Source organism: Microbacterium sp. NPDC064978 (assembly GCF_044543605.1).
GTDB lineage: Bacteria > Actinomycetota > Actinomycetes > Actinomycetales > Microbacteriaceae > Microbacterium > Microbacterium meiriae.
Map to the genome: position 1 here is coordinate 168,743 of NZ_JBITWF010000001.1, position 112,835 is coordinate 281,577.

The 112,835-nt window shown below is 70.0% G+C and carries 110 protein-coding genes and 5 tRNA genes (2 of these 115 running past the window's edge); 88 read left to right on the top strand and 27 right to left on the bottom strand.

The window, feature by feature from the left end; all coding sequences use genetic code 11:
* The 3 genes from ACIGJI_RS00810 to ACIGJI_RS00820 all read right to left on the bottom strand — a co-directional run.
* Nucleotides 1-589 carry the beginning of a thiolase family protein gene (locus tag ACIGJI_RS00810; RefSeq protein ID WP_363443827.1) on the bottom strand. It extends 617 nt beyond the left edge of the window, so 589 of the gene's 1,206 nt are visible here — the first part of the coding sequence; the start codon lies at nt 587-589; its stop codon lies off the left edge, out of view.
* Between the two features lie 73 nt (nt 590-662).
* On the bottom strand, nt 663-1,856 hold the full coding sequence (locus ACIGJI_RS00815; RefSeq protein ID WP_126893129.1) for an HRDC domain-containing protein: 1,194 nt from the start codon (nt 1,854-1,856) through the stop codon (nt 663-665).
* Complete coding sequence (locus ACIGJI_RS00820; protein ID WP_187661552.1) at nt 1,849-2,430, bottom strand: DUF3000 domain-containing protein; 582 nt, start codon at nt 2,428-2,430, stop codon at nt 1,849-1,851. The genes ACIGJI_RS00815 and ACIGJI_RS00820 overlap by 8 nt, the downstream gene beginning before the upstream one ends.
* Before the next feature lie 25 nt (nt 2,431-2,455).
* On the opposite strand from ACIGJI_RS00820, the gene ACIGJI_RS00825 reads away from it, so the two are divergent.
* On the top strand, nt 2,456-3,613 hold the full coding sequence (locus ACIGJI_RS00825) for an alpha/beta fold hydrolase (protein WP_363443831.1): 1,158 nt from the start codon (nt 2,456-2,458) through the stop codon (nt 3,611-3,613).
* On the opposite strand, the gene ACIGJI_RS00830 is transcribed toward ACIGJI_RS00825, so the two are convergent.
* Both ACIGJI_RS00830 and ACIGJI_RS00835 read right to left on the bottom strand, forming a co-directional pair.
* A complete protein-coding gene (locus ACIGJI_RS00830) occupies nt 3,597-4,028 on the bottom strand; it encodes a SufE family protein (protein ID WP_187661550.1) in 432 nt (143 codons plus the stop codon). The genes ACIGJI_RS00825 and ACIGJI_RS00830 overlap by 17 nt on opposite strands.
* Before the next feature lie 18 nt (nt 4,029-4,046).
* Entirely contained in the window at nt 4,047-4,940 is an 894-nt protein-coding gene (locus tag ACIGJI_RS00835; protein ID WP_025103554.1) for a sulfurtransferase, read from the bottom strand.
* 144 nt (nt 4,941-5,084) lie between these two features.
* On the opposite strand from ACIGJI_RS00835, the gene zapE reads away from it, so the two are divergent.
* The 4 genes from zapE to ACIGJI_RS00855 all read left to right on the top strand — a co-directional run bounded on the left by zapE (nt 5,085) and on the right by ACIGJI_RS00855 (nt 8,583).
* A complete protein-coding gene (gene zapE, locus ACIGJI_RS00840) occupies nt 5,085-6,122 on the top strand; it encodes a cell division protein ZapE (RefSeq protein ID WP_259954890.1) in 1,038 nt (345 codons plus the stop codon).
* Between the two features lie 134 nt (nt 6,123-6,256).
* On the top strand, nt 6,257-7,495 hold the full coding sequence (locus ACIGJI_RS00845) for an ammonium transporter (RefSeq protein ID WP_025103552.1): 1,239 nt from the start codon (nt 6,257-6,259) through the stop codon (nt 7,493-7,495).
* A 19-nt stretch (nt 7,496-7,514) separates the two neighbouring features.
* A complete protein-coding gene (locus ACIGJI_RS00850; protein ID WP_187661547.1) occupies nt 7,515-8,114 on the top strand; it encodes a type II toxin-antitoxin system PemK/MazF family toxin in 600 nt (199 codons plus the stop codon).
* A gap of 82 nt (nt 8,115-8,196) precedes the next feature.
* Nucleotides 8,197-8,583, top strand: a complete 387-nt coding sequence (locus ACIGJI_RS00855) for an SPW repeat protein (RefSeq protein ID WP_187661546.1) — start codon at nt 8,197-8,199, stop codon at nt 8,581-8,583.
* Nucleotides 8,584-8,643: 60 nt separating this feature from the next.
* On the opposite strand, the gene ACIGJI_RS00860 is transcribed toward ACIGJI_RS00855, so the two are convergent.
* Both ACIGJI_RS00860 and ACIGJI_RS00865 read right to left on the bottom strand, forming a co-directional pair.
* Nucleotides 8,644-8,817 (bottom strand): hypothetical protein, encoded by a 174-nt coding sequence (locus ACIGJI_RS00860; RefSeq protein WP_268776275.1) that lies wholly within the window; start codon nt 8,815-8,817, stop codon nt 8,644-8,646.
* A 112-nt stretch (nt 8,818-8,929) separates the two neighbouring features.
* Nucleotides 8,930-9,355 (bottom strand): GIY-YIG nuclease family protein, encoded by a 426-nt coding sequence (locus tag ACIGJI_RS00865; RefSeq protein ID WP_259963074.1) that lies wholly within the window; start codon nt 9,353-9,355, stop codon nt 8,930-8,932.
* 104 nt (nt 9,356-9,459) lie between these two features.
* Here ACIGJI_RS00865 and ACIGJI_RS00870 point away from each other — a divergent pair, with 104 nt between their 5' ends.
* Together ACIGJI_RS00870 and ACIGJI_RS00875 are read left to right on the top strand one after the other, a co-directional pair.
* Complete coding sequence (locus ACIGJI_RS00870; RefSeq protein WP_363443834.1) at nt 9,460-10,425, top strand: TIGR03885 family FMN-dependent LLM class oxidoreductase; 966 nt, start codon at nt 9,460-9,462, stop codon at nt 10,423-10,425.
* On the top strand, nt 10,422-12,086 hold the full coding sequence (locus ACIGJI_RS00875) for an alpha-amylase family protein (RefSeq protein ID WP_363443837.1): 1,665 nt from the start codon (nt 10,422-10,424) through the stop codon (nt 12,084-12,086). Before ACIGJI_RS00870 ends, ACIGJI_RS00875 begins: the two co-directional genes overlap by 4 nt.
* A 53-nt stretch (nt 12,087-12,139) precedes the next feature.
* Here the strand turns inward: ACIGJI_RS00875 and ACIGJI_RS00880 are convergent.
* A tRNA-Val gene (locus tag ACIGJI_RS00880) sits at nt 12,140-12,212 on the bottom strand.
* Between the two features lie 151 nt (nt 12,213-12,363).
* Here ACIGJI_RS00880 and ACIGJI_RS00885 point away from each other — a divergent pair.
* From ACIGJI_RS00885 to ACIGJI_RS00900, 4 genes are all read left to right on the top strand, one after another.
* Nucleotides 12,364-12,436: transfer RNA gene (locus tag ACIGJI_RS00885), tRNA-Gly, on the top strand.
* A gap of 52 nt (nt 12,437-12,488) precedes the next feature.
* Nucleotides 12,489-12,559, top strand: a tRNA-Cys gene (locus tag ACIGJI_RS00890).
* Between the two features lie 27 nt (nt 12,560-12,586).
* Nucleotides 12,587-12,661, top strand: a tRNA-Val gene (locus ACIGJI_RS00895).
* Between the two features lie 204 nt (nt 12,662-12,865).
* Entirely contained in the window at nt 12,866-13,225 is a 360-nt protein-coding gene (locus ACIGJI_RS00900; protein ID WP_363443840.1) for a hypothetical protein, read from the top strand.
* Here ACIGJI_RS00900 and ACIGJI_RS00905 read toward each other — a convergent pair.
* Nucleotides 13,173-13,646 (bottom strand): DUF4383 domain-containing protein, encoded by a 474-nt coding sequence (locus tag ACIGJI_RS00905; RefSeq protein WP_259963067.1) that lies wholly within the window; start codon nt 13,644-13,646, stop codon nt 13,173-13,175. The two genes, ACIGJI_RS00900 and ACIGJI_RS00905, sit on opposite strands and share 53 nt — an antisense overlap.
* A gap of 190 nt (nt 13,647-13,836) precedes the next feature.
* Here ACIGJI_RS00905 and ACIGJI_RS00910 point away from each other — a divergent pair, with 190 nt between their 5' ends.
* The 3 genes from ACIGJI_RS00910 to ACIGJI_RS00920 are packed head-to-tail and all read left to right on the top strand — an operon-like array spanning nt 13,837 to nt 14,794.
* Complete coding sequence (locus ACIGJI_RS00910; protein WP_280565348.1) at nt 13,837-14,337, top strand: DUF6098 family protein; 501 nt, start codon at nt 13,837-13,839, stop codon at nt 14,335-14,337.
* Nucleotides 14,334-14,597, top strand: a complete 264-nt coding sequence (locus tag ACIGJI_RS00915; protein WP_363443843.1) for an MBL fold metallo-hydrolase — start codon at nt 14,334-14,336, stop codon at nt 14,595-14,597. Before ACIGJI_RS00910 ends, ACIGJI_RS00915 begins: the two co-directional genes overlap by 4 nt.
* On the top strand, nt 14,570-14,794 hold the full coding sequence (locus ACIGJI_RS00920) for a hypothetical protein (protein WP_363443846.1): 225 nt from the start codon (nt 14,570-14,572) through the stop codon (nt 14,792-14,794). Before ACIGJI_RS00915 ends, ACIGJI_RS00920 begins: the two co-directional genes overlap by 28 nt.
* A gap of 10 nt (nt 14,795-14,804) precedes the next feature.
* Here ACIGJI_RS00920 and ACIGJI_RS00925 read toward each other — a convergent pair whose 3' ends face one another.
* The 6 genes from ACIGJI_RS00925 to ACIGJI_RS00950 all read right to left on the bottom strand — a co-directional run bounded on the left by ACIGJI_RS00925 (nt 14,805) and on the right by ACIGJI_RS00950 (nt 19,682).
* Complete coding sequence (locus ACIGJI_RS00925; protein WP_363443849.1) at nt 14,805-16,031, bottom strand: Dyp-type peroxidase; 1,227 nt, start codon at nt 16,029-16,031, stop codon at nt 14,805-14,807.
* Nucleotides 16,031-16,561 carry a copper chaperone PCu(A)C gene (locus ACIGJI_RS00930; protein ID WP_363443852.1) on the bottom strand — a complete coding sequence of 177 codons (531 nt, stop codon included), beginning with the start codon at nt 16,559-16,561 and terminating at the stop codon, nt 16,031-16,033. Before ACIGJI_RS00930 ends, ACIGJI_RS00925 begins: the two co-directional genes overlap by 1 nt.
* A gap of 11 nt (nt 16,562-16,572) precedes the next feature.
* Nucleotides 16,573-17,193: a copper resistance CopC family protein gene (locus tag ACIGJI_RS00935; protein ID WP_363443855.1), complete on the bottom strand. Its 621-nt coding sequence runs from the start codon at nt 17,191-17,193 to the stop codon at nt 16,573-16,575.
* Nucleotides 17,194-17,303: 110 nt separating this feature from the next.
* On the bottom strand, nt 17,304-17,909 hold the full coding sequence (locus tag ACIGJI_RS00940) for a hypothetical protein (RefSeq protein ID WP_363443858.1): 606 nt from the start codon (nt 17,907-17,909) through the stop codon (nt 17,304-17,306).
* Nucleotides 17,910-17,958: 49 nt separating this feature from the next.
* On the bottom strand, nt 17,959-19,308 hold the full coding sequence (locus ACIGJI_RS00945; RefSeq protein ID WP_366243634.1) for a deoxyribodipyrimidine photo-lyase: 1,350 nt from the start codon (nt 19,306-19,308) through the stop codon (nt 17,959-17,961).
* The gene (locus ACIGJI_RS00950) at nt 19,305-19,682 is read right to left on the bottom strand and encodes a hypothetical protein (protein ID WP_363443864.1); all 378 of its coding nucleotides are present in this window, start codon (nt 19,680-19,682) and stop codon (nt 19,305-19,307) included. Before ACIGJI_RS00950 ends, ACIGJI_RS00945 begins: the two co-directional genes overlap by 4 nt.
* A gap of 50 nt (nt 19,683-19,732) precedes the next feature.
* On the opposite strand from ACIGJI_RS00950, the gene ACIGJI_RS00955 reads away from it, so the two are divergent.
* The 3 genes from ACIGJI_RS00955 (at nt 19,733) to ACIGJI_RS00965 (ending at nt 22,705) form a co-directional block, all read left to right on the top strand.
* Entirely contained in the window at nt 19,733-20,092 is a 360-nt protein-coding gene (locus ACIGJI_RS00955) for a YnfA family protein (protein ID WP_315637750.1), read from the top strand.
* 121 nt (nt 20,093-20,213) lie between these two features.
* A complete protein-coding gene (gene thrS / locus ACIGJI_RS00960; protein ID WP_363444574.1) occupies nt 20,214-22,154 on the top strand; it encodes a threonine--tRNA ligase in 1,941 nt (646 codons plus the stop codon).
* A complete protein-coding gene (locus ACIGJI_RS00965) occupies nt 22,151-22,705 on the top strand; it encodes an HIT domain-containing protein (RefSeq protein WP_363443867.1) in 555 nt (184 codons plus the stop codon). The genes thrS and ACIGJI_RS00965 overlap by 4 nt, the downstream gene beginning before the upstream one ends.
* A 31-nt stretch (nt 22,706-22,736) precedes the next feature.
* Here the strand turns inward: ACIGJI_RS00965 and pdxY are convergent, their stop codons facing one another.
* Entirely contained in the window at nt 22,737-23,588 is an 852-nt protein-coding gene (gene pdxY, locus ACIGJI_RS00970) for a pyridoxal kinase PdxY (RefSeq protein WP_187661531.1), read from the bottom strand.
* A 46-nt stretch (nt 23,589-23,634) separates the two neighbouring features.
* The gene (locus ACIGJI_RS00975; RefSeq protein ID WP_363443870.1) at nt 23,635-24,942 is read right to left on the bottom strand and encodes an aminotransferase class I/II-fold pyridoxal phosphate-dependent enzyme; all 1,308 of its coding nucleotides are present in this window, start codon (nt 24,940-24,942) and stop codon (nt 23,635-23,637) included.
* Between the two features lie 89 nt (nt 24,943-25,031).
* Between ACIGJI_RS00975 and pdxS the strand changes: the two genes are divergently transcribed.
* The 10 genes from pdxS to ACIGJI_RS01025 all read left to right on the top strand — a co-directional run bounded on the left by pdxS (nt 25,032) and on the right by ACIGJI_RS01025 (nt 35,285).
* Complete coding sequence (pdxS, locus tag ACIGJI_RS00980) at nt 25,032-25,925, top strand: pyridoxal 5'-phosphate synthase lyase subunit PdxS (protein ID WP_025103530.1); 894 nt, start codon at nt 25,032-25,034, stop codon at nt 25,923-25,925.
* Nucleotides 25,915-26,505, top strand: a complete 591-nt coding sequence (gene pdxT / locus ACIGJI_RS00985; RefSeq protein ID WP_268776284.1) for a pyridoxal 5'-phosphate synthase glutaminase subunit PdxT — start codon at nt 25,915-25,917, stop codon at nt 26,503-26,505. Before pdxS ends, pdxT begins: the two co-directional genes overlap by 11 nt.
* Nucleotides 26,506-26,678: 173 nt before the next feature.
* The gene (locus ACIGJI_RS00990) at nt 26,679-27,440 is read left to right on the top strand and encodes a YebC/PmpR family DNA-binding transcriptional regulator (protein ID WP_187661527.1); all 762 of its coding nucleotides are present in this window, start codon (nt 26,679-26,681) and stop codon (nt 27,438-27,440) included.
* A 45-nt stretch (nt 27,441-27,485) separates the two neighbouring features.
* Nucleotides 27,486-28,070, top strand: a complete 585-nt coding sequence (gene ruvC, locus ACIGJI_RS00995) for a crossover junction endodeoxyribonuclease RuvC (protein WP_363443874.1) — start codon at nt 27,486-27,488, stop codon at nt 28,068-28,070.
* A gap of 9 nt (nt 28,071-28,079) precedes the next feature.
* Complete coding sequence (gene ruvA / locus ACIGJI_RS01000) at nt 28,080-28,700, top strand: Holliday junction branch migration protein RuvA (RefSeq protein ID WP_259954517.1); 621 nt, start codon at nt 28,080-28,082, stop codon at nt 28,698-28,700.
* Complete coding sequence (gene ruvB / locus ACIGJI_RS01005; protein WP_259954516.1) at nt 28,693-29,718, top strand: Holliday junction branch migration DNA helicase RuvB; 1,026 nt, start codon at nt 28,693-28,695, stop codon at nt 29,716-29,718. Before ruvA ends, ruvB begins: the two co-directional genes overlap by 8 nt.
* 72 nt (nt 29,719-29,790) lie before the next feature.
* On the top strand, nt 29,791-30,192 hold the full coding sequence (yajC, locus tag ACIGJI_RS01010; protein WP_315637756.1) for a preprotein translocase subunit YajC: 402 nt from the start codon (nt 29,791-29,793) through the stop codon (nt 30,190-30,192).
* A gap of 55 nt (nt 30,193-30,247) precedes the next feature.
* On the top strand, nt 30,248-31,978 hold the full coding sequence (secD, locus tag ACIGJI_RS01015; RefSeq protein ID WP_363443878.1) for a protein translocase subunit SecD: 1,731 nt from the start codon (nt 30,248-30,250) through the stop codon (nt 31,976-31,978).
* Complete coding sequence (secF, locus tag ACIGJI_RS01020; protein WP_187661522.1) at nt 31,978-32,967, top strand: protein translocase subunit SecF; 990 nt, start codon at nt 31,978-31,980, stop codon at nt 32,965-32,967. The genes secD and secF overlap by 1 nt, the downstream gene beginning before the upstream one ends.
* Before the next feature lie 65 nt (nt 32,968-33,032).
* Nucleotides 33,033-35,285: a bifunctional (p)ppGpp synthetase/guanosine-3',5'-bis(diphosphate) 3'-pyrophosphohydrolase gene (locus tag ACIGJI_RS01025; RefSeq protein WP_187661521.1), complete on the top strand. Its 2,253-nt coding sequence runs from the start codon at nt 33,033-33,035 to the stop codon at nt 35,283-35,285.
* On the opposite strand, the gene ACIGJI_RS01030 is transcribed toward ACIGJI_RS01025, so the two are convergent.
* Entirely contained in the window at nt 35,272-35,820 is a 549-nt protein-coding gene (locus ACIGJI_RS01030; RefSeq protein ID WP_187661520.1) for a type IV toxin-antitoxin system AbiEi family antitoxin, read from the bottom strand. The two genes, ACIGJI_RS01025 and ACIGJI_RS01030, sit on opposite strands and share 14 nt — an antisense overlap.
* A 59-nt stretch (nt 35,821-35,879) precedes the next feature.
* Entirely contained in the window at nt 35,880-37,232 is a 1,353-nt protein-coding gene (locus ACIGJI_RS01035) for a DUF349 domain-containing protein (protein WP_259954513.1), read from the bottom strand.
* 279 nt (nt 37,233-37,511) lie between these two features.
* Between ACIGJI_RS01035 and ACIGJI_RS01040 the strand changes: the two genes are divergently transcribed.
* On the top strand, nt 37,512-39,323 hold the full coding sequence (locus tag ACIGJI_RS01040) for an FAD-dependent oxidoreductase (RefSeq protein WP_363443881.1): 1,812 nt from the start codon (nt 37,512-37,514) through the stop codon (nt 39,321-39,323).
* Nucleotides 39,320-40,069 carry a winged helix-turn-helix domain-containing protein gene (locus tag ACIGJI_RS01045; RefSeq protein ID WP_292796215.1) on the top strand — a complete coding sequence of 250 codons (750 nt, stop codon included), beginning with the start codon at nt 39,320-39,322 and terminating at the stop codon, nt 40,067-40,069. The genes ACIGJI_RS01040 and ACIGJI_RS01045 overlap by 4 nt, the downstream gene beginning before the upstream one ends.
* A 15-nt stretch (nt 40,070-40,084) precedes the next feature.
* Here the strand turns inward: ACIGJI_RS01045 and ACIGJI_RS01050 are convergent, their stop codons facing one another.
* Nucleotides 40,085-40,381, bottom strand: coding sequence for a hypothetical protein (locus ACIGJI_RS01050; protein WP_366243640.1), 297 nt, complete (start codon nt 40,379-40,381; stop codon nt 40,085-40,087).
* Between the two features lie 100 nt (nt 40,382-40,481).
* Between ACIGJI_RS01050 and ACIGJI_RS01055 the strand changes: the two genes are divergently transcribed.
* The 12 genes from ACIGJI_RS01055 to aroQ all read left to right on the top strand — a co-directional run bounded on the left by ACIGJI_RS01055 (nt 40,482) and on the right by aroQ (nt 52,367).
* Nucleotides 40,482-41,840 carry a replication-associated recombination protein A gene (locus ACIGJI_RS01055; RefSeq protein ID WP_259954509.1) on the top strand — a complete coding sequence of 453 codons (1,359 nt, stop codon included), beginning with the start codon at nt 40,482-40,484 and terminating at the stop codon, nt 41,838-41,840.
* Nucleotides 41,841-42,021: 181 nt separating this feature from the next.
* Nucleotides 42,022-42,651 carry a 30S ribosomal protein S4 gene (gene rpsD, locus ACIGJI_RS01060; RefSeq protein ID WP_187661514.1) on the top strand — a complete coding sequence of 210 codons (630 nt, stop codon included), beginning with the start codon at nt 42,022-42,024 and terminating at the stop codon, nt 42,649-42,651.
* Between the two features lie 110 nt (nt 42,652-42,761).
* Nucleotides 42,762-42,950, top strand: a complete 189-nt coding sequence (locus ACIGJI_RS01065) for a hypothetical protein (RefSeq protein ID WP_025103513.1) — start codon at nt 42,762-42,764, stop codon at nt 42,948-42,950.
* 55 nt (nt 42,951-43,005) lie between these two features.
* A complete protein-coding gene (alaS, locus tag ACIGJI_RS01070) occupies nt 43,006-45,666 on the top strand; it encodes an alanine--tRNA ligase (RefSeq protein WP_363443884.1) in 2,661 nt (886 codons plus the stop codon).
* Nucleotides 45,663-46,136 carry a Holliday junction resolvase RuvX gene (ruvX, locus tag ACIGJI_RS01075; protein ID WP_149085354.1) on the top strand — a complete coding sequence of 158 codons (474 nt, stop codon included), beginning with the start codon at nt 45,663-45,665 and terminating at the stop codon, nt 46,134-46,136. Before alaS ends, ruvX begins: the two co-directional genes overlap by 4 nt.
* Nucleotides 46,137-46,138: 2 nt before the next feature.
* Nucleotides 46,139-47,704 carry an endolytic transglycosylase MltG gene (gene mltG, locus ACIGJI_RS01080; RefSeq protein WP_363443887.1) on the top strand — a complete coding sequence of 522 codons (1,566 nt, stop codon included), beginning with the start codon at nt 46,139-46,141 and terminating at the stop codon, nt 47,702-47,704.
* Between the two features lie 5 nt (nt 47,705-47,709).
* Nucleotides 47,710-48,534 (top strand): shikimate dehydrogenase, encoded by an 825-nt coding sequence (locus tag ACIGJI_RS01085; RefSeq protein WP_363443890.1) that lies wholly within the window; start codon nt 47,710-47,712, stop codon nt 48,532-48,534.
* A gap of 58 nt (nt 48,535-48,592) precedes the next feature.
* A complete protein-coding gene (aroC, locus tag ACIGJI_RS01090) occupies nt 48,593-49,822 on the top strand; it encodes a chorismate synthase (RefSeq protein WP_363443893.1) in 1,230 nt (409 codons plus the stop codon).
* Complete coding sequence (locus tag ACIGJI_RS01095) at nt 49,806-50,324, top strand: shikimate kinase (protein ID WP_259954503.1); 519 nt, start codon at nt 49,806-49,808, stop codon at nt 50,322-50,324. Before aroC ends, ACIGJI_RS01095 begins: the two co-directional genes overlap by 17 nt.
* Nucleotides 50,321-51,409: a 3-dehydroquinate synthase gene (gene aroB / locus ACIGJI_RS01100; protein WP_101845666.1), complete on the top strand. Its 1,089-nt coding sequence runs from the start codon at nt 50,321-50,323 to the stop codon at nt 51,407-51,409. The genes ACIGJI_RS01095 and aroB overlap by 4 nt, the downstream gene beginning before the upstream one ends.
* Nucleotides 51,406-51,930, top strand: a complete 525-nt coding sequence (locus ACIGJI_RS01105) for a GNAT family N-acetyltransferase (RefSeq protein WP_363443897.1) — start codon at nt 51,406-51,408, stop codon at nt 51,928-51,930. Before aroB ends, ACIGJI_RS01105 begins: the two co-directional genes overlap by 4 nt.
* The gene (gene aroQ, locus ACIGJI_RS01110) at nt 51,927-52,367 is read left to right on the top strand and encodes a type II 3-dehydroquinate dehydratase (protein WP_363443900.1); all 441 of its coding nucleotides are present in this window, start codon (nt 51,927-51,929) and stop codon (nt 52,365-52,367) included. Before ACIGJI_RS01105 ends, aroQ begins: the two co-directional genes overlap by 4 nt.
* 10 nt (nt 52,368-52,377) lie before the next feature.
* Here aroQ and ACIGJI_RS01115 read toward each other — a convergent pair whose 3' ends face one another.
* The gene (locus ACIGJI_RS01115; RefSeq protein ID WP_363443903.1) at nt 52,378-52,716 is read right to left on the bottom strand and encodes a hypothetical protein; all 339 of its coding nucleotides are present in this window, start codon (nt 52,714-52,716) and stop codon (nt 52,378-52,380) included.
* 177 nt (nt 52,717-52,893) lie between these two features.
* Between ACIGJI_RS01115 and efp the strand changes: the two genes are divergently transcribed.
* The 34 genes from efp (at nt 52,894) to ACIGJI_RS01285 (ending at nt 92,796) form a co-directional block, all read left to right on the top strand.
* Nucleotides 52,894-53,454: an elongation factor P gene (gene efp / locus ACIGJI_RS01120; RefSeq protein ID WP_025103502.1), complete on the top strand. Its 561-nt coding sequence runs from the start codon at nt 52,894-52,896 to the stop codon at nt 53,452-53,454.
* Between the two features lie 3 nt (nt 53,455-53,457).
* A complete protein-coding gene (gene nusB, locus ACIGJI_RS01125) occupies nt 53,458-53,868 on the top strand; it encodes a transcription antitermination factor NusB (protein ID WP_101845674.1) in 411 nt (136 codons plus the stop codon).
* 43 nt (nt 53,869-53,911) lie between these two features.
* Nucleotides 53,912-56,872 carry an SNF2-related protein gene (locus tag ACIGJI_RS01130; RefSeq protein WP_363443906.1) on the top strand — a complete coding sequence of 987 codons (2,961 nt, stop codon included), beginning with the start codon at nt 53,912-53,914 and terminating at the stop codon, nt 56,870-56,872.
* Between the two features lie 80 nt (nt 56,873-56,952).
* Nucleotides 56,953-58,530 (top strand): Rieske 2Fe-2S domain-containing protein, encoded by a 1,578-nt coding sequence (locus tag ACIGJI_RS01135; protein WP_025103499.1) that lies wholly within the window; start codon nt 56,953-56,955, stop codon nt 58,528-58,530.
* An 85-nt stretch (nt 58,531-58,615) separates the two neighbouring features.
* Nucleotides 58,616-59,146 carry a bifunctional pyr operon transcriptional regulator/uracil phosphoribosyltransferase PyrR gene (gene pyrR / locus ACIGJI_RS01140; protein WP_259954496.1) on the top strand — a complete coding sequence of 177 codons (531 nt, stop codon included), beginning with the start codon at nt 58,616-58,618 and terminating at the stop codon, nt 59,144-59,146.
* Nucleotides 59,143-60,108: an aspartate carbamoyltransferase catalytic subunit gene (locus tag ACIGJI_RS01145; RefSeq protein ID WP_363443910.1), complete on the top strand. Its 966-nt coding sequence runs from the start codon at nt 59,143-59,145 to the stop codon at nt 60,106-60,108. The genes pyrR and ACIGJI_RS01145 overlap by 4 nt, the downstream gene beginning before the upstream one ends.
* The gene (locus tag ACIGJI_RS01150; RefSeq protein WP_259954494.1) at nt 60,105-61,409 is read left to right on the top strand and encodes a dihydroorotase; all 1,305 of its coding nucleotides are present in this window, start codon (nt 60,105-60,107) and stop codon (nt 61,407-61,409) included. The genes ACIGJI_RS01145 and ACIGJI_RS01150 overlap by 4 nt, the downstream gene beginning before the upstream one ends.
* Nucleotides 61,406-61,918 carry a hypothetical protein gene (locus ACIGJI_RS01155; protein ID WP_187661502.1) on the top strand — a complete coding sequence of 171 codons (513 nt, stop codon included), beginning with the start codon at nt 61,406-61,408 and terminating at the stop codon, nt 61,916-61,918. The genes ACIGJI_RS01150 and ACIGJI_RS01155 overlap by 4 nt, the downstream gene beginning before the upstream one ends.
* Nucleotides 61,915-63,117, top strand: coding sequence for a glutamine-hydrolyzing carbamoyl-phosphate synthase small subunit (carA, locus tag ACIGJI_RS01160; RefSeq protein ID WP_363443913.1), 1,203 nt, complete (start codon nt 61,915-61,917; stop codon nt 63,115-63,117). Before ACIGJI_RS01155 ends, carA begins: the two co-directional genes overlap by 4 nt.
* A complete protein-coding gene (gene carB, locus ACIGJI_RS01165) occupies nt 63,117-66,404 on the top strand; it encodes a carbamoyl-phosphate synthase large subunit (protein WP_187661500.1) in 3,288 nt (1,095 codons plus the stop codon). The genes carA and carB overlap by 1 nt, the downstream gene beginning before the upstream one ends.
* A complete protein-coding gene (gene pyrF / locus ACIGJI_RS01170; RefSeq protein WP_268776304.1) occupies nt 66,401-67,246 on the top strand; it encodes an orotidine-5'-phosphate decarboxylase in 846 nt (281 codons plus the stop codon). Before carB ends, pyrF begins: the two co-directional genes overlap by 4 nt.
* Nucleotides 67,239-68,150, top strand: a complete 912-nt coding sequence (gmk, locus tag ACIGJI_RS01175) for a guanylate kinase (protein WP_363443918.1) — start codon at nt 67,239-67,241, stop codon at nt 68,148-68,150. Before pyrF ends, gmk begins: the two co-directional genes overlap by 8 nt.
* A gap of 109 nt (nt 68,151-68,259) precedes the next feature.
* A complete protein-coding gene (gene rpoZ / locus ACIGJI_RS01180) occupies nt 68,260-68,514 on the top strand; it encodes a DNA-directed RNA polymerase subunit omega (RefSeq protein ID WP_025103490.1) in 255 nt (84 codons plus the stop codon).
* 88 nt (nt 68,515-68,602) lie between these two features.
* Nucleotides 68,603-69,796 (top strand): methionine adenosyltransferase, encoded by a 1,194-nt coding sequence (metK, locus tag ACIGJI_RS01185; protein ID WP_363443921.1) that lies wholly within the window; start codon nt 68,603-68,605, stop codon nt 69,794-69,796.
* Nucleotides 69,797-69,812: 16 nt separating this feature from the next.
* Nucleotides 69,813-71,771 carry a primosomal protein N' gene (locus tag ACIGJI_RS01190; RefSeq protein ID WP_268776558.1) on the top strand — a complete coding sequence of 653 codons (1,959 nt, stop codon included), beginning with the start codon at nt 69,813-69,815 and terminating at the stop codon, nt 71,769-71,771.
* A gap of 18 nt (nt 71,772-71,789) precedes the next feature.
* Entirely contained in the window at nt 71,790-72,710 is a 921-nt protein-coding gene (gene fmt, locus ACIGJI_RS01195) for a methionyl-tRNA formyltransferase (protein WP_363443924.1), read from the top strand.
* 92 nt (nt 72,711-72,802) lie between these two features.
* Nucleotides 72,803-74,170, top strand: a complete 1,368-nt coding sequence (locus ACIGJI_RS01200) for a transcription antitermination factor NusB (RefSeq protein ID WP_363444577.1) — start codon at nt 72,803-72,805, stop codon at nt 74,168-74,170.
* A gap of 4 nt (nt 74,171-74,174) precedes the next feature.
* Nucleotides 74,175-74,855 (top strand): ribulose-phosphate 3-epimerase, encoded by a 681-nt coding sequence (gene rpe, locus ACIGJI_RS01205; RefSeq protein WP_259954830.1) that lies wholly within the window; start codon nt 74,175-74,177, stop codon nt 74,853-74,855.
* Nucleotides 74,852-75,115 (top strand): phosphoribosyl-ATP diphosphatase, encoded by a 264-nt coding sequence (locus ACIGJI_RS01210; RefSeq protein ID WP_025103484.1) that lies wholly within the window; start codon nt 74,852-74,854, stop codon nt 75,113-75,115. Before rpe ends, ACIGJI_RS01210 begins: the two co-directional genes overlap by 4 nt.
* Nucleotides 75,116-75,153: 38 nt before the next feature.
* Entirely contained in the window at nt 75,154-75,993 is an 840-nt protein-coding gene (hisG, locus tag ACIGJI_RS01215; RefSeq protein WP_363443927.1) for an ATP phosphoribosyltransferase, read from the top strand.
* The gene (gene hisF / locus ACIGJI_RS01220) at nt 75,993-76,754 is read left to right on the top strand and encodes an imidazole glycerol phosphate synthase subunit HisF (protein ID WP_259954835.1); all 762 of its coding nucleotides are present in this window, start codon (nt 75,993-75,995) and stop codon (nt 76,752-76,754) included. The genes hisG and hisF overlap by 1 nt, the downstream gene beginning before the upstream one ends.
* Nucleotides 76,751-77,134, top strand: a complete 384-nt coding sequence (hisI, locus tag ACIGJI_RS01225) for a phosphoribosyl-AMP cyclohydrolase (RefSeq protein WP_187661492.1) — start codon at nt 76,751-76,753, stop codon at nt 77,132-77,134. The genes hisF and hisI overlap by 4 nt, the downstream gene beginning before the upstream one ends.
* On the top strand, nt 77,131-77,721 hold the full coding sequence (locus ACIGJI_RS01230; protein WP_187661491.1) for a Trp biosynthesis-associated membrane protein: 591 nt from the start codon (nt 77,131-77,133) through the stop codon (nt 77,719-77,721). The genes hisI and ACIGJI_RS01230 overlap by 4 nt, the downstream gene beginning before the upstream one ends.
* Before the next feature lie 47 nt (nt 77,722-77,768).
* Nucleotides 77,769-77,999: an HGxxPAAW family protein gene (locus ACIGJI_RS01235; protein ID WP_071328620.1), complete on the top strand. Its 231-nt coding sequence runs from the start codon at nt 77,769-77,771 to the stop codon at nt 77,997-77,999.
* Complete coding sequence (trpC, locus tag ACIGJI_RS01240) at nt 77,999-78,775, top strand: indole-3-glycerol phosphate synthase TrpC (RefSeq protein ID WP_187661490.1); 777 nt, start codon at nt 77,999-78,001, stop codon at nt 78,773-78,775. Before ACIGJI_RS01235 ends, trpC begins: the two co-directional genes overlap by 1 nt.
* On the top strand, nt 78,772-80,040 hold the full coding sequence (trpB, locus tag ACIGJI_RS01245; RefSeq protein ID WP_363443931.1) for a tryptophan synthase subunit beta: 1,269 nt from the start codon (nt 78,772-78,774) through the stop codon (nt 80,038-80,040). The genes trpC and trpB overlap by 4 nt, the downstream gene beginning before the upstream one ends.
* On the top strand, nt 80,037-80,840 hold the full coding sequence (gene trpA, locus ACIGJI_RS01250) for a tryptophan synthase subunit alpha (protein WP_083370860.1): 804 nt from the start codon (nt 80,037-80,039) through the stop codon (nt 80,838-80,840). Before trpB ends, trpA begins: the two co-directional genes overlap by 4 nt.
* Nucleotides 80,841-80,850: 10 nt before the next feature.
* A complete protein-coding gene (gene lgt / locus ACIGJI_RS01255; RefSeq protein ID WP_363443935.1) occupies nt 80,851-81,876 on the top strand; it encodes a prolipoprotein diacylglyceryl transferase in 1,026 nt (341 codons plus the stop codon).
* A 142-nt stretch (nt 81,877-82,018) separates the two neighbouring features.
* Nucleotides 82,019-86,542 carry a glutamate synthase large subunit gene (gltB, locus tag ACIGJI_RS01260; protein ID WP_187664155.1) on the top strand — a complete coding sequence of 1,508 codons (4,524 nt, stop codon included), beginning with the start codon at nt 82,019-82,021 and terminating at the stop codon, nt 86,540-86,542.
* Nucleotides 86,535-88,001 carry a glutamate synthase subunit beta gene (locus ACIGJI_RS01265; RefSeq protein WP_259954848.1) on the top strand — a complete coding sequence of 489 codons (1,467 nt, stop codon included), beginning with the start codon at nt 86,535-86,537 and terminating at the stop codon, nt 87,999-88,001. Before gltB ends, ACIGJI_RS01265 begins: the two co-directional genes overlap by 8 nt.
* 56 nt (nt 88,002-88,057) lie before the next feature.
* Nucleotides 88,058-89,506: a pyruvate kinase gene (pyk, locus tag ACIGJI_RS01270; RefSeq protein WP_136052871.1), complete on the top strand. Its 1,449-nt coding sequence runs from the start codon at nt 88,058-88,060 to the stop codon at nt 89,504-89,506.
* A 109-nt stretch (nt 89,507-89,615) separates the two neighbouring features.
* Nucleotides 89,616-90,422, top strand: coding sequence for an alpha/beta hydrolase (locus tag ACIGJI_RS01275; protein WP_363443939.1), 807 nt, complete (start codon nt 89,616-89,618; stop codon nt 90,420-90,422).
* Complete coding sequence (locus tag ACIGJI_RS01280) at nt 90,362-91,072, top strand: triacylglycerol lipase (RefSeq protein WP_232089021.1); 711 nt, start codon at nt 90,362-90,364, stop codon at nt 91,070-91,072. The genes ACIGJI_RS01275 and ACIGJI_RS01280 overlap by 61 nt, the downstream gene beginning before the upstream one ends.
* A 167-nt stretch (nt 91,073-91,239) precedes the next feature.
* Nucleotides 91,240-92,796: a KAP family NTPase gene (locus tag ACIGJI_RS01285; protein WP_259954851.1), complete on the top strand. Its 1,557-nt coding sequence runs from the start codon at nt 91,240-91,242 to the stop codon at nt 92,794-92,796.
* Between the two features lie 44 nt (nt 92,797-92,840).
* Here the strand turns inward: ACIGJI_RS01285 and ACIGJI_RS01290 are convergent.
* Nucleotides 92,841-92,926: transfer RNA gene (locus ACIGJI_RS01290), tRNA-Leu, on the bottom strand.
* Nucleotides 92,927-93,026: 100 nt separating this feature from the next.
* On the opposite strand from ACIGJI_RS01290, the gene ACIGJI_RS01295 reads away from it, so the two are divergent.
* Both ACIGJI_RS01295 and ACIGJI_RS01300 read left to right on the top strand, forming a co-directional pair.
* Nucleotides 93,027-93,644, top strand: a complete 618-nt coding sequence (locus ACIGJI_RS01295) for an ANTAR domain-containing response regulator (RefSeq protein ID WP_025103469.1) — start codon at nt 93,027-93,029, stop codon at nt 93,642-93,644.
* A 9-nt stretch (nt 93,645-93,653) separates the two neighbouring features.
* Nucleotides 93,654-94,217 carry a GNAT family N-acetyltransferase gene (locus tag ACIGJI_RS01300; protein WP_187661486.1) on the top strand — a complete coding sequence of 188 codons (564 nt, stop codon included), beginning with the start codon at nt 93,654-93,656 and terminating at the stop codon, nt 94,215-94,217.
* Here ACIGJI_RS01300 and ACIGJI_RS01305 read toward each other — a convergent pair.
* Nucleotides 94,192-94,620, bottom strand: a complete 429-nt coding sequence (locus tag ACIGJI_RS01305; protein WP_060921657.1) for a hotdog fold thioesterase — start codon at nt 94,618-94,620, stop codon at nt 94,192-94,194. The two genes, ACIGJI_RS01300 and ACIGJI_RS01305, sit on opposite strands and share 26 nt — an antisense overlap.
* 45 nt (nt 94,621-94,665) lie before the next feature.
* On the opposite strand from ACIGJI_RS01305, the gene polA reads away from it, so the two are divergent.
* Genes polA through ACIGJI_RS01340 form a run of 7 tightly spaced genes read left to right on the top strand, consistent with a single transcriptional unit; the run spans nt 94,666 to nt 103,925 of the window.
* The gene (gene polA / locus ACIGJI_RS01310; RefSeq protein ID WP_363443944.1) at nt 94,666-97,299 is read left to right on the top strand and encodes a DNA polymerase I; all 2,634 of its coding nucleotides are present in this window, start codon (nt 94,666-94,668) and stop codon (nt 97,297-97,299) included.
* Nucleotides 97,300-97,339: 40 nt separating this feature from the next.
* A complete protein-coding gene (locus ACIGJI_RS01315; protein ID WP_363443947.1) occupies nt 97,340-99,016 on the top strand; it encodes a DUF885 domain-containing protein in 1,677 nt (558 codons plus the stop codon).
* Between the two features lie 55 nt (nt 99,017-99,071).
* On the top strand, nt 99,072-100,106 hold the full coding sequence (locus ACIGJI_RS01320; protein ID WP_187661483.1) for an LLM class flavin-dependent oxidoreductase: 1,035 nt from the start codon (nt 99,072-99,074) through the stop codon (nt 100,104-100,106).
* A 51-nt stretch (nt 100,107-100,157) separates the two neighbouring features.
* Nucleotides 100,158-101,510, top strand: coding sequence for an MFS transporter (locus tag ACIGJI_RS01325; protein ID WP_259954863.1), 1,353 nt, complete (start codon nt 100,158-100,160; stop codon nt 101,508-101,510).
* 28 nt (nt 101,511-101,538) lie between these two features.
* On the top strand, nt 101,539-102,294 hold the full coding sequence (locus ACIGJI_RS01330) for an SGNH/GDSL hydrolase family protein (protein ID WP_101845740.1): 756 nt from the start codon (nt 101,539-101,541) through the stop codon (nt 102,292-102,294).
* Nucleotides 102,295-102,313: 19 nt separating this feature from the next.
* Nucleotides 102,314-103,060 carry an SUMF1/EgtB/PvdO family nonheme iron enzyme gene (locus ACIGJI_RS01335; protein ID WP_363443951.1) on the top strand — a complete coding sequence of 249 codons (747 nt, stop codon included), beginning with the start codon at nt 102,314-102,316 and terminating at the stop codon, nt 103,058-103,060.
* 52 nt (nt 103,061-103,112) lie between these two features.
* Entirely contained in the window at nt 103,113-103,925 is an 813-nt protein-coding gene (locus ACIGJI_RS01340; RefSeq protein WP_280565464.1) for an arginase family protein, read from the top strand.
* Between the two features lie 15 nt (nt 103,926-103,940).
* Here the strand turns inward: ACIGJI_RS01340 and ACIGJI_RS01345 are convergent, their stop codons facing one another.
* Nucleotides 103,941-105,122 (bottom strand): DUF4232 domain-containing protein, encoded by a 1,182-nt coding sequence (locus ACIGJI_RS01345; RefSeq protein WP_363443954.1) that lies wholly within the window; start codon nt 105,120-105,122, stop codon nt 103,941-103,943.
* Between the two features lie 18 nt (nt 105,123-105,140).
* Entirely contained in the window at nt 105,141-106,466 is a 1,326-nt protein-coding gene (locus ACIGJI_RS01350; protein WP_315636870.1) for an MFS transporter, read from the bottom strand.
* A 319-nt stretch (nt 106,467-106,785) separates the two neighbouring features.
* Between ACIGJI_RS01350 and ACIGJI_RS01355 the strand changes: the two genes are divergently transcribed.
* Complete coding sequence (locus tag ACIGJI_RS01355) at nt 106,786-107,853, top strand: GNAT family N-acetyltransferase (RefSeq protein WP_363443957.1); 1,068 nt, start codon at nt 106,786-106,788, stop codon at nt 107,851-107,853.
* 15 nt (nt 107,854-107,868) lie between these two features.
* On the opposite strand, the gene ACIGJI_RS01360 is transcribed toward ACIGJI_RS01355, so the two are convergent.
* The gene (locus ACIGJI_RS01360; RefSeq protein ID WP_363443960.1) at nt 107,869-108,513 is read right to left on the bottom strand and encodes a hypothetical protein; all 645 of its coding nucleotides are present in this window, start codon (nt 108,511-108,513) and stop codon (nt 107,869-107,871) included.
* Between the two features lie 206 nt (nt 108,514-108,719).
* Here ACIGJI_RS01360 and ACIGJI_RS01365 point away from each other — a divergent pair, with 206 nt between their 5' ends.
* From ACIGJI_RS01365 to ACIGJI_RS01375, 3 genes are all read left to right on the top strand, one after another.
* Complete coding sequence (locus ACIGJI_RS01365; RefSeq protein ID WP_363443963.1) at nt 108,720-109,103, top strand: hypothetical protein; 384 nt, start codon at nt 108,720-108,722, stop codon at nt 109,101-109,103.
* The gene (locus tag ACIGJI_RS01370; protein WP_363443966.1) at nt 109,100-109,888 is read left to right on the top strand and encodes an N-acetylmuramoyl-L-alanine amidase; all 789 of its coding nucleotides are present in this window, start codon (nt 109,100-109,102) and stop codon (nt 109,886-109,888) included. Before ACIGJI_RS01365 ends, ACIGJI_RS01370 begins: the two co-directional genes overlap by 4 nt.
* Before the next feature lie 895 nt (nt 109,889-110,783).
* Nucleotides 110,784-112,046, top strand: a complete 1,263-nt coding sequence (locus ACIGJI_RS01375; RefSeq protein ID WP_363443969.1) for an RES domain-containing protein — start codon at nt 110,784-110,786, stop codon at nt 112,044-112,046.
* Between the two features lie 255 nt (nt 112,047-112,301).
* Here ACIGJI_RS01375 and ACIGJI_RS01380 read toward each other — a convergent pair whose 3' ends face one another.
* On the bottom strand, nt 112,302-112,835 hold the 3' end of the coding sequence (locus tag ACIGJI_RS01380; RefSeq protein ID WP_366243657.1) for an AAA family ATPase. 603 nt of this gene lie beyond the right edge of the window; the window shows 534 of its 1,137 coding nt (coding positions 604-1,137); the start codon falls outside the window, past its right edge; the stop codon is at nt 112,302-112,304.

A 112,835-nucleotide genomic window follows, 5' to 3' on the forward strand; every position in this document is an offset into this window, starting at 1 on the left:
CGAGATCCGGCTGGATCTTGCCGGCGTCATAGGCGGCCTGCACCTTCTGCTGGCTGCGCATGCCGTAGCGGTCGGAGCGCTCCTTGGTGAGGTGCGGGAAGCGGTCGAAGATGCGCTCCGCGGTGACGCCCATGTTGAGGGCTCCGGGGTCGACCATCTTCTCCGCCACGAAACGCGGGTTGGGGTCGGCGTTCGCGCCGATCGGGTGGTGCCCCATGTGCTCGACACCGCCCGCCAGGGCGAGATCGTACATGCCCACGCCGATCGAGGCGCCCATGGTCGTCACGCTCGTCATCGCGCCGGCGCACATGCGCTCCACCGCGAGTCCGGGGACGGTCTGGGGGAGTCCGGCGAGGATCGCCACCGACCGCCCGAGGGTGAGCCCCTGGTCGCCGGTCTGGCTCGTCGCGGCGATGGCGACATCGTCGATGCGGTCCGCCGGTACGGCCGCGTTGCGCTCCATCAGGCCGATGGTCGCCTTCACGGCGAGGTCATCCGCGCGGGTGTTCCAGTACATGCCCTTTTCGCCGGCGCGCCCGAAGGGGGTGCGCACTCCATCGACGAAGAAGACGTCCGAGATCTCGGCCACTCTGCCTCCAAGTTAGTGCGGTGGCCTCAGTCTATGAACGGCCGGAAACCGGGAGGAATCGGTTGGATCGAACCTACGAAGCGGTCGCGGACGTGGTGTCCGGCGATTGCGCCGCCTCTACAAAGGCGTCGGCGATCTTCTGTGCAGTCTGTTCAACCTGCCAGGGGCGGGCTCCGAGCGCGGAGAGCGCGGCGCCGATCTCTTCCGCCGTCGTCCCAGGGCCGTCCCACGCGACTCGGCGCAGGTACTCGGGCGTGAGGAGGTTCTCGGTGGGCATGCCCAGCTCCTCCGCGACGGCCTCGACGGCGGGACGGGCGGCCTTCAGGCGGGCGTCCGCCTCCGGGTTGCGGTCGCCCCAGGCACGGGGCGGCGGGAGCGCGTCGCTGGGCACACGCTCGCGCGGCAGCGTCTCTGCGGCACGGCCGTCGACGATCGCCTGCCACCAGCGGTCGAGCTGGGTGCGGCTCGCGCGACCCTGGAACTCCTTGACTCCCGCGAGAGCCTGCTTGGAGGCAGGGTTGGCGAGGACCGCGGCGACGAGGGAGCGGTCCGGAACGAGGCGCCCGGGCGAGATGTCCTGCTGCTGCGCGTACATCTCGCGCGCCTCCCACAGGGCGCGGGCGACGGCGAGGTTGCGGGCGCCGCGCACCTGGTGGAGCCCGCTCAGCCGCCGCCAGGGGTCTTCGCGCGGGGCCTTCGGGGCGCGCGCCAGGGTGGCGGCGAACTCCTGCGCGGCGAACGCGGTCTTGCCCTGTTCCTCGAGCTCGGCGACGAGGGCGTCGCGGACGTCGACGAGGTGCAGCACGTCGAGCGCGGCATAGTCCAGCCAGGAGTCGGGCAGCGGACGGGTCGACCAGTCGGCCGCCGAGTGCTCCTTCTTCAGGGTGATGCCGAGCGTGTCCTCGACGACGGCGGCCAGACCCACACGGTCGTGACCGAGCAGGCGGGACGCCAGCTCGGTGTCGAAGATCTCCTTCGGCTCCAGGTGCAGCTCGCGCAGCGACGGGAGGTCCTGGCTGGCCGCGTGGAGCACCCACTCGACGTCGCCGATGGCCTCCTGCAGGGGAGCGAAGTCGCCGATCGCGGGCGGGTCGAACAGGAACACCCCGGCCTCGCGCCGGAACACCTGGACCAGATAGGCCCGCTGCGAGTAGCGGAAGCCGGACGCCCGCTCGACATCGACGGCGACCGGCCCGGTGCCTGCGGCGAGCGCAGCGCAGGCGGCACGGAACTCCTCGGTTTCGGAGATCACGGAGTATTCAGTCACGTACAGCCTTTCGCGCGCCGATCACGGCGATGCCCTCGGAACCCGGCGGAAGCCCCGCCAGCATTCCGACCAGCTCGGCCCATGCTTCGACGTGCGGTCGGAACGGGCCCTCCGGAGTCCAGGACGCCCGCAATTCTATCTGTGCGCCGTCTCCCTCGTCGGCGAGGCCGCCGAATCCCTTCGACAGCGTCTTCGTCGACGTGCCGGACGGCGAGTGGTAGATCGCCTCCCGGGAGTCCAGGGCGTCCACGAGCCACGACCACGTGACGTCGGCGAGCAGCGGATCCGTGCCGATCTCGGTCTCGAGCGGAGCCTGGGCGAAGATCACGATGCGCCAGGCGCCTCCCCAGGCGTCCGGCTCGTCCGGATCGTGCAGCAGGATGAACCGTCCGGTCCCGTATATCGAGTCGCCGTCCTCGCCCGGGCGGACGTCGGCGGAGAGCGCGATCGCGAAGGGCGCGAGGTTCTGCGGCGTGGGGATCTCGCGGACCGCGATGTCGTCGCGGAACGCGGTCGCGCGCAGTTCGGCGACGGCGGCGTCGAAGGGCGTCCCGGCCTCGGGGTGTGCGGTCACGGCAACAGGCTAGAGTCGGAAGGCGATGAAGAGTCTCAGGCACGCCGTTGCGATCGTTGTCCCCGCGCTCCTCGCCCTGGGCGCCACCGTCGGGATCCTCGTGATCGCGGTGGCGCGTCGGGTCGTCACCCCGTTGCGAAGCCGCGTCCAGGACACGGAGATCCTCGCGATCGACACCGGGGCGCAGACCATCGAACTCCGCCGCACCCTCGACACCGAGCTGCCAGGGCGATACGGCCTCTTCACCACGGGCACGTACGGCTACGTCAAACTCGGGGCGGTTCTCAGCGCGGACAGCACGACGGTGCGGCGCAAGCTCCTCACGAAGATCGAACCCGGTGCCAGGGTGGACCGCGGCGCGTCCTTCAGCGGCAGCTACTACATGTCGCCGAGTGAGCTGCACCTGCGATGGGAGAACGTGCTCATCGGCTCGCCGGCCGGGCCGTGCCCCGCGTGGTTCTTCCCGGGGGACTCCTCGACCTGGGTCATCCAGGTGCACGGTCGCGGCACGACCCGCGCCGAGTGCCTCCGTGCCGTGCCGGTGATGCACGCGGCGGGGCTGCCCACGCTCGTCGTGTCGTACCGCAACGACGGCGAGGCGCCGCGGACCAAGGCGGGCGCCTATGCGCTCGGCGCATCCGAGTGGCGCGATGTCGACGCCGGGATCGCCTATGCGCTGCGTCACGGCGCCGAGCGGATCGTGCTGATGGGCTGGTCCATGGGCGGGGCGGTATCCTTGCAGGCTGCGGTCAACTCCGGCCATCGGGATCGCATCGCTGGCATCATCCTGGAGTCGCCGGTCGTCGACTGGCGCACGGTCCTCCGTTTCCAGGCTCAGGTCGCCCGGGTGCGCGCACCGCTGCCCGCGCTGGCGATGGGAGCGCTGCAGCTGCCGCTCACGGCGAAGCTCAGCGGTGCGGACGAGCCCATCCTGTTCGACCGTCTGGACATGGTCGCTCGGGCTGATGAGCTACGGGCGCCGATTCTCATCCTGCACAGCGACGACGACGGCTTCGTCCCGGCGGACGCCTCGCACGCACTGCAGGAGGCGCGGCCGGACCTGGTCACCATGCCGCGCTTCACCGTCGCCCGGCACACCAAGCTCTGGAACTACGACGAGATGGGCTGGACCACGGCCATCTCGGAATGGCTCGCGGCACAGGGGCTCAGCGCTTCTGCCTGACCTGGTTCTTGGCCCGCATCAGCATGCCGGTCATGCCGCCGATCCGCAGCGGTGACACGGCCTTGGTGAGCCCGATCGACTGCGGGTAGTCCTCGGGGATCGCCAGCACCTCGTCCGCCGTCAGCCCGGTGAGGCCCTGGACGAGGATGCTCGCGAAGCCCCGGGTCGTCGGTGCCTCCTCAGGGGCCGTGGCGTGCATGGTCACGACGTCGTCGTGGACTTCCACGTAGATGTAGACCGGCGACTGGCATTCCGCGACGCGCTCGCCCATCTCCGGATGCGCCGCGACCTCATCGGAAACGGCGGGTAGCTCGTCGGCGTACTCCAGGAGCAGCAGCAGGCGATCAGATTCCGGGGTCTCCAGGAATCCGTCGCGGATCTCGGCGAGGGTCTCGGGCAGGGCGGAGGCGTTCATCCCCGCCATTCTCCTACCTCAGACGGTGCCGGGCTCCGTGCCCGTGACGATCGGGACGCGCACCGCGCTGCCCCACTCCGTCCACGAGCCGTCGTAGTTGCGGACGTTCTCGAAGCCGAGGAGGTGCTTGAGCACGAACCACGTGTGGCTCGAGCGCTCCCCGATGCGGCAGTAGGCCACGACGTCGTCACCGTCCTGCAGCCCGGCGCCGTCCCGGTAGATGGCGTCGAGCTCGGCGCGGCTCTTGAAGCCGCCGTCCTCGGCGACCGCCTTCGCCCACGGCACGCTCTGCGCGGTGGGGATGTGGCCGGCTCGTAGAGTCCCCTCCTCCGGGTAGGCGGGAGCGGTGGTCCGCTCTCCGCTGTACTCCTCCGGGGAACGGACGTCGATGAGCGGGTTGCCGAGGTGCGCGAGCACGTCTTCCTTGTACGCGCGGATGGCCGTGTCGTCCCGCTCCACTACCGGGTACTCCGTGGCGGGACGGTTCGTCGCCTCGCGGGTCAGCTCGCGGCCCTCCGCGATCCAGCGATCACGGCCGCCGTCGAGGAGGCGGACGTCCTCGTGACCGAAGAGGGAGAAGACCCACAGCGCGTACGCCGCCCACCAGTTGTTCTTGTCGCCGTAGATCACGACCGTGTCGTCGCGGGCGATGCCCTTGCGGCTCAGCAGCTCGGCGAAGCCCTCGCCGTCGACGTAGTCCCGCACGACCGGGTCGTTGAGCTCCGTGTGCCAGTCCACCTTCACCGCTCCGGGAATGTGGCCCGTCTCGTAGAGGAGCACGTCCTCGTCCGACTCGACGACCACGAGGCCGGGCTCTCCCAGGTGGGCGGCGAGCCACTCGGTCGTCACCAGGCGGCCGGGCTCGGCGTACTCGGCGAACTTGGGGGAGGAGGAGTCGAACTCGATGGCCATGGGGTCTCCGTAGCGGTGAGCGGGCGAGCGGGCGGTGCGGACGGCGTAGTGTGGATCCGTCCCTTCGACGATAGATCCTCCGCGCGCCCCCGGGACCCGATCCGTAAGACTTCGACACAGGCCCTTGCCTGATTCAGGACCGTGATGACCGACCCGACCACCCGCACCGGAACCGTCCACCTCACCGAGCGCACGCCGACGGTCAGCGGACCCGAGATGCTCGCGAGCCTGGTGCCGCCGCCGCAGTTCGACGACGCCACGTTCGACAGCTACCGGGCGGATCCCGCCTACCCGTCGCAGGAGGAGGCGAAGCAGACGCTGCTGCGTTTCGCGGGACGCGGTGCTCCCGTCAAGCGGGGCGGTCTGTTCAGTCGGGCGAAGAAGGAGCCGGAACTGAAGCCCGGGGTCTACCTCGACGGCGGCTTCGGCGTGGGCAAGACCCACCTGCTCGCGTCGATCTACCACGCGATGCCCGCCCGGCGGAAGTACTTCGGCTCGTTCATCGAGTACACCGCTCTGGTGGGGGCCCTCGGCTACAAGAACACCGTGGACCTCCTCAAGGGCGCCGATCTGCTCTGCATCGACGAGTTCGAGCTCGACGATCCGGGCGACACGATGGTCATGACGCGCCTTCTGGGTGAACTCGTGCCCACCGGCACCCGGCTCGCGGCCACCTCGAACACGCCGCCGAACGCGCTCGGCGAGGGACGCTTCGCCGCGCAGGACTTCCTCCGCGAGATCCACGCGATGTCGGACAGCTTCCAGACGCTGCGCATCGACGGCGTCGACTTCCGGCAGCGGGCGATCGACGGTCACGCCGTGGCGCTGGAAGACGCGGCGTACGAGGCCGCGGTCGAGGCGGCCGCGGCGGACGGCGCTGTGTCGGACGATGCGTTCGACGACCTCATCCGGCATCTCGCCCAGGTGCACCCCTCGCGCTACATCAGGCTCATCGACGGGCTGCACCGCGTGGGGCTGCGCGGCGTGCGCCAGCTCACCGACCAGTCGGAGGCGTTGCGGTTCGTGGCCTTCGTCGACCGGGTCTACGACGCGCAGATCCCGATCCTCGCGACGGGTGTCGGGCTCGACGCCGTGTTCTCCGACGAGATGCTCGCCGGCGGCTACCGCAAGAAGTACCTGCGCGCCATCTCCCGGCTGAACGCGCTCACGCATTCTGCGTAAGCCTGCAGGCCTGCGTAACGCGATGTTCACACCCGGAGCCGTGCTGTAACAGCGGAGAAACAAACCTCACGCATGGGCGAAATCGCCCATGGTCACACTGAAGCTCTCAATTACTTCGGATGTGAGGTTTTCCTATGGATGCTCCCGGCAACATCTCGTGGGCGATCACCGCGACGGCACTGGTGCTGCTCATGACGCCCGGCGTCGCCTTCTTCTACGGCGGTCTCGTCAAGGCGAAGAGCGTCGTCAGCATGATGATGATGAGCTTCGGCTCGATCGGACTCGTCGCCGTGCTGTGGATTCTCTTCGGCTTCTCCATGAGCGCCGTCGACAGCCCCACGGCCTTCGCGGGCAACCCGTTCGCGGACATCGGGCTGTCCAGCCTCGCCTCGGGTGAGGGCTCGAACGTCGCCCTGCTCAGCGTCGCGTACGGCGCCACCTTCGCGATCATCACCGTCGCCCTGATCTCCGGGGCGATCGCCGATCGGGCGAAGTTCGGCAGCTGGCTGATCTTCGCCGGCGTCTTCGCCACGGTCGGCTACTTCCCGGTCGCGGCCTGGGTCTGGGGCGGCGGTTGGATCATGAACCTCGGCACGACCCTGTTCGGCGAGGACAGCGGCATCGGCGTGATCGACTATGCGGGCGGCACGGCGGTGCACATCAACGCGGGTGCCGCGGCGCTGGCCCTCGCCCTCGTGCTCGGCAAGCGCATCGGCTTCCAGAAGGGCATCCTCAAGCCGCACAACGTGCCGCTGACGCTGCTCGGCGCCGCACTGCTGTGGTTCGGCTGGTTCGGCTTCAACGCCGGTGCGGAGTGGCTCGCCGAGGACATGGGCGGCGTCGGCCTCATCGGCCTGAACACGCTCGGTGCGACCGCGGCCGCGATCCTCGGCTGGATCCTCATCGAGCGCATCAAGGACGGCAAGCCCACGTCCGTCGGCGCCGCCTCCGGCGCGGTGGCGGGTCTCGTGGCGATCACCCCTGCATGCGCCAACCTCACCCCCGGATGGTCCCTCCTGCTCGGCGCGGTGGCCGGCATCGTCTGCGCCCTCGCGGTGGAGCTGAAGTTCCGCCTCGGCTTCGACGACTCGCTCGACGTGGTCGGCATCCACCTCGTCGGCGGACTCATCGGCACCGTGTACCTCGGCTTCTTCGCCACCGGCACCGGCCTCTTCGTCGGTGGCGACGCCCGTCAGCTCGCCGTGCAGGTGATCGCCGCCGCCGGCGTGCTGATCTACTCCTTCGTGGTCGCGTGGGTCATCGGCTTCGTGATCCAGAAGACGATCGGGTTCCGCATCACGAACGAGGACGAGATCGCCGGTGTCGACCAGGTCGTGCACGGCGAGGAGGGCTACGCTCTCGCGAACGCGTGACGACGGTTAGGGTGACCGTGTGGGCACGACCAGCAACGGCATCCTGAAGGCACTCGCGGACCTGCTGCGCCGAGCAGTGGGCTCCCCCCGGGCGCCGCGGACCTCTCCCGGTCCGCGGCGCCCGGACGCGCGTCTGCGGACGGCCGAGGAGCGCGAGCGGCGATCCGCGAAGACGCCGGACGCCGGAGTCGAGCCGGGGCAGGTCCGCGGTACCGAGACCGTGCGGCTCGACCCCGGGCGTATGCCGGCCGTCCGCGTGGCCTACGCGCCGCACCGGGACGGCGCTCCCGACGCCGGCGAGGTCGTCTGGACCTGGGTGCCGTACGAGGAGAACGACGGCCGAGGCAAGGACCGGCCGGTGCTGGTGATCGGGCGGCAGTCCTCCGAGCGGGTCTACGCGGTACGGATGACCAGCAGGCCCCACGACGGCGAGCGCGACTACCTCTCGATCGGGAGCGGCGAGTGGGACGGGCAGGGCCGCGAATCGTGGGTGGACATCGAACAGCTCTACAGCGTCCATGAGCGTGGTCTGCGCCGTGAGGCGGCGGCCCTGGATCGTGGCCGGTACGCACGGGTCGCGGCAGCGCTCCAGCGGCGGTACGGATGGGCGCAGAGCTGACCCGGCAGCCGCCTCCCATCCGATGGGCGCAGGGCTCCGAACCTTCTGATGAGTCGCCGCCGGCGGCACCCAAGGAGGAATCATGCGTTTCATCCCGACCAAGGTCCACGGAATTCTCGACTACGTCGTCGGGATCGCTCTGATCGCCGCGCCCTGGCTGTTCGGCTTCGCCGGTATGGGCGGAGCCCCGGTCGTCATCCCGATCGTGCTCGGCGTGGGCCTCATCGTCTACAGCCTCTTCACGAAGTACGAATGGGGTCCGTTCGGTCTGATCCCCATGCCCGTGCACCTCGTCTTCGACATCGTCGCCAGCCTCTTCCTCGCGCTGTCGCCGTGGCTGTTCGGGTTCGCAGGCGAGGCGCTGAACGTCTGGCTGCCGCACGTCGTGGTGGGTGCTGCCGTCATCGTCGTCGTGCTGTTCTCGCAGCCGCAGCCGCAGAGCACCCGCGGACGGGCTGCGACCGCGTGACCCGCACACGACGAGGGGCGACCGGATATCGATCCGGTCGCCCCTCGTCGTCCGCGCGGACTAGGCCTCGTCGTCGGACTCGGCCTGATGCTCTTGCTGCTGCTCGGTGTCGACCTGTGCGGGAGGCAGGTCCTGCAGGAACTGGCGGTCGCTGTTCGGGTCGCCGCTCCCGTCTCCGGCGAGCGGATCCTGCGCGCTGACGTCGTCGGCGGGGATGTTCTCTCGTCCGTTCATGTCCGGTCCTCTCACGCGGGGCGCCGGGTGCGCCCGTTCACAGGTGAGTCTGCCTCCTGCCGGCGCAGCGGGGGATCCCCTGGTGCGATCCTGTGCGCAGTGATAGGCGCGTTCACCCTCGGAGCGCGGCGCTGAGCCAGCGCGCGTATTGATGCCAGGGGTCGCCGTGCCGCTGCAGCGCCGCGATGTGGGCGCGGATCTCCGGTGTCAGGGTGAACCACTCACCGCCTTCGCGAGCGGAGGCGAACTGCCGATGCCGCTGCTGTTCGCGCACCCGATCGCCGTGCTCGAAGGCGAGGAGCTCGTCGTGACGGATGCTCGCGAGACGGCGCCGCGGCTGTCTGCTCGTGCCGATCTTCACGCGGTTGTCGTAGCGGAGGTAGTACACGACGTCGATCCGCGGGAACGGCAGATCGGGGTCGGGGGAGTCCCCGTAGCGCCAGCCGCAGAGCGCGCAGTGCCACGCGTCGTCCGTTCGCAGCCCAGCGAGACCACCGCAGAGGGGACAGGGTCCGGGGAGAAGTCGGGGTTTCGGCACCCGGGCAGGCTACGTCCGCCCTCGGACATCGGCCGCCACCTGCCAGCACCCGGCGCTCCTGTCAACCACTGCCGCCGGGCGTCGTCCCTTGCCAGACTCGGCCTATGGTCTTCATCGGATTCCACGCCTCCCATGAGCAGATCCCACCCAGCGCGCTGCTGGACGCGGTCGTCAGCGCGGAGTGGGCCGGCTTCGACGGGGCGATGTGCTCCGACCACCTGGCCCCGTGGCTCCCCGATCAGGGGGAGTCGGGATTCGCGTTCAGCTGGATCGCCGCGGCGCTGGCCCGCACGAGATTCCCCATCGGCATGGTCAACGCGCCAGGACAGCGGTACCACCCCGCAATCGTCGCGCAGGCCTTCGGAACGCTGGAGGAGATGTTCCCCGGACGGTTCTGGGCCGCGCTCGGCAGCGGCGAGGCGATGAACGAGCACGTGACCGGCGATGTCTGGCCGGCCAAGGACGTCCGCAACGCGCGGCTGCACGAGAGCGTGGATGTGATCCGACGGCTGCTCGCCGGCGAGGAGGTCGATCACGACGGTCTCGTGCGCGTGCACCGCGCCCGCGTCTGGACCCGGCCGGCGCAGCCGCCGCCTCTCTTCGCCACCGCCGTCAGTCCGGAGACGGCGGAGTGGGCGGCCGGCTGGGCGGACGGCCTCGCGACCGTCGCCCAGGAGCCGCCCGCGCTGCGGAGGGTGGTGGAGGCCTACCGCTCGGCCGGGGGAGAAGGGCCGTGCATCCTGCAGACGCACGTGAGCTGGGGCGAGGACGACGCCGAGGCGTACGCGATCGCGAAGGAACAGTGGCGGCAGGGCGTGATCACTCCGCCGCTCGCGTGGAACATCGAGCAGCCGGAGGATTTCGACGCCGCGGTGGGCGAGGTCGATGAAGCAAGGCTGCGCGCGGCCGTCCTCGTCGACCACGACGCCCGGTCGCTCGCGGGACGGTTGGCGGAGCTCGTCGACATCGGCTTCGACCGGATCTATTTGCATCACGTCGGACGAGAGCAGACCCGGTTCCTGAAGGCGGCCGCCGCCGAGATCCTGCCCGCCCTGAGGGAGCGCACATGAAGATCACCGATACGAGCGACCTCTGGTGGAAGACGGCCGTCGTCTACTGCCTCGATGTGGAGACCTTCCTGGACTCGGACGGCGACGGCGTCGGCGACCTCCGCGGCCTCGCGCAGCGGATCGACTACCTCTCACAGCTGGGCGTGACGTGCCTGTGGCTCATGCCCTTCTACCCTTCGCCGGACCTCGACGACGGGTACGACGTCAGCGACTTCTACGGCGTGGACCCGCGTCTCGGCACCCACGGCGACCTCGTGGAGGTGATCCGCACGGCCCGTGACCGCGGCATCCGCGTGATCGTCGACCTCGTCGTCAATCACACCTCGGACCGTCATCCGTGGTTCCGCGCGGCGCTCCGCAGCGTCGACTCGCCCTATCGCGACTACTACGTGTGGCGCGACGACGCGCCTCCGAAGGGACAGAAGAACCCGGTCTTCCCCGGGCAGGCCGACGGGATCTGGACCAAGGACGAGAAGTCCGGGCAGTGGTACCAGCACAGCTTCTACGAGCACCAACCCGACCTCAACATCGCCAACCCCGTGGTCCGGGACGAGATCGCGAAGGTCATCGGGTTCTGGCTGCAGCTCGGCGTCTCGGGCTTCCGGGTGGATGCCGTGCCGTTCCTCCTCGAGGTTCCGAAGACGGCGGACATCCCCGATCCACACGAGCTGCTGCGCGACATGCGGCGATTCCTGCAGCGTCGTTCCAGCGAGGCGATCCTGCTCGGCGAGGTCAATCTGCCGTACGAGGAGCAGCGCGCGTACTTCGGGGGCACCGACGGCGACGAGCTGACCATGCAGTTCGACTTCGTGGCGATGCAGTCGCTGTATCTGTCCCTCGCCCGTCGTGATCCCGCCCCGCTCGTCGCCGCACTCACCGCGCGCCCGGTCCTCGGACCGGAGGTGCAATGGGCGAACTTCCTCCGGAACCACGATGAGCTCACCCTCGACAAGCTGACCGACGCCGAGCGTCAGGAGGTCTTCGAGGCGTTCGCGCCGGACGAGCGGCAGCGCGTGTTCGGCCGCGGGATCACGCGGCGCCTGCCGCCGATGCTGGAAGGCGACCCGCGGAGGATCCGGATGGCGTACAGCCTGCTCTTCACGCTCCCCGGCACCCCCGTTCTCTTCTACGGCGAGGAGATCGGGATGGGCGAGAACATCGCCGTCGAGGGGCGGCAGGCCGTGCGTACGCCGATGCAGTGGTCGGCGGATCGCAACCGGGGCTTCTCCGACGCGCGCCCCTCCCGGCTGGTCGCGCCGCCGCCGACCGACGGATATGCGCCCACGCACGTGAATGCCGCCGCCCAGCTCGAGGACCACGGCTCGCTGCTGCACTTCCTCCGCGAACTGACCGCGCTCTACCGGGTGTCGCCCGAGCTCGGGTGGGGGTCGTTCACCGTCATCGAGCAGCCGCAGGACGCCCTGCTGGTGCACTCCCTGGAGGCCGATGTGGGGCGCACGATCGCCGTGCACAACTTCGCGGAACGTCCGGCGACGACGCGGTTCCGACTGGGAGAGGAGCCCGCGGGCACGACCCTGGTCGACCTCCTCGACGCGCGGCGCGTGCCCCTCGACGACGACGGAGAGGTGGAGTTGGAGCTTCCGGCCTACGGCTACCGGTGGCTGCGGGTCTCCCGCCCGGGAGACGGCAGGATCCTGTGACGGGCGGAAACGCCGAAGGCCCCGGATGACCGGGGCCTTCGGAGGGGATTCGGTGGGCGATACCGGACTCGAACCGATGACCTCTTCCGTGTGAAGGAAGCGCGCTACCAACTGCGCCAATCGCCCATACCCGTGGGGTACGTCAACCGATACTACCCGACCGTCAGGCGCTCCGATGACCAGTCCGGGAGACACGCGCGAGATTCGCTGCGGGTTTGGCGGAGCGCCGATCATCGGCTAATGTTTCATAAGTGCCCGGGACAACCGGGAACGAAATGCGGATGTAGCGCAGTTGGTAGCGCACAACCTTGCCAAGGTTGGGGTCGCGAGTTCGAGTCTCGTCATCCGCTCGAGTGCAGTAGATCTTCTCGAAGATCGGCGGCACGTGGGGTCAATCCACACGGTGGCGTGGCCGAGCGGCTAGGCACCGGCCTGCAAAGCCGTTTACACGGGTTCGAATCCCGTCGCCACCTCACGGGAAAACTGAATAGCCCCAACGGGCGCGATTGGCGCAGCGGTAGCGCGCTTCCCTGACACGGAAGAGGTCACTGGTTCGATCCCAGTATCGCGCACCACCTGAAACCCCCGGTTCGCCGGGGGTTTTTTGTTGCTCCAAGCTCTCCTCCCTGCGCGCGAGGTCGCAGATCCGCGCGAGGTCGCAGCCCGATCGCGGAGCTCCGCGACCTCGGTGCGAATCTGCGTGTCGATGCCGTCGAGATCGAGTTCGAAGATGTGTTCGAATATCGATATCCTGGACGGGGCCGGAGGAAGGAGCCGGTGTGGGGAACTCGGGTCGCGCGCTCTCTGCGTACAACGACATGCGGTCGCAGCATCAGGCCATCGAGGCCGCCGCGCGCCGGGGCCCCCTGCAGTCCCTGTCCGATCGCGAGCTCGCCTTGCGGGAGTCCGCCGTCACCGTCTATCCGCACGCGCTCCAGCGGCGGGTGAGGGCGTGGGTGCGGTTCGGCCCGGAGGCGATCCGCGTGGAGGCGAAGGTCGTCCGCTCCACCCCGCTCGCAGCGGGCATCGAGTTCCGTGCCGGTGACCGCACGTACCGCTGCTGGGTCTGGGGGAACGCCGTGAGCGTCAGACGCGCGCCGTGCCCGCGCCGTTCTGCGGGACGCGCGGCTCTCGACTGACGAAGATGCCCAGCAGCACCATGCCGATCGCGAGACCGAGGTGGAGCCAGTTGTCGGCGTTGTTCACCGGCAGGAAGTTCAGCTGCTCGTTGCCGACCGCGATGAGGCCGTACAGCCAGACGACGAGGTACGCGAGCCCGCCGATGATGAGGTAGAGACGGGACGCGCGCGGCGACGCGGCGAGCGCGATGCCCGCGACCGCGAACAGCAGGTGCACGACGTTGTGCAGCACGGACACCTGGAACACGCCGAGGAGCAGGGCCTCGGACGCTGCTCCGGCGCCGTGCAGGTGCTCGGCCGAGTGGGTGACGCCCGGGATGAAACCGGCGATGCCCACGATGAGGAAGACGATGCCGATGATCAGCGCCGTCTTCTGGATCGGTGTGCCGGCGTAGCGGGTGGTGCGGGTGGTGTCGCTCATGATCCCCTCCAGGGTGTGGTGCGGTTGCCCGACCGTAGGACTTCCTGTGCGCGCGCTGAGAGGGCATTGACGCATCAGGAGTCACGCGGTAACTTCATGCGCCCGTTCCCGGACGCCGCTGCGACGTGGGCGAGAACCGCGGATTGTCAATCCCCCTCGGCAGGAGGGGACCGCTTCGTACGCTCAGGCCATGACCGATGCCGCTCTGGACCGCACCTGCGGCCTCGCCTCGACATCCGATCGCGACGCCGCGACCGGATTGCGACGCATCGACCATCTGGCGCAACTGGCCGCCGTCGTCCGTGCATGCCCCGGTCTGCACGTCCGTTACTCCGAGGGCCCGGATGCGGATGCCCGTCGTTCCAGCGTCGACACGGAGAGCGGCCTCGAGCTGCCCGGTCTCTCCGTGAACCCGCTGGACGCCGAACGCTGGTGGACGCGTCCGCTGGAGGACTGGCTCGCGCGCCAGCTCTGTCAGTACCGGCACCTCGCCGAGAAGGACCCGCAGCGCATCGCCTGGATCCTCCGTGGCGAGCACTGCGGCCGGGGGCCCGACTGCGAGCCGCTGCTCCGAGAGGTGGAGCCCATCGCCGTCATCGGCGAACACGTCCTGCTCGAGGCCAGGGAACGGTACGAGCGCAATTTCGATGCGGGGCGCGGACCCGCCGGCGACGAGGAGGATCGGGAATGAGCAGAGGGCGGCAGTGGACGGAGGTGGTTCCCGGCTTCTTCGGCATCAGTGTGGCGGACGTGAACTGCTACCTCGTGCAGACCGCGGACGGGCTCACGCTGTTCGACGCGGGACTGCCGCGCAGCAGGGGCGTGCTGCGCGACCTGCTCGGCCACCTCGGGGCGAAGGAGACCGACATCGATGCGGTCGTCCTGCGGAAGGGCACTGCGCGTACCTGTTCGAGGAGTCCGGGGTGCTCATCGCCGGCGACGCCCTCGTGACGCTCGACCCGTACACCGGCGAGACCGGTCCGCAGATCGTCGCCAGGGCGGCCACGGCCGATACCGCGGAGGCGATGGAGTCGCTGGATACCCTGGCACGGACGAGCGCGCGGGTCGTCCTGACGGGCCACGGAGACCCCGTCCTGGATGGCGTGGGGCCCGCCGTCGCCGCCGCGCGGCGACGCGGACCCCACTGACTCCTTGGCCTCAGTCGAGGAGCGTCTCCCCGATGTAGCCGCCTTCCGCACATCCCGGAGGGACAGCGAACACGGCGGATCCGATCGGGACCGTCCACTCGTTGAGCAGGTCGAGCTCGTCGAGCCGCTGCTGCATGGGGACGAACTGCCGCGCGACGTCGGCCTGGAACGCGGCGAAGAGCAGCCCGGATTCGGAGACGCCGTCTCCGGCCGGGCGCTCGTCGTAGTTATACGCCCGTCGGAAGATGCGCTCCGTCCCGTCTCCGCGAGCGCGCCGGATGTGCGCGAACGCCGGGATGACGGGGAACCCGATGGCCGTCGTCGCGTCGAAGTCCGGCTCGTCGAACTCCGACGTCCCCGTGAGCGGCGCGCCCTCGCGCAGGGTCCTCCCGACGGACGCCTCGCGTCCCCCGCGATCCAGACGGTCCCAGGTGTCGAGGTCCATGCGGATGCGCCGGAGCACCATGCCTGTGCCGCCGGCCAGCCAGCCGTCATCACTCCAGACCACGCGCTCGAAGTCGTCGGTCCCCGGCTGCGGGTTGCTCGTGCCGTCGACCTGTCCGAAGAGATTGCGCATGGTCGTCCCCGGTCGCTCGGTGCCGTGTGCGCGGCGGAAGCCCTGCTGGACCCACCGGACGGTCGCGAAGCCGCGCGCGTCCTTCAGGAGCATGCGCTGCGCGTGTGCGACGGTCAGGGGGTCGTCAGCTGCGATCTGGAGGAGCAGGTCTCCGTCCGAGAACTCCGGCTGCAGGCGGTCCACCCGGAAGGCGGGAAGCGGCGCGAGCCACGAGGGGGTGCTGCCGCCGGCCCGTGCCACGAGCGCCGGACCGAAGCCGAATGTGATCGTCAACCGGGCCGGGGCGACGGCGAGCTCCGGCTCCGAGTCCGCGAGCGCCGACCGTCCCTGGGTGAGCCTCGCCGCATCGTCCGTGAGGATCCGTAGGAGCCGGCGGAGCGCGTCGCGGTCGACCTCCGGGCGCAGATCGAGCGCCACGAACGAGCCGTGCGCCTGCGCCGCGGTGTCGATCCCGGCTTGATGGACGCCGTGGAACGGGACGGTGAGGGAGCCGTTGAGCGGTGCGGGGGCCGCGGGAGCCTCCGTGTCCGCTCGCGTGAGGGCGAGATCCGCCCCGACCGCGACGGCGGCCCCGACACCGGCGACAGCCCCTCCGAGGAGGAACTGCCGCCGAGTCGAGCCGGTGCGGCCGGCGCGCGCGCCCGAGACGCGCGCGGACATCAGTGGTCCATGCCCTCGTGGTCGTCGGCGCCGTCGTAGTTCTCGTTCGCGCCGGAGTAGTCCTTCACCGGCGCGGCGAACTCGAACGTGGAGTCGTCCGACAGGGTGACGGTGAACGCGACCTCGTCACCGGCTTTCAGAGGCTCGGAGAGGTCCATCATCATGATGTGATTCCCCCCGGGCTCGAGGGCGAGGGTGCCGCCGGCGGGGACGACGAAGCCCCCGGCGATCTCCCGCATGACCATCTCCCCGGCCTCGTTCTCCACGGTCTCGTGCAGTTCGATCATCGGCGAGGCGGCGGAGGTGACCGACGTCACCGTCACGTCCGCCACGCCCTCGTTGACGAGTACGCCGAAGCCCGCGGACATGCCGTCATCGGCCGATTTGACCCAGGCGTCGTCGATCCGGAGGACCTCACCGGCGGGGGCGCTGGTCGGCGTCTCGGCTGTGGGTGCGGTGCACCCGGTGAGCGCGACGAGCGAGAGGACGATCGCCGCGCCGAGGCGGGGGAGGGAGGTGCGAGTGTTCATGATGATGCCTTTCAGGAGTTCTCTGCCGTGTCGTCGCCGGATTCCGGCGCCACGGCGGCCGCGCGACGGCGGCGGAGGATGAGGAGGACGGCGAAGGCGGCGACGGCGAGTGCCGCTCCCGCCCCGCCGACGAGCAGGACCCGGATCGGGTCGCTCGTCTCGTCTGCGTTCTGATCCGATGCGGTCGACGAGTCGTCCGGGGCGGAGGGGGTCGGCTCCGGGTTCTGTGTCGACTCCAGCGGGACGGCGTCTCCGACGGCGAAGGGGATGACCCCCGCGATCGGGTGCCCGTCCTCGGAGACGACCTGCCAACGCACCTGGTACCCGCCGTCCGGCATGTCCGTCCTGAGAGCGGCCGTGACATTCCGGCCGCGCACCTCCACCTCGCCGGTCGCCCAGTCCTCGCCCTCCGCGTCGACGACGAGGACGACGGCCCCGGCGGTCGACTCGTCGAGGACGAGGAGCTCGCCCGAGAACGTCATGGTGACGCCCGAGGGCGCAGCATCGAGATGCTCACCGTCGCCGGGGTCGCTCTCGAGGAGTTGGTCATGGGCGGTCGCCGGCGCTGCCGTCGCGAGGATCGCGACAGCCGCCAGCACCGCCCCGGCCGCGAATCTGCGGACAGGGGACATGGAAGAGCCTCTCTTCAGACGTCGCCGAGCGACGTGGGTACCTGCGTTCGGACGCGCGTCACCGGGACAGCGCGAGGACGCACCGCACGGCGCGAAGCCGTGGGCGCGGATCAGAGCGCGGGAAGAGAGGGCGGTGCGCGCCCGAGAAGCGGGGTGAGGAGCCGAAGATCATGGGCCGTCCGGACGAGGAAGACCCCGGCCAGGCGACACGGAGAGGTGGCGGAGCGCGGGGCGAGCGTCACGTCCGCACGCCGACGCACCCAGCGGATCAATCGGACGGCGAGATCACGCACGGTGAGGAGCAGCCGCTCGCCGCGGTGGAGCGCCGTCACCGTGAGGAGGGCGGCGAGGGCGTGCCCGAGCCACATCGCGGCGTCCGCGGTCGCGACGACCGCAGCGCCCTCGGCTGCGGGAAGCACGAGCGGTGCGCCGTGCACGTGCCGGATCGTCACGCCGGACGGAGTGACCGTGCCGAGCACGAAGAGCACGTGGAAGAGGAACTGGCTCACAGCCACCGAGAGGGTGAGCCGGGTAAGGGAGAGCGTCCGTCCGGCGAGCAGCACGCTCAGCATGAAGGCGAACAGCCAGGGCACGAGGATACCCATGGGGCCGGGCATCTCTCCGCCGCCGCTCACGTGACCCGCGAGAGCCACGAAGATCGCGAGCGACGAGGTCGCGAAGCCCCGCACGACGGCGGGCTTGCGGGACGGGCTCACGGCCACCAGTCTGCCATGTGCCGGAGTCCGTGACGGGCCGGGGCGCGCGTCAGCCCCGTGGTGCTCCGGTGCGTTTCACGACGTCGTAGGCGGCGAGCGCAGCCTTGCGCGTCTCGCCGAGGTCGACGATCGGCTCGGTGGGGGCGTCCGCAGCCCAGCGCCCGATGTAGTGCCCTTCGCCGTCGAACTTCTTGGCCTGCAGCTCGGGGTTGAACACGCGGAAGTACGGGGCGGCGTCGGCGCCGGAACCCGCGACCCACTGCCAGTTGAACGGATTGCTCGCGTCATCGGCGTCCACCAACGTGTCCCAGAACCACTCCTCGCCGAGGCGCCAGTCGATGAGGAGGTTCTTGACGAGGAACGATGCCGTGACCATCCGCACCCGGTTGTGCATGTACCCGGTGTGCCAGAGCTCGCGCATGCCCGCGTCGACGAGGGGAACTCCGGTTTCGCCGTGCTGCCAGAGCTGCAGACGTGCGGGATCCAGCGGAGGCCACGGGAACGCGTCGAACTCCCTCCGCAGGTTCTTCGTCGCGAGGTCGGGGAAGTGGAACAGCGTGTGCCAGGCGAACTCGCGCCAGCCCAGCTCCGAGAGGAATCCGCCCGCCCCGTCGACCTCGATCGCCTCATGCCACACGGTGAACGGACTGAGCTCGCCCCAGCGCAGTCGCGGAGACAGCCGGGAAGTGGCACCGGCAGCCGGGGCGTCGCGAGCGTGGTCGTACGTGCGGATGTCGTCGGCGAGGAAGTGCTGCAACCGGCGGCGCGCGGCGGGCTCCCCGGGCTCCCATGTCTCGCGGAGCCCGCCCGCCCAGTCCGGGGCGGTCGGTAGCAGCCCCCAGTCGTCCAGCGCATCGGAGGAGAGCCGCTTCCCGGCGCCGCGGAGCTCGCGGGGTTCGGGGAGCGGAGCGCGCGGGGCCGGAAGGGCCAGACAGGCCCGCCAGAACGGCGTGAAGACCGAATAGTGCGTGCCGCTCCCGGTGGTGACCGTCCACGGCTCGTGCAGGAGCGACCCCGCGAAAGACGCCACCTGGAGACCGTCGTCGCGCAGCGTCGCCTTCAGCCCCGCGTCGATCTCGCGCCCGGCCGCCTCGTAGCGGCGGTTCCAGAAGACCGCTCCGGCACCCGACTCGGCGACCAGCTCCCGCACGATCCGGTCGGCGGGCCCGCGCCGCAGCACCAGCGTCGTCCCCTTCTCCTGCAGCCGCGCGGCGAGGGAGGCCAGCGAATGGTGCAGCCACCAACGCGCGGCACCGCCCAGCCGACGGATGCCGGGGGACTCCTCATCGAGGACGAAGAGCGCGATGATCGGTTCGTCGCGGTCGACCGCGGCACGCAGCGCGGGGTTGTCGGCCAGGCGGAGATCGTCGCGGAACCAGACGATCGAGGGCGAGGTCATCGGGTCGCCCACAGGGCCCAGGCGATCAGCAGAGGCTGCAGGAACAGGCGGCCGAACCGCCGCCGGTCCGTGTCGAGACCCGGGGTCGATCGGCCGGTGCGCCATTGGTGCCAGTTGCCGGGGAACACCGCAGCGAAGAATCCCGCCGTCGCCCACCCCATCTTGCGGCGTTCCCGCGGCAGTGCCACCAGTCCCGCGGCGAGCGCAACCTCGGCCGCACCCGACACCAGAACGATCGTGTCCTTGTCCATCCGGGTGAAGCGGGTCGCCCAGTCGGGCACGACGACCCGGAACCCGCGTGTCTGCGTGAAGTGCAGCACGCCCATCGCGCCGAGGGCGAGAGTGAGGAGCCAGCGGGCGATCGTCCGTGTCATGCGCCCACGCTACCGTCCCCGTCGGACGCCGTGCCTGTCACACTGAGGCGATGACCGTGCTGCGCATCACCGTCCTCTTCCTCCTCGCCGCCATCGCCGAGATCGGCGGTGCCTGGCTTATCTGGCAGGCGGTGAAGGAGGACAGGGGGTGGCTGTTCGCCGTCCTCGGGGTGATGGCCCTCGGTGCCTACGGGTTCATCGCGGCGCTGCAGCCGGACGCGAACTTCGGCCGCGTCCTGGCCGCCTACGGCGGGATCTTCATCGCAGGCTCCCTCGCCTGGGGCATCATCGTCGACGGATTCCGCCCGACCTCGTGGGACGTCATCGGCTCCGTGGTGGCGCTGGCCGGGGCGGCGATCATCATCTTCGCGCCGACGGCCGCGGATCCGCTGTCGGAGACCGCCGCGTGACGGTCGGCGACCGGCGAGCGGACGAGTAGCCTAGATCCAGACCCAGATGGAGTGATCAGTGCCTGAAAACGCCCAGCCGACCGACGGCTTCGCCTTGTTCTCTGACCGAAACGTCGTCGCCATGCGCGTCGGCGGCGTCCTGAAGGACCTCGCTGCGACGGTCACCGACACCGACGACGTCGAGCCCGTCACGATCGACAGCCCCGACGGCCTGAACATCCTGCGTCACTCGACCGCACATGTGCTCGCGCAGGCGGTGCAGCGGATCAACCCGCAGGCGAACCTCGGCATCGGCCCGCCCATCACCGACGGCTTCTACTACGACTTCGGCGTCGACACCCCGTTCACGCCGGAGGACATGAAAGCGATCTCGAAGGAGATGCAGCGCATCGTCCGCGAGGGACAGCGCTTCGTCCGTCGTGTCGTGACCGACGAGGAGGCTCGTGCGGAGCTCGCGGACGAGCCGTTCAAGCTCGAGCTCATCGGGCTCAAGGGCCCGTCGACGGCCTCCGAGGGCGAGATCGCCGAGGGGGCATCCGTCGAGGTGGGCGAGGGTGAGCTCACGATCTACGACAACACAACCCGCGATGGCGAGGTCGTCTGGAAGGACCTCTGCCGCGGTCCGCACCTGCCCAACACGCGCATGATCGGCAATGGCTGGGACCTCACCCGCATCGCCGCCGCGTACTGGCGGGGGAGTGAGAAGAACCCGCAGCTCCAGCGCATCTACGGCACCGCATGGCCGACGAAGGACGAGCTGCGCGCCTACCAGGAGCGCATCGCCGAGGCCGAGCGTCGCGACCACCGCAAGCTCGGCGCCGAGATGGACCTGTTCTCGTTCCCGGACGAGATCGGCTCGGGACTGGCCGTGTTCCATCCCAAGGGCGGCATCATCCGCTACGAGATCGAGGAGAACCTGCGCAAGCATCTGCTGCGCAACGGCTACGACCTCGTCAACAGCCCGCACATCACGAAGAAGGATCTCTTCATGACGTCCGGGCACCTGCAGACCTATGCGGACGGCATGTTCCCCCCGATGCACCTCGACGAGGTCCTCGACGACGAGGGCAACGTCACCCGCCAGGGCCAGGACTACTACCTGAAGCCGATGAACTGCCCGTTCCACAACCTCATCTTCCGTTCGCGCGGGCGCTCCTACCGGGAGCTGCCGCTGCGTCTGGCCGAGTTCGGCACGGTCTACCGCTACGAGAAGTCCGGCACACTCTCGGGGCTGACCCGCGTGCGCGGTCTGACCCAGGACGACGCGCACATCTACGTCGCCCAGGACCAGGTGAAGGAGGAGCTCACCACCAACCTGAACCTCGTGCTCGACCTGCTCCGGGACTACGGCCTCAACGACTTCTACCTCGAGCTCTCGACGAACGAGGAGGGCAACCCGAAGTTCCTCGGCGAGCCCGAGCAGTGGTCGACGGCGATCGACACGCTGCGCGAGGTCGCGATCGAGTCCGGTCTCGAGCTCGTGGCCGACCCGGGCGGCGCCGCCTTCTACGGCCCGAAGATCTCGGTGCAGGCCCGCGACGCCATCGGCCGCACCTGGCAGATGTCGACCATCCAGCTCGACTTCAACCAGCCCGACAGGTTCGAACTGGAGTACACCGGTCCCGACGGGCAGAAGCACCGGCCTGTGATGATCCACCGGGCGCTCCTCGGCTCCGTCGAGCGCTTCTTCGCGATCCTCCTCGAGCACTACGCCGGCGACTTCCCGCTCTGGCTCGCGCCCAGCCAGGTCGTGGGAGTGCCGGTGGCCGAGCAGTACGGCGGCTACCTGGACGACGTCATCGCGCAGCTCCGGGCGGCGGGCGTGCGGGCCGACGTCGACCACTCCGACGACCGGATGCAGAAGAAGATCCGGAATCACACCACCGCGAAGGTGCCGCTGATCCTCATCGTGGGGGAGCAGGATCGTGCCGCGGGGACGGTGTCGTTCCGCTTCCGCGACGGCACGCAGGAGAACGGCGTGCCGGTCGCCGACGCGGTGCGCCGGATCAGCGCCGCCATCGCCTCGCACGCGCTGGTGTTGAAGGCGGGAGACCTCGCATGACGGACGGTGAGGCGGACCTCGAGGACGCCTCCCGTCTCGTCGGGGTGCCCGACGAGTTCCAGCGGCTGTGGACCCCGCACCGGATGGCGTACATCCAGGCCGGGCCGGAGCCGATGCGCGAGGAATGCCCGTTCTGCGAGGCACCGAAGTACCCGGATGCCGAGCGGCTCATCGTGGCGCGCGGGGAGACCGCGTACGTGCTGCTGAACCTCTTCCCGTACAACTCGGGGCACCTGCTCGTCTGCCCGTACCGGCACATCGCCACCTACGACCAGGCGACGGCCGAGGAGGTCGCCGAGATCGGCGCTCTCACCCAGACCGCGATGCGCGTGCTCCGCGAGGTCTCCGGCTGCGACGGCTTCAACCTCGGCATGAACCAGGGAGCGGTGGCTGGAGCGGGCGTGGACGCGCATCTGCACCAGCACGTGGTGCCGCGGTGGCGCTCGGACGCGAACTTCTTCCCGATCATCGCCAAGACGAAGGCGCTCCCGCAGCTCCTCGGCGAGGTGCGGGAGGCCGTCGCCGAGGCGTGGCCCACCGCCGACCGCTGAGCCGTCGCGTCGGGGTCCCCGTTCCGGGGACTCAGCGCACCTGGCGGGCGGTGAACTGCATCCGCGGATTCGCGTAGAACTCCTGAGCCTCGACGAGCTGCAGCTCGCGCTCGCCCGAGTCGAGGGTGGCCTGCAACAGGTCGTAGACGCTGGAGGCGGTGCGCTCCAGAGCGGTCTGCGCGCTGCCGGTGGCGACGTAGTGCGCGGTGAACAGCGCCGCCGTCACGTCGCCGGAGCCGTTCGCCTTCATCGGCAGGTGCGGGGTCTGCACGAGCCACGCGCCCGCGTCGTCCACGGCGAGCATCTCGATCGTGCCCTCTTCGCGGTCCGGCCGCTCGACGCTCGTGACGAGCACCGTGCGCGGTCCCATCGCCCGCGCGAGGTCGACCGACGCGAGGGTGGACTCGAGCGTGTCGGGCTCGGTCTCGGTGAGGAAGCCGAGCTCGAACTGATTCGGCGTGATGATGTCGGCCACGGGAACCACGCGTTCGCGGAGCAGGATCGGGATGGCCGGAGCCACGAAGCAGCCGGACTTCGCGTTGCCCATGACCGGGTCGCACGCGTACAGCGCCGTGGGGTTCGCGGCCTTCACCCTGGCGACCGCGTCGATGATGACGTCGCCGATGCCCTCGCTGCCCTGGTAGCCGCTGAGCACGGCGTCGATGGAGCCGAACACGCCGCGCTCCTCGATGCCGGTGATGACCTCGCCCACATCGGCGGGGTCGATCAGCGGGCCGCGCCAGGCGCCATACCCGGTGTGGTTCGAGAAGGTGACGGTGTAGACCGGCAGCACCTCGACGCCGATGCGCTGGAGCGGGAAGACAGCCGCGGAATTGCCGACGTGACCGTATGCGACGGCGGACTGGATGGACAGGATCTTCATACCCGGTCCCTTTCATTCTGGGCGGGCCGGAGCCCGCGTCGGGTGGTCATCGTCCGGCGGCGACGAGGTCGGCGATGAGGGTCTCCGTGTCGTCCTCGGAGAGGTCGTGCACGGTCAGGCGGAGGTGGCGCGAAGGCTCGGCGCGCTCGTCCAGCGCGAAGTCGTCGCCGGTGCGCGCGAGCCAGCCCCGGCGCATGAGGTGGTCGGCGATGGCGCGCGCCGGCTTGGCGAAGCCGACCCACAGGCTCAGGCCGTCCGGGTCCGGGGCGTCGATCCCCTCCGCGCGCAGGCGTTCCGCGAAGGCGGCGTTCCGCGCGGCATAGTGCCGACCTGCCTCCGCGATCTCATCGCGCACTGCGGGGTCGGTGAGCTGGGCGAGCGTGAGGCGCTGCAGCAGGTGGCTCACCCAGGTGGTGCCGGGGCTGAGCCGCATCGCCAGGCGCTCAGCCGTCTCGGGATCGGTCGCCGCGAGGGCCAGGCACATGTCAGGGCCCAGGAACTTCGACACCGAGCGCACCAGGGCGAACCGTCGGTGCTCCGGGCCGATCAGCGACTCGTAGGGGCGCTGCGAGAGCAGAGAGAAGTGGTCGTCCTCGATCACGAGCACGTACGGGTGATCGGCGAGCACGGCCCGCAGCGCCTTCGCCCGGGCGGGGGAGAGGCTGACGCCCGTCGGGTTCTGTGCCCGCGGGGTGCAGATGACGGCGCGGACACCCGCGTCCAGAGCGGCACGGAGGCCGTCGACCGTCATGCCCTCCTCGTCCACCGGCACCGTGACGGCCCGGTACCCGCCGAGCCGCACGGTATGGATGCTCGCGAGGAAGCAGGGGTCCTCGAGGGCCACCGCGTCGTCCCGCATCAGGGCCTGGGCGAGCAGCCGTTCGACGGCATCCACGGCCCCGCTGGTGACGGTGACGCGGAAGTCCTGCCCTGGAAGGTCGGCGCCCATCCACTCCCGTGCCCACGCTTCGAGACCGCGGTCGATCACCGGCTCGCCGTAGAGCACGGGGCGGCGGCCGATCGTGCCGAGCGCCTGCGACGGGTCGGGGATCCGAGAAGGGTCGGGGTTGCCCGTGCCGATGTCGCGGAGCACGGTGTCCGGCGCGTAGCCCTCCTGCGGCACCACGTCGACGCCGGCGAGCACGGTGCCCGCGCGCCCTCGCGAATGCACGAGTCCCGCCTGCGCGAGCTGGCGGTAGGCGGCGACCGCGGTGTTCCGGTTGACACCGAGGGTCGCCGCGAGCTCGCGCACCGGAGGAAGGACCTCGCCGGGGCGGAGCGTGCCGCGGTCCCGGAGGGCGCGCACGCTGTCCGCGATCTCGGCCGCGGTGGTTCCCCTGATCTGCTCGCTCATGATCCTCCTCCGAGATTCTAGGTGGAGCGGACAGTGCTACCTTTGATCTAGATCAAAAACCATTTCGGATCATCCGACAGGAGACCCCCATGACCGAGCAGCCCACCACCGGATCCGCACGCGTGAAGCGCGGTCTCGCCGAGATGCTCAAGGGCGGCGTCATCATGGACGTCGTCACCGCCGAGCAGGCGAAGATCGCCGAGGACGCCGGCGCCGTCGCCGTGATGGCACTGGAGCGGGTCCCCGCGGACATCCGCGCGCAGGGCGGCGTCTCGCGGATGAGCGACCCGGACATGATCGACAGCATCATCGACGCGGTGTCCATCCCCGTCATGGCGAAGGCGCGGATCGGGCACTTCGTCGAGGCGCAGGTGCTGCAGGAGCTCGGCGTCGACTACATCGACGAGTCCGAGGTGCTCTCGCCCGCCGACTACGTGAACCACATCGACAAGTTCGGCTTCACCGTGCCGTTCGTCTGTGGGGCCACGAACCTGGGGGAGGCGCTGCGCCGCATCAACGAGGGCGCGGCGATGATCCGCTCCAAGGGCGAGGCCGGCACGGGTGACGTCTCCGAGGCGATGAAGCACATCCGGAAGATCCGGGGAGAGATCGCCGCGCTGACCGCGCTGCCGAAGGACGAACTGTTCGTGGCGGCGAAGGAGTTGCAGGCGCCCTATGAGCTCGTCGCGGAGATCGCCGAGACCGGGAAGCTCCCCGTGGTGCTGTTCGTCGCCGGTGGGGTCGCGACCCCGGCCGACGCGGCGATGATGATGCAGCTCGGCGCCGACGGCGTGTTCGTCGGCTCCGGTATCTTCAAGTCCGGCAATCCCGCCGAGCGGGCGAAGGCCATCGTGAAGGCCACCACGTTCTTCGACGACCCGAAGGTGATCGCCGAGGTGTCCCGCGGGCTGGGCGAGGCGATGGTCGGCATCAATGTGAGCGACCTGCCCGCGCCGCACCGCCTCGCCGAGCGTGGCTGGTAGTCCGCGCGTCGGCGTCCTCGCGCTCCAGGGAGACGTGCGGGAGCATGCCGCGCTCCTCGAGGCCCTCGGCGCCGACGTCGCTCTGGTCCGTCGGCCCGAGGAACTCGCCCGGGTCGACGGCCTCGTGATCCCTGGCGGCGAATCGACCGTGATCGACAAGCTGGCGCGGCTGTTCGGGCTGCAGCAGCCGATCCGCGACGCGATCGCCGGCGGGATGCCGGTGCTCGGCACCTGCGCGGGGCTGATCCTGCTGGCCGATGAGGTCATCGACGCGATCGATGGGCAGCAGAGCTTCGGCGGACTCGATGCGGTCGTGCGGCGCAACGCGTTCGGGCGGCAGGCCGAGTCGTTCGAGGCGGAGCTGACGGTGCCCGCGTTCCACGAGCCGGTGACCGCAGCCTTCATCCGCGGACCCGTCGTGGAGGCGGTGGGGCCGCGGGCCTCGGTGCTCGCGACGCTGCCGGACGGCCGTGTGGTCGCCGTGGAGCAGGACGGGCTGCTCGGTCTGAGCTTCCACCCGGAGATCTCGAACGAGACGCGGTTCCACCGGCGCTTCCTGGATCGGATCTCCCGCCGTTGACTTCGCGACTGCGAGTTCAGGCCTGTGCGGGAGAACAGGCGCCTCCGCGCGCAGATGCCTGAACTCGCGCGAACGCCTGTGCCAGCGGACCCGGAGCGGTGCTGCGGCACGTTTCGATAGACTGGACGACGCCCTGGGCGGCGTTCCGGGGCGCAGACGACGAGCGGAGACTTATGTCCGGGCATTCCAAGTGGGCCACGACCAAGCACAAGAAGGCCGTCATCGACGCGCGCCGTGCGAAGTCCTGGGCCAAGCTCATCAAGAACATCGAGGTCGCGGCCAAGCTGGGCGGCGCCGATCTGCAGGGCAACCCGACGCTCTTCGACGCGGTGCTCAAGGCGAAGAAGACCTCCGTCCCCAAGGACAACATCGACCGTGCCATCAAGCGCGGTGCCGGCATCGGCGGCGAGGCCGTCGAGTACACCTCGATCATGTACGAGGGCTACGGGCCCAACGGTGTCGCGCTCATGATCGAGTGTCTGACCGACAACAAGAACCGCGCCGCGGCCGAGGTCCGCACGGCACTCAGCCGCAACGGCGGCACCCTCGCCGACCCGGGCAGCGTCGCGTACAACTTCAGCCGCAAGGGCGTCATCGTCGTCGGTTCCGAGGGGACGACCGAGGATGACGTGATGATGGCGGCGCTGGAGGCCGGCGCCGAGGAGATCGAGCCGCACGCCGAGGGCTTCGAGGTCATCACCGAGGCGAGCGACCTGGTGGCCGTCCGCTCGGCCCTGCAGGACGCCGGGATCGACTACGAGTCGGCCGACGTCGAGTTCGTGCCGAACCTCAAGGTCGAGATCGACGCCGAGACCGCCCGCAAGGTGTTCCGCCTCATCGATGCGCTCGAAGACAGCGAGGACGTGCAGAACGTCTTCAGCAACTTCGACCTGTCCGCCGAAGTCCAGGCGGAGCTCGAGAACGACGACGCCTAGGCGCGGCGCGAGTCGACGACGGCGCACGCGGCCTAGCCTGATCGGGTGACCACTTCGCTGCGCGTGCTCGGCATCGACCCCGGACTCACCCGGTGCGGTGTCGGGATCGTCGATGTCGACCGTGCCCGCCGCGGCACGCTGGTCCACGTGGGGGTGATCCGCTCCGCCCCGGATGCGGAGATCGGCGACCGCCTCGCCGTCGTCGCGGCGGGGATTCGCGCCGCGATCGCCGAGCACCGCCCCGATGCGGTCGCGGTCGAGAGGGTGTTCGCCCAGCAGAACACGCATACGGTCATGGGCACCGCGCAGGCGAGCGGCGTCGCGCTCCTGATCGCCGCCGAGGCGGGCCTGCCGGCGGCGACCCACACGCCGAGCGAGGTCAAGGCCGCCGTCACCGGGTACGGCTCCGCCGACAAGCGTCAGGTCCAGGCGATGATCGCGCGGATCCTGCGGTTGGATGCCCCTCCGCAGCCGGCCGACGCCGCCGATGCCCTGGCGATCGCCCTCTGTCACGCCTGGCGCCGCGGCGTCCCGGTATCGAGCCGCGCGGGCGGTGGCCTGACCCCCGCGCAGCGCGCATGGGCCGACGCGGAGCGTGTCGCTCGAACATATCTACGAGCCGGCTCCTAGACTGAAAGGATGATCTCCTCTCTGCACGGCACCGTGCTGCACACGACGCCGGACCAGGTCATCATCGACGTCGGCGGCGTGGGCTTCGCGGTCGCGGTCCCGGCCGATGTCGCCCACACCGCGACGGTGGGGGAGAAGCTCCTGCTGCACACGAGCCTCATCGTGCGGGAGGACTCGCTGTCCCTGTTCGGGTTCGCCGACCGCGGAGAGCTGGAGATCTTCAGCCTGCTGCTCAGCGTCACCGGGGTCGGTCCGAAGTCGGCGCTCGGCGTGCTGTCGCACCTCACCGCCGACCAGATCGCCGAGGCGGTGACCGCGGAGGACGACGCTCCGTTCCGTCGGGTCTCCGGCATCGGCCCGAAGACGGCCAAGCTCATCGTCGTGCAGCTCGCCGGCAAGGTGCAGCCCGTGGCTGCGCCGTCGGCTCCTGCGGCGGCCGGAGGCGGGGACATCGTCACCCAGGTGACGGTGGCGCTCGTCGGGCTCGGCTGGTCGGAGAAGGTCGCAGCCGAGGCGGCGACCCAGACGGCGACGGATGCGACGGACACCGAGCGCGCGTCGGTCGCCCTCCTCCTGCGGCGTACGCTCGCGCTGCTCGGACCCGCGCAGGCAGGCCAGGGCCGTGGCTGACGCCCTCGATCCGACCGAGCCGACGGACGAGTCCGAACTCGCCATCGAGGGCGCCCTCCGCCCCTCGAGCCTCGACGAGTTCGTGGGGCAGCAGAAGGTGCGGGGACAGCTGCAGCTCCTCCTGGAGGCGGCCCGCATCCAATCGCGCCCTGCGGACCACATCCTGCTCGCCGGCCCTCCCGGACTCGGCAAGACGACGCTGGCGATGATCGTGGCGCACGAGAGCGAGCGTCCGCTGCGCATGTCCAGCGGGCCTGCGATCCAGCACGCCGGGGATCTGGCGGCGCTGCTGTCGAGCCTCGTGCCCGGCGAGGTCCTCTTCATCGACGAGATCCATCGCATGGCCCGGTCGGCGGAGGAGATGCTGTACCTCGCCATGGAGGACTACCGGATCGACATCATGGTCGGGAAGGGCGCGGGGGCGACCAGCATCCCGCTGGAGCTGTCTCCGTTCACCCTGGTCGGTGCCACCACGCGTTCCGGGCTGCTGCCCAATCCGCTGCGGGACCGGTTCGGTTTCACCGGGCACCTCGAGTTCTACGACGAGGGGGAGCTGGAGCGGGTGATCGGCCGTTCCGCTGCGGTGCTCGGCGTCGACCTCCCGACGGACTCGCTCTCCGAGATCGCGCGACGCTCCCGCGGGACCCCGCGCATCGCGAACCGGCTGCTGCGCCGCGTGCGCGACTATGCGCTCGTGCACGGTGGCGGCGAGGCGACGCTCAGCGGCGTGCGGGCGGCCCTCGACCTCTACGACGTGGACGCGATCGGACTGGACCGTCTGGACCGCGCGGTGCTGGAGGCCCTGGTGCGTCGGTTCCGCGGCGGACCGGTCGGCCTGAGCACGCTCGCGGTGGCGGTGGGAGAGGAGCCGGAGACCGTGGAGAGCGTGGTCGAGCCCTATCTCGTCCGGATCGGCTTCCTGGGCAGGACGCCCCGAGGGCGGGTCGCGACGCCGGAGGCCTACGACCACCTCGGTGTGGCGCACCCGGACGGGATGCTGAAGTTGGATGACCTATAATCGCTGAAGACTTCCCCGATACCGCTGTGCGCCCAAAGGCTGGTGCGTGCACCTGAGAAAGGCGCCATCCCCATGCCCATGGAATTTGTCCTCTTCGGACTCCTCGCCGTCCTGCTGATCTTCATGATCTTCAACACGCGCAAGCGCACCCGGCAGATGAAGGCCGAGCAGGAGGAGAAGGCGACCAAGACGGTGCCCGGCGCCAAGGTCCTGCTGCAGGGCGGCATCTACGGCACCATCGTCGCGTACGACGCCGAAGACCTCGATTCCCCGGCCCTCGTGGAGATCGCTCCCGGCACCGTCATCGAGGTGCACAGCCAGGCCATCCTCCGTGTCGTGGAGCCCAAGGACGCCATCGTCGACGCGCCTGTCGCCGGCGCGGACGACCACATCGTCGACGAGACCGCCGCTCCCGCGCTGGAGACGCCGGAGGAGACCCGCGCCCGCCTCGAGCGGGACGCCGACGACAAGTAGCACGCGGGCCGTCACGGCCTCCCGGATCACCGTCCTTCCAGAAAGCTGAACACACGTGGCTTCATCCTCTCCCGTCCGCCACGCCTGGCGGGTCCTCCTCGGCCTGCTCCTCGTGACGGGCGTGCTCTTCGGCATCAACGCGCTGGGTGTGTACGTCTTCAAGCAGAGCTCGTGGACACCCGAGCTCGCGCTCGATCTGCAGGGCGGCACCCAGATCGTCCTGAGCGCCGAGACCGAGGACGGAGCCGCGCCGACGCAGGAGCAGCTCGATCAGGCCGCGGCGATCATCCGTCAGCGTGTCGACGCCTCCGGCGTCGCCGAGGCCGACATCACCACCGAGGGCGGGCGCAACATCGTCGTCCAGATCCCCGGTGAGGCTGACGAGCAGACGCGGCAGCGCATCCAGTCCAGCGCTCAGCTCGAGTTCCGTCCGGTGCTCTACACCACGGCGGCGAGCACCGAGTTCGTCGGCGAGGACGGCAACTCCACGCCGTACCCGAGCCCGGACCCGTCGCTGAACGCGGAGCCCACGGCGGAGCCCACGGACGCCAGCGACCTCACGTGGGTCACCGACAAGCTCGCGGCGGAGTTCCAGGCGTACGACTGTGCCAACCCCGCCAACGACCCGTCGAGGGCCCCGAAGGACGAGCCGGTGATCGCCTGCTCGCCCGATGACACGGCCAAGTTCATCCTGGGCCCGGCTGAGCTGGACGGCCGCGCGATCACCGACGCCACCGCGGGACGCGACCCGCGCTCCGGTGCCTGGATCGTGCAGCTCACCATGAACGGCGAGGGCGCGGACGCCTTCGGCCAGGTCAGCACCCGCCTCAACCAGAACCGCATCGACGGACTGTCGCCGCGCGACCAGTTCGCATTCGTGCTCGACGGCGAGGTCATCAGCGCACCGCGCATGAACGGCGTCATCCTCGACGGCCGTCCCAGCATCTCGGGCAGCTTCACGCAGGAGAGCGCGACGACCCTGGCCGACCAGCTCAAGTTCGGAGCCCTTCCGCTCAGCTTCGAGGTGCAGAGCTCGGACACGATCTCCGCGACCCTCGGCACCCAGCAGCTCCAGATCGGTCTGATCGCGGGCCTCATCGGTCTCGCGCTCGTGGCGGTGTACTCGCTGCTGTCCTACCGCGCACTCGGGACGGTGATCATCGCGTCGATCGCGGTGATGGCGGTGCTCACGTACATCGTCATCTGCATCCTGGCGTGGCGGATCGGCTTCCGGCTGTCGCTCGCCGGCGTCGCCGGCCTGATCGTGTCGATCGGCTTCACCGCGGACTCCTTCATCGTCTACTTCGAGCGCATCCGAGACGAACTGCGCGACGGCAAGTCCATCACCGGTGCCGTCGAGGACGGCTGGGGTCGGGCGAAGCGGACGATCTACATCTCCAAGTCCATCAACGTCCTGGCCGCCGTGGTGCTGTACATCCTCGCCGACTCGACGGTGAAGGGCTTCGCGTTCACCCTCGGCCTCACGACGGTCATCGACGTGCTGATCTTCGTCATCTTCACTCACCCGGTCATGCAGCTGCTCGCTCGTACGCGGTTCTTCGGCGGCGGGCACAAGCTCTCCGGCCTCGACCCCGAGGCCCTGGGTGCCGTGTACCGGAGCCGCTCGCAGTACCGCGAGGTCGCCACGGCGTCCGCGGGGCGCGGGGCGAAGAACGCGCGCTCGCGCGGAGAGGCGGACCGCCGGCAGACCATCGCCGAGCGCAAGCGGGCGGAGGCCCTCGCCGCCGAGAGACAGACCACGGCCGGAAGAGAGGGAGACAACTGATGCCTTCCATGAATGAGTTCGGCAACAACCTCTACACGGGCAAGACCTCCTTCCCGTTCGTCGGCCGCCGCCGCCTCTGGTTCATCATCGCGATCGCTCTGGTCGTCGGCTCGGCCCTCGTGCCGCTGTTCCGCCCGATCCAGTTCTCGATCGAGTTCACCGGCGGCTCGCAGTTCACCGTCGCCGCGCCCGACACCACGGATCAGGACACCGCGACCGAAGCGGTGCAGTCGGTGGTTCCCGGCGCCGCCACCAAGGTCGTCATCGTCAACGACCAGGACGTCCGGGTGCAGACCGATCAGATGACGGAGGCGGAGACACAGCAGGTGGCGGGCGCCCTCGCCGACGCCTACGGCGTCGAGCCCGATGCGGTCGCCTCCTCGTTCATCGGCCCGGCCTGGGGCGAGAGCGTCACCCGGCAGTCGCTGTGGGGCCTGGCGATCTTCCTCGCGCTGACCTTCCTCATCCTCGCCATCTACTTCCGCACCTGGAAGATGTCGGCGGCGGCGATCATCGGTCTGCTCGACGTGCTCGTGATCACGGTCGGCGTGTACGCCCTCGCCGGGTTCGAGATCTCGCCGGCGGCCGTCATCGGCTTCCTGACGATCCTCGCGTACTCCCTGTACGACACCACTGTCGTGTTCGACAAGATCAGGGAGAACACCACGGAGGACGGGGAGAAGACGTCGCGGCTGTTCGGGGAGTCGGTCAACCTCGCGGTGAACCAGACCCTCATCCGGTCGATCAACACCTCCGTGGTGGCGGCGCTGCCGGTCGGTGCGATCCTCTTCATCGGCGCCTTCTGGCTCGGTGCCGAGACGCTGACCGACATCTCGCTGTCGATCTTCGTGGGCATCCTCGTGGCGACGTACTCGACGCTCTTCGTGGCCGCGCCGCTGTACTCGCTGTTCCGTGAGAACGAGCCGCAGATCAAGGAGCGCGACGCCCGTATCCGTGCCGCACGGACCAAAGCGGCTGTCGACGCCTGACGCCCCCGCCGCGGGGCCGACCCCCGCTCAGCGCGCGTAGGATTGTCTGATTCGGAGGTGAGTGGATGGCGGAGCCGCAGACGGCATCGCAGGGTTCGAGTCTGCGACGGCTGGTGCCCCGCATCTTCTCGCGCGCGTCCCGGATCAACGATCTCGACAATCTGATCCGCACCGTCAGGGCCAACCACCCGAAGGGCGACTTCGCCGTCATCTCCCGCGCCTATGCCGTGGCGAAGGAGAAGCACGAGGGACAGAAGCGGCAGAGCGGCGAGCCGTACATCACGCACCCGCTCGCCGTCGCGCAAATCCTCGCGGAGCTCGGTCTCGGACCGCGCGCGATCGCCGCCGCCCTGCTGCACGACACCGTCGAGGACACCGGTTACGCGCTCACCGATCTGACCGCCGAGTTCGGCGACGAGGTCGCGATGCTCGTCGACGGCGTCACCAAGCTCGACAAGGTCAAGTACGGCGAGAGCGCGCAGGCCGAGACCGTCCGCAAGATGATCGTCGCGATGTCGAAGGACATCCGGGTCCTGCTCATCAAGCTCGCCGACCGGCTTCACAACGCCCGCACCTGGGGCTTCGTCCCGCCGGAGAAGGCGGCGAAGAAGGCCAAGGAGACGCTGGAAATCTACGCGCCGCTGGCCAATCGCCTCGGCATCCAGGCGATCAAGTCGGAGCTCGAAGACCTGTCCTTCGCGGTCCTCCACCCGAAGATCTACAACGAGATCCACAGCCTCATCGCCCAGCGCACCCCGCAGCGCGAGAAGTACCTGAGCCAGGTCATCGAGGAGATCGACGAAGACCTCCGCGACCTGCGCATCCGCGGCAAGGTCGTCGGCCGGCCCAAGCAGCTGTACTCGGTGTATCAGAAGATGGTCATCCGCGGTCGCGAGTTCGACGACATCTACGACCTGATCGGGATCCGTGTCCTCGTCTCGTCCGTGCGCGACTGCTACGCCGTGCTCGGGGCCATCCACGCCCGCTGGACGCCGCTGCCCGGCCGGTTCAAGGACTACATCGCCACCCCGAAGTTCAACCTCTACCAATCGCTGCACACGACCGTGATCGGCCCGGCCGGTCGCACGGTCGAGATCCAGATCCGCACGCACGAGATGCACCACCAGGCGGAGTACGGCGTCGCCGCGCACTGGATGTACAAGGAGCGGATGAACGGCGGAGGCAAGGCCGAGGTCCGCGCCTCCGACACCGACATGGCGTGGCTCGCGCACATCTCCGACTGGCAGGCCGAGACCGCAGACCCCGGGGAGTTCCTCGACTCCCTGCGGTTCGAGATCGGCGCCAAGGAGGTCTACGTCTTCACCCCGAAGGGGCGCGTGATCGGTCTCCCGGCCGGCGCCACCCCGGTGGACTTCGCCTACGCCGTGCACACCGAGATCGGGCACCGCACCATGGGCGCCAAGGTCAACGGACGCCTGGTGCCTCTGGAGTCGGAGCTGAAGAGCGGCGACGTCGTGGAGGTCTTCACCTCCAAGAATCCGGACGCGGGGCCGAGCCAGGACTGGCTCGGGTTCGTCAAGAGCACCCGTGCCAGGAACAAGATCCGCGGCTGGTTCACCAAGGAGCGCCGCGAAGAGGCCATCGAGCAGGGCAAGGAGGCGATCGCCCGCGCGATGCGCCGGCAGAACCTCCCGCTGCAGCGTCTGATGAGCCAGGACTCGTTCACCGAGGTCGCTCACCAGATGCACTACGAGGACGTCTCGGGTCTCTACGCCGCGGTCGGCGAGGGCCACGTCTCGACCCAGTCGGTGCTGGAGAAGGTCACCGCGCTCGTCGCCACCGACGAGCCGACCACCGGGGCGATCGACCTTCCGGGAAGCGTCCAGACGCGAGAGTCGCGGGGCGGCGACTCCGGCGTGCTGGTGCGCGGCGCGAACGACATCCTCGTCAAGCTCGCGAAGTGCTGCACTCCGGTGCCCGGTGATCCCATCGTCGGCTTCGTCACCCGGGGGAGCGGTGTCTCCGTGCACCGGGCGGACTGCGTGAACGTGAAGGCTCTCAGCGGCGAGCAGGACCGCTTCGTCGAGGTCTCCTGGGCACCGACGAAGAAGAGCGTGTTCCGTGTGCAGATCCAGGTGGAGGCCCTGGACCGCTCCGGCCTCCTCTCGGACGTCACGCGGGTGCTCAGCGAGCATCACGTGAACATCCTGTCGGCGACCGTGTCGACGACGGATGAGCGCCTGGCACTCAGTCGGTTCGTGTTCGAGATGGGTGACGCCGTGCACCTGGACCGCGTCCTGAACGCGGTGCGCCGGATCGACGCCGTCTACGACGTGTACCGCGTCACGTCCTCCTGACGAGCCGCTCCAACGCCGCGACACCACTGACGCTGCCGGGCACTCGGTGCCGGGCCCGGAGGTCGGCGATGGCGCCGTCGAGCGCGGTCGGGTCGACCTGGGCGAGGGCCTGCATCCACGGGAGCACACGGGGATCGCGGTGCAGCGCCGTGGCGAGGTCGCCCATCGTGCGCACCGGCGACGTCACGAAGATCCCGCCGAGGCGGGCCAGGTCCGCCGCGGGGACCAAGGTGTCGTGGAACGACACTCTGGTCTGCACCCGCGGGCGCACCCGGCGCTCCACGCAGCGTCGCACGTGGTGGATCGACGGCGGAGCATCGCGGGCGCCGTGGATCCAGGCGGCACTGGGCCCGCAGGCCGCTGCGCCCTCCTGGACGAGCGCGGCGATGCTCTGCGCCCGCACATCGGGGGACTCCGGCAGATCAGCCGGGATGTAGGCGTCACCGACCTCGACGACATGGCCGTCGAGCCGGGCGGCGCTGAGCTCGCCCACGCTCAGGCGCGCGCCGGGCAGATACAGCAGAGCGGGGTGCATGCCGCCAGTGTGGCGTGATGCACCCCGCTCATGCGGAGATCAGTGAACCTGTGGAGAGCTCAGCCGCCGAGAGCGTTGAGCCAGGCGCGACGGGCCTCGAGGGCGTCCGCTGCCTCCTTGGCGGCCTTGCTGTCCCCGGCCTTCTCGGCGGCGGCCAGTTCGGCCTCGAGCTTCTCGATGGCCTCGTGGAGCTGCGAGCTCATGTCGTTCGCCCGCGCCTTGGTCTCGGGGTTGTTCTTCTTCCAGTCGACGTCCTCGCGCGCCTTGAGTGCCTGCTCGATGACGCGGAGCTTGTCGTCGAGTGCGCGCTCCTTGTCGCGCGGGAAGATGCGTCCGACCTCGTCCCACTCGCGCTGGATACGCGTGAGCAGGGCGCGGGCGCGCTTGATGTTCGGCTCGTCGGCGACCGCCTTCGCCTGCTCGAGCAGCGCCTGCCGGGCCTCGATCTTCGGAGCCGAGTCGGCCTCCTCCGCAGCGGCCTGCTCGGCACGGGCGGCGTAGAGCGCGTCTCCGGCGGCCTTGAACCGTGCCCACAGGGCGTCGTCGGCCTTGCGTCCGGCGCGACCGGCCGTCTTCCACTCGTCCAGGAGGGAGCGGTAGGCGGGGATGCCGTCGACCCCGCGCGGGGCCAGGGCCTCGGCGCGCTCGACCAGTCGGGACTTCGCGTCGCGCGCCGCCTTGTGCGCATCGTCGAGCTCGGAGTAGAACGCCCGGCGGTGCTTGTCGACGACGGCCCTGGCATCGCGGAACCGCTTCCAGAGCTGCTGCGAGACGCCCTTCGACAGGCGCGGACCGTTCTGCTGCTGCGCCTGCCAGGACTCGAACAGCTCGTTGAGCTCGGCGGTCACCTGCTTCCACTGGACCTTGCTCAGGTCGCGGGCGGCGATGGCTTCGGCACGCTCAACGAGAGCGGTGCGCTCGGCGACGGCCTGCTCGACGAGCTCCTTCGCCTGCTGCGCCTCCTGAGCGGTGGCCTCGGACAGCGACGCGGTCAGTGCGGTGAGGCGGTCGCGGAGTCCGGCGAGGTCGCCGACGGCCGCGGCATCCGTAGCCTCGTCGATGAGGTGGGCGGCCTGCTTGGACAGGTCGCTCGCCGAGGCGCCGCCGGCCTGGTGACGCTGCTCGAGGGCGACGACCTTGAAGGCGATGTCGTCGTACTTGCGGACGAAGTAGGCCAGGGCCTCGTCGGGAGTGCCGTCCGGGTACTGACCGACGACGCGCCAGGACTCGCCCTCGCGCACCTCGACAGTGCCGTCTTCGGAGACCCGGCCCCATTCGCCGGCGGAGGAGACCGGGGTCGGCTTCGCCGCGGCTGGCGCGACGGCGGCCGGTGTCGGTGCCTTTCGCGGCAGCGGCACGGCGGGCGGGGTGGGAACGGGCGGGGTCGGCTTCGCGGGCTCGTTGGCAGACACGGTGATTCTCCTTGCGCGGTCACGCCGCGGGAGGCGGAAAGGACGAGGCTCAGCCTAGTACGCCCTCTTCGATCCGCGAGACCCCGTCTTCCCGCCGAGACCCCGTGCTTCGTGCGCGAACGAGGCGGGGTCTCGACGGCGACCCGGGGTCTCGACGAAGTGGGACGTTACCGTTTCGTGAGCAGAACGTTCGACGCAGGAAACACTCCGCGTCATCTCCGGGTAACACGGCGCTCCTATCGTCGCGACCACGACAGTCCCCAGGTCGACAGGAGTTCCATGGACGACAACGCAGCGCGCACAGCGGAGATCGTCGTCGTGGGGGCGGGCGTTGCGGCGCACCGCTTCGTCGCGCGGATGCTGGAGGATCCGGAGCGGGACGTGCGGATCACGGTGTTCGGAGACGAGGGGCGGCTGCCTTATGACCGCTCCGGGCTGGCGCGGGTGGTCGCGGGCGACGCGGCATCGGGCATCGATCTCGACCGGGCGCCGTTCCGCGACGATCGGGTGCGGTTGATCGACGACGACCGGGTGCTACGTATCGACAGGGCGGGACGCCGCGTGCGGACCCGTTCGCGCCGCTGGTACGACTACGACGCGCTCGTCCTGGCGACCGGGACCCACGCCCGCCCGCTCGAGGTGCCAGGCATCCGCGCTCGTGGGGCCTTCACCTTCCGCGCGATGGAAGACGCACAGACCCTGCGCGCGTTCCTGGCCATCCGCAGGACGGAGCTGCCACGTGCCCTCCGAGCGGTGGTGGTCGGCGGAGACGAGTCCGGGGTCGACGTTGCGCTCGCTCTGGACGGGGCCGGAGTGCAGACGACCCTCGTCGCCACCGCGGATCGGCTGCTTCCCTCCGTGCTGTCGGCGCCCGCCGCGGCGGCGCTGCGGCGGGTCGTGGAGGCACGCGGGATCACCGTGCGGACCCGGACGCGGCTGACGCGCGTCGATCCCGACGAGGCCGGTGCCGTCACCGCGGTCGAGTTCCAGGACGGGACCTTCGCCCGGGCGGATCTCGTCGTGACGACCGGTACACGGGCCAGAGACGAACTCGCGCGCAACGCCGGTCTCCCGGTGCGCCAGGGCGGAGGCGTGATCGTGGATGCCGCCGGACAGACAGAGGACGAGCGGATCCTCGCCATCGGGGACGTCGCGGTGGGAGTCGGCCAGCTCGAGCGGGGCGTCGAAGCCGCATGCTCCTCCGCGGACCGTGCGGTCGCCGCCCTGTGCGGTGCTCCGCTCACGGACCGAGGACCGCGGCGCTGGTACGGACGGCCCGGTGGCATCGACCTCGCCGTCCTGCGGATCGACGACGTCCGTGGGTCGGCCTTCGCCGTCCCGCTGTCCGCCCTCGACGGACGCCGTTTCGGAGAGATCCTGCTCTCCGCAGATGCGCGTCAGGTATACGGCGCGACGACGATCGGCGAACAGGGTGAGGCATGGCTGGCGCGGTTCTCGCGCGATGACACCGATCGGCGCGCGGAGGTTCGCGTGCTTCTGGCTTCGGCAGCGTCCGACGACCGCGCGGACGAATGCGGCCACGGTCTCCTGACGCTCCCGCTGGACGCGCTGAGTGTCGAGCTGGATCGCCGGGGGATCCGGACGTTCGCCGATGCCCTGGCCGCAGCGGGGGAGAGCCGTGACTGCGGACCCTGCCTCCGCCGTCTGGCGGTTGCGCTGCTGCAGCGTGACCCCGCCCCTGCCGACACCCCCGACCGCCGACCGGGCGTCCGCCTCCGTGGTTCGGCCGCCGCTTCCGTCGTCGACGTCGAGGTCGAGGTCGGGAGGGAGATCGACGCTGCGCTCCTCCTCGTGATCGGCCGCCTGGCCCAGCGTCACGACGCCACGGTCGGTCTCGGCGAGGCGACGATCACCGTCGGGGGGATCCGGCGCGGCGACCTCCCGCGAGTGCTGGCGGGCCTCCGGGCCGCAGGCGCGGTGATCCGGACCTCGGAGCCGGAAGCCGGCGGGCGCCACCCGATGACGCCGCTGGTCGGACCCGCGGACGGGGGAACCCGCCGGCGTCGAGACCTGGACCGCAGCGGCACAGGGACGGCGGCGGGAGTGCGGTCCGCAGAGGGGGCGAGATGAGCGCGCCGACCCGCGTGGCCCCGGCACTCGTGGGTTCCCGCATCGCGGTCGCCGAGGTGGCACGGCCGGTGCGGCCCGAGCCCGTCGACGCCGACGCGCTCCTGCACGCCCTCACCGGCAGCGGGTCGGAGGTCGTGCGGATCGTGTCACTGCGGGACGATCAGGCGATCCCCGCCGGCACGAAGCGAACGGCGCACCGCATCGCGACCGGCCAGGTCGACGCTGTGCTGTTCCCCGCCGCCGAAGGCGTGCCAGGCCTCCTGGCGATCTTCGAGCGCCTCGGCATGCTCGATGCGGTGCGTGCTCGCGCGCGGGCTTCGCGGTTGCTCCTGGCGACCGCCGACCCCACAGCGACGGCTCAGCTGGCGGAGCTCGGACTGGCCGCGTCCACAGCGTGCGGGCCGACGGCGGAAGACCTCGCCCGCACGGTCATCGATCACTTCGCCCGCGCGGGGCGCGAACGGCGGACGGACGTCGGCGACGTGGCGGTACGCAGCGGGGGCATTCTCATCGACGGCGTGTTCGTCCCGCTCTCCCGCGGAGCCGTGAGCGTCATGGAAGCGCTGTTCGTGGCCGATGGGCGGGTGCTCAGCCGGACGGAGATCGGGCAGGTGCTCCCGGGCGGGCGGCGGAGTCCTCGAGCCGTCGAGGTCGCTGTGGCGCGGCTCCGCGAGGCCCTCGGCGACGTCGACCTCGTGCAGACCGTGGTCAAGCGCGGCTATCGACTCGCGGTGCTCGACGACTGATCCCGCCGGATCGGTTCACTCCGAGGGAGTGGCGGGCGCGGTCGGAGCCTCCGTCGGGGTATCGGTCGGCGCCGGGGACGGTTCGATCGAGGAGGTGGGCGACGGCGTCGGTTCCGGAGCGGTCACCTGCGCATGCACGACCTGGCTGACGATCGCGCCCACGACGATGAGGGCGCCGACGGTGATCGCGATGGCGTTGTCGCGGGTACGTCGGCGGATCTGGTCCTGGTGCCAGCGGGTGCGAGCGGTGTGCAGCCGAGCGCGCTCCGCCTCGGTGCGTGTCTGCGCCTTCTTGGAACCGCGTGCGGCCATGCCCTGCTTCTCCCGTCCGACGCCGGTCCACGACGTCGCCTGAGAGCCTACCGGGGCGCCGGCCTCGCCTCGTGTCCCCGGCCGCCGTTAGCCTGGAGGAATGTCCTCTCCCTCCGCCCTGCTCTCCGGGCAGACACCGCTCGCCGTGCGCATGCGTCCGGTGTCGCTGGACGAGGTCGCGGGACAGCGCCACCTGCTGCGGGCCGGGTCGCCCATCGTCGCCCTCGCCGATCCGGAGGCCAGCTCGCCCGGTGCGGTGTCGATCATCCTCTGGGGCCCGCCCGGCACCGGGAAGACCACGCTCGCCCAGGCCATCGCCCGGTCCTCCGGCCGCCGGTTCGTCGAGCTCTCGGCCATCACCGCCGGCGTGAAGGACGTGCGGGAGGTCATGCAGGAGGCGATCACCCAGCGCGACCTCTACGGGCAGACGACGATCCTCTTCCTCGACGAGATCCACCGCTTCACCAAGGCCCAGCAGGACGCCCTGCTGCCCGGCGTGGAGAACGGGTGGGTCATCCTCATCGCCGCCACCACGGAGAACCCCTCGTTCTCGGTGATCTCGCCGCTGCTGTCACGGTCGCTGCTGCTCACGCTGCAGCCGCTCACCGATGACGACATCGGCGTGCTCGTGGATCGGGCGGTGTCGGACGCCCGCGGACTCGGAGGCGCGGTCGCGCTCACCGACGAGGCGCGGTCGGCCCTCATCCGCCTCGCGTCGGGGGACGCCCGTCGCGCCCTCACGGGGCTGGAGGCCGCCGCCGCGGTGGCGCTCTCGCACGCGGCGACGGCCGACGATGACAGCGAGGACCAGGAGTCGACCGTCCCCGAGGTCACCGCCGACGATGTGGCGCAGGCCGTCGACAAGGCTCTGCTCCGCTACGACCGGCAGGGCGACGAGCACTATGACGTCATCAGCGCCTTCATCAAGTCGATCCGCGGCTCCGACCCGGACGCCGCGCTGCACTATCTCGCCCGCATGATCGAGGCGGGGGAGGACCCGCGGTTCATCGCCCGGCGGCTCGTCATCTCCGCGTCCGAGGACGTCGGGCTCGCCGACCCCCAGGCGCTCGGCATCGCCGTGGCCGCCGCCGACGCCGTGGCCTTCATCGGGATGCCGGAGGGACGCATCCCGCTCGCGGAGGCCACCGTGTACCTGGCCACGACCGCGAAGTCGAACGCGGCGTATGTCGGCATCGACGCGGCCATCGCGGACATCCGGGCCGGAGGGTTCGGGCGCGTGCCGCTGCACCTCCGCGACGCCCACTACCCGGGGGCCAAGCGCCTGGGCCACGGCCGCGGCTATCGCTACGCGCACGACAGCGAGTTCGGGATCGTGCCGCAGCAGTACCTGCCGGACGAGCTCGACGGACGCCACTACTACGAGCCGAAGAACCTGGGCGCGGAGCGCGACATCAGTGCACGGCTGGAGCGCATCCGCCGGATCCTCGGCGACCGGTGATCCGCGGGCCTCGGGTGTCTGCCGTCGTCTGTTAGACTTGAGCGGCTCGAAACCGTGTTTTCGGGCATCTCCTCGTTCACACCCCACCTCGACGGCACCCCGGCGTGCGCCCCGAGGAAGAACGCGGTGATACGTCCGTCGGACGTGAAATCCACGTCCACGTCATCGGAAGGATAACTTCGTGGTCACGAAGTCCCAGGACCGCCGCAAGGTGCGTCTCAGCCGCGCCCTCGGCGTGGCACTCACCCCCAAGGCCGCCCGCTACCTCGAGAAGCGTCCCTACGCTCCGGGCGAGCACGGCCGCACGAAGCGCAAGGCCGACAGCGACTACGCCGTCCGTCTGCGTGAGAAGCAGCGTCTGCGCGAGCAGTACGGCATCCGCGAGAAGCAGCTGCGTATCGCGTTCAACGAGGCCCGTCGCCAGGACGGTCTGACCGGTGAGAACCTCGTCGAGCTCCTCGAGATGCGTCTCGACGCGCTCGTGGTCCGTTCGGGCTTCGCCCGCACCACGGCGCAGGCTCGCCAGCTCGTCGTGCACCGTCACATCCTCGTCGACGGCCAGCTCGTCGACCGCCCGTCGTTCCGCGTGAAGCCGGGTCAGCTCATCCACGTCAAGCCCAAGAGCGAGGGCCTCGAGCCCTTCCAGGTGGCAGCCGCCGGCGGTCACGCCGAGGTCCTGCCCGCCGTTCCGGGTTACCTCGAGGTCGAGCTCGACAAGCTCCAGGCCCGCCTGGTCCGTCGTCCGAAGCGCGCCGAGGTCCCCGTGACCTGTGAAGTGCAGCTCGTCGTCGAGTACTACGCGGCTCGCTGATCCAGCGGAAGAGCATCAGGCAGGAGGCGTCGGGGTTCCCGACGCCTCCTGTCGTTTCCGCCTACGATGGAGAGACCGCGCCTTCGCGGCTCTAGGGCAAGGATGACGACATGAAGAATGTGCTGTGGTTCCTGATCGGCGTGATCGGCGGCTTCGTCGCGGCTCACTTCATGAACAAGGACCCGCGGGGCCACGACATCCTGGCCGACGTCGACGCCCGCCTCAACGGCCTCGCCGCGATCCTCAGCGACGCGTATCGCGCGCAGGAGGCTCGGCTGACCGAGCCGGGCGAGAACTGACCCCCCGCATCTGCGCCTCGGCGCGCCCCCTCACGCAAGGACATCCGGCACTCCTATGAAAACTGCGGAAATCGCGCAGCGCTACCTCTCGTACTTCGAGAAGAACGACCACCTCATCGTCCCCTCGGCATCCCTGGTCAGCGACGACCCCTCGCTGCTCTTCACGGTCGCCGGCATGGTCCCGATGATCCCGTACCTCACGGGCGTGGTCCCGGCGCCGCACCCGCGCATCGCCGACCTGCAGAAGTGCATCCGCACCAACGACATCGAGGAGGTCGGGCGCACCGCGCGTCACGGCACGTTCTTCCAGATGCTCGGCAACTGGTCGTTCGGCGACTACTTCAAGGAAGGCGCGATCCGCTACGCCTGGGAGCTGCTCACGAGCTCGGAGGCGGACGGCGGCCTCGGCTTCGACGAGAAGGATCTCTGGGTCACCGTCTACGAGACCGACGACGAGGCCGAGGCGATCTGGCGCGACATCATCGGGCTCAAGCCGGAGCGCATCCAGCGCCTCGGCCGCGCGGACAACTACTGGAATACCGGCCAGCCCGGTCCCGGCGGCCCTGACTCCGAGATCTTCTTCGACCGTGGCCCGGCCTACGGCAAGGACGGCGGCCCCGCTGCTGACGACTCGCGGTTCCTGGAGATCTGGAACCTCGTGTTCATGCAGGACTTCATCGAGAACATCCGCGGCAAGACCGAGTTCGACATCGTCGGCGAGCTGCCGATGAAGAACATCGACACCGGCATGGGGCTGGAGCGCGTCGCCTTCCTCAAGCAGGGCGTCGAGAACATGTACGAGACCGACCAGGTGCGGCCGGTGCTCGACCGCGCCGTCGAGCTCTCGGGCCGTCGCTACGGCGCCGTGCACGAGGACGACGTCCGTTTCCGCGTGATCGCGGACCACGTGCGCTCCTCGCTCATGCTGCTCTCCGACGGCGTCCGTCCGTCGAACGAGGGCCGCGGCTACATCCTGCGACGCCTCATGCGCCGCACCGTGCGGGCCATGCGCCTCCTCGGTGTCGACGACCCCGCGTTCCCCGAGCTGTTCGCCGCCTCACGCGACGCGATGAAGTCGGCGTACCCGGAGCTGGAGCGCGACTGGTCCGTGCTCTCCTCGGCGGCCTTCGCCGAAGAGGAGACCTTCCGGCGCACCCTGGCGCAGGGATCGACCATCCTCGACCTCGCGCTCGACGAGACGAAGAAGGGCGGCGGGAAGACCCTCAGCGGTTCCGAGGCGTTCCTGCTGCACGACACCTACGGCTTCCCGATCGACCTCACCCTGGAGGTCGCCGAAGAGGCCGGGCTGGACGTGGACCGTGCCGCGTTCGACTCCCTCATGCAGGAGCAGCGTCAGCGCGCGAAGGACGACGCCCGCAACCGCAAGCGCCAGCTCGCGGATGTCTCGGTGTACCGCGACCTGCGCGCGCTGGGCGAGACGGGCTTCGACGGCTACACGGCCCTCGAGGTGGAGTCCCGCGTGCTCGGTCTGCTCGTCGACGGTGCGCCGGTGCGCAGCGCCGCCGAGGGCCAGATCGCCGAGGTCGTGCTCGCCGAGACGACGCTGTACGCCGAGTCCGGCGGCCAGGTCGCGGACAAGGGCACCATCGTGGGCCCCGGCTACGAGCTCGAGGTGCTCGACGTGCAGCGGCCGGTCCCCGGGCTGATCAGCCACACGGTGGAGGTCTCCCGCGGCACGGTCGCGGTCGATGACATCGCGACGACGATCGTCGACGCCGCCAACCGTCGCGCCGCCCGTCAGGCGCACTCCGCCACCCACCTCGTGCATGCCGCCCTCCGGGACACGCTCGGTCCGACGGCCACGCAGTCCGGGTCACTCAACCGCGCCGGCTACATGCGGTTCGACTTCGCCTGGTCGCAGGCGCTGTCGACGGACACCCGCACGGAGATCGAGGAGATCACGAACCGCGCCGTGCAGGACGCCCTCGAGGTGACCACCCGCATCGTGACGCTCGACGAGGCCAAGGAAGCGGGCGCCATGGCACTCTTCGGCGAGAAGTACGGCGACGTCGTGCGGATGGTCGACATCGGCGGCCCGTGGTCGCGCGAGCTCTGCGCCGGCACGCACGTGTCGACCAGTGCGGAGATCGGTCTGGTCAGCGTGGTGGGGGAGTCGTCGGTCGGCGCCTCCAACCGCCGGATCGAGGCTCTCGTCGGCGCGGATGCGTTCCGGGAGCTCGCGGCAGAGCGCGCTCTCGTCTCGCAGCTCACCGCCTCTCTGAAGGCCCCGCGCGAGCAGCTCCCGGAGCGGATCGCCGATCTCGCCGCGAGCCTCAAGGCCGCGGAGAAGCGCATCGCGCAGTTCGAGGCGAAGGAGCGAGCGGGACGCATCCCCGCCATCGCCGAGGCCGCGACGCGCGTCGGAGACTTCCGCGTGGCGGCACAGACGCTGGGTGATGTCGCGTCGGCGGACGATGTCCGCGAGCTCGTCAACGGCGTGCGGGACCGGCTCGGCTCCGACCCCGCGGTCGTCGCGCTCGGTGCGGTCGTCAACGGTCGCCCTGTCGTCGTCGTCGCCACGAACGAGGCCGCGCGCGGTGCCGGGGCGAAGGCGGGTGCGCTCGCGAAGCGCGCCGCCGGTGTGCTCGGCGGAGGCGGCGGTGGCCGGGACGACGTCGCCCAGGGCGGCGGTACCGACGCAGCGGCGCTGCCCGCCGCGCTCGAGGCCGTCTCCCAGGAGCTGCGGGGCGCGTGAGCGGTTATCGCCGCGGGGTCCGGCTCGGCATCGACGTCGGCCGGGCCCGCGTGGGCGTGGCGCGGTCCGATCCGGACGGCATGCTGGCCGTCCCCGTCGAGACCGTGCCGCGCGATGAGCGCTCGCTCACGCGCATCGCGGAGCTGGCTGCGGAGTACGAGCCGCTGGAGATCGTGGTCGGACTTCCGGTGAACATGCAGGGCGCGGACACGCCGTCGACGGTCGATGCGCGGGAGTTCGCGGCCGCACTCCAGGGGCGCAGTGGCGTGCCGGTCCGCCTCGTGGACGAGCGTCTGAGCACCGTCTCCGCGCATGCGGCGTTGCGGAGTTCTGGGCGATCACAGAAGAACTCTCGTAGCATTGTGGATCAGGTCGCCGCCGTGGTGCTGCTGCAGCAGGCGATCGACACGGAGAAGAGCACCGGAAACCCGGCCGGTGCCCCGGTCCCCGTTGACGAGGAGCCCGCCTGAACATGTCCGAACGCGAGAGCCGTGCGCCCGAGCACGAGCAGAGCACCCGGTTGGGGGATCTGTTCGAGAACCTCCCCGCTCCGTCCCCGCAGGTCCCGACCGCCGCGGATGACACGCCGGCACCCGGATCCCGCCGCGCGGCGAGGGAGGCCGCGGCCCGCGAGCAGGAGGCTCCGGCCGCCCCGGACGCGACGGCTGCGCCCGATGCCGACGTGCCGGCCCGCCCGGTCTCGGCGTCGGCGGCGACCACCGCGGATGCGGCCGTGACCGACCACCGGCCGCAGGCGAATGCCGCAAACGCCGAAGCGGTCGTGACCCGCGCGATGCCCGTCGCCGCGACGAGCGCGGACGAGGCCCCCGCCCCGGGCCCGCGCCGGTCGACCGGCACCGAAGACCCCGCACCGGCGCTGGGCGGAGGACTCGACGAGATCTTCGCCGCTCAGGACGACGGCCGCGATCACGGCGCTCCGACCAAGAAGAAGCGCCGCAAGGGCTGCCTCATCGCCCTGATCATCGTCCTGGTGATCCTCGGCGGCATCGCCGCCGGCGGAGTCTGGGTCGCCAACACCTTCGGCGACCGTATCGCCGACGCCATGGGGTGGGGCGAGCCGAAGGACTGGGAGCCCGGCGAGGCGACCGGTGAGGTACTCGTCACGATCAAGGAGGGCGATACCGGCGGCCCCGTGTCGACCGCGCTCTACGAGGCGGGCGTCACCAAGACCGAGGACGTCTTCTACGACTACCTCATCGACGAGAACATCGCGGTGACCTTCTATCCCGGCGTCTACCGTCTCCAGGAGAAGATGACCGCCGAGGACGCCCTCGCCGCTCTCCGCAACGAGGAGAACAAGCTGGAGAACTCGGCATCCGTCCCCGAGGGCGCCACCATCGAGTACTTCCTCCCGCAGGTGGCCGAGACGATGGGCATGCCACTCGAGGAGCTCCAAGCGGCTGTGAAGGATCCGTCGGTCTACGGAGTCGAAGCGGACAGCCTGGAGGGATGGCTCTTCCCGGCTGTCTACACGTTCGATCCGGAGACCACGGCAACGCAGGTCATCCAGCGGATGGTCGACCGGACACGCGAGTCGCTGGCAAAGGCCGGTGTTCCGTCCGGCGATGAGCAGCGCATCCTCACCATTGCCTCGATCATCCAGCGCGAAGGTCGCACCGACGACTTCCCCAAGGTCTCTCGCGTGATCGAGAACCGTCTCGCTCCTGGAAACAGCGAGACGAACGGGCTTCTGCAGATGGACTCGACGGCGCAGTACGGTGTCGGAGAGCTGCACGCCGGTGCCGCGGGTTCGTCTGAGAAGGCGCTCACGGACCCGAATCCGTGGAACACGTACATCCACCCGGGGCTGCCGAAGGGGCCGATCGCGACCGCGACCGATGCGGCGATCGACGCGGCGATGCACCCTGCCGACGGTCCTTGGTTCTACTTCGTCACGGTCAACCTCGATACGGGGGAGACGGTGTTCTCGGCGACGTACGCCGAGCAGCAGGAAGCCGAGAAGAAGCTGCACGCATGGTGCAAGGAGAACCCGGATTCCGGGTGCTACGCGGAGTGACGCGTGTGGCTGACGCGGTGAACCGGAGACGGCTGGCGGTCTGGGGCGACCCGATCGGGCACTCCCGTTCGCCGGAGCTGCACGCCGCAGCCTACGCGGTGCTCGGGCTGGACTGGGAGTACGGGCGCCGCCAGGTCGGCGCGGAGGGCTTCGCGGACGCGGTCGAGGCGCTCGACGACACCTGGCGCGGCCTGTCCCTGACGATGCCGCTCAAGGAAGAGGCCTACCGATACGCCGCCAGCCGGGATGCCCACGCGGAGCTGACCGGCGCGGTCAACACGCTCCTGCTCTCGGAGGCCCCGGCGGGATTCAACACCGACGTCGGCGGGATCGTCGATGCCCTCGGTGATGCCGGGATCCGCGAGATCGGGACGGCACGGATCCTGGGCGCCGGAGCGACGGCAGCCTCGGCCCTCGTCGCCCTCGCCGACCTCGGGGCGACGCGGGTCGAGGTCGCCGCCCGTCGGCCGGAGCGCGCCGCGGGGCTCGTCCGGATCGGGGAGCGACGCGGCGTCGTGGTCACCCCACGATCGCTCGACGAGGCGGACGGCGCCGTCGACCTCACGGTGGCGACGCTGCCCTCCGGTACAACGTTGCCGCCGGAGAGTGCCGCCCGCCTGGCCGAGACCGGCGGCACGCTGTTCGACGCCGCCTACGCGCCCTGGCCGTCCACCCTGGCGGCGGCATGGGGCGCGGCACCGGTGGTCTCCGGACTCGGGATGCTGCTGCATCAGGCGGTCCGGCAGATCCGGATCTTCCTACACGGCGACCCGGTCACGCCGCTGCCGGACGAGGATGCGGTCCTCGCCGCGATGCGCGCCACCCTCTGAGCGCCGCCCGACGAAACGCGGCACGGCGCGGGCGGAAACGCATGGGAGACTAGAGCACATGCTCCGCGTGCTCACGGCCGGCGAATCGCACGGCCCAGAACTCATCGCCGTCATGGAGGGTCTGCCCTCCGGCGTCCCGGTGTCGTCCGAGACCATCCAGGCCGACCTCGCCCGCCGCAAGCTCGGCTATGGACGCGGCTCCCGGATGAAGTTCGAACAGGATGAGCTCTCGATCTCCGGTGGCGTCAGGCACGGGAAGACGCTGGGCAGCCCCATCGCCCTGCGCATCGGCAACACCGAGTGGCCGAAGTGGATCGAGGTCATGAACCCGGAACCGGTGGAGCTCACCGATCGCTCGCGCGGTCGTGGCGCGCCGCTGACCCGGCCGCGTCCGGGCCACGCCGACCTCGTGGGCATGCAGAAGTACGACTTCGACGAGGCCCGTCCGATCCTCGAGCGCGCGAGCGCCCGGGAGACCGCGGCCCGCGTGGCGCTCGGTGCCGTCGCCCGCTCCTTCCTCGGTGAGCTCGGCATCCGGCTCGTCAGCCACACGCTCTCCATCGGGCCGGTGCGTGTGCCGGATGGCGCGGCGCTGCCGACCCCGGACGACGTGGACGCCCTGGACGCCGACCCGCTGCGGTGCTTCGACCCCGCGACCTCCGCACTGATGGTCGCGGAGGTGGACGACGCCAAGAAGGACGGCGACACGCTCGGCGGCATCGTCGAGGTCCTCGCCTACGGCCTGCCGCCGGGCCTCGGCTCCCACGTGCACTGGGACCGTCGCCTGGACGCCCGGCTGGCCCAGGCACTCATGAGCATCCAGGCGATCAAGGGCGTGGAGGTCGGCGACGGCTTCGAGACCACGCGCCGCCGCGGCTCCGCCGCCCACGACGAGCTCTTCGCCACCGCCGACGGTATCGCCCGCAGCACGGACCGCGCCGGCGGCACCGAGGGCGGCATGTCCACCGGGACGGTGCTGCGGGTGCGGGCCGGCATGAAGCCGATCGCGACCGTGCCCCACGCGCTGCGCACGATCGACATCGCGACCGGCGACGAGGCGACCGCGCACCACCAGCGTTCCGACGTCTGCGCCGTGCCCGCGGCGGGCGTCGTCGCGGAGGCCATGGTCGCCATCGAGCTGGCCCGCGCCGTGCTGGAGAAGTTCGGCGGCGACAGCATCCGCGAGACGCGCCGCAACCTGGAGGGATACCTCGACGGCATCCCCGCGGAGCTGCGCACGGCCCCCGCGTCCGAGGCGGCGCTCATCGCGCATGACGAACGAGGCTGAGCCGCTGACGCTGGTCCTCGTCGGACCGATGGCGGCAGGCAAGACCAGTGTCGGGCGACGGGTCGCGCGGCGTCTGGGGGTCGCCTTCATCGACACCGACAAGCGCATCGTCGCCGCGCACGGCCCGATCCCGGAGATCTTCGCCACGCACGGCGAGGCGCACTTCCGGGAGCTCGAGCGCGCGGCGGTCCGTGAGGCTATCGCCGAGGGCGGCGTGATCTCCCTCGGCGGCGGCGCGGTCACGGACCCGGAGACGCGCGCGCTGCTGCGTGCGCACCCCGTGGTCTTCCTCTCCGTGAGCGAGGCCGCGGTGGCCGATCGACTGCGTGGCGGGACGCGCCCGCTGCTGGCGGGCGAGGACCCGGTCGAGAAGTGGAAGCGCATCTTCGCGGAACGGCGAGGATGGTATGACGAGGTGGCGTCGACCACGTTCGACACCTCACGGCGTCCGATGCAGCGCATCGCGGACGAGATCGTGGCATGGAGGAGAGAACAGCGATGAGCACGACGACCATCAGCGTCACCGGGAACGACGCCTACGACATCACGATCGGACGGGGGATCCTCGACCAGGTGTCGGCGGCTCTCGCGCCGGGCGTCCGCAAGATCCTCGTCGTGCACCCGCCGACTCTCGCGGCCCGCGCCGCCGAACTCCGCGACCGACTCCTCGCCGACACCGCCGATGGCCCGCGCGAGGTGCTGCTCGCCGAGATCCCGGATGCCGAGCAGGGCAAGCGCATCGAGGTGGCCGCGTTCTGCTGGCAGGTCATGGGTCAGGCGGACTTCACGCGCACGGACGCCGTCGTCGGCTACGGCGGGGGAGCGGTGACCGACCTCGCCGGCTTCGTCGCGGCGACCTGGCTGCGCGGCATCCAGATCGTTCAGGTGCCCACCACCGTGCTCGGCCTCGTGGACGCCGCCGTGGGCGGAAAGACCGGGGTCAACACCGCGGAGGGCAAGAACCTCGTGGGCGCCTTCTGGGCACCGCGCGCGGTGATCGGCGACCTCGACGAGCTGGGCAGCCTGAGCCCCAACGAGGCCACTGCGGGGTTCGCGGAGGTCGTCAAGGCGGGCTTCATCTGGGCACCGGAGATCCTCGACATCATCGAGGCCGATCCCGCGCGCGCGGTCGACACCACGACGGAGGAGTTCCGGCGGTCCGTCGAACTCGCGATCGACATGAAGGCGCAGGTCGTCTCGGACGACTTCCGCGAGGCCGGACAGCGGGAGATCCTGAACTACGGCCACACCCTCGGCCACGCGATCGAGCACGCCGAGCGGTACCGCTGGCGGCACGGGGCGGCCATCTCGATCGGCATGCTGTATGCCGCGGAGCTGTCCCGGCTGGCGGGGCGCCTCTCGGACGCCGCGGCGGAGCGCCACCGCACGATCCTCGAGTCGCTGGGCCTGCCCACCTCGTACCGTGCCGGAGCCTGGCCGCAGCTGCTCGCCACGATGCAGCGCGACAAGAAGAGCCGCGGCGGCATGCTCCGCTTCATCCTGCTGGACGACATCGCCAAGCCCACCGTGCTCCAGGCGCCGGACGAGTCGCTGCTCTTCGCCGCGTATCAGGAGATCGGCGCATGAGCATCGCCGTCCGGCGCATCACGCCGGAGGACTGGCGGGAGGTGAAGGCGCTGCGGCTGCAGGCTCTCGCCGACCCGGCCGCGCCGATGGCCTTCCTCGATACCGTCGAACACGCCGCCGCACAGCCCGACCGCTTCTGGCAGGAGCGCGCGGCGAACGCCTCGGGTGACGCGGCCGCGGCGCAGTTCGTCGCGATCGCCGACGACGGCACCTGGACCGGGACGATGACGCTGCTCCCGCATCGCGAGCAGCATGACGCCGGCCTGGTCGTGGGGGTCTACGTGGCGGACGCGCACCGCGGTGCGGGCGTCATCGATGCGCTCCTCGACGCCGCGGCTGCCTGGGCACGCGATCGCGGCCTCCGTGCCCTCGTGCTCGAGGTCCATGTGGACAACGAGCGGGCGGAGGCGGTCTATCGTCGACTCGGCTTCGTCCGGACCGGCGAGATCGAGACCTCCGGCTTCGGTCGGGAGTGGGTCATGCGCCGCGAACTGGCCGACACGGGGAGCGTGCCCGCATGACCGCTCCGCGTCGGCTGCTGCTCGTCAACGGCCCCAACCTGAACCTCCTCGGCACTCGCGAACCCGAGGTGTACGGCACGGCGACCCTCGCCGACGTCGAGCGGATCACCGCCGAGGCCGCCGCGGCGTTCGGGTTCGAGGTACGGGCGCTGCAGAGCAACCACGAGGGCGTGCTCATCGACGCGATCCACGACGCGCGGTCGGACTGCGCGGGCATCGTCATCAACCCGGGCGGCCTCACCCATACGTCGGTGGCCCTGCGCGACGCACTCACCGGCGTCGCGTTGCCCTTCGCCGAGGTGCACATCTCCGACGTGTACGCCCGCGAGGAGTTCCGTCACCACTCGTACCTGCACGACGTCGCCGCGGTCCGTGTCGTCGGACACGGCGTCGACGGCTACCCGGAGGCCGTGCGGAAGCTCGTCGCGCACCTCTGACCAGGCGGGATCAGGGCAGGCCGACGAGCAGGACGCAGACGGTGATGCCCACGAGCGTCAGCAGAGCCATGGCGAGGAAGCAGCCGGCCAGCGCACGGAGCCGAGGACGCACAGGCGCCACGGCGAGGCGGATGACGACCATCGCCACCAGGCCCAGCACCAGGACGACCGCCGTGATGAGGCCGACCGTTCCCGCCGCCCCGCCGCTGCGGACGATCCCGATCAGGGGCACGAGGCTGACCGCGGTGAAGATCGCGGCGACGATCAGCCAGACCGCCCCGGACGACGTCCGCAGTGCCGGCTGATTCGCCATCCTGGTCGGGTCGCGGTCGCGGTCGTTCTCGCTCATGTCGATTCCTCCTGTCCCGCTCCAGGCTGCCCGGGGGCGGTCGTCGTCGTCACGGGGCTTCCCCTCGCACCCAGGAGCGTCTATCGTGCCCACGCGGCGGCTGGCGCCGGGCATCCCGTAGAATCGACTGTCGGCCGACCCCGGCCCCCACGGACTCAGGAACGGAACTCCTCGCACATGGCATCCACCGCAGACATCAAGAACGGCGTCGTCCTCAGCATCGACGGGCAGCTCTGGAGCGTCATCGAGTTCCAGCACGTCAAGCCCGGCAAGGGCGGCGCGTTCGTCCGCACGAAGCTGAAGAACGTCGTCTCGGGCAAGACCGTGGACCGCACGTACAACGCCGGTGCGAAGATCGACATCGAGAACGTCGACCGTCGCGACTACACCTACCTCTACACCGACGGTGACGGGTTCGTGTTCATGGACCAGACCGACTTCGACCAGATCACGCTGCCCGCGGCCACGGTCGGCGACGCGAAGAACTTCCTGCTCGAGAACCAGCAGGTCACCATCGCCCTCAACAACGGCAACCCCCTCTACATCGACCTCCCGGCGTCGGTCATCCTCGAGGTGACCTACACCGAGCCCGGCCTGCAGGGCGACCGCTCGTCCGCCGGCACCAAGCCCGCGACGCTCGAGACCGGCTACGAGATCCAGGTCCCGCTGTTCCTGGAGACCGGCACCAAGGTCAAGGTCGACACCCGCACGGGCGAGTACCTCGGCCGCGAGAAGTAAGGCGTGAGCGCCCGCACGAAGGCGCGCAAGCGCGCGCTCGACATCCTGTTCTCCGCCGACGTCCGCGGCGACGACGTCGCGGTGGCCCTCGCCGCCGAGGCGAAGCGTGCGGCGAACGAGCCCGCACGCGAGGCGTCGTGGCTGTACGCCCGGGAGATCGTCGACGGCATCATCGACCAGCGCGACGAGATCGATGAGCAGATCACGACGCACAGCCGTGACTGGAAGCTCGAGCGGATGCCCGCCGTCGACCGCGCCCTGCTGCGCATCGGCGCGTGGGAGATCCTCTACAACGACGAGGTGCCGACCGCGGTCGCGATCGACGAGGCGGTGGAGCTCGCGAAGGAGTTCTCCACCGATGAGTCGGGCGCGTTCGTGCACGGCGTGCTCGCCCGCGTCGCCCGCTCGGCCTGAACGCCGCAGCGGCGGTGTCGGCGGTGGCGGGCAGGATCGTCCCATGATCCGCCCGCCCGCCTCCGCCTCGGGTGCCCCGGAAGAGGGGGCGCGGGACTGGCGCGCGCTGTTCGAGGGCGGCGCCGCTCCGGCGGCGACGACCCCGCTGGCCCTCGGGTTCGAGCTGCGCGTCCGCGACGCCCGAGGAGCGAATCCGTGGGCGTCCCGGCCGCAGCGCACCGCGACTCCGCGTGATGTCGCGAAGGCGACCGGAGAGATCCTCCTCGGCATCCGTCCGCTGGAGCGGAGCGCGGCGACGGGATCCTGGGTGCTCGGCTCCGCCACCTGGGACGCGGTACGCCGCGCGCCGGACCAGTACGGTCGGGAACGGTCGCGGTGGTTCGCCGATCTGCTGAGCATCGCGCGGGACACGCTGCTCTCCGGCACGGCCGGGGACTGGCTCGTCGCCGACCTGATCGAGTCGCGGCTCCTCTGGGGGCACCTGCGGTCCGCGGCCGGCCTCGGCATCCCGCTCGTGGCGGCGCAGCGGTCGACGACGCTCGTCCTCGCGGATACCGCGGAGCTGACGGCGGCGGTGTCCCGCGGCGACGACGGCGGCCTCGTGGTCCGGCCGGTCGTGACGGTGGACGGGCGCGAGACGCCGCCTGGCAGCATCAGGCCCCTCGGGCGCTCCGGCGTGTACGAGGTCGCGCAGAGCGGGTCGCGCCTCCAGGTGACGCTCGCTGAGCTTCCGCTCGCAGGGCCGGCGCAGTCGCTGCTCCGGGCCCGGACGCTCGTCGTCCCCGCGGAGGAGGAGACGGCCTTCCTCCAGGATGCCTATCCGCTCCTCGCGCGTCGCCTCTCCGTCCGCGCGGTCGGCCGCGTCTCGCTGCCGGACCTCCCGCCACCCCGTGCCGTGCTGCGGGTGGCGTTCCGTCGCGGCGACACCGTGGAGTACGCCGTCGAGTGGGACTATCGGGGGTTCGGGCGGGTGCCGTTCACGCCGGGTCCGGAGGCCGTGCGCGATCCGGAGGCCGAGGCCGGGGTGACGGAGCGGATCCGGAACGTCTGGCAGGAGCACGGTGTCGCGTTCGCTCCCGCGGGGGCGTTCCACGACGTGGAGGCCGCGGAGTTCATGACCCGCGTCGTCCCCGCCGTGGAGGCGGAGGGCGTCGAGGTGGAGGTGTCGGGCCGCCGCAAGACGTATCGCGAGCTCGCCGGGGAGCCGGAGATCACGGTCTCGACCGTGGAGAGCACCGACCCGGACTGGTTCGACCTCGGTGTGATCGTCCGCATCGACGGTCGGAACATCCCGTTCGAGCCGCTCTTCACCGCCCTGAGCGCGGGGAGACGGAAGCTCCTGCTCGTCGACGGCAGCTACTTCTCCCTGAACCACCCGGCGCTCGACCGTCTGCGTGACCTGCTCGACGAGGCCGGAGACCTCGACGAGTGGGAGACGGGCCCACGGATCAGTCGTCATCAGACGGATCTGTGGGAGGAGTTCGAGGACCTGGCGGACGAAGCCCTTCCCGCGGTGAGCTGGCGTGCCACGGCCGAGGGACTGCGCAGCGCCACTGCGGTGCCGGCGGTGCCGATCCCGCCGGGGCTCACCGCACACCTTCGGCCGTATCAGAAGGAGGGCCTCGACTGGCTCGCGTTCCTCTGGACGCACCGCCTCGGCGGCATCCTCGCCGATGACATGGGGCTCGGGAAGACCGTCCAGCTGCTCGCGCTCATCCTGCATGCCAGGGCGGCGGGGGAGGAGCGCCCCTTCCTCGTCGTGGTCCCGACGTCCGTGCTGGCCACGTGGCGCACCGAAGCCGCGCGATTCGCTCCCGGCCTCCGCGTGGTCACCCGGGACTCCACGGCCGGACCGTCGGCGAGTGTCGCGGCTCGCGAGGCCGACGTCGTGCTGACGACCTACGCCGTCGCCCGGCTCGATGAAGAGGGGTTCGCAGGCGTCACCTGGGCCGGACTGATCCTCGACGAGGCCCAGTTCGTGAAGAATCCGGCGACGAAGCTGCACCGTGCCGTCGCCCGCTTCCCAGCCGAGGTCACCATTGCGGTCACGGGCACGCCGCTGGAGAACAGCCTGGAGGAGCTCTGGGCGCTGCTGAAGCTCACGGCGCCCGGCCTGTTCGCCTCGGCGCGGAAGTTCCGCGAGCACTACATCCAGCCGATTGAGCAGGGGAAGGTCCCGGAGAACGCTGAGGGCGGACCGTACCGGCAGCGCCGCCTCGCGCAGCTCCGACGGCGCATCCGTCCCCTCGTGCTCCGCCGCACCAAGGAGCTCGTCGCCCCCGATCTTCCGCCGAAGCAGGAGCAGGTGCTGGAGGTCGAGCTGAGCGCGGGGCATCGCGAGCTCTACGAGACAGTGCTGCAACGCGAGCGGCAGAAGGTGCTCGGCCTGCTGGAGGATCTCGACCGGAACCGCTTCATCGTGTTCCGGTCGCTGACGCTGCTGCGCATGCTGAGCCTCGCTCCGGCGCTGATCGACCCGGTCGATGCGCGCCTCGGCTCCCGCAAGCTCGACGAGCTCCTGGAACGGATCGTCGAGCTGCAGGCGGAGGGGCACCGCGCGCTCGTGTTCAGCCAGTTCACGTCCTTCCTCGACATGGCGGCCGCGCGTCTGGACGCCGCCGGCATCCCGTACGCGCACCTCGACGGCTCGACGCGGCATCGCGAGCGGGTGGTCACGGACTTCGCGGAGGGGGAGCAGCCCGTCTTCCTCATCAGCCTGAAGGCCGGCGGATTCGGACTCACCCTGACCGAGGCCGACTACGTCTTCCTCCTCGACCCGTGGTGGAACCCCGCCGCCGAGGCGCAGGCCGTCGACCGCACGCACCGCATCGGCCAGCGCAGCCAGGTGTTCGTCTACCGCATGATCGCGACCGGCACGATCGAGGAGAAGGTCCTCGCGCTGCAACGCCGCAAGGCGCGGCTGTTCACGGCCGTGCTCGACGACGATGCGCTCTTCGCCCAGGCGCTCACCGCCGACGACATCCGCGGTCTCTTCGACGACTAGACCGTTTTCCCCGGCCCGTCCCGCCGGGTGCTCAGGGAGCCGTCGGTACAATCGAACGGTTCATCTTCGAGAGGAATGCAATGCGGATCACGGGACTCGGCCACGCCGGCATGTTCATCGAGACGGTGGGCGGCAACATCATCTGCGACCCGGTGCTCGGCCCGTCCTTCTTCGGGTCCTGGTTCCCGTTCCCGGACAACCGCGCGCTCGACTGGGAGCGGTACGGACGGGAAGCCGACTTCCTCTACATCTCGCACCGGCACCGCGACCACTTCGACCCGGCGCTGCTGGAGCGGTACATCCGCAAGGACATCGAGGTGCTCCTGCCGGAGTACCCGATCGACGACCTGGAGCAGGACATCCGGGCGCTCGGCTACACGAACATCACCTACGCGCCCGCCGGCGAGATCATCGAGCGCGGGGCGCTCAAGATGATGATCACCCCGCTGCGCGCTCCGAGCGACGGCCCGATCGGCGATTCGTCGCTCAGCGTGGACGACGGCACGGGGTCGATGCTGAACCAGAACGACTCGCACCCGCTCGATCTCGACAAGCTGCTGCACTTCGGGAAGCCCGACGCCTACTTCACCCAGGTCTCCGGAGCGATCTGGTGGCCCATGGTCTACGACCTGCCGCTGGACGCCAAGCAGAACTTCGCCCGTCTCAAGCGCGAGGCGCAGAACAAGCGGGCGATGTACTACATCGAGAAGGTCGACGCGCCGCACGTCTTCCCGATGGCAGGGCCGCCCATGTTCCTCCGCGACGACCTCTTCGACTTCAACGGGATGGGCCGCAACGGCGAGTCCATCTTCACGGACCAGAAGCAGTTCATCGCGCACATGAAGGAGCTGGCGCCGAAGTACGACGGGCAGCTCTTCGTCCCCGGCACGCTCGTCACGATCGACGGCGGTGCGGTGACCACCGAGCAGACGCTCTACACCGAGGCCGAGCTCGCCCACATCTTCGACGAGAAGTGGGAGTACCTGGAGGAGCAGCGCGCGACCCGCCAGCAGGAGATCCGCGACGAGGAGGCGTCTCGCGCCGAGATCATCCCGCCCGACGAGATGCTGGCGGCGATCAAGGAGTGGTGGGAGCCGCTGCTGAAGAAGTCGCGCACCATCCGCCTCGGTGTCGGCGGGCACGTCCGCTTCCGCATCGGGGAGCTGGACATGGTGGTCGACTTCCCGCGCGCCAAGGTCCGCGAGTACGCGGGCGAGGAGTGCGTGTACTGGTACACGATCCCGGCCGACCTCGTGTCGACGAACATCCGCGACCACGAGATCGACTGGTCGAACTCGATCTTCCTGTCGATGCAGTTCTCGGTCGGGCGCAGCGGCAAGTTCAACGAGTTCCTCACCACCTTCCTCAAGTGCCTATCGGTCGACCGGATCGAGTACGTCGAGAACTGGTACCAGGAGCAGACCGACCAGACCGAGGATGCGGAGATCGGCGACTGGGTCGTCCAGCGCCGCTGCCCGCACCTTCGTGCCGACCTCACCAAGACGGGGAAGGTCGACGAGGACGGCATCCTGACGTGCAGCATGCACGACTGGAAGTGGGACCTGAAGACCGGACGCTGCCTCTCCACGAGCGGTCACCCGATCCGTTCCTCGAAAATCGACGACGTGACGGATCCCGTGCTCCGCGAGGCGAGCTGACCGGGCGGACCATCGCGGGTCCGATAGACTGGGGGGCACTAGCAACCTTTAACACCGTCCTGTGAGGCGGAGAAGGGAGCGGCTGATGAGTGTGCGCACTGTGCTGCACCAAGCCGACATCTCACGAGCGCTGACCCGGATCGCGCACGAGATCCTCGAGTCCAATCGCGGGGCCGACGGCCTCGTCCTGCTGGGCATCCCGACCCGCGGTGTCACGCTGGGTCACCGGCTCGCCGCCCTGATCAGCGAGATCGCCCAGGTCTCCGTCCCGGTCGGCTCCCTCGACGTGACGCTCTTCCGCGACGACCTCGCCAAGCACCCGACGCGGTCGCCGCAGCCGACGGAGATCCCCCCGGGCGGCATCGACGGGAAGACGGTCGTCCTCGTCGACGACGTCCTGTTCTCCGGCCGGAGCATCCGCGCCGCGCTCGACGCCCTGCAGTCGATCGGCCGTCCCGCCGTCGTGCGGCTCGCGATCCTCATCGACCGCGGACACCGCGAGCTGCCGATCCGACCCGACTTCGTGGGCAAGAACATCCCCTCCGCGCGCACCGAGCGCGTCAACGTGCGCCTGTTCGAGAACGACGGCGCCGAGGAGGTGACGATCGGCGAATGAGGCACCTCCTCGACACCCGCACGCTCGACAGAGCCACCGCCCTGCGCGTCCTCGACGTCGCCGAGGACATGGCTGACACGCAGTCCCGCGAGGTCAAGAAGCTCCCCACGCTCCGCGGCAAGACGGTCGTGAACCTCTTCTTCGAAGACTCCACGCGCACCCGCATCTCCTTCGAGGCCGCGGCGAAGCGCCTGTCCGCCGACGTCATCAACTTCGCGGCGAAGGGCTCCAGCGTCTCCAAGGGCGAGAGCCTGAAGGACACGGCGCAGACGCTCGAGGCCATCGGCGCCGACGCGGTCGTCGTGCGGCACCCCGGCTCCGGCGCCCCGCAGACCCTGGCCACGAGCGGCTGGATCTCCGCCGGGGTCGTGAACGCCGGCGACGGTACGCACGAGCATCCCACCCAGGCACTCCTCGACGCCTTCACCATCCGCAAGCGCCGGTTCGGAGCGGACAGCCGCGGACGCGATCTGTCCGGTCTCCGAGTGACGATCGTCGGCGACGTGCTGCACTCGCGGGTGGCGCGCTCCAACGTCTGGCTGCTCACGACGCTCGGCGCCGAGGTCACGCTCGTCTCGCCGCCGACCCTGGTTCCGCAGAACGTGTCCTTGTGGCCGGTCCGCGTGGTCTACGACCTGGACGAAGCCCTCGCGGAGGGGCCCGACGCCGTGATGATGCTGCGCATCCAGCTCGAGCGGATGAACGCGGCGTATTTCCCGACTGAGCGGGAGTATTCGCGCCGGTGGGGCCTGGACGCACGGCGCGTGGCGGCTCTGCCGGGCGGTAGCATTGTCCTGCACCCCGGACCCATGAACCGGGGACTGGAGATCTCCTCCGAAGCTGCCGATTCCCCCCGTTCGACGGTGCTGGAACAGGTGTCGAACGGGGTCTCCGTGCGCATGGCGGTGCTGTACCTGCTGCTGGCAGGGGAACGAGACGACGAACGAGGGGGAGACCTGTGAGCGAGACCCTCGTCATCACCGGGGCACAGCTGCTCGGCGCGACGAGCGCCGACATCATCATCGAGGACGGCGTGATCGCCGAGGTCGGGACGGGGCTCACCCGCACCGGCGCGCGCGTGATCGACGCCGCGGGCCTGGTCGCGCTGCCGGGTCTCGTCGATCTGCACACCCATCTGCGCGAACCCGGGTTCGAGGCCTCCGAGACGATCCTCACCGGCACCAGAGCGGCCGCCGCCGGCGGGTTCACCGCCGTGTTCGCGATGCCGAACACCTCCCCGGTCGCCGACACGGCGGGCGTGGTCGAGCAGGAGCTCGCCCTCGGCGAGGCGGCCGGCTACGCGACCGTGCAGCCGATCGGCGCCGTCACCGTGGGCCAGAAGGGCGAGCGCCTCGCGGAACTCGGCGCCATGGCCACCTCGCGTGCCCAGGTGCGGGTCTTCAGCGACGACGGCTTCTGCGTCTGGGACCCGCTGATCATGCGCCGGGCTCTGGAGTACGTGAAGTCCTTCGACGGCGTCATCGCCCAGCATGCGCAGGACCCGCGGCTCACCGAGGGCGCCCAGATGAACGAGGGCACCGTCTCGGCCGAGCTCGGGCTGGCCGGGTGGCCGGCGGTCGCCGAGGAATCGATCATCGCCCGTGACGTGCTCCTCGCCGAGCACGTCGGCTCGCGGCTGCACGTGTGTCATCTCTCGACGGCCGGCTCGGTCGACATCATCCGCTGGGCCAAGAAGCGAGGCGTCGACGTCACGGCGGAGGTCACGCCGCACCACCTGCTGCTCACCGACGAACTCGTCCGCGGCTACGACGCGCGGTTCAAGGTCAACCCGCCGCTGCGCCGCGAGGAGGACGTCCTCGCGGTTCGAGAGGGTCTCGCCGACGGCACGATCGACATCGTCGCGACCGACCACGCACCGCACCCCAGCGAGCACAAGGCATGCGAGTGGCAGGCCGCCGCGAACGGCATGGTCGGTCTGGAGAGCGCCCTGCGCGTCGTGCACCAGTCGATGGTGCAGACCGGTCTGCTCGGCTGGGCCGACGTCGCCCGTGTCATGAGCTCGACGCCCGCCCGCATCGGCCGGCTCTCCGGCCACGGCACGCCGCTCGCAGCCGGGCAGCCCGCGCACATCACGCTGTACGACCCCGCGGTCGACGGTGTGTTCACCGCCGCGGACCTGCACGGGCGCAGCGTGAACTCGCCCTACCTGGGCCGCGCACTGCCCGGGCGCGTGGAGTACACGGTGCACGGCGGCGTCCTCACGGTCGACGGCGGCACCGTCGTCGAGGAGCTCGGCGCATGAGCGCACGGGACCTCGCGGTCGCGATCATCATCGCCGTCGCGCTGCTCATCCTGCTGTCGATGCTGTTCGCCTGGCGACGACGAGTGCGGCGCGATGCCGCGTACACGGCCCCGCTCGGGGTGCCGGAGCACGCGGAGGTGACGCGCCGCGACGAGGTGCTCTACGTGTCCACCACTCGGCACGAGCAGCCCCTCGAGCGGCTCGCGATCACCCCGCTGGCGTTCCGTGCACGCGGCGAGCTGGCTGTGACCGACCGCGGCATCGCGCTGGCCCTGGACGGTGCCCCCACCGTCTTCCTCGCCGCCGACCGCCTGGTCTCCGTCGACCGCGCGACCGTCACCATCGATCGCGTCGTGGAGCCCGGCGGGCTCGTGCGCATCGCGTGGCACGTCGACGACGCGACCGTCGTCGACAGCTATGTGCGCCTCACCGGCGGCGACCTCCCGACCCTCATCTCCGACCTGCAGCGGCTCATCCCCGCCGCCCCTGACACAGGAGCCACGTCATGACCCTCTCGACTTCCTCCCCGCAGGCCTCCGCGGCCCGCCTCCCCGATCCCGCCGTCCTCGTGCTCGAGGACGGCACCCGACACCGCGGACGCGCCTACGGCGCGCGCGGACGCACCCTCGGCGAGGTCGTGTTCGCCACCGGCATGTCGGGATACCAGGAGACCATCACCGACCCGTCCTACGCCGGACAGATCGTCCTGCAGACGGCCCCGCACATCGGCAACACCGGCATGAACGACGAGGACACCGAGTCCCGCCGCATCTGGGTGGCCGGCTACATCGTGCGCGACCCCTCGCGCGTCGTCTCGAACTGGCGTGCGAACGCGTCCCTCGACGAGGTCCTCGTCGAGGACGGCATCGTCGGCATCAGTGGCATCGACACGCGTGCGGTCACCCGTCACATCCGCTCCGCCGGCTCCATGCGCGGCGGCATCTTCTCGGGTGCGGACGCGGAGCTCGACCCGGAGGAGCAGCTGCGCATCGTCCGCGAGGCTCCGGAGATGACCGGCCTCAACCTCTCTGCCCAGGTGTCCGTCGAGAACGCGACCGTGACCCCGGCGGTGGGGGAGCGCATCGGCAACCTCGCCGTGCTCGACCTGGGTGTGAAGCAGGCCACGATCGACAACCTCGCCGCCCGCGGCTTCGACGTGCACGTCCTCCCGCAGGACGTGAGCATCGACGAGATCCGGGCGATCGAGCCTGTCGCCGTCTTCTACTCGAACGGTCCCGGGGACCCCGCGGCGTCGGGCGACCACGTCGAACTGCTGCGCGCGGTCCTCGACGACGGGCTGCCCTTCTTCGGTATCTGCTTCGGCAACCAGCTCCTCGGCCGCGCCCTGGGTCTCGGCACGTACAAGCTGCCGTTCGGCCACCGCGGCATCAACCAGCCGGTGCTGGACAAGCAGACGGGCAAGGTGGAGATCACTGCGCACAACCACGGCTTCGCCGTCGAGGCGCCCCTGGAGGGCTCGTTCGACAGCCCGCACGGCTACGGCAAGGTCGAGGTCAGCCACGTCGGCCTCAACGACAACGTCGTGGAGGGCCTGCGCGCCCTCGACATCCCCGCCTTCTCGGTGCAGTACCACCCCGAGGCCGCGGCCGGACCGCACGACGCCAACTACCTCTTCGACCGCTTCCGCGACATGGTCATCGCGACCCTTCGACCCGCTCAGGGACCCACCCAGGGAGATGCAAAGTAATGCCCAAGCGCGACGACATCCACTCCGTCCTCGTCATCGGCTCCGGCCCGATCGTCATCGGCCAGGCCTGCGAGTTCGACTACTCCGGCACCCAGGCGTGCCGCGTCCTCCGCGAGGAGGGCGTCCGGGTCATCCTCGTCAACTCGAACCCGGCGACGATCATGACCGACCCCGACTTCGCCGACGCGACGTACATCGAGCCGATCACCCCCGCGGTGATCGAGACGATCATCGCGAAGGAGAAGCCCGACGCGATCCTGCCGACGCTCGGCGGTCAGACGGCGCTGAACGCCGCGATGGCGCTGCACGAGCAGGGCATCCTCGAGAAGTACGACGTCGAGCTCATCGGCGCGAAGGTGGACGCCATCAAGAAGGGCGAGGACCGTCAGGTCTTCAAGGAGCTCGTCCTCGAAGCGGGCGCGGACGTCGCCAAGAGCGTCATCGCGCACACCATGGACGACCTCCTCGCCGGTGCCGAGCAGCTCGGCTACCCGCTCGTGGTGCGCCCCTCCTTCACGATGGGTGGGCTGGGCTCCGGCTTCGCCTACGACGAGGAGGACCTGCGCCGTATCGGCGGTGCCGGCCTGCGCGACTCGCCGACGACCGAGGTGCTCCTGGAGGAGTCGATCCTCGGCTGGAAGGAGTACGAGCTCGAGCTCATGCGCGACACCGCCGACAACACGGTCGTCGTCTGCTCCATCGAGAACGTCGACCCGGTCGGCGTGCACACGGGCGACTCGATCACCGTGGCCCCGGCGCTGACCCTCACCGACCGCGAGTACCAGAAGCTCCGCGACATCGGCATCGACATCATCCGTGCGGTGGGCGTGGACACGGGTGGCTGCAACATCCAGTTCGCGGTCAACCCGGAGAACGGGCGCATCATCGTCATCGAGATGAACCCGCGCGTGTCCCGGTCGAGCGCCCTGGCGTCGAAGGCCACCGGCTTCCCGATCGCCAAGCTCGCGGCCAAGCTCGCCCTCGGGTACCGCCTCGACGAGATCCCGAACGACATCACCGGCGTGACCCCGGCGAGCTTCGAGCCGACGCTCGACTACGTCGTCGTCAAGGTCCCGCGCTTCGCGTTCGAGAAGTTCCCGGCCGCCGACGCCACGCTCACCACGACCATGAAGTCGGTCGGCGAGGCGATGGCGATCGGCCGCAACTACGCCACCGCACTGCAGAAGGCGCTGCGGTCGCTCGAGAAGCGGGGCTCCAGCTTCCACTGGGGCGAGGAGTCGCGCAGCGTCGAGGAACTGCTCGAGATCGCGAAGACGCCGACCGACGGCCGGATCGTCACCCTGCAGCAGGCGCTGCGCAAGGGCGCGACCATCGAGCAGGCGTTCGAGGCCACGGCCATCGACCCCTGGTTCCTCGACCAGATCGTCCTCATCAACGAGGTCGCCGAGGTCGTGCGCACCGCCGGCGAGCTGGACGACGCGACGCTGCGCTACGCCAAGGAGCACGGCTTCTCCGACGCGCAGATCGCCCAGCTCCGCGGCGAGAGCGAGGCCGAGATCCGCGGCGTGCGCCACGGCCTGGGAATCCGCCCCGTCTACAAGACGGTCGACACCTGCGCGGGGGAGTTCCCCGCGCTGACGCCGTACCACTACTCGAGCTACGACGCCGAGACCGAGGTCGCGCCGTCGGACCGCACCAAGGTCGTCATCATCGGCTCCGGCCCGAACCGCATCGGTCAGGGCGTCGAGTTCGACTACTCCTGCGTGCACGCCTCGTTCGCGCTGTCGGACGCGGGCTTCGAGACCGTGATGATCAACTGCAACCCGGAGACCGTGTCGACCGACTACGACACGTCCGACCGGCTGTACTTCGAGCCGCTGACGCTCGAGGATGTCCTGGAGGTCCTGGACGCGGAGGCGGCGAGCGGCACCATCCTCGGCGTCGTCTGCCAGCTCGGTGGCCAGACCCCGCTCGGGCTCGCGAAGGGCATCGAGGCGGCCGGCTACACGGTCCTGGGGACGAGCCCGGAGGCCATCGACCTGGCCGAGGAGCGCGAGCTGTTCTCGCGACTGCTCGACGAGGCCGGGCTGCTGGCGCCGCGCAACGGCACGGCGATCGACGTGGAGGGCGCGGTGCGCATCGCCGAGGAGATCGGCTACCCCGTGCTCGTGCGCCCGAGCTTCGTGCTCGGCGGTCGCGGCATGGAGATCGTCTACGGCACCGATGCGCTGCGCGACTACTTCGTGCGGACGGCCGGCGAGGTCGTGATCGAGGAGGGCAAGCCGCTCCTGGTCGACCGGTTCCTCGACGACGCGATCGAGCTCGATGTGGACGCCCTGTACGACGGCACCGACCTCTTCATCGGCGGCGTCATGGAGCACCTGGAGGAAGCCGGCATCCACTCCGGCGACTCGAGCTGCACGCTGCCGCCGGTCTCGCTCGGTCGCAGCGACGTGGACCGCGTCCGCGAGGCCACCCTCGCCATCGCACAGGGCGTCGGCGTGCGCGGTCTGCTGAACGTGCAGTTCGCGATCAGCGCCGGCGTGCTCTACGTCATCGAGGCGAATCCCCGGGCGAGCCGCACGGTACCGTTCGTCTCGAAGGCGCTGGGCATCCCGATGGCGAAGGCCGCCAGCCGCATCATGGCCGGCTCGACGATCGCCGAGCTCCGCGCCGAGGGGATGCTGCCCGAACAGGACGGCTCGCGCGTCCCGCTGGACGCCCCGGTCTCGGTCAAGGAGGCCGTGCTGCCCTTCAAGCGGTTCCGCACCGCCGACGGCAAGACCGTCGACTCGGTCCTCGGCCCGGAGATGCGCTCGACCGGCGAGGTCATGGGCATCGACCGGGACTTCCCGACCGCGTTCGCGAAGTCCCAGGCCGCGGCCTACGGCGGCATGCCGACGTCGGGAACCGTGTTCATCTCGGTCGCCGACTCCGACAAGCGTGCGGTGATCCTCCCGGCGCACCGCCTCCAGCAGCTCGGCTTCACGATCGTGGCGACCGAGGGCACGGCGGAGATCCTGTCGCGCAACGGCATCGCCGTCACGGTGGTCGAGAAGTACAGCGAGACGCAGGAGTCCGGAGCCCGGAACATCGTCGACCTCATCAACGACGGGGAGATCGACATCGTCGTGAACACCCCGTCGGGTGGTGCCGCTCGCGCGGACGGCTACGAGATCCGCGCCGCCGCGGTGGCCGCGGACAAGGCGCTCTTCACGACCATCGCCGTGCTCGGTGCGGCCGTGAGCGGGATGGACGCCGCGCACGAGGGCTTCCAGGTCAAGAGCCTGCAGGAGTACGCGCAGGACCGGATGGCCGCGGTATGACGGAACGCTTCGGCGAGCGGGCCCGCGTCGCCCTGGAGGCGCACGGCCCGCTCTGTGTCGGCATCGACCCCCACGCCGCTCTGCTGGCGGCGTGGGGGCTGACCGCCGATGCTGCCGGAGTCCGGGAGTTCGGGCTCCGTACCGTCGAGGCGGCCGCCGGTCGCGCCGGTCTCGTGAAGCCGCAGGTGTCGTTCTTCGAGCGGTACGGCGCGGCCGGGTTCGCGGCCCTCGAGGAGGTGCTGGCGGCCGCGCGCGCGGCCGGACTGCTGGTGATCGCCGACGCCAAGCGCGGCGACATCGGGTCGACGATGGCGGATTACGCTCAGGCCTGGCTCCCCGCGGGCGCGCCGCTGGAGGCGGATGCCCTGACGGTGAACCCGTACCTCGGCGTCGGTGCGCTGGAGGGTGCGTTCGCCCTCGCGGAGGAGCACGGCAAGGGGCTCTTCGTCCTCGCCGCGACCAGCAACCCCGAGGCGACCGTGCTGCAGCGCGCGACGACCGCGGACGGCGAGACCGTGTCCGCGGCCGTGATCGCCGAGGTGTCGCGCCGGAACGCCACCGGGACGCCCGAGGGGGAGTGGGGGAGCTTCGGCTTCGTCATCGGTGCCACAGTGGACGCGGTGGAAGCGGGGCTGACTCCGTTCGCGCCCGTCGCCCCGATCCTCGCCCCCGGCTTCGGCGCACAGGGCGCCACTCCCGTGGATCTCGTCCGCCGCTTCGGCTCCCAGGCCGGCTCGGTGATCGCGAGCGAGAGCCGCAGCCTCCTCTCCGCGGGCCCGGCGGCCCTCGCCGAGACGATCGCCGACCGTGCCGCCCAGTATCGAGAGGTCAGCCGTGGCTGAGGAACGCCGCACCGTCCCCGAGGTCGACAGGGCCGCCGCCGCACGTCGAGCGGTCGAGCGACGGCGCGCCAGGGCCTCGCTCAAGCGCGACCTCACCATGCGCGTCGTCACCCCGCAGGCCGTGCTGCATCGCGCGACGGAGGACCCCGACTCGGTCGAGGGCTCCATGCGCATCACCGACTTCCTCCTCGCCCTTCCCGCAATCGGCGCGGGCAAGCGCGACCGGGTGCTGGAGCAGCTCCACATCTCGCCGGTCAAGCGCCTCGGCGGACTCGGCGCCCGTCAACGCCGAGTGCTGGAGGAGTGGCTCGACGAGCGCTTCCCCGTTCCGACCCCCCGTGGGGCACGCAGCCGGCTCCTCGTCCTCGCCGGCCCTACGGCGGTGGGCAAGGGGACCGTCGCCGCGCACATCCGCGAGAACAACCCGGAGATCCACCTGTCCGTCTCGGCGACCACCCGGCCGCCGCGCCCGGGCGAGATCGACGGTGTGCACTACTACTTCGTGGATGACGCCGAGTTCGACCGCCTGGTCGCCGACGGCGAGCTGCTGGAGTATGCGGTGGTCCACAACCGCTCGCGCTACGGCACGCCGCGCGCCCCGATCGACGCTGCACTGGCGGAGGGGAAGACCGTCCTGCTGGAGATCGACCTGCAGGGCGCGCGCCAGGTGCGCGATGCGGAGCCGTCCGCGACGCTGATCTTCCTCGTGCCGCCGAGCTGGGACGAGCTGGTGCACAGGCTGGTTGGCCGCGGCACCGAGGACGCCGAGGAACGGGCCCGGCGGCTGCGCACCGCGAAGGTCGAGCTGGCGGCGCAGAACGAGTTCGACCACCTCATCGTGAACGAGGACGTCGCCACCGCCGCCCGCGAGGTCGTAGACTTGTCTACAAGCTCTGCGCGCTGACCTGATTCCAGGGTCGAGCACCACGCCGGTCCCTGAGCTCGTCGAAGGGTCGCGCGCCCGCAGCATCGTCTTCGCGGCGAATCCCGTCGCCTGATCAGGAGGTCCACCCATGGCCGGACGCAACAACGGCATCATCGATCCCCCCATCGACAACCTGCTGGAGCGCGTCGACTCCAAGTACGAGCTCGTCATCTACGCCGCCAAGCGCGCCCGTCAGATCAACGACTACTACTCCGACCTGCACGAGGGCAACCTCTTCGACAACGTGGGCCCGCTCGTCGACTCCTCGGTCGAGGACAAGCCGCTCACCATCGCCCTGCACGAGATCAACGAGGACAAGCTCCGCCTGCGTCACGCGGAGTGACTCGACGACCGCGCCGCCGCGACGTCGGTGGCGCGGTCCAGAATGGGTGCCACACCCTCCCACCGTCCGTCCCCGTTCTGGAGCATCGATGAGCGCGCTGCGTCTGTTCACGTCCGAGTCCGTCACCGAAGGGCATCCGGACAAGATCTGCGACCAGATCTCGGACAGCATCCTCGACGGACTGCTCGCGAAGGACCCGGGCTCCCGGGTCGCGGTCGAGACGCTCGTCACGACCGGCCTCGTCCACGTGGCGGGGGAGATCCGCACGGACGCCTACGTCGACATCCCGACGATCGTCCGCCAGGTCGTGAACGGCATCGGCTACATGTCCTCCGACACCGGCTTCGACGGCGACTCGTGCGGCGTCAGCGTCTCGGTGGGGGAGCAGTCCACCGACATCGCCCACGGTGTCGACAACGCCCAGGAGCACCGCGACGGTTCGTCCGTGGATCCGCTCGACGGTCTCGGCGCCGGGGACCAGGGCATCATGTTCGGGTTCGCCACCAACGAGACCCCGCAGCTCATGCCGATGGCCGCGTGGACCGCCCACCGCATCGCCGAACGGCTGACGGAGGTGCGCCGCAGCGGGCTGCTGCCCTTCCTGCGCCCCGACGGCAAGACACAGGTCACCCTCGGCTATGACGGCTTCACCCCGAAGACCGTCGACGCCGTCGTGCTGTCCACGCAGCACAACCCGGACATCGCCCAGGACGACCTGAAGGCGCAGATCCGCGAGCACGTCATCGATCCGGTCCTCGCCACGACCGGCCTCGACCTCCACGACGTCACCTACTACATCAACCCCGCGGGGCCCTTCGTCACGGGCGGCCCGAAAGGGGATGCCGGGCTCACCGGACGCAAGATCATCATCGACACCTACGGGGGAGCCGCACGGCACGGGGGCGGTGCCTTCAGCGGCAAGGACCCGTCGAAGGTCGACCGCTCGGGTGCGTACGCGACCCGCTGGGTCGCCAAGAACGCGGTCGCTGCGGGCCTCGCCGACCGCCTCGAGGTGCAGGTCGCCTACGCGATCGGTGTCGCGCGCCCCGTCGGCCTGTACGTGGAGACCTTCGGCACGGGGCGCGTGTCCGACGAGGTCATCACGCGGGCCATCGACGAGGTGTTCGATCTGCGGCCGCAGGCCATCATCGAGCAGCTCGACCTGCTGCGGCCGATCTACGCCCAGACGGCGGCCTACGGGCACTTCGGTCGGGAGCTGCCGGACTTCACGTGGGAGCGGACGGACCGGGCCGAGGAGCTGCGGCGCGCTGCCGGGCTCTGACGAGGCCGCGGTGCTGATCTCTCCGGAGAGCCGGCGCATCGCCCGGGTGCTCCTGGAATCCCCGCTGCCGCAGCTCGACCGCCTGTTCGACTACGCCCTTCCTCCCGAGCTCGGTGACGTCGAGCCCGGGGTCCGGGTGCGTGTCCCCCTGCGGACCGCCGGCCGCGTGGTCGACGGGTTCGTGGTGGAACTGGACGTGGAGGACGACGCCGATCGGCCGCTCTCCGAGGTCGAGAGCATCGTGTCGAGCGTCCCCGTGCTGCCGGATCGTCTGTACCGACTGGCTCGGCGGGTCGCCGATCGCGCGGCGGGGTCGGCGTCCGACGTGCTGCGGCTGGTCATCCCGAAGCGGCAGGTGCGCGTCGAGAAGGCCTGGACCGCCGATTCTCCGATCCCGCAGCCGGAGCCCGAGGCCCGAGACGCGGCTGCGTCCGTCGTCGGGCTGTACGACGGGCTGCAGGCGGTGCTCGACGAGAGCGGTCGTGCGGCGGTCGAGGCCATCCCGCAGCTGACCGACGACACACCGGGCTGGGCACGGATGCTCGCCGCCGCCGCTGCGACGACGCTCGCGGCCGGGAAGTCGAGCATCCTCGTGGTCCCGGACCACCGCGACCTCGATCGGCTTCTGGCGGCCCTCGACGGGTTCGTCCCCCCGGAGGCGATCGCGCGGCATGACTCCCGACAGACCAACCCGGACCGCTACCGCTCCTTCCTCCGCACGCTCGAGGACGCGCCCTGCATCGTCGTCGGGAACAGGTCCGCGGTGTACGCCCCCGTCGTCGCCGGTCTCGTGGTGGTGTGGGACGACGGCGACAGCCTGCTGGGCGAGCCGCTCGCTCCCTACGTCCACGCCCGGGATGCGGCGCTGCTGCGGCAGGAGGCGGAGGGATCGGCACTGCTCTTCGCCGGTCATACGCGGACGACCGAGGTGGAGCGGCTCGTGGCGCGCGGCTGGCTGCAGGACATCCGCGCGGCCCGGCGCGTGCTGCCGCGTGTGGTGCTCAGCACGCCCCAGGAGATGGAGCAGCCGACGCCGCAGCGCATGCCGTCGTCGGCCTTCCTCGCCGCCCGGAACGCGGCCGCGGAGGGACCCGTGCTCATCCAGGTCTCGCGGCCCGGCTTCGCGCCGTCCCTCGTCTGCGCCGACTGCCGAGCCCCCGCCCGATGCCCGCACTGCGGCGGCCCCCTCGGCGCCCGCCATCGCGGCGCGGTCCCGGTATGCGGGTGGTGCGGGCGCGGTGCCAGGGCATGGACGTGCCCGGCGTGTTCCTCGACCCGTCTCCGGCTCGCCTCGTCGGGAAGCGAACGGACCGCCGATGAGCTGGGCCGCGCGTTCCCCGGCGTCCGCGTCATCGTCGCGGACGGCAGCCACCCCGTCGAGCGCGTCGACGCGCGTCCGGCGCTGGTGGTGGCCACCCGCGGCGCCGAGCCGCTCGCGGAGGGCGGCTACCGTGCCGTCGTCCTGCTCGACGGGCCGCGCATGCTGCAGGCGCCGGATCTGCGCATCGGCGAAGCCTGCCTGCGGTGGTGGTCGAACGCGGCCGCTCTGGCCGCTCCCGGCGCTCCCGTCCACCTCGTCGGTGTGGACGGCGCCGTCGCCAAGGCCCTGGCGACCTGGAACCACGCTGCCTACGCGCGCACCGAGCTGGAGCAGCGAGCGCCGCTGCACATGCCGCCGACCGCCCGCGTCGCGCTCGTGGAGGGATCCGCCGCCGCGGTCGCCCGTGCTCTGGAGGCGCTCTCCGAGCTCTCGCTGCCCGGGGACGCGGTCCTCGGTCCCGTCCCCGTCGAATCGGACGACGTCCCCCCGCGGGTCCGGGCTCTCGTACGCTTCGACTACGGCGCGGGAAGCCGCGTCGCGACCACCCTCCGTGCGGCCGTCGTGGCCGAGGCGGTGAGCGGTCGCCGCGGTCGGACCAAGGCCGCCCGCAGCACGCTCTCGGTCCGCCTCGATATCCTCGATCCAGAACTCTGACCCTTCCGGAGAACCTTCATGCGCCTCGTCTTCGCCGGCACTCCCGCCGCCGCGGTCCCCACTCTGCGTCGCCTCGCCGCCGAGCACGACATCGCCGCCGTCGTGACGCGCCCCGACGCTCCCCTCGGGCGCAAGCGTGTGCTCACTCCCTCGCCCGTCGCCCAGGCCGCGGCCGAACTCGGCCTGCCCGTCATCCACGCCGCGCGCCTCGACGAGGCGGTGACGGAGGAGATCGCTGCCCTGCGCCCCGAGCTCGGCGTGATCGTCGCGTACGGCGGGCTCGTCCGCGAGCCTCTGCTGTCCACGCCGGAGGCCGGGTGGATCAACCTGCACTTCTCGCTCCTGCCGGCCTGGCGCGGCGCCGCGCCGGTGCAGCGCGCCCTGATCGCCGGAGATCCGGTCCTCGGCGCGAGCGTCTTCCAGCTCGTCCCGGAGCTCGATGCCGGCGACGTGTTCGCGACGCGCGCCGTCGAACTGCCGGGCACATCGACGGCGGGGGAGGCACTGGAGGCCCTGGCCCTCGACGGCGCGGCTCTCACCGCGGACGTGGTCGCGGCGATCGCGGACGGGACTGCCCACGCGGTGCCGCAGGAGGGCGAGCCGACGTTCGCCGCCAAGCTGACGCTCGAGGACGGTCTCCTCGACTTCCGCGAGCCGTTCGACGTCGTGTACGCCCGGTTCCGCGGGGTCACTCCGGAGCCGGGGGCGCACACGACGATCGACGGCCAGCGGCTCAAGATCCTCGAGGCACGACCCGCGGGTGCCGAGGGGGAGGATCTGCCACCGGGTGCCGTGGCGGGCACGCGAGCGGAGGTCCTGATCGGGACGGCCACCTCACCGCTCGCCGTCACCCGGCTGCAACCCGCGGGTAAGGGACCCATGAACGCCGCCGACTGGTGGCGCGGCCTGCAGGGCACGACCCCGGTGGCCGGCTCGTGAACGACCGGCGACGCCCCGGCAACGGCCCGCAGCGCGAGGACCGGACGCGGAACGGCCGCGGCCCCGACCGGACGGTACAGCCTGCGCGCCGCGTGGCCTACGACGTGATCAGGGCGGTGTCGGACTCCGACGCCTACGCGAACCTGCTGCTGCCGACCGCGATCGCCGAGGCCAGGCTGGACCCGCAGGACGCGGCCTTGGCGACGGAACTGACCTACGGCACACTCCGTCGCCGCGGCACGTACGACGCGATCATCGCCGCGGCCGCGGATCGCCCGGCCGACGCGATCGACCCCGCGGTGCTCGACGCGCTCCGGCTCGCCGTGCACCAGCTCCTCGCGACGCGGGTGGCCCCGCACGCGGCCGTGAACGAGTCGGTGAACCTCGTCGCGCTCGACGCCGGTCGCGGGGCGTCCAGCTTCGCGAACGCGGTGCTCCGGCGGATCGCCCGGGAGTCGCCCCAGGAGTGGCTCGCGCGCATCGAGGCGGCGGCACGGTCGGACGACGAACGGCTGGCGCTCCGTGCTGCGCACCCGGTGTGGATCATCCGGGCGCTGCGTCGCGCCCTCGCCGCCGAGGGGCGTGTCGAGGAACTGGACGCCCTGCTGGAGGCCGACAACGTCTCGCCCGAGGTCACGCTCGTCGCCCTCCCCGGGCTCGCGGAGCCGCAGGAGCCTCGTCGGCCCTACGCCGCCACGGCATTCGCGTCTCCGGGGGGCGATCCGCGTCTCGCGCTGACCGCCTCCGAGGGCGCGGTCCGCGTGCAGGACGAAGGGTCGCAGCTCGTCGCGCTCGCGCTGACCGCGGCGACCCCGGTCCGTCAGGGGGAGCGGTGGCTCGACCTGTGCGCGGGCCCCGGCGGAAAGACCGCTCTGCTCGCCGCCGTCGCCCGGGAGAACGACGCGGTACTGGAGGCCAACGAGGTCGTGCCCACCAGGGCCCGACTCGTGCGCAACGCCCTGCGAGCCGTCCCGGGCGACGTCACCGTCCACGAGCGCGACGGCCGGGAGCTGGCCGCCGAGCGGCCCGGCGCGTTCGACCGGATCCTGGTCGACGCCCCCTGCACCGGCCTCGGCGCCCTCCGTCGGCGCCCGGAGTCCCGGTGGCGCAAGTCCCCGGCGGACGTCGCCGAGCTCGTGCCGCTGCAGGTCGGTCTGCTGACGGCGGCCGTGGAGGCTCTGGCTCCCGGAGGCATCGTCGCGTACGTCACCTGCTCGCCCCACCTCGCGGAGACGACGGCGGTGGTCGAGGAGGTGCGGCGCCTGCGTCCTGAGCTCGTCGAACTCGACGCCCGCGCCGTGCTGCGCGGCGTGGCCCAGTCGCCGATCGACCTCGCCGACGACGGCCGCTCGCAGACCGGCAGCGCACAGCTCTGGCCGCATCGCCACGGCACCGACGCGATGTTCCTCGCACTCCTGCAGCGCCTCGGCGATGCGACAGAAGCCCCGAAGGAAGGTTGAGACCATGGATCTGCCCCGCGCCCCGCGCATCAACCCCAGCATCCTCGCCGCGGACTTCGTCAACATGCAGGCGGAACTCGCGCGCATCGCGACGGCCGACTTCGCGCACGTCGATGTCATGGACAACCACTTCGTCCCGAACCTCACCTTCGGTCCGCAGATGGTCCAGCGCATCCAGGAGACCAGCCCGGTCCCGCTGGACGTGCATCTCATGATCACGGATCCGGATCGCTGGGCCCCCGGCTACGCCGAACTCGGTGCCGCGAGCGTGACCTTCCACCTGGAGGCGGCGGGGGAGCCGGTGGCGCTCGCGCGTCGGCTGCGTGACATCGGCGCCCGTGCGGGGGTGGCGGTCAAGCCCGCTACGCCCGTCGAGGGACTCTTCGAGCTGCTGGACGAGTTCGACCAGATCCTCGTGATGACCGTGGAGCCCGGCTTCGGAGGCCAGGGATTCATGCCGGAGACCATTCCGAAGCTGCAGGCGCTGTCCGCGGAGGCCCGGCGGCGCGGTTCGTCCGTCTGGCTCCAGGTCGACGGCGGGATCTCCGACGCGACGATCGCCCAGGCTGCCGAAGCGGGGGCGGACACCTTCGTCGCCGGCTCCGCGGTCTACGGTGCGGACGACGTGGAGGCGGCTGTCACCCGGCTCAGGGACCTCGCGCGAGCCGGTAGCCTGGAGGGGTGAAGACTTTCGACGAGCTGTTCGCCGAGCTCAGCGTCAAGGCCGAGACCCGCCCCGAGGGATCGGGCACCGTCGCGGAGCTCGACGGCGGCGTGCATGCGATCGGCAAGAAGATCGTCGAAGAGGCCGCCGAGGTCTGGATGGCGGCGGAGTACGAGTCGGACGCCGCCGCAGCCGAGGAGATCTCGCAGCTCCTCTACCACCTGCAGGTGATGATGCTCGCGAAGGGCCTCACGCTGCAGGACGTCTATCGACATCTGTGATGCGCTCCGGTCCCACTCCTTCGAACTGAAAGCCGTTCATGCTGCGCATCGCCGTTCCCAACAAGGGCTCGCTCTCCGAGACCGCCGCCGAGATGCTCGCGGAGGCGGGCTACGCCGGCCGCCGCGACCCCAAGACCCTGCATGTCATCGACGCCGAGAATGACGTCGAGTTCTTCTTCCTCCGCCCCCGTGACATCGCCACGTACGTGGCCTCCGGTGCCCTCGATGTCGGCATCACCGGTCGCGACCTCCTCCTGGATGTGCAGCAGCCGGCGCGCGAGATCGAGCAGCTCGGATTCGGGGCGTCCACGTTCCGCTTCGCCGGTCCTCCCGGACGCTTCACCTCGGTCCAGGACCTCGACGGCGTCCGCGTCGCCTCCGCCTACCCGGGTCTGGTGGGCTCCTTCCTCCGCGACCAGGGTGTGAACGCCGAGCTCGTGCAGCTCGACGGCGCGGTCGAGTCCGCGGTGCGCCTCGGCGTCGCCGATGCGGTCGCCGACGTCGTGTCCACCGGCACCACCCTGCGGCAGGCGGGGCTGGAGATCTTCGGCCCCGTGATCCTGGAGTCCGAGGCCGTGCTGATCAGCCGTCCCGGCGAGTCCGACGGCGTGGACACGCTGCTACGCCGGCTCCGCGGCGTTATGGTCGCGCGCCGTTACGTGCTCCTCGACTACGACCTCCCCACCGAGCTGGTCGATCAGGCCGTGGCCATCGCACCCGGTCGGGAGTCCGCGACCATCTCGCCGCTCCGCGACCCGTCCTGGGTGGCCGTCCGCGTGATGATCCCGCGGCGCCGCGTCAATCAGGTGATGGACGATCTCTACGCCCTCGGTGCCCGGGCCATCCTCGTCACGGCGATCCACGCGGCGAGGCTCTGATGACCCTCGCGAGTCGCGTCATCCCGTGCCTGGACGTCGCCGACGGCCGCGTCGTCAAGGGCGTCAACTTCGAGAACCTCCGCGACATGGGTGATCCGGTGGAGCTCGCCCGTCACTACGCGGCCCAGGGCGCCGACGAGATCACGTTCCTCGACGTCACCGCGACGGTGGATGCGCGGGCGACGACCTACGACGTCGTGCAGCGCACCGCAGAGCAGGTCTTCGTTCCGCTGACGGTGGGCGGCGGCGTGCGCAGCGTCGACGACGTCGCGCGGCTCCTCTCGGTCGGTGCGGACAAGGTCGGCGTGAACTCCGCGGCGATCGCCCGTCCCGAGCTCATCGGCGAGATCGCGGATCGCTTCGGCGCCCAGGTGCTCGTGCTCTCGCTCGACGTCAAGCGCGCCGACACGACGCGATCCGGCTTCGTCGTCACCACGCACGGCGGCCGTACGCAGACCACGCTGGATGCGCTCGACTGGGCGCGCGAGGCGTCCGAGCGCGGCGCGGGGGAGCTGCTCGTGAACTCGATCGACGCAGACGGGACCCGCGACGGCTTCGATCTCGAGCTCGTCCGCCTCATGCGCGAGGTGGCGCCGATCCCGGTGATCGCCTCCGGCGGTGCGGGGCGGGCGACCGACTTCGCGCCGGCCATCAAGGCGGGGGCGGACGCGGTGCTCGCGGCCAGCGTGTTCCACACCGGAGCCCTGACCGTCGGTGACGTGAAGGATGCGCTGCGCGCGGAAGGAGTGCTCGTCCGATGACCGACACGCCGAAGCAGGACGAGGTCTCCATCGACGACCGCATCGCCCAGGTCGCGTTCAACGCGGACGGGCTCGCCCCGATCATCGTGCAGCAGTGGGATTCGCTCGAGGTGCTCATGCTCGCCTGGGTGGACGCCGAGGCCCTGCGCCGCACGCTCACCTCGGGCCGCGCGACCTACTGGTCCCGCTCCCGCCAGGAGTACTGGCGCAAGGGTGACACCTCCGGGCATATCCAGGTCGTGCGGGAGGCCCGCCTCGACTGCGACGGTGACGCGCTCCTGCTCCTCGTCGACCAGACCGGCCCCGCGTGCCACACCGGAACGCGGACGTGCTTCGACACCACCGACCTGGACGCCGTCGACGGGGCGGCGGCCTCGTGAGCATCGCGCAGCGCGGCCGCTCCCTCTCCGTGACGGGCTTCCTGCTGGCCGGCGCCATCGGGATCATCTCCTCCACGCAGACCTGGTTCACCGTGCAGCGGGCGGACGCGGGGGAGGACATCCTCGTCCCCGGCGCCTCCGCTCTCGTGCTGCTCGCGCCGCTGAGCCTCGCCGTGCTCGCGCTGGGTGCGGCTCTCGCGATCGCCGGCCGGGCCGTGCGTCTCGTCTTCGGGGTGCTGGCCGCCGCGGCCGCCGTGTTCCTGGGCTGGTCCACGCTGCAGGTCCTCCTCGGCGACGCGTACGGCGCGGTGGCCGCGACCGTCACCGAGACGACGGGACTCGCCGGAAGCGGAGCGGTCCACGAGGTCGCGGCGAGCATCATCCCGTCCGTCTGGCCGTACCTCGCCCTCGGCGGCTGGGTGATCCTGCTCGCCGCCGCCGTCCTCGTGCTGACCACCTGGCGGCGCTGGAAGGTCGGCGGCCGTCGCTACCGCACCGACGCGCCGACCGATGCGCCGCACGACGGCCCCGTCGACGCGGTCGATTCCTGGGACGAGCTGTCCCGGGGGTCCGACCCGACGCGCTGACCCCGATAGACTGAACCCAGATCCCCACGTCGTCCCCGGAGGAGAACATGACCAACCCGATCGCTGACCCCGGCCACGGACACTCGCCTGCGGCCTGGACCGCCGTCGTGATCATGCTCGTCGGCTTCGCCGCCGCGACCGTCGCGTTCTGCTTCGAGCAGCCGACCCTGGTGTGGATCTCCGCCGCGCTGATCCCGATCGGGGCGATCGTCGGCTGGGTGCTCGCGAAGGCGGGCTACGGCGTGAAGGGTCCCAAGTACGCTCCGAAGGCGCACTAGTGGTCCTCGCCGACCTGACGGCCGGCGCTGTCGCAGACGCCGAGCGTCGTTCTGAGTCCCGCCCGCTCGCGGTCGTCGAGCGTGACGCTCTTTCGCGCCCCGCGGCGAAGGACGCACTGTCGTTCCTCGCTCCCGCCGATCGGGTGAAGATCATCGCCGAGGTGAAGCGGGCGAGCCCGTCCCGCGGCCCCCTCGCCGAGATCCCGGATCCCGCGCACCAGGCCGCGCTCTACGAGACCGGCGGTGCCTCCGCGATCAGCGTCCTCACCGAGGAACGTCGTTTCGGAGGCAGCCTCGCCGATCTGGAGGCGGTCACCGCCCGGGTCTCGCTGCCCGTGCTGCGCAAGGACTTCATCGCCACCCGTTACCAGGTGCTGGAGGCCCGCGCCGCCGGCGCCGACCTCGTCCTGCTCATCGTCGCCGGCCTGGAGCCGGACATCCTGCGCGACCTGTACGGGTTCATCCTCGAGCTCGGCATGACTCCGCTCGTCGAGACCCACTCGGCGGAGGAGCTGGAGGCCGCGATCGACCTCGGCGCCGACCTGATCGGCGTGAACGCCCGCAACCTGAAGACCCTCGAACTCGATCGCGATCTGTTCGGTCGGCTCGTGGACCGCATCCCGGATTCGGCGATCAAGATCGCGGAGTCTGCGGTGCTCACGCCCGCCGACGTCGCGCACTACCGTTCGGCCGGCGCAGACGTCGTGCTGATCGGCGAGGCCCTGGTGACCGGAGACCCGGTGGCCACTCTCGAGAGCTTCCTGGAGGCGAAGTGAGTCTGCGCGACCAGCACGGTCCGTTCTTCGGCGATTTCGGCGGGCGGTACATGCCGGAATCCCTGGTCGCCGCGATCGACGAGCTGACGGTCGCCTACGAGGAGGCCATCGCCGACCCGGAGTTCCGAGCCGAGCTGGCCCATCTGCTGTCCTCCTACGCCGGGCGCCCCTCCGCGCTCACCGAGGCGCCGCGGTTCGCCGAGCACGCGGGCGGCGCGCGGGTCTTCCTCAAGCGCGAGGACCTCAACCACACGGGTTCGCACAAGATCAACAACGTGCTGGGCCAGGCCCTGCTCACCAAGCGCCTCGGCAAGACACGGGTCATCGCCGAGACCGGGGCCGGGCAGCACGGCGTCGCGACGGCGACGGCCGCCGCCCTGTTCGGGCTCGACTGCACCATCTACATGGGCGAGGTCGACACCGAGCGTCAGGCGCTCAACGTCGCCCGGATGCGCCTGCTGGGCGCCGAGGTCGTCGCGGTGACCTCGGGGTCGCGCACGTTGAAGGACGCGATCAACGACGCCTACCGCGACTGGGTCGCCTCGGTCGAGACGACCAACTACATCTTCGGGACGGCCGCGGGACCGCACCCGTTCCCGGCGATGGTGCGCGACTTCCAGAAGATCATCGGCGAAGAGGCCCGTGCCCAGATCCTCGACGAGGTCGGCCGGCTCCCTGATGCCGTCGTCGCCTGCGTCGGCGGCGGGTCCAACGCGATCGGCATGTTCGACGCGTTCCTGGACGACGAGGGCGTGCGGCTGTACGGCGTGGAGGCTGCCGGCGACGGTGTCGACACCGACAAGCACGCGGCGTCGATCGAGCGCGGCCGCCCCGGCGTGCTGCACGGCGCGAAGACGTACGTGCTGCAGGACGAGGACGGCCAGACCGTCGAATCGCACTCCATCTCCGCCGGTCTCGACTACCCGGGCGTGGGTCCAGAGCACTCCTGGCTCGCCGACATCGGTCGGGCCGAGTACATCCCGGCGACGGACGACGAGGCGATGCAGGCTCTGCGGCTGCTGAGCCGGACCGAGGGGATCATCCCCGCGATCGAGTCGGCTCATGCCCTCGCCGGTGCGCTGCGGATCGGCCGCGAGCTCGGCCCCGACGGCCTGATCGCGATCTGCCTCTCGGGCCGTGGCGACAAGGACATGGACACCGCTGCCCGGTACTTCGAGCTCTACGACGAGGAAGCCCTCGCGCACGACGTGTCCGAGGAGAGCGCCGCCGAGGACGCGGCCTCGAAGGGAGAGCCGCAGCTGTGAGCCGCGTCGAACAGGCCATCCAGCGCGCGCACGACGCCGGCCGCAGCGCCTTCGTCGGCTACCTGCCCGTCGGTTTCCCCGACCTGGAGACGAGCATCCAGGCGGCGATCGCCCTCGCCGAGAACGGTGTGGACATCATCGAGCTCGGGCCTCCCTACAGCGATCCCGTCATGGACGGCGCGATCATCCAGGAGGCGACGACCAAGGCCCTCGCCGCGGGCTTCCGGATGAAGGACCTCTTCACCGCCATCCGCGCGATCACCGCCGCGACCGACGTCCCGGTCCTCGTGATGACCTACTGGAACCCGGTGCTGCAGTACGGGGTGGACCGCTATGCCGAGGACCTGCTCGCCGCGGGCGGCGCCGGCCTCATCACGCCGGACATCACCCCGGAAGCGGCCGGCGAGTGGATCGCGGCCAGCGAGCGCCTCGGTCTCGACCGGGTCTTCCTCGCGGCTCCGACCTCGTCGGACGAGCGGCTCGATCTCGTCGTGCGGTCCTCGACGGGCTTCGTCTACACGGTCTCCACCATGGGCATCACGGGGGAGCGGGCCGAGCTCGACCGCGCAGCCCGTACCCTCGTGTCGCGACTGCGCGACCACGGCGCCCGCCGCGCCTGCGTGGGCATCGGCATCTCGACCCCGGAGCAGATCGCCGGCGTCTCCGAGTACGCCGACGGCGCCATCGTCGGCACCGCCCTCGTCCGCGCCCTCCGCGACGGCGGTGTCCCCGCCCTCGCCGAAGTCACCCGAACCCTGGCCGCCGGCACCGCGTCGGCGCGCTTCGTCTCAGAGAAGTAGGATCGCACTCATGTCCTCCGCGCTCCACAGCACCGCCGCCGGCGTGCTCGCCAGCATCCCGAGCCCGCCCGTGTCGTACTTCGATCTCGGCCCGCTCCGGATCCACTTCTACGCGCTCTGCATCATCGCCGGCATCATCGTCGCCGTGCTGATGACGAACCACCGCCTCACCAAGCGCGGGGCGGAGCCGTGGGTGGTCATCGACATCGCGATCCTGGCGGTGCCGCTCGCGATCATCGGCGCGCGCATCTTCCACGTGCTCACCCACCCGAATTTCTACTTCGGCGAAGGCAAGAACACCTGGAACCCCTTCGAGCCCGGTTCCGTCTGGGCGATCTGGGAGGGCGGCATCGCCATCTTCGGTGCGCTCATCGGCGGCGCCGTCGGGGCGTACCTCGGCTGCCGGTGGACCGGCATCCGCTTCTGGACGTTCGCGGACGCGCTGGCTCCCGGCCTGCTGCTCGCCCAGGCGATGGGCCGGTTCGGCAACTGGTTCAACCACGAGCTCTTCGGCCTGCCCACCTCGCTGCCGTGGGGCCTGGAGATCGAGTCGACGAACTCGGCCTTCCCTCCCGGGCTTCCCGAGGGCACCCTGTTCCACCCGACGTTCCTCTACGAGGTCATCTGGAACGGGCTCGGCGTCCTCGTGCTCCTGTGGCTCGGTCGCAAGCTGTTCTTCCAGTGGGGTCGCCTCTTCGCGATCTACCTGATCTGGTACAGCGCCGGACGCATCCTGTGGGAGTCGATCCGGATCGACCCGAGCGAGATCATCCTCGGCCTGCGCAGCAACGTCTGGGCCGCCATCATCGGCGTCGTCGTCGGACTCGTCATCCTGGTCGTGCAGACCCGCCGTCACCCCGGTCTCGAGCCCTCGCCGTACCAGCCGGGCCGCGGACGGAAGGACGTGGACGCTGATGTAGAATCGCAGGACAATCCCTCTGATTTCGTGGACGTGAGCGAGCCTCCGGCCGAAGAAGTCGCCGCCGGAGCCACTGCCACAAGCGCTGCTCCCTCGAGCGGGGACGGCTCCCGATAACGCCGACTCGCGGCGGGAGAACCATTGCACTGAACGAGCGGGCCGACGACGTCCCCCGGTTTCACTGAAGATCTGAGGACGGTAACTGGTGTACTTCCAGCCCCCTTACGGCGCCTCCGGCGCATACCCCCCGAAGCAGGGCATGTACAACCCGGCGTTCGAGAAGGACGCCTGCGGCCTGGCCATGGTCGCAACGCTGCGCGGCGAAGCCGGGCACGACATCATCGCGCTGGCCCTCGAGGCCCTGCGCAACCTGGAGCACCGCGGGGCCATCGGGTCCGACGCGGGCACCGGGGACGGAGCCGGCATCCTCACCCAGATGCCGGACGACTTCCTCCGCGCGGTCACCGGCTTCGAGCTGCCGCCCGTGGGGGAGTACGCGGCCGGGCTGGCCTTCCTGCCTCGCGATTCGAGCGAGCGCCGCCAGCAGAAGGCCGGGATCGAGAAGATCGCCCGCGCGGAGGGCCTCCGCGTCCTCGGCTGGCGCGAGGTCCCCACCGCCAACGAGAACCTCGGCAAGCTCGCCGACGAGGCCCGCCCCGCCTTCGAGCAGCTCTTCGTGAGCGCCGGCGGCGCCACCCTGGCCGATGCGCCGCTGACCGGCATCGCGCTCGACCGCGTCGCCTATCGCCTGCGCAAGCGCGCGGGCCACGAGCTCGGCGCCTACTTCGTCTCCCTGTCCAGCCGCACGCTCGGCTACAAGGGCATGGTCACCACGCTGCAGCTCGAGCCGTTCTACCCGGATCTGCAGGACGAGCGCTTCGCCTCCGAGCTCGCCGTCGTGCACTCACGGTATTCCACCAACACCTTCCCGTCCTGGCCGCTCGCGCAGCCGCTGCGGATGCTCGCCCACAACGGCGAGATCAACACGGTCGGCGGCAACCGCAACTGGATGCGCGCCCGCCAGTCGCAGCTCGAGTCCGAGCTCCTCGGCGACATCTCGCCCCTGCTGCCTATCTGCACCGACGGCGCCAGCGACTCGGCGTCGTTCGACGAGGTGCTGGAGCTGCTGACCCTCACCGGCCGCAGCCTTCCGCACGCGATCATGATGATGGTGCCGGAGGCCTACGAGAAGCAGGCCGACATCTCGCCGGAGCTGCGCGCGTTCTACGAGTACCACTCCAACCAGATGGAGCCGTGGGACGGCCCGGCCGCCCTCATCTTCACCGACGGCACCCTGGTCGGCGCGACGCTGGACCGCAACGGCCTGCGCCCCGGCCGCTGGACGGAGACCACCGACGGCCTCGTGGTCATCGGCTCCGAGACCGGCGTCCTGCACTTCGAGCCGGAGCGCATCAAGCGCCGCGGCCGGCTCCAGCCCGGCAAGATGTTCCTCGTCGACACCGCCCAGCGTCGGATCGTCGAAGACGAGGAGATCAAGCACGACCTCGCGACGATGCACCCCTGGCAGGAGTGGCTCGACGCGGGTTCCGTCCGTCTGGCCGACCTTCCGGAACGCGAGCACATCGTGCACCCGCCGGCCTCCATCACGCGCCGGCAGCGCACCTTCGGATACACGGAGGAGGAGGTCCGCATCCTCCTCACCCCGATGGGCCAGACGGGGGTCGAGCCGCTGGGTGCCATGGGGTCGGACACGCCGATCGCCGTCCTCAGCAAGCGCCCGCGCTTGCTCTTCGACTACTTCACGCAGCAGTTCGCGCAGGTGACCAACCCGCCGCTGGACTCGATCCGCGAAGAGGTCGTCACGAGCCTCAAGCTCGGCCTCGGTCCCGAGGTCAACCTCCTGACCTGGGGGCCCGAGCACACCCGCACGGTGTCGCTCGACTTCCCGGTCATCGACAACGACGAGCTCGCGAAGATCCGTCACATCGACAAGGCCCTGCCCGGGCGCTCGAGTGCCACCATCCGCGGCCTCTACCACTTCGACGCCGGACCCCACACCCTCGCGGAGCGTCTCACCGAGATGTGCGCCGAGGTGGATCAGGCCATCGAGGACGGCGCGGAGTTCATCATCCTGTCCGACCGGGACTCGAACAAGGACCTCGTCCCGATCCCCTCGCTGCTCATGGTGTCGGCGATCCATCACCACCTCATCCGGCGCGAGAACCGGATGAAGGTCGGTCTGATCGTCGAGGCCGGCGATGTGCGCGAGGTGCACCACGTCGCGACCCTCATCGGCTACGGTGCCTCCGCGATCAACCCGTACCTCGCCATGGAGACGGTCGAGCACCTCGTGCGCACCGGCTACATCACGGGCATCTCCCCGGAGAAGGCGGTCAAGAACCTCATCTACGCGCTCGGCAAGGGCGTGCTGAAGATCATGTCGAAGATGGGCATCTCCACTGTATCGTCCTACGCGGGCGCGCAGGTGTTCGAGGCCGTGGGCCTCAGCCCGGAGTTCATCGACGCCTACTTCACGCGCACCGAGTCGAAGCTGGGCGGTATCGGGATCGAGGAGATCTTCGCCGAGAACCAGGCCCGCCACGACTACGCCTACCCGGAGGACGCCGCGGCCCGCGCCCACGAGCGACTGTGGACCGGAGGCGAGTACCAGTGGCGTCGCGACGGCTCTCCACACCTCTTCAACCCGGAGACGGTGTTCAAGCTGCAGCACTCCACGCGGACCCGCCGCTACGACATCTTCCGCGAGTACACCAAGCTCGTCGACGACCAGGCGGCCGAGCTGAAGACCCTGCGCGGCCTCTTCTCGCTGCGGACCGGGACGCGCAAGCCCGTGCCGCTGGACGAGGTCGAGCCCGTCTCCGCCATCGTCAAGCGCTTCTCCACCGGCGCGATGAGCTACGGCTCCATCTCCAAGGAGGCGCACGAGACCCTCGCCGTCGCGATGAACCGCATCGGCGGCAAGTCGAACACGGGCGAGGGCGGGGAGGACCCTGACCGGCTCGTCGATCCCGAACGGCGCAGCGCCATCAAGCAGGTGGCATCCGGTCGGTTCGGTGTCACGAGCCTCTACCTCACCGAGGCCGACGACATCCAGATCAAGCTCGCCCAGGGCGCCAAGCCCGGTGAGGGCGGTCAGCTCCCGCCGACCAAGGTGTACCCGTGGGTCGCGCGCACCCGACACGCCACGGCGGGCGTCGGGCTCATCTCGCCGCCTCCGCATCACGACATCTACTCGATCGAAGACCTCAAGCAGCTCATCTTCGACCTGAAGCGGGCGAACCCCGAGGCGCGCATCCACACGAAGCTCGTCAGCCAGTCCGGCATCGGCGCGGTCTCGGCCGGTGTCGCCAAGGCGCTCAGCGACGTCATCCTCGTGTCGGGTCACGACGGCGGCACGGGCGCGAGCCCGCTGAACTCGCTGAAGCACGCCGGAACACCGTGGGAGCTCGGCCTCGCCGAGACGCAGCAGACGCTCATGCTCAACGGCATGCGCGACCGCGTGGTCGTGCAGGTCGACGGTCAGCTCAAGACCGGTCGAGATGTCATCATCGGCGCCCTGCTCGGTGCCGAGGAGTTCGGCTTCGCCACTGCGCCCCTCGTCGTCAGCGGCTGCATCATGATGCGCGTCTGCCACCTCGACACCTGCCCGGTGGGCGTCGCGACGCAGAACCCCGTCCTGCGCGACCGCTTCACGGGCAAGCCCGAGTTCGTCGTCAACTTCATGGAGTTCATCGCCGAGGAGGTGCGCGAGCTGCTCGCGGAGCTCGGCTACCGCTCGATCGACGAGATCGTGGGCCGCACCGAGCTGCTGGAGACCAACGCGGCGATCGCGCACTGGAAGGCCGAAGGGCTCGACCTCAGCCCCGTGCTGGAGGGCCCGGCGTTCCCGGCCGGCGAACCGCGTCGCAGCGGGCGCGCCCAGGACCACGAGCTCGACAAGCACTTCGACGTGCAGCTCATCGACATCGCGAAGGCGGCGCTGCTGAACGGCGACCCCGTCGTGGTGGAGCTTCCGATCGCCAACACGGAGCGCGCGGTCGGCACGATGCTCGGGCATCAGGTGACCTCGCGTCACGGCGCCACCGGCCTGCCGAAGGAGACGATCGACGTCACCCTCACCGGCACCGCGGGGCAGTCGCTCGGCGCGTTCCTGCCGCCGGGGATCATCCTCCGGCTGGAGGGCGACGCGAACGATTACGTGGGCAAGGGCCTCTCCGGTGGGGACATCACGATCCGGCCGCCGCGCGGCTCCGCGATCGCCCCGCACGAGAACGTCATCGCGGGCAACGTGATCGGCTACGGCGCCACATCGGGGACCATGTTCATCTCGGGCGTGGTGGGCGAGCGCTTCCTCGTCCGCAACTCCGGCGCGACCGCTGTGGTCGAGGGCGTCGGCGACCACGCTCTCGAGTACATGACCGGTGGCCTCGCGGTCATCCTCGGGTCGACCGGCCGGAACTTCGGCGCCGGGATGTCCGGGGGAGTGGCCTACGTGCACGCCCTGGACACCGGCAAGGTCAACGCGCAGTCGCTCGGCAGCGGCGAGCTCCGGCTCGAGCCGCTGGACCGCGCCGACCTCGAAGTGCTCCGCGGCCTGCTCGTGGAGCACGTGGAGCGCACGGCGTCTCCGCGTGCCGCCGCTCTGCTGGAGGACTTCGACGCGAGCGCGGCGGAGTTCGTGAAGGTGCTCCCGCGGGACTACGCCGCCGTGCGCAGCATGCGCGAGGAGGCACTGGCCGAGGGGATCGACCCCGACGGCGACATCGTCTGGAACCGCATCCTGGAGGTGACCGGTGGCTGACCCCAAAGGCTTTCTGAAGGTGACCGAGCGGGAACTTCCCGCTCGCCGTCCGGTGCCCGTGCGCATCATGGACTGGAAAGAGGTGTACGAGCCCGGCGACAAAGCCGTGCTCCGTCGCCAGGCCGGCCGGTGCATGGACTGCGGCGTGCCGTTCTGCCACTCCGGCTGCCCGCTGGGCAACCTCATCCCGGAATGGAACGACCTCACCTGGCGCGGGGAGGGGCGTGCGGCGATCGAGCGTCTGCACGCGACGAACAACTTCCCGGAGTTCACCGGACGCCTGTGCCCGGCCCCGTGCGAGAGCTCGTGCGTCCTCGGCATCAACCAGCCGGCCGTGACGATCAAGCAGATCGAGGTCTCCATCATCGACGAGGCCTTCGCCAAGGGCTGGGTCGAGCCGGAGCCGCCGGAGCGCCTGACGGGCAAGACCGTGGCCGTCGTGGGCTCGGGTCCCGCCGGTCTCGCGGCCGCCCAGCAGCTGACCCGGGCGGGTCACACCGTCGCCGTCTTCGAGCGCGACGACCGCATCGGCGGCCTGCTGCGGTACGGCATCCCGGACTTCAAGATGGAGAAGAGCCAGCTCGAGGCCCGCCTCCGCCAGATGCAGGAGGAGGGCACGCGCTTCCGCGCCGGCGTCGAGATCGGCAAGGACATCTCGTGGGCCGACCTGCGCGCCCGGTACGACGCGGTCGTGATCGCCACCGGCGCCACCGTCCCGCGCGACCTGCCGATCCCCGGTCGCGACCTCGACGGTGTGCACTTCGCGATGGAGTACCTCGTCGAGTCGAACCACGCGGTGGCCGGCGACTCCGTCCCCGGCCAGATCACCGCCGAGGGCAAGCACGTCATCGTCATCGGCGGCGGCGACACCGGGGCCGACTGCATCGGCACCGCGCACCGCCAGGGCGCCCTGAGCGTGACCAACCTCGCCATCGGCAAGCAGCCGAGCGAGACGCGGCCGGATCACCAGCCCTGGCCGATGATGCCGACGATCTTCGAGGTGGCCTCGGCTCACGAGGAGGGTGGGGAGCGGATGTTCCTCGCGTCGACCGTGGAGTTCCTGTCGAACGACGTCGGCGAGGTCCGCGCGCTGCGCGTGGCCGAGACCGAGTACATCGACGGCCGCCGCGTGCCCAAGAGCGGCACGGAGCGCGAGATCCCCGCGGACCTGGTGCTCATCGCGATGGGCTTCACCGGGCCGGAGCAGGACGGCTACACCGAGGACACCCGGCCGGAGGTCACCGAGCGCGGCGCCTTCCGTCGTGCCGCGAGCTACGAGTCGTCGATCCCCGGTGTGTTCGTGGCGGGTGACGCGGGTCGCGGTCAGTCGCTCATCGTCTGGGCGATCGCGGAGGGCCGAGCGGCGGCGGCGAACGTCGACCGCTTCCTCATGGGCACCACCGTGCTGCCGGAGCCGGTGCGCCCCAGCGATGTCGCGATCGGCCTCCAGCCCGCGTAGGCTGAGGCCGGCAGTGTCGCCTGTACGTAATCCCCCACTTCTACCCTGGAGACATGTTGAGACGCGCGAAAATCGTCGCCACCCTGGGCCCCGCCACTTCCACGTATGAGACGGTGCGCGCACTGATCGATGCGGGTGTGGACGTCGCCCGACTGAACCTCAGCCACGGTGACTACTCCGTGCACGAGAACAACTACGCGAACGTGCGTCGCGCGGCGGAGGACTCCGGTCGCGCCGTCGCCATCCTCGTCGACCTCCAGGGCCCGAAGATCCGTCTGGGCCGCTTCGAGGACGGACCGTACGAGCTCGCCAAGGGCGACATCTTCAAGATCACCACCGAGGACATCATCGGCAACAAGGAGATCTGCGGCACGACGTTCAAGGGCCTTCCCCAGGACGTCAAGCCCGGCGACTTCCTGTTGATCGACGACGGCAAGGTCCGGGTCGAGGTCGTCGAGACCGACGGCGTCACCGTCACCACGCGCGTCGTCGTCGCGGGCGCCGTCTCGAACAACAAGGGCATCAACCTGCCCGGTGTCGCCGTGAACGTCCCCGCGCTGAGCGAGAAGGACGAGGACGACCTCCGCTGGGGCCTCCGGACGGGTGCCGACCTCATCGCGCTCTCGTTCGTCCGCAACGCCTCCGACGTGACCCGCGTGCACGAGATCATGGCCGAGGAGGGCGTCCGCGTCCCCGTGATCGCCAAAATCGAGAAGCCGCAGGCCGTGGATGCGCTCGAGGAGATCGTCGACGCGTTCGACGGCATCATGGTCGCCCGCGGCGACCTCGGCGTGGAGCTGCCCCTCGAGGCCGTCCCGATCGTGCAGAAGCGCGCCGTCGAGCTGGCCCGTCGCAACGCGAAGCCCGTGATCGTGGCGACGCAGATGCTCGAGTCGATGATCAACAGCCCGGTGCCGACCCGTGCCGAGACCTCCGATGTCGCCAACGCCGTCCTCGACGGTGCCGACGCGGTCATGCTCTCCGGCGAGACCAGCGTGGGCGACTACCCGGTCGTCGTCGTCGAGACGATGGCCCGGATCATCGAGTCGACGGAGGAGCACGGTCTGGAGCGCATCCTGCCGCTCACCACGAAGCCCCGCACGCAGGGCGGTGCCATCACCCTCGCCGCCCTCGAGGTCGCGGAGTTCGTGGACGCCAAGTTCCTCTGCGTCTTCACGCAGTCGGGCGACTCGGCGCGCCGCCTGTCCCGCCTGCGCTCCCGCATCCCCATGCTGGCCTTCACGCCGGAGCCCGGCATCCGTCGTCGTATGGCGCTGACCTGGGGCCTGCGCTCCACGCTCGTCGACATGGTGCAGCACACCGACCTCATGTACCACCAGGTGGACGAGTACCTCCTCGAGAACGGCCTCGCCGTCGAGGGGGACAAGGTCGTCGTCATCTCCGGTTCCCCTCCCGGGATCATCGGTTCCACGAACGACCTGCGCGTGCACAAGGTCGGCGACGCGCTCCGTGGCGCGGCACCGATCTACAAGGCAGGCGTCTGACGCAGACGTTCCGAGAGGGGCGGGGCTTCGGCCTCGCCCCTCTCTGTCATCTCCGGGCCGGGGCGTCAAGCCTCTCGGCCGTGACCGCCGCCTCGGCTAGCGTGCTGCCATGGTCCTCCGTCGCCTCCTCGTCACCTCCGGGCTGACGTTCCGCATCCTGGAGAGTCCGCGGCCGGCCGGCAGCACGGCCCCGACCGTGGTCCTCGTGCACGGGATCGGGATGTCGCACCGGTATCTGTCGCGGCTGCACGCCGTGCTCGCCGACACGACCCGGGTGGTCTCCGTCGACCTTCCGGGCTTCGGCGGCCTGCCCAAACCGCGGTTCGACGTCTCCATCCCGCAGATGGCCGCGGGTCTCGCCCAGGTGGTGGCGAGCCTCGACGACGACCGCGTCGTGCTCGTCGGACACTCGATGGGCGTGCAGTGGGCCGTGGAGACGGCGCTCCGGCATCCCGAGTACGTCCGCACGGTCGTCACGATCGGCCCCGTCGCGGACGACGCCCACCGGACGCTCGGTGCACAGGCGCGCGCGCTGGCCATCGACACGTTCGGCGAGACCCCCGCGATCAATACCGTCGTCTTCACCGACTACCTGCGCTGCGGCGTGCGGTGGTATCTCCGTCAGGTCCGGCACATGCTCGCGTATCCCCTGGAGGAGAAGATCGCCGCGCTCTCCATGCCGGTGCTTGTCGTGCGGGGGAGTGAGGATCCCATCGCAGGACGCGCGTGGTGCCGGCGCCTGCGCGACGCGGCGGCCGTCTCGCGACTGGTGGAGATCCCCGGTCACCACCATGTCGCGCAGCAGTCCGCGCCCCGGGCGGTGGCTTCCGCGATCCTGGCCCACACGACGGGAGCATGGCCGACGGCGGTGCCGGCCGCAGCCAGCCGGCGGGGGAGGGCCCCATCGACGTCCTGAGGATGCTGGGCTGGTGGGCTGCGGACTACGCGTACGCCGGGTTCTGGCAGGTCCGCTCGTTCTTCGGCCGCGACCAGGCGGACGACTTCGCCACCGGAGACCGCGCCCCGATCGTCGTCCTCGCCGGCGTCTACGAGACCTGGCGCTTCCTGGAGCCGCTCATCGTCGCGCTGCACGAGCGGGGCCATCCGGTGCACGTCGTGGACGCGCTGCGCCGCAACCAGTTCCCGGTGCAGGATGAGGCCGACCAGGTGGCCGACTACCTGCGAGCGCACGACCTCTCCGGCGTCTTCCTCGTCGCCCACAGCAAGGGCGGTCTCGCCGGGAAGCTGGTGATGACCGGCCCCGAGGGCGGACGGATCCGCGGGATGCTCGCCATCGCGACGCCCTTCGGGGGCTCACGATATGCGCGGTTGCTGCCCGGTCGGGTGCTGCGCGCGTTCTCGCCGGACGACCCCTCTATCGTCGCCCTGGGGCGGGAGCTCGACGTCAACGCCCGCATCGTCTCGATCTACGCCGCGTTCGATCCGCATATCCCCGAGGGGAGCGAGCTCGCCGGGGCCAAGAACGTGGTGCTGGAGACGGGAGGGCACTTCCGGATCCTCGCCCACCCCCGCGTGATGGCCGAACTCGCCGCCCTCGCCGAGTGACGGGGCGAGCGGTCCGCGATGCTGGTGCCGAGCGTTCGGCTGCCCAGCCGGGTTCCACAGTCTCTCCGTGATTAAGTGGGCAGCCCTGCTTCCGCACGGCTGCCCGCTTGGTACATTCAGAACAGGGCCGCGCTTGCCGTCCTGCGACGAAGGGAAGCGAGGTGGCGATGGGCGATCGTCTGGCTGTGGTGGGTGACTTACCGACTACGCAACCAAAGCTCGGGTTCGAGTCTTATGCGGCGGCGCTTGTCGATGCTGTCGAGGGTGGAAAGCCCGCGCAGTACACCCTCGGTTTGTATGGCCCCTGGGGATCGGGCAAGTCTTCACTTTTAGGTGCACTTGCCTCGGGGCTGCGGGCGAACGGCAAGAGCGTCGTGATCGAGTTTGACGCGTGGAGGTATCAACCAGGGGGAGAGCTCGTTGCCTCGTTGTTGACCTTGATTGCGAGGGCGATCGAGCAGAACGCGAAGCTACGGCATTTCGGGAGCAAGTTGTTGGATGTGGCCCAGGCCATGGTGTCCGCCAGCTCGCTGACTTTCGGTGGCCCTACCGGAGCCACATTGGAGATCGACGGTGAGAAGGCGATGCGCGCGCTGGACGCCGAGAAGGCGCCGCCAAACTTCGTCGATGCAATCCGCGAAATGCGCCGCGCCGCCGACGACATCTCTGGCGAACGACTAGTGATCCTTATCGACGATCTTGATCGTTGCTCTCCGACGAATCTCGTCGCCGTGCTTGAGACGATCAACAACGTCATGGATCTCAGCGGTTTTGTTTTCGTAGTTGCCCTCGACTACGACGTGCTCGTGCAAGCGATCACTGCCGAGTACCCCCACGTTTCCGGGCACGAGTTCATCGAAAAGATGGTGCAGATCCCGTTTCGCGTCCCGCCCCTCAACACCAGTTCGGCGCATGTTCTCCGCGACCTTCTTCCCAACTTCCAGACACTGGTAAGCCTTCAAGACGAGCGGTTTCAGTCAGTGTTGTTGGAGGTAGTCCGTCGTGCACTACGAGGCAATCCCCGTCAGGCCAAGCGCCTGGTCAACTCGTATCTGGTTCTCGATCGGATCCTTAGCAGACAGAAGTCAGCTGCAAGTCGCGCGTTGCTCCTAATAATCCTCGGCCTCCAGTTCGGGTGGCCCGATGATTATCGCCGTGTGCAACGCGCTGTGAGCATGGGCGCGTTGGATACCGCAGGGGAGCTTGAGCGCTACTTCGACGACTCCGAGGATGAGCATGGTCCCGCTGCATTCCTGACAGCCGTCTTGTCGCGCGACCTTGCAAGCGCCTCGCTTCCCGAGCTGATTCACATGGCCGCAACCACCGCTCCGACTTCAGCGGCGGACGAACGGGAAGTTCTCGTTGAGGCCGTGAGAGGGATGGTGTCTGCGTACGGATGGCAGGAGGTCGATGCCGATGTGTGGCGCCCCGCCGCCGAAGTCGAGCAGGGTCACACAGTCCGCTTGGCTCTTCATGGGAGGCGTCTCGCAATCGAGATGCGTGAGTACGCGCAGACGAATAAGACACACGCGAGAGGGACGAAGCGGGATGTCAAGCATGTTTTCCACACAGTGACCCACGTGACGCTGGCGGATTTCCGGACTTTGGAGCCTACGATCGAGCGTCTCTCCTCATCAGCAGGACTAGGTGCCTGGCGAAAAGAGAAGATGGAAGCACGCCAGTCGCGCTTAACCGACGTCTCCCGACCTAGGTCGAAACACTAGCCGACCTCGATCGCATGCTGGGGGCCACGAGCGGTCCGCGATGCTGGTGCCGGCGGTGGGACTCGAACCCACACGCCCTCTCGGACAAAGCATTTTGAGTGCTCCGCGTCTGCCATTCCGCCACGCCGGCCCGTGTCTCGCGACTTCGACTGTAGCGCAGACGACGGACGCTTCCTCGCGTGCCCGCTGTCTTCAGCCGGTGGTGTGGACCTCTCCGTTAGGATGGACGGGTGACCGAGCAAGAACAGGCTGAGCAGCCCACGGCATCCGCACCCCGACGCGTCGTCGTCGCCGAAGACGAATCGCTGATCCGTCTCGACATCGTCGAGATCCTCCGCGACAACGGCTTCGATGTCGTCGGCGAGGCCGGCGACGGCGAGACGGCGGTGGCCCTCGCCACCGAGCTGCGTCCCGACCTCGTCATCATGGACGTGAAGATGCCCCAGCTCGACGGCATCAGCGCGGCCGAGAAGCTGCACAAGGGCAACATCGCCCCCGTCGTGCTGCTGACCGCGTTCAGCCAGAAGGAGCTCGTGGAGCGGGCGAGCGAGGCCGGAGCCCTGGCCTACGTCGTGAAGCCCTTCACGCCGAACGACCTCCTTCCCGCGATCGAGATCGCTCTGGCCCGCCACGAGCAGATCATCACCCTCGAGGCCGAGGTCGCCGACATGGTCGAGCGCTTCGAGACCCGCAAGCTCGTCGACCGGGCCAAGGGACTCCTCAACGAGAAGATGGGCCTGAGCGAGCCCGAGGCGTTCCGCTGGATCCAGAAGGCGTCGATGGATCGCCGGCTGACGATGCAGGACGTCGCCAAGGCGATCATCGAGCAGCTCGCTCCCAAGAAGTAAGGCACTCCGGTGCTCCGGCTGGACGCAGAGCACGTTCTGCGGCCGGTCCGTGCCGGGGACGGAGCCGCACTCGCGCGTGCGTACCGGGCGAACAGGGAGCATCTCGCCCCCTGGGAGCCGGTGCGCTCCGAGGCGTTCTTCACCGAGGAGTGGCAGGAGCAGAACGCCCAGCAGTGCGTCGCCGAGGCTGCTCTCGGCCGGAGCTCCCGGTTCGTGATCCTCTCGGACGACGGCGAGATCCGCGGCCGGATGAACCTGAACACCATCGTGCGCGGCGCGTTCTGGAGCGCTGATCTCGGCTACTGGATCGATTCCACCCGGCTGCGCCGCGGCCTCGCAGGTCGCGCGGTGGCCCTCATCGCGGAGCACGCGCGGGACGAGCTGCGGCTGCACCGGCTCCAGGCCTCGACGCTGCTGCACAACGTGGCCTCCCAGCGGGTGCTCGCCGCCAACGGCTTCGAGCGCATCGGCATCGCCCCGAAGTACCTGCGGATCGCGGGGGAGTGGCAGGACCACATCCTGTTCCAGCTGCTGCTGGAGGAGCCGCTCAGCGCCCGGCGGGAGCGTCCTTGATCATGTTGGTGATGCGGATCGTGGAGCAGCGCCGGCCCTGATCGTCGGTCACGACGATCTCGTGCACCGTGATGCTCCGGCCCAGGTGCACGGGCGTGCAGACCCCGGTGACGACGCCCGAGGTGGCCGACCGGGTGTGCGTGGCGTTGATGTCGACCCCGACCGCCAGGCGGCCCGCTCCCGCGTGCAGATTGGCCGCCATCGAGCCGAGCGATTCGCCGAGGACCACGTAGGCGCCGCCGTGCATGAGGCCGACGGGCTGGGTGTTGCCCTCCACCGGCATCGTCGCCACGCACCGGTCGACGCCGAACTCGACGAACTCCATGCCCATCTTCTCGGCCAGGGCTCCCATGCCGCGGGCGGCCGCCCACTCGAGTCCTTCGCTGGTGGCGACCTCGCTCATGCATCCTCCTCTGCGGGTGTCCGTGCTCCTCGTTAGGCTGACAGGGTGACGGACTCCGCAAAGCCTACCCTCATGGTCGTCGACGGCCACTCGCTCGCCTACCGGGCCTTCTTCGCCCTCCCGGTGGACAACTTCACCACCAAGGACAACCAGCACACGAACGCCATCTACGGGTTCCTGTCCATGCTGGTCAACCTCATCAAGGCCGAGCAGCCCACCCACCTCGCGATCGCGTTCGACACCTCCCGCCACTCGTTCCGCACCGACGAGTACCCGGAGTACAAGGCCACCCGATCCGAGACGCCGCAGGAGTTCAAGGGCCAGATCCCGCTGCTGCAGGACTGCCTCGCCGCGATGTCGATCCCGGTGCTGACGCAGGAGGGCATCGAGGCCGACGACATCCTCGCCACCCTCTCCACGCAGGGCGCCGCCCAGGGCTACGACGTGCTCGTGGTCTCCGGAGACCGCGACACCATCCAGCTCGTCACCGACGACGTCACGCTGCTGTATCCGTCTGTGCAGGGTGTCTCGCAGCTCAAGCGCTACGACCCGACGACGGTGCAGGAGCGCTACGGCGTCCGTCCCGAGCAGTACCCCGACATCGCCGCCCTCGTCGGTGAGACCAGCGACAACCTCCCCGGTGTGCCGAAGGTGGGGGAGAAGACGGCCGTCAAGTGGCTCACGCAGTTCGGCTCCCTCGACGAGCTGCTCGAGCGTGCCGGCGAGATCAAGGGCGTGGTCGGCGGCAACCTCCGCGATCACATCGACGACGTCCGCCGCAACCGCAAGCTCAACCGCCTGCTGACCGACGTGGAGCTGCCGGTGGCACCGGCCGATCTCGCGGTCGCCCCGATCGATGCCGAGGCCGTCCGCGACATCTTCGCCCGACTCGAGTTCCGCACGCTGCTGCCGCGGGTCTTCGAGGCCGTCGGTGCGGGCGAGGTGGCCGACGACCCGGCCTCCGTCGTCGAGATGCCGGCGCCGGCACAGGTGTCCGCCTCCGATCTGGCCACCTGGGCCGCGGCTCAGAGCGGAGATATCGCTCTCCGGGTCGTGGTGCAGTCCGGCGCACCCGTGCGCGTCGGCGTCGCCACCGGGAGCGAGCTGCGCGAGCTCGACTGGTCGGAGGAGGCGGCCGCGGCGCTGCGCACGTGGCTGGAGTCCGACGCGCCGAAGGTGTTGCACGACGCCAAGCCGCAGGTGAAGGCGCTGCTCCGTCACGGGATCCGTCTCGGCGGGCTCGCCTACGACACGAGCCTCGCCGGCTGGCTGCTGCGTCCGAGCTTCCCGGACAAGACGCTGTCCGACCTCGTCCAGCGCTACCTGGGGGAGAAGCTCCCCGAGGCCGATCCGTCGCAGCTCGTGCCGGAGACCGAGGGTGCCACCCCGTCGCAGGAGGCGTGGTTCATCCTCCGCGTAGCCGAGGCCCTGCGAAACGATCTGCCCGAGCCGGTCGACGCCGTGCTCCGCGACATCGAGCTGCCGACGCTCCGCACCCTCGCCGACATGGAGCTCGCCGGCGTCGCCGTCTCGCACGAGGTTCTGTCGACGTTCTCGGCCGAGCTCGCGACACGGGCGGATGCGCTGGCCCAGGAGGCGTTCTCGGTCGTCGGCCGCGAGTTCAACCTCGGGTCGCCGAAGCAGCTCCAGGAGGTGCTGTTCGAAGACCTGCAGCTTCCGAAGACGCGCAAGACGAAGACCGGGTACTCGACCGATGCGGCCGTGCTCGCCGACCTCCAGGAGTCGCACCCGCACCCGTTCCTCAGCCTGCTGCTGCAGCACCGCGAGGCGACGAAGCTGCGGCAGATCATCGAGTCCCTCGACACCGCGATCCGCGAGGACAATCGGGTGCACACGACCTATGTGCAGACCGGCAGTCAGACCGGGCGCCTGTCCAGCACCGACCCGAATCTCCAGAACATCCCGGTCCGCACCGAGGAGTCGCGGCGCATCCGCAGCGCCTTCGAGGTCGGCGAGGCGTACGAGACCCTGCTCACCGCCGACTACTCGCAGATCGAGATGCGGATCATGGCGCACCTCTCGGGTGATGAGGGGTTGATCGAGGCCTTCAACAGCGGCGAAGACCTGCACCGTTTCGTCGGCGCCCGCGTGTTCGGCGTCGATCCGTCCGAGGTCACGCCGGCGATGCGCACCAAGGTGAAGGCGATGTCGTACGGCCTCGTCTACGGGCTCTCCGCGTTCGGGCTGTCCAAGCAGCTGCGCATCGAGCAGTCGGAGGCCAAGCAGCTCATGGTGGAGTACTTCGCACGGTTCGGTGCGGTCCGCGACTACCTGCGCGCCTCGGTGATGAAGGCCAAGGAGGTCGGCTACACCGAGACGATCTTCGGACGTCGGCGGCCGTTCCCCGATCTCGCGAGCCCCAACCGCGTGCTGCGCGAGAACGCCGAGCGGGCCGCGCTCAACGCCCCGATCCAGGGCAGCGCGGCCGACATCATGAAGATCGCGCTGTTCCACATCCACGACGACCTCCACGCCGCGAAGCTGGAGTCGCGGGTGCTGCTGCAGATCCACGATGAACTCGTCGTCGAGGTCGCTGCGGGGGAGTGGGACGCGGTGGAGCAGATCGTCCGCACGCGGATGGGTGACGCCGCGCAGCTCTCCGTGCCGCTCGACGTGCAGGTCGGCCGCGGTCGGGACTGGAACGAAGCCGCGCACTGATCCCGGTGGCCGGAGGGGGGCGGGGATTAGGCTGGAAGGCATGACTTCTGCACCCCGCACTCCCTCCGCCATCGACAGGGTCGCCGATGAATGGGTCGACACGATCGCCGTGCTGGCGCCGACTCTCGGCACGTACATCGGCCGCTCCGAGGTCAACGACCGATTCGGCGACCTGAGTCCGGAAGGTCACGAGGAGATCGCCGCGGCGACGCGGGCCACACTGGACAAGCTGGCCGCGCTGGAGCCGGTCGACGCGATCGACGAGGTCACCAAGACCGATCTCAGCGCCGAGCTGCGCCTCGACCTCGAGTTGCACGACGCGAAGTGGCACCTGCGTGATCTGAACGTCATCGCATCCGCCGCGCAGGACGTCCGCTCCGCCTTCGACCTGATGCCCACCGCGACGGTCGAGGACTGGGAGGTCGTCTCCACCCGACTCTCCGCCGTGCCGGCGGCGCTGCGCGGGTACATCGAGACGCTCCGTCTGGGCATCGCCGAGGGGGTCACTCCCGCCCGCCGCCAGGTCGCGGAGGTCGCGACGCAGATCGACCGCTACATCGCCGACGACGGCTTCTTCGCGGCGTTCGTCGCGCACGCCGATCCCGAGGAGGGTCAGCTTCCCGCCTCGCTCGCCCGCACGCTGGCGGACAACTCCGCGGCTGCCCGGGTCGCCTACGGCGAGCTGCGGCGCTTCCTGGCCGAGGAGCTGGCCCCCGAAGCCGGTGAGACGGACGCCGTGGGGCGCGAGCTCTACGCCCTCAACTCCCGGCGTTTCCTCGGCGCGACCATCGACCTCGACGAGACCTACGAGTGGGGCCGGGAAGAGCTCGCCCGCATGGTGGCCGAGCAGACGGCGATCGCGAACGAGATCCTTCCCGGAGCCTCCGTCGAGGAGGCCGTCGCGCATCTGGAGTCGGACTCCGCCCGTAAGCTCGTCGGTACCGAGGCGCTCCAGCGGTGGATGCAGGAGACCAGCGATCGAGCGGTCGCCGAGCTGGGTGCCTCGCACTTCGACATCCCGGAGGCGATCCGCACGCTGGAGTGCATGATCGCGCCGACGCAGGAGGGCGGGATCTACTACACCGGTCCCACCGACGACTTCTCGCGCCCCGGTCGCATGTGGTGGTCGGTCCCCGAGGGCGTCACCGAGTTCGACACGTGGCGCGAGCTCACCACCGTGTACCACGAGGGTGTGCCGGGGCATCACCTGCAGATCGCCCAGGCCGTCTACAACCGCGCCGAGCTGAACTCCTGGCGGCGGCTGCTCGCCGGCACGTCGGGGCACGCGGAGGGCTGGGCGCTGTACGCGGAGCGGCTGATGGAGCAGCTCGGTTACCTCGATGACCCGGCGGATCGCCTCGGCATGCTGGATGGGCAGCGGATGCGGGCGGCGCGCGTGGTCCTCGACATCGGCGTGCACCTCGGCAAGCCCCGACTCGAGGGCGAGGGCGTCTGGGATGCCGAGTACGCGCTCGACTTCCTCCGCCGCAACGTGAACATGTCGGACCAGTTCGTGCAGTTCGAGGTCAACCGGTACCTCGGCTGGCCGGGTCAGGCTCCGTCGTACAAGGTCGGTCAACGCATCTGGGAGCAGGTCCGCGACGCCGTGCAGCAGGCGGAGGGCGACGCGTTCAGCTTCAAGGGCTTCCACAAGCGCGCCCTCGATCTCGGCGGCGTCGGACTCGACACGCTGCGCAGCGCGCTGCTCCCTCGGTGACGGGAATGCCGGCCCGAGTCCGCGTGTTCCATTCACCTGAATAGGAAGGTGTGACATGGGCATCGAATTCGGGCTGGACACGTTCGGCGACATCACCCGGGATCAGGACGGCGAGCTGCTCAGCGGCGCGCAGACCATCCGGAACGTCGTCGCGCAGGCGGAGCTGGCCGACACCGTCGGCGTCGACTTCTTCGGGGTGGGGGAGCACCACCGGCGCGAGTTCGCGGTCTCGTCCCCGGAGATGGTGCTCGCGGCGATCGCGGCGCGCACTGAGCGCATCCGGCTGGGCACTGCCGTGACCGTGCTGTCCTCGGACGACCCGGTGCGTGTGTTCGAACGCTTCTCGACCCTCGACGCCCTGTCCGGCGGCCGGGCGGAGGTCGTCCTCGGGCGCGGTTCGTTCATCGAGTCCTTCCCGCTGTTCGGCTACGACCTGCGCGACTACGACCGGCTCTTCGAGGAGAAGCTCGAGCTGTTCGTCGAGCTCCTCAAGGAAGAGCCCGTCACGTGGTCCGGCTCGCTGCGGCCGTCTCTCGACAACGCGGACGTCTTCCCGAAGACCGAGAAGGGCCTGCGCACGTGGGTCGGCGTGGGTGGCAGCCCGGAGTCCGTCGTGCGTGTCGCGCGTCACGGTCTCGGCCTGATGCTGGCGATCATCGGCGGCCCGGCCGGGCGGTTCAAGCCGTTCGTCGACCTCTACCACCGCTCGGTCGCCTCCTTCGGGACGACCGCCCACCCGGTGGCCGTGCACTCACCCGGTCACATCGCGCCCACCGACGCGGAGGCGTGGGACGAGGCCTACCCGGGCTTCGAGGCGATGAACAACACCATCGGTCGCGAGCGAGGCTGGCCGCCTTACAGCCGCGCGCGCTTTCAGAACGACATCGGTCCGGAGGGCTCGCTCTATGCCGGTTCGCCGGAGCGCGTCGCGGCGAAGATCGCCGACACGATCACGACCCTCGGGCTCGGCCGCTTCGACCTCAAGTACGCGACCGGCACCCTGTCGCACGAGTCGATGATGCGCAGCATCGAGCTGTACGGCACCGAGGTGATCCCTCGGGTGCGGAAGCTCCTCGCCGACCGCGACTGAGCGGGCGTCATCTCGCGGCTCGGCGGGACGGGCGGCCCTACGATGAGAATCATGGCCGATACCGCCCTGCCGAGCCGCACCTCGCTCGCCGAGCGCCTCGACGTCCTCCCGTTCACCCGCCGGCACCTGCGCCTGCTCACGGGCTCCGGCGTCGGCTGGGCGCTCGACGCGATGGACGTCGGACTCATCTCCTTCATCATCGCGGCGCTCTCACAGCAGTGGGATCTCACGAAGGGGGAGGCCGGCTGGATCGCCTCGCTCGGCTTCGTCGGCATGGCGGTCGGCGCAACCCTCGGCGGTCTTCTCGCTGACCGCTTCGGCCGCCGGCAGGTGTTCGCCCTCACGCTGCTCATCTACGGCGTGGCCACCGGAGCGAGTGCGCTGGTCGGATCAGTGGCGGCGCTGCTCGTGCTGCGGTTCTTCGTCGGCCTCGGCCTGGGAGCGGAGCTGCCGGTCGCCTCGACCTACGTGAGCGAGTTCGCGCCCGCGCGCATCCGGGGACGGCTGATCGTCATCCTCGAAGCCTTCTGGGCTGTGGGCTGGACGGCGTCTGCCGTCATCGGGTTCTTCGTCATCCCCGCCTCTGAGGCAGGCTGGCGGTGGGCCTTCGCGCTCGGCGCGATCCCCGCGGTCTACGCCCTCGTCGTGCGGTGGGGTCTGCCCGAGTCGCCGCGCTGGCTGGCGTCCCGCGGACGAATCGCGGAAGCCGACCGCATCGTCGCCGCGTTCGAGGCCGATGCCGGTGTCGAGCACACCCCGCAGATCCGGAAGGAGCCGGCGTCGCGGGCGATCGCGATGACGGCGCGTGCCCGGCTCGCTGCGCTCTGGAGCGTCGAGTTCCGGATGCGGACCGCCTGCCTCTGGCTGGTGTGGCTTGCCGTCAACTTCGCCTACTACGGGGCGTTCATCTGGATCCCGAGCATCCTCGTCGACGCGGGATTCGACCTCGTCCGCTCGTTCGGCTTCACCCTCATCATCACGCTCGCGCAACTCCCGGGCTATGCCGTGGCCGCCTGGCTCATCGAAGTGTGGGGCCGCCGGGTCACGCTCTCGGTCTTCCTGCTGGGGGCGACCGCCTCGGCCGTCGTCTTCGGCACCGCCACGACGGTGCCGATGATCATCGGCGCAGGCATGGCCCTGTCGTTCTTCACCCTCGGTGCGTGGGGTGCGCTGTACGCGGTGACGCCGGAGATCTACCCGACCTCGCTGCGCGGCACGGGGGCCGGCTGGGCCGCCGGGGTGGGCCGCATCGCCTCCATCGTGGCGCCCCTCGCCGTTCCCGTCCTCCTCGGGGCCGGCGGCGCGCCCCTGCTGTTCGTCGTGTTCGCGGCCTGCTTCCTCGTCGCCGCCGCGGCGGCCTGGGGTCTCGTCGATCGGAGCGGAGCGGCGCTGGACGACCGGTGACGTCCGGGACCGGGAATAGGCTGGGCGCGTGGCTGATGTACGTTTCGTCGCGATAGGCGACTCCTTCACCGAAGGCGTGGGCGATGTGCTCCCCGATGGGCGCGAGCGCGGCTGGGCCGACATCGCCGCGCAGGGATGGGCGGATGCCGCGGGGCACCCCATCCAGTACGCGAACCTCGCGATCCGGGGGAAGCTGGCGTGGCCGATCGTCGAGGAGCAGCTCGAGCCCGCGTTGGCCCTGCGCCCCACGCACCTGTCGTTCAACGGCGGGGGCAACGACATGCTGCGGCCGCGGACGGACGTCGAGCACATCGCCGACGCGTTCAGCCGGGTGCTGCGGCGGTGCGACGAGGAGGGGGTGACGATGATCCTGCTCTCCGGTGCCAACCCCAGCGGGCAGCTTCCGATGGGATCGCTCGTGCAACGCCGCGGCGATCTGCTCTCCGAGGCGGTCCTGCGGCGCATCGAGGACCGGCCCGACGTCATCCGTGCCCTCAACTGGCCGGACACGGAGCTGTCGAAACCCGCGTACTGGTCGGAGGACCGGCTGCACATGAACGCGGCCGGCCACCACCGCGTCGCGGCCCGCGTGCTGCACGGGCTCGGCTTCGAGCCGCCGGCAGCCTGGTGGGCGCCGCTCGACCGCTGGACCGCAGGGCCCGGGGGCCTGGCGTACTACCGGGAGTTCGTCGGCCCGTGGGTGCGACGGCGCGTGACGAGGACCTCATCCGGGGACGGCCGCGCAGCGAAGTATCCGACCTGGGTCGAGCGGACCCCGGCATGAGCGGCGCCACGCCCCGCGGATGAGCGACATCGAACTCGTCCGTCTCCCCGCCGGGACTGTCACGCTGCACGACGCCCGGCGCCGCACCCGCCGGACCGTCGAAATCGAGCCGTTCTCCCTCGCCGCCTTCCCGGTGACGGAGGAACAGGTCACCGAAGTCCTGGGCACACCATCACGGCATCCTCGTCGCCCGGTCGCCGACGTGAGCTGGCTGCGGGCCATCCACTTCTGCAACGCCGCCTCGGAGTGGGACGGACTCGATCCCGTGTACCACTTCGAGGGTGAGGACGTGGCCTGGGACACCACAGCGGACGGCTACCGCCTTCCGACCGAGGCCGAGTGGGAGTACGCCTGCCGAGCAGGCTCCACCGGGCCACACTATGCGCCGCTGGCCGAGGCCGCCTGGACCGCGGCCGACGGAGTGGGCACGCCGCAGGACGTGGGCGGAAAGCTCCCGAACCTGCACGGGCTCTTCGACACGCTCGGCAACGTGTGGGAATGGTGCTGGGATCTCCTCGACCCCGCGCGGTACGACGACTATCGGGTCTTTCGCGGCGGAGGATTCGCCGACGACGCCTGGAGCGTGCGCGCGTCCGTTCGCCGCGGGGGAGCGCCGCGCATGCACCATGAGGACGTCGGTTTCCGCGTTGCTCGGGGCGCCTTCGACACCGAGGATGAGGCGCAGGGCTGGTCGGCGGCCGCGGACCGGGAGCGGGCCTTCGTCGACGGCGGTCTGCCCTCGGGCTGGACCCCGCGCCGACGGTAGCCCGCGCCGGGCGGTTTTGGTCGCCCACTCTGCGCGGTGGGAGACTGAAGGGATGACCACGCCGTTCGCGCTCATCCTCAACCAGGGTCGCGTCGCCGACCGCACGGACGGAGCCCTCGTCGGGGCACGCCGCGTCGCCGACGCGCTGTCCGCGCTCCTGCAGCGGGAGCCCGTCGTGGTCGGTACCCCGGAGCCGGCTCGGATGGACGACTGGTCGGTCGCGCTGCCCGAAGCTGCGGAGACGCTCACGGGCCTGCGTGACGCGGTGCAGGAGGCGATCGCCGCGGATGCGACGCCGCTCCTCGTGACGAACACCTGTGCGGCGAGCCTCGGAACGCTGCCGAGTGTCGCCGAGCACCACCCCGACGCAGTGGTGCTGTGGATCGACGCGCACGGCGACTTCAACACGCCAGACACCACCGACTCCGGCTACCTCGGCGGCATGGTCCTCGCCGCCGCCTGCGGGCTGTGGGACAGCGGCCACGGGGCGGGCATCGACCCCAAGCAGGTCATCGTCGTGGGCGGTCGCGACATCGATCCCGCCGAGGGGGAGCTGCTCGCCGGTGCAGGAGTGACCGTCGTCAGCCCCGCGGAGAGCACCCCGGAGCGGCTCAGGGCGCTCATCGCCGGGCGACCGGTGTGGATCCATGTCGACTGGGACGTCTTGGAGCCCGGTTACATCCCTGCGGCCTATCGCGTCGGCGACGGTCTGCTGCCGCACCAGGTGGCCGCGCTGTTCGCCGCGATCCCGTCGGCGGACGTCCGCGGCGTGGAACTCGCCGAGTTCGAGGCGGGCGACGCGGAGGTGCCCGAGCGCGTCAGCGTCGAGTTGATCGTGGAGACCGTCCAGCACCTCCTGCGCTGACGGCGCGGAGTGCCGTCACGGCGTGGCGGGTGCGGCGCCGAGGTGCCACGCGGTGATCTCGACCTCGGAGCCCGACACGATGTCGAGCTCGACCGGCCACGAGCCGCGGTCATACCCAGGGAGCAGGGCGGTGTGTAGCGCACGTGCCACGAGAGCGCCGTCCGTGGCATTGGCGTCCCATCCGATCACCGCGGTCGCCTCGCCCTGGGGCGGCACGGTGACGGGCGCGGAGCCGGGGTCGGTCGCCAGGAAGGACGAACCGGGCCGCACCTCGACGTCGAGCGCATGGCCGTTCTGATCCGCGAACGCGATGTCGGGATACCCCTCGACCACGCACGGCTCCTCGCTGACGTTCATCAGACGGATGCTCTGGGCACGGTGCCCCGTGGCCCCGTCGGCGGTTCCGAGTAGCAGCATGGCCCGGTCGGGGGTGCAGGCGTCCGCGGGGAGCTGCGGTGTCGACGCCCCCGGGGCCCGCTCCGGCACCGGATCGCCCACGGCCGCCGGATCGACGAAGGCTCCGGACTCGTCAGTGGTGCCCTGCAGCGCGGCGTTCTCCTCGACGATCTGGCGCTGCCACGCGGCATCGGCCAGGCTCCCGATGATGATGAGTGCGACCACGCTCGCGAGAGCGAGACCGAGGAGGCGCGGGGACCACCGCCGCGCGGGTTCTCCGCAGGCTCTCCGCGAAAGCGCCCAGGCGGGGATCCAGCCCCAGGCGAGTCCCCAGTAGGCGGTGTCTGGAGCGGACTCCACGACCGCCGCGGTCAGACCGTGCACGCCGGAGAGAGGGAGGAAGGACAGCACCCGGGTGACGTCGTCGCACAGCCCGACGGCCGTACCGGCGAGGACGGCGCCGAACCAGAGCACGAGGAACGCGGGAGCCCGGCCGACGCCCTGCGCGCCGCGTGCCACGACCCAGACGACGCTGCACAGGACGGCCGCCGTCATGGCCAGCACCGGGACGCCCCACGCGCCGGGGAGCAGCCAGGCGTGACTCTGCAGCGGGCCGATACCGACGAAGCTCAGCACTCGCGTCAGCACGATGTCGGAACCGGTCAGTCGGGCGATGGCGCCGGAGACGATCCACAGTGCGCCGAGGAGCAGCCCGGCGAGCAGCCCCGCCGTCGACGGCGGCCTCGTGCGACCGTCTCGGGCGCTCGGGAGGGCGGCGGTCGACGGGGGAGCGGAGGCCATGCCTCATCCTAGGGGCGCTCAGCGACGCCGGTCGGGATCCAGCCCCATGCGGATCCGCGTCCGCTTGCGTTCGATCAGGATGAACACGACTCCGAGGACCCAGAGCGGGATCAGGGTGAGGAACGCGACACGGAACGCGTCGAGCGTGTAGGTGTCCGGGGTGCCGGCGCCCTGGGCGTCGAGGAGGAGACCGATCACGAACACGGCGATCAGGGCAGCGATGAAGCCGCCCGCGTTCGTCACGCCGGTGGCCGTGCTGAGGCGATGCACGGGGTTGTGCGTGCGGGCGTGGTCGAAGGCGATCATCGACGCGGGGCCGCCGGTCGCCAGAGCGACCGCCAGGACCCAGAGCAGCCAGTCCGGGGCGGGGCCGGGGAGGGCGATGACCGCGATCCAGGCCGCCATCTGCACGCCGACCGCGGGGAGGACGAGGGCGAGCGAGCGGTGGTTCGGCAGGCGGCGGGAGAGATCGCCGATGATCGGGCCGAGGATCATGCCCGCGACCACGTAGATCGATATGATCCCCGCCGCGTGGGAGGTGGTCAGGCCCTCGCCGGCCGTGAGGAACGGCATGCCCCACAGCAGCACGAACACCGTGCCGGCGAACGGTGTGGTGAAGTGCGACCAGAACGCGAGCCGTGTGCCGGGATGTGCCCAGGCCGCCCGGATGCCGACGCCCGTGTCGATCGCCGACGTCACGACACGCACGACTCCGGTGTCCGTGTTCACCGACACGTCCGGACCGCTCTCGGCGGGGTTGTTGCGCACGATGAGCCACACGAGGATCGTGAAGAGCAGACCGAGCCCGGCGATGCTGCCGAACGTGATCGACCAGGTGGTGGCGTGCAGCAGGGCGGCGACCGGCACCAGCGCGATCAGCTGCCCCGCCTGCCCGATGATCCCGGTGAACTGGACCATGACGGGGCCGCGCTGCGCGGGGAACCATGTGGCCACCAGTCGCAGCACGGCGGGGAACACGGCGGCGTCGCCGGCTCCGAGGAGGACACGCGCGACGATCGCGATGCCGATGCTGGGGGAGAGGGCCATGGTGAGCTGTCCGGCCGCCATGAGCAGCATCCCCGCCGTGATGATCGGACGGGATCCGTAGCGATCGAGGAGGACGCCGACCGGAATCTGCATCCCGCCGTACACCGCGAGCTGCACGACGGCGAACAGTGCGAGCGTCGAGGCGTCCGCCTGGAAGCGGTCGGCGGCCTCGACACCGACGGCACCCAGCGATGTGCGGTTCGTGATGGCGAGCACGTAGGCCGCGACGCCGACGGACCAGATCGCCCAGGCCCGCCACCCCGGCGTGGAGACGGGGGAGTGGGAGACCTGAGGCACCCTTCCACGCTACTCCTGCGTGGAGCGCGGGCACGCACAGCGGTTGGAGCGAACTTTTCGCGGAATCGTCGCCCTCACGCGGGTGCGGCGAACCGGACGATCTCCTCGGCCACGGCCTGTGGCATGGAAATGTACGGTGAGTGGCTCGCCGACAGTGTGCGCGAGTCGCTGGCGGCCGGATCCTACAGGAGCCGTATGCGTTCCCCGGTGGCCGGCGCCTCCACTTCGCCGACCCGAGCGGCAACGAGCTCGGCGTCTGGTCCTCCCACTAGGCGCTGCAGATCACAGCGCGGGGGCGGAGGAGTGCCAGACTGCGAGGATGAGTCTCGTGCCCCGCATCCCGGAGATGGACACCTCGCGCCTCCGCCTGCGCAGGCAGGCGATCGAGGACGCGCCCGTGTTTCGCCACCTGTGGACCGAACGCGACGAACGAGTCCCCCCGCACCGGCGGCTCGACTCGGACGGTCGCCCCGACGTGGACGACATCCGAGCGCATATCCGCGATGCCGAGGAGTCGTCGCTGCTCACCGTGGAACGCATCGACACCGGGGATCCGATCGGGTACTGCGGCCTCGTCTACGGCGGCGAGGGGGTGGGCACCGAACCAGAGCTCGCGTTCGAGCTGCTGCGCGCCGAGCACAACCGGGGGTACGCCACCGAAGCTGCTCAAGCCGTCCTGACATGGGCAGACGGGGCGGGCTTCGACCGCGTCTGGGCCGGCGTCTGGGAATGGAACCTCCCGTCCCGGCGGGTGCTCGAGAAGCTCGGCTTCGTCGAGTCCGGACGGGAACGCCCGTCCTCCGCCCACGGTCGAAACATCCTGACCGTCAGGACGCGCACTGCCGTTCCCCGCATCGTCAGCGGCGAGATCACCCTGCGCCCGTTCGAACCAGACGATCTCGATGCGGTGATCGAGGCCTCCACGGACCCTTCGATCACGTCGGTCACGAGCGTGCCCGTCGCCCCGGGCAGGGCGGAGGCCGCCGCATGGGTCACACGTCAGCACCAGCGTCTGCTGTCGGCCGAGGGGTATTCCTACGCGATCGAGCGCCAGGGGGAGTGCGTGGGCCAGATCGGTCTGTGGCTCCGTGACATCGAGCAGGGGCGGGGAACGGTCGGGTACTGGATACGGCCCGGTCGTCGGGGGCGCGGAACTGCATCCATGGCTCTTCGCGTCCTGTCGGAGTGGGCGTGGACGATCGAGGATCTACAGAGGCTGCAGGCTCACGTCGAGCCGGGGAACGAAGCGTCGTGTCGGACTATCGAGCACGCGGGCTTCGTCCGCGAAGGGCTGCTCCGCTCCTGGCAGACCATCGCCGGAAGCCGTCGCGACATGTTCGTCTATGCTCTGGTCCGGCCGGACGCTCCAGGTACCCTTTCCGTATGACGCGGATGCCGTCATTCAGGTGATGGTGATCGGCGCGACGCGCAGACGTTGCTCGCGGATGCCCAGGACGAGGGCGACGATGCCGAGGAAGACGGTGCCGATTGCGGGCCCGTCCAGGACGAGATGACCGGCGATCCTCGATGTCGCTGTGCCGAAGGGCGCCGACGAGGAAACGGTGATCCCGACGACGAACGCGAGGGGCGTCCAGAAGACGACCCACAGCGGGGCCCAGCGCCAGGGCGAGGGGAGGACCCCCGCGCGCCCGATTCCGACAGCGGCGATGATCGCGAACGCGGCCAAACTCCCGTAGTACAGCGCGGCAGTAAGCACCCAGGCGTCTTCGCGCGCGTTGGGGTCGCCTGGCGACTCCGGGACGAGGCCGAACCAGAGGGACTGGGCGAACGGCGTGACAGCCAGCGCGAGGGTCGCGACGGTGCTCACGGGCCGCCGAGCAGTGACGCTACCCGCACGACCGACACCGATCACGAACAGAACGGCCGCCGATGCGAACACGGCATCCTTCGCGATCGCAAAGCCGGCGAGCTCCCCGCGGGCTGTGAACCAGATGACGACCGAGAGGAGGAGCAGGATTCCGCCGGTGACCCATGTGAGCCGACGCGCTCGACTATCAACAGTTGCGTTCACGGCCCCATCGCTCACGCGATCACCCTAGTCGTCGTTGGATCTTCGAGCAGCCCGCAGTGAGCACCCCGTCGGGAAGCCGCACCTCATAGGATCGCGATATGACCTCCCCTCACCGTGTCCCTGCAGACCTGCGGAAACGCGGAGGCTTTCGAGGAGCGGATGAATCGACCGCCTCGCTCATCCTCGGCCAGTTTTTCATCGGTGGCTTTTTCCTGTTCATCGTGGCTTTCTTCCTCGCACTCGGTGCTGCGGAAGAGTACGACGGGGTGACGTCCTTCATCGGGGCGAGCATCATGGCCGTCGTGCTGTCCGTCGTGTCGATGATCACCGCCCTGGTGGTCGGCCTGCCCCTTCGCCTCGTCTCGGCGCTGCGCGCGCGGTGGCTCGCCCATGGCGAGATCACCGTCCTCGGGGTCGTCGTCGGACTCGGCGCCTGCATCGTGTCGGTCGTGCTGGCGGGCGGAAGCGGGGGAGCGGCGTCCCCATGGTGGGCGTTCGTCATCTCGTGGACGGTCCTCGCCTTCTCGGTCGCGCATTTCGTCTGGCCAGGGCGACGCCGGCCGCGAGAGTCCCGAGCACCCCGAAACGACGACCAGGCCGCGTGAGCACACGCGGGGAGGGTCAGCATCCGGAGGACCCGGGAGCACGGGACGCCGATGAGCACGTCCCGACGCACACGCGGCGGGGATTCCTCATCGCTGCCGGAACCGGCGTCGCGGTGACCGGCGTCGGCATCTGGCTCTCCGCGGACTCCGGGGGAGAGGCAGACGACACCGGACGCCGCCCGGACAACCCCCGAGGGTTGCCCGAGTATGAGCCGGTCTACGACCGCGCGGTCACGGGTCTCGAGGTGCCGCTCGGTTTCGAGGACTGTGCCGATCCCACGGTGCGCGCCGACCGCAGCATCGCGGGGAGTGATCGCCGAACCGTGAGGCCTGTCATCGACCGCTTCGTCATCCACCACACCGGCACGACTTCCGACCAGTTGGAGTTCTTCTCCCGCTGCAACCGGAGATCATCGGCTCCCACCTTCTATTTGCGACACGACGGATCGGTCATCGAGACCATCCGCCCGGGAGCGAAGCCGTCGTCCACCGGCGCGGACTGGAACTGGCGGTCCGTGGCGGTGGAGACGCTGGATTTCACCGGAGCCCCGGAGTACACGGTGACCACCGCGCAGGTGGAGGAGATCGCGCAGATGATCGCGTGGCTCGCAGGCTTCGACGGCCGGACCCTGGACGGCGTTCCGGTGCGCTTCCGGATCGACCGAGAGCACGTCATCACCCACCAGGAGACATGGTCGGGAACGGAGTGTCCCGGTCCGTTCCTCCAATCGCGAGTGGATGACATCGTGGCGCGGGCGCAGGAGATCAGGAGGGAGCCACGGTGACGGCAGGGGAGCGGGCTAGTTGTGGTTGAAGCACCGACTCGAGTCCGGCGTCGACTCCGGCTCACCCTTGTAGAGGATGAACCAGTTTGCCGCCGTCGCCTCGTCGACGTGCACATCCAGGAGCATGCAGGTATAGAGGACGCTGTCTTCGCTTCGGAAACCGGCGTAGATCCAGGTCGTCCCGCACGGTGAATCCGGATCCGTGGCCAGCGTGATCTCATTCAGAGCGCCGCCTGAGCCCTCTTCCCAGGCCCCGAGAAGTCAACGGCATCTGCCCCGCGCAGCTCCGCCGCGGTGCGTGGCGGACTCCCACCGCACCCCACATCTCGTGGCCACGCAGTCGCCTGGAAGGTACCGTCCTCAGCGAGCTCGAGCGTCGTCGGCAGGTCGCTTCCCGCCCGCCATGTCCCGTACGCATCGGCCTCCGTCAGGCTGTAGTCCGAAGTCCCGCACGCCGCCAACGAGAGCACGAAGGCGGCCAAGAACGCGAGCGCACCGACGCGGCCGCGATTCCGAGGGGATGGACGGGTGGGCACAGGCCCATCATGCAGCATCCACCCGTGTCACCGCGGCCGGCGGCTCAGGAGAGGGTCACTTTCCTCTACTGGTTACACGGCTTATTCGAGACCGGCGTAATCGTTGTCTGACGTCAGCGTTTGCGAAGCCGAGCGCTGCCACTCGAGTCGCCATGACCTTCCCTCCTGCCCGGACACACCGCCATAGCCTTGCACTCGCGTCCCCAGTTCCCCGCTCATCGGGTACTCGAGAACCGAGTAAACTGCCGAGCGGAGCGACGCGCTTCCTCGCTCAGATATGGACCGCAGAGCGCCGGCTGACCCTAGGTTGGAGAATGGAGCTGCGGCTCGCAGCGTTGAAACTCGCTAGCATCAGCACCATGTTGGACAGCAACTCTCTGCGGCCGTCACTGGAGTCACTATGCATAGGTCACATCACGGACTCTGCGCTACGTCGGCGGGTTCAAGACTCGGCCACCAGAACCGAGTGCTCATTCTGTGGCCTCGTTGGATCCGCCAGAGATGCGCCATTCGCCGTGCCGATCGATGCTGTCGTTCAGCAGGTGTATCGGGCCGCCCTAAATCACTTCCAGAGTTTCGACGGGGCTACATTTTTTGAAGGCGAGGCGTACGAAACTGAGCTGGAGACCTCGGAGGTTGTCGCCGATATCGCTGACGGTGCGTTCGAACACTCGGTAAGCGAGCGGGCTCTGGCGGCGATTAGCAGAGCAATCGTCTGGCCAGAGTCCTGGTTCGAGAAAGACGCCCAGACGCAGTTCGCGTACTCGTGGGAGCAGTTCACAGAAACCGTTCGTCACGAAGCGCGATTCGTCTTCGTTGCCAACGCCCGGGATGGTGGCGAGCACGAGCCGCCCGCTCGTCTCTCTAGGTTCTTGGATGGGTTGCTGGCCTACGCAGACAAGAGCACGCGAATGCTGCACGTGTTGGAGGTCGGTTCGAAACTATATCGGGGTAGGATGACGGCCGATCTAGACAAGCTGGTGGCCGAGGCCGTCGCGGCCCCCAGCAAAGTATTGGGATCCGCGCCGCCCGACCGCGCCGCTGCTGGCCGAATGAGCGGCGAAGGAGTACCACTGTTCTACGGCGCAGACGACCTTCATACTGCGGTGGCGGAGATTGCGCTGCATTCGCCGTATGACGTGGCAGTCATCGGAGAGTTCGTCGTTCAGCGTCCGCTGACTATCCTCGATTTCACCCGCACCCCGCGGCTACCTAGCGTGTTCGACATTATGCGACAGGAGCGTCGAGCCTTCGCAGAGTTCGCCGATGATTTCGTGAAAGCCTTGACCCGGCCGATAGCTCTTGACGGGAGAGAGCGAGTGGACTATATACCGACACAGGTCGTCACCGAGTACCTACGCTGGGTTCCTGACCGACGGATTGACGGAATTGCATTTCCATCCCGTGCCAGCAAAGGCGGCAAGAATGTCGTTCTTTTTGTTCCTCCGGGTGCTGACGTGGTGTCCTCGCCTCCCACGCCAGACGAACGTCGGGACCTCGCCATGTCAGCCAAGCTTGGCGGTAGCCAACGCGCGACACTCACCATCACCCCGGAGGCTGTGTCGGCGCACGCCGTGGTGCGTAGCGTTCGGGTGCAGCAAATCAGGCTCCAGCCGCGGTAGTCGGTAGATCGCACCAGCGGGGCACGAGCGCCCGCGCAGCTCGAACTTGCCAGCAGGGACCGAGGCAATGGGGCCGTCAAACAGCGTTCGACGAGTCGCGACGCCGCCACCAGCCCGGGCCCTGCGGAAATGAGTTCCGGCGCGTTCTTGGGCGGGCGCCACGCGAGCGAGTTGAGCTCTGCCGACGACGAGTCGGCAACATGCTCCAGCTCTGCGGTTCGGCATCTCGTCGCCTGAACAATGTGGACGACGACTTCACCCGCGTTGTGTGTCAGCGAGGGAACGGTGCACCAGTTCGTCAGCGATAACCGCGTCGACTCTCTTGCCGACTTCTCGAATGTTCCCCGCATGCTCAGCAAGAGAGCGGAGCATGCTCTCGAAATCGACGCCGGCGACAAGGGCCAGTTCGTCAGGCTCCAACTCGCCCAGCCGCCGGGTGATCTGGCGCTCCACCACCGTGATCGCCTCATCTCTGGACAGGTGCGTGAACTGAATCATTGCATCGAAACGCGAAGACAGCGCCTCCCCAAGGGCCCGGCGGATTTCCGCCTCTGAATCATAGTTCGACGTGCAGATGATGAGAGCCCGTCCGACGTCAGCTCGATAGTTTTTATCCGAAAAGACACCTTCATCGAACAACTCGTAGAAGGCGCTGTGGAACACGCTTGCCGCTTTGTCGAACTCGTCGATAAGGATGACACCAGAATCTCGATCGATGAGTTCGTGGGCAAATGAGCGTTCGGAGTGCTTACCGCCAAACAGGTAGGAGGCGAATGAGTCGTTCTGGAA

What these genes read in the sequence shown, in the direction of transcription:
- ACIGJI_RS00825 (WP_363443831.1), top strand. Translation starts at nt 2,456, where the DNA reads ATGAAGAGTCTCAGGCACGCCGTTGCGATCGTTGTCCCCGCGCTCCTC.
- ACIGJI_RS00830 (WP_187661550.1), bottom strand. Translation starts at nt 4,028, where the DNA reads ATGAACGCCTCCGCCCTGCCCGAGACCCTCGCCGAGATCCGCGACGGA.
- ACIGJI_RS00835 (WP_025103554.1), bottom strand. Translation starts at nt 4,940, where the DNA reads ATGGCCATCGAGTTCGACTCCTCCTCCCCCAAGTTCGCCGAGTACGCC.
- zapE (WP_259954890.1), top strand. Translation starts at nt 5,085, where the DNA reads ATGACCGACCCGACCACCCGCACCGGAACCGTCCACCTCACCGAGCGC.
- ACIGJI_RS00845 (WP_025103552.1), top strand. Translation starts at nt 6,257, where the DNA reads ATGGATGCTCCCGGCAACATCTCGTGGGCGATCACCGCGACGGCACTG.
- ACIGJI_RS00855 (WP_187661546.1), top strand. Translation starts at nt 8,197, where the DNA reads ATGCGTTTCATCCCGACCAAGGTCCACGGAATTCTCGACTACGTCGTC.
- ACIGJI_RS00860 (WP_268776275.1), bottom strand. Translation starts at nt 8,817, where the DNA reads ATGAACGGACGAGAGAACATCCCCGCCGACGACGTCAGCGCGCAGGAT.
- ACIGJI_RS00870 (WP_363443834.1), top strand. Translation starts at nt 9,460, where the DNA reads ATGGTCTTCATCGGATTCCACGCCTCCCATGAGCAGATCCCACCCAGC.
- ACIGJI_RS00875 (WP_363443837.1), top strand. Translation starts at nt 10,422, where the DNA reads ATGAAGATCACCGATACGAGCGACCTCTGGTGGAAGACGGCCGTCGTC.
- ACIGJI_RS00905 (WP_259963067.1), bottom strand. Translation starts at nt 13,646, where the DNA reads ATGAGCGACACCACCCGCACCACCCGCTACGCCGGCACACCGATCCAG.
- ACIGJI_RS00910 (WP_280565348.1), top strand. Translation starts at nt 13,837, where the DNA reads ATGACCGATGCCGCTCTGGACCGCACCTGCGGCCTCGCCTCGACATCC.
- ACIGJI_RS00915 (WP_363443843.1), top strand. Translation starts at nt 14,334, where the DNA reads ATGAGCAGAGGGCGGCAGTGGACGGAGGTGGTTCCCGGCTTCTTCGGC.
- ACIGJI_RS00925 (WP_363443849.1), bottom strand. Translation starts at nt 16,031, where the DNA reads ATGTCCGCGCGCGTCTCGGGCGCGCGCGCCGGCCGCACCGGCTCGACT.
- ACIGJI_RS00930 (WP_363443852.1), bottom strand. Translation starts at nt 16,561, where the DNA reads ATGAACACTCGCACCTCCCTCCCCCGCCTCGGCGCGGCGATCGTCCTC.
- ACIGJI_RS00935 (WP_363443855.1), bottom strand. Translation starts at nt 17,193, where the DNA reads ATGTCCCCTGTCCGCAGATTCGCGGCCGGGGCGGTGCTGGCGGCTGTC.
- ACIGJI_RS00945 (WP_366243634.1), bottom strand. Translation starts at nt 19,308, where the DNA reads ATGACCTCGCCCTCGATCGTCTGGTTCCGCGACGATCTCCGCCTGGCC.
- ACIGJI_RS00950 (WP_363443864.1), bottom strand. Translation starts at nt 19,682, where the DNA reads ATGACACGGACGATCGCCCGCTGGCTCCTCACTCTCGCCCTCGGCGCG.
- ACIGJI_RS00955 (WP_315637750.1), top strand. Translation starts at nt 19,733, where the DNA reads ATGACCGTGCTGCGCATCACCGTCCTCTTCCTCCTCGCCGCCATCGCC.
- thrS (WP_363444574.1), top strand. Translation starts at nt 20,214, where the DNA reads ATGCGCGTCGGCGGCGTCCTGAAGGACCTCGCTGCGACGGTCACCGAC.
- ACIGJI_RS00965 (WP_363443867.1), top strand. Translation starts at nt 22,151, where the DNA reads ATGACGGACGGTGAGGCGGACCTCGAGGACGCCTCCCGTCTCGTCGGG.
- pdxY (WP_187661531.1), bottom strand. Translation starts at nt 23,588, where the DNA reads ATGAAGATCCTGTCCATCCAGTCCGCCGTCGCATACGGTCACGTCGGC.
- ACIGJI_RS00975 (WP_363443870.1), bottom strand. Translation starts at nt 24,942, where the DNA reads ATGAGCGAGCAGATCAGGGGAACCACCGCGGCCGAGATCGCGGACAGC.
- pdxS (WP_025103530.1), top strand. Translation starts at nt 25,032, where the DNA reads ATGACCGAGCAGCCCACCACCGGATCCGCACGCGTGAAGCGCGGTCTC.
- ACIGJI_RS00990 (WP_187661527.1), top strand. Translation starts at nt 26,679, where the DNA reads ATGTCCGGGCATTCCAAGTGGGCCACGACCAAGCACAAGAAGGCCGTC.
- ruvA (WP_259954517.1), top strand. Translation starts at nt 28,080, where the DNA reads ATGATCTCCTCTCTGCACGGCACCGTGCTGCACACGACGCCGGACCAG.
- yajC (WP_315637756.1), top strand. Translation starts at nt 29,791, where the DNA reads ATGCCCATGGAATTTGTCCTCTTCGGACTCCTCGCCGTCCTGCTGATC.
- secF (WP_187661522.1), top strand. Translation starts at nt 31,978, where the DNA reads ATGCCTTCCATGAATGAGTTCGGCAACAACCTCTACACGGGCAAGACC.
- ACIGJI_RS01025 (WP_187661521.1), top strand. Translation starts at nt 33,033, where the DNA reads ATGGCGGAGCCGCAGACGGCATCGCAGGGTTCGAGTCTGCGACGGCTG.
- ACIGJI_RS01030 (WP_187661520.1), bottom strand. Translation starts at nt 35,820, where the DNA reads ATGCACCCCGCTCTGCTGTATCTGCCCGGCGCGCGCCTGAGCGTGGGC.
- ACIGJI_RS01040 (WP_363443881.1), top strand. Translation starts at nt 37,512, where the DNA reads ATGGACGACAACGCAGCGCGCACAGCGGAGATCGTCGTCGTGGGGGCG.
- ACIGJI_RS01045 (WP_292796215.1), top strand. Translation starts at nt 39,320, where the DNA reads ATGAGCGCGCCGACCCGCGTGGCCCCGGCACTCGTGGGTTCCCGCATC.
- ACIGJI_RS01050 (WP_366243640.1), bottom strand. Translation starts at nt 40,381, where the DNA reads ATGGCCGCACGCGGTTCCAAGAAGGCGCAGACACGCACCGAGGCGGAG.
- ACIGJI_RS01055 (WP_259954509.1), top strand. Translation starts at nt 40,482, where the DNA reads ATGTCCTCTCCCTCCGCCCTGCTCTCCGGGCAGACACCGCTCGCCGTG.
- ACIGJI_RS01065 (WP_025103513.1), top strand. Translation starts at nt 42,762, where the DNA reads ATGAAGAATGTGCTGTGGTTCCTGATCGGCGTGATCGGCGGCTTCGTC.
- alaS (WP_363443884.1), top strand. Translation starts at nt 43,006, where the DNA reads ATGAAAACTGCGGAAATCGCGCAGCGCTACCTCTCGTACTTCGAGAAG.
- mltG (WP_363443887.1), top strand. Translation starts at nt 46,139, where the DNA reads ATGTCCGAACGCGAGAGCCGTGCGCCCGAGCACGAGCAGAGCACCCGG.
- aroC (WP_363443893.1), top strand. Translation starts at nt 48,593, where the DNA reads ATGCTCCGCGTGCTCACGGCCGGCGAATCGCACGGCCCAGAACTCATC.
- ACIGJI_RS01095 (WP_259954503.1), top strand. Translation starts at nt 49,806, where the DNA reads ATGACGAACGAGGCTGAGCCGCTGACGCTGGTCCTCGTCGGACCGATG.
- aroB (WP_101845666.1), top strand. Translation starts at nt 50,321, where the DNA reads ATGAGCACGACGACCATCAGCGTCACCGGGAACGACGCCTACGACATC.
- ACIGJI_RS01105 (WP_363443897.1), top strand. Translation starts at nt 51,406, where the DNA reads ATGAGCATCGCCGTCCGGCGCATCACGCCGGAGGACTGGCGGGAGGTG.
- aroQ (WP_363443900.1), top strand. Translation starts at nt 51,927, where the DNA reads ATGACCGCTCCGCGTCGGCTGCTGCTCGTCAACGGCCCCAACCTGAAC.
- ACIGJI_RS01115 (WP_363443903.1), bottom strand. Translation starts at nt 52,716, where the DNA reads ATGAGCGAGAACGACCGCGACCGCGACCCGACCAGGATGGCGAATCAG.
- efp (WP_025103502.1), top strand. Translation starts at nt 52,894, where the DNA reads ATGGCATCCACCGCAGACATCAAGAACGGCGTCGTCCTCAGCATCGAC.
- ACIGJI_RS01130 (WP_363443906.1), top strand. Translation starts at nt 53,912, where the DNA reads ATGATCCGCCCGCCCGCCTCCGCCTCGGGTGCCCCGGAAGAGGGGGCG.
- ACIGJI_RS01135 (WP_025103499.1), top strand. Translation starts at nt 56,953, where the DNA reads ATGCGGATCACGGGACTCGGCCACGCCGGCATGTTCATCGAGACGGTG.
- pyrR (WP_259954496.1), top strand. Translation starts at nt 58,616, where the DNA reads ATGAGTGTGCGCACTGTGCTGCACCAAGCCGACATCTCACGAGCGCTG.
- ACIGJI_RS01145 (WP_363443910.1), top strand. Translation starts at nt 59,143, where the DNA reads ATGAGGCACCTCCTCGACACCCGCACGCTCGACAGAGCCACCGCCCTG.
- ACIGJI_RS01155 (WP_187661502.1), top strand. Translation starts at nt 61,406, where the DNA reads ATGAGCGCACGGGACCTCGCGGTCGCGATCATCATCGCCGTCGCGCTG.
- carA (WP_363443913.1), top strand. Translation starts at nt 61,915, where the DNA reads ATGACCCTCTCGACTTCCTCCCCGCAGGCCTCCGCGGCCCGCCTCCCC.
- carB (WP_187661500.1), top strand. Translation starts at nt 63,117, where the DNA reads ATGCCCAAGCGCGACGACATCCACTCCGTCCTCGTCATCGGCTCCGGC.
- pyrF (WP_268776304.1), top strand. Translation starts at nt 66,401, where the DNA reads ATGACGGAACGCTTCGGCGAGCGGGCCCGCGTCGCCCTGGAGGCGCAC.
- rpoZ (WP_025103490.1), top strand. Translation starts at nt 68,260, where the DNA reads ATGGCCGGACGCAACAACGGCATCATCGATCCCCCCATCGACAACCTG.
- metK (WP_363443921.1), top strand. Translation starts at nt 68,603, where the DNA reads ATGAGCGCGCTGCGTCTGTTCACGTCCGAGTCCGTCACCGAAGGGCAT.
- fmt (WP_363443924.1), top strand. Translation starts at nt 71,790, where the DNA reads ATGCGCCTCGTCTTCGCCGGCACTCCCGCCGCCGCGGTCCCCACTCTG.
- rpe (WP_259954830.1), top strand. Translation starts at nt 74,175, where the DNA reads ATGGATCTGCCCCGCGCCCCGCGCATCAACCCCAGCATCCTCGCCGCG.
- hisG (WP_363443927.1), top strand. Translation starts at nt 75,154, where the DNA reads ATGCTGCGCATCGCCGTTCCCAACAAGGGCTCGCTCTCCGAGACCGCC.
- hisF (WP_259954835.1), top strand. Translation starts at nt 75,993, where the DNA reads ATGACCCTCGCGAGTCGCGTCATCCCGTGCCTGGACGTCGCCGACGGC.
- hisI (WP_187661492.1), top strand. Translation starts at nt 76,751, where the DNA reads ATGACCGACACGCCGAAGCAGGACGAGGTCTCCATCGACGACCGCATC.
- ACIGJI_RS01235 (WP_071328620.1), top strand. Translation starts at nt 77,769, where the DNA reads ATGACCAACCCGATCGCTGACCCCGGCCACGGACACTCGCCTGCGGCC.
- lgt (WP_363443935.1), top strand. Translation starts at nt 80,851, where the DNA reads ATGTCCTCCGCGCTCCACAGCACCGCCGCCGGCGTGCTCGCCAGCATC.
- gltB (WP_187664155.1), top strand. Translation starts at nt 82,019, where the DNA reads ATGTACAACCCGGCGTTCGAGAAGGACGCCTGCGGCCTGGCCATGGTC.
- ACIGJI_RS01275 (WP_363443939.1), top strand. Translation starts at nt 89,616, where the DNA reads ATGGTCCTCCGTCGCCTCCTCGTCACCTCCGGGCTGACGTTCCGCATC.
- ACIGJI_RS01280 (WP_232089021.1), top strand. Translation starts at nt 90,362, where the DNA reads ATGGCCGACGGCGGTGCCGGCCGCAGCCAGCCGGCGGGGGAGGGCCCC.
- ACIGJI_RS01285 (WP_259954851.1), top strand. Translation starts at nt 91,240, where the DNA reads ATGGGCGATCGTCTGGCTGTGGTGGGTGACTTACCGACTACGCAACCA.
- ACIGJI_RS01305 (WP_060921657.1), bottom strand. Translation starts at nt 94,620, where the DNA reads ATGAGCGAGGTCGCCACCAGCGAAGGACTCGAGTGGGCGGCCGCCCGC.
- ACIGJI_RS01315 (WP_363443947.1), top strand. Translation starts at nt 97,340, where the DNA reads ATGACTTCTGCACCCCGCACTCCCTCCGCCATCGACAGGGTCGCCGAT.
- ACIGJI_RS01320 (WP_187661483.1), top strand. Translation starts at nt 99,072, where the DNA reads ATGGGCATCGAATTCGGGCTGGACACGTTCGGCGACATCACCCGGGAT.
- ACIGJI_RS01325 (WP_259954863.1), top strand. Translation starts at nt 100,158, where the DNA reads ATGGCCGATACCGCCCTGCCGAGCCGCACCTCGCTCGCCGAGCGCCTC.
- ACIGJI_RS01335 (WP_363443951.1), top strand. Translation starts at nt 102,314, where the DNA reads ATGAGCGACATCGAACTCGTCCGTCTCCCCGCCGGGACTGTCACGCTG.
- ACIGJI_RS01340 (WP_280565464.1), top strand. Translation starts at nt 103,113, where the DNA reads ATGACCACGCCGTTCGCGCTCATCCTCAACCAGGGTCGCGTCGCCGAC.
- ACIGJI_RS01345 (WP_363443954.1), bottom strand. Translation starts at nt 105,122, where the DNA reads ATGGCCTCCGCTCCCCCGTCGACCGCCGCCCTCCCGAGCGCCCGAGAC.
- ACIGJI_RS01355 (WP_363443957.1), top strand. Translation starts at nt 106,786, where the DNA reads ATGAGTCTCGTGCCCCGCATCCCGGAGATGGACACCTCGCGCCTCCGC.
- ACIGJI_RS01375 (WP_363443969.1), top strand. Translation starts at nt 110,784, where the DNA reads ATGTTGGACAGCAACTCTCTGCGGCCGTCACTGGAGTCACTATGCATA.